Source organism: Algoriphagus sp. TR-M9 (assembly GCF_027594545.1).
GTDB lineage: Bacteria > Bacteroidota > Bacteroidia > Cytophagales > Cyclobacteriaceae > Algoriphagus > Algoriphagus halophytocola.
This window is the reverse complement of sequence record NZ_CP115160.1, coordinates 288,357-395,000: the sequence shown is the minus strand read 5'-3', so window position 1 is coordinate 395,000 and position 106,644 is coordinate 288,357. Positions and strand designations below refer to the sequence as shown.

Sequence of the window (106,644 nt, the reverse complement as noted above, 5' to 3'; positions counted from 1 at the left end):
TGTAACGCTTTGAATTCCTTCAGGTAGTTAGGGACAAAATAAGCCAGGTCCACAAACTCACTTTTTTCGAATAACTCCAAAGCCAAATCACCTATATACTTTGCCGAAATTTCTATTTCTAAAAAGATAGCATTATCATGACTGATTAGACGGGAAGCTTTCAGGTTGGCATCGCCTACAAAGTAAACTTTACTTTGTTCCAGATAATTCCCAAAGGAATTTTCATCCAATACCTCTGCGTCCAGATTGGCCAGAGAATCTAAATTCCTGTCGAATACCTCCCGGTAGACCTCCTGCCTCCTCGCATCAAGCATGGCTATAATTAGCGGGGCATCCTCATGATTGACACAGGCAGCCCAGGCCAATGCCTTGAGCGTACTCACACCAATCATCGGAATATTCCACCCAAAAGCTAGTCCTTTGGCCACAGAAACCCCAATTCTCAATCCGGTATAGGAACCCGGACCTTCAGAAACAGCCACCGCATCTATTTGCGTAGCATCAATTCCCGTCTGCTTCAATAAGTCCCCTATCATTCCCATGAGCTTCTCGGAATGCGCTCCTTTCTCATGTATAGATTTTTCTGCTAAAAAAACTCCTTCATGATGCAGCGCTACTGAGCAAACCGGAGTAGAGGTCTCTATGGATAGTATGGTGGGCATCACATTTATTTAGTAGAGGCAGTCAAGATGGCTTTAATCCTGTCTGGATCGCTCAGATAATCCTGGGCCATTTTCACAGCCTCATCTTCGACTAGTCCCGATTCAATCATTCCCTCTTGGAAATAATACCTGGAGACGATCTCCTCGGATAGAATTCTTTTGATCTCTTCTTTATTAGTAACCAGATCTTGTTCCTTGCTGTGATTTACCCGCTTTTCCAATGCCTCGATCTGTTCTTTTATTTCATCATAATACTCCACCTTTTCGGCATTCTTCTTCATGTCCTCCACAGACTTCTCCAAGTAGGTGGTATAATCATAATCCTTTCCATCTAGCCATGACACGAATTTCTCATAATCTGCATCTGAGATCATAAAATCTGCCGGCTTTGCGATTTGCTCATGCTCATAGAAGTATTCCGTAGCAAAATCAAAGACATGATTTCTGGCCACCAAACTGTAAGAAATCGGTGCATAGCTCTTGTCGTCCACTTCAAGATCAGGTTCTATTCCGGCGCCATCTAGCACAGTCCTTCCATTTTTGGTCTTAAATGCCTGCCTCAAGGAATCAGGAACTGTCACCAACTCATGGCTTTCTCTACTTTGTAGGTAATCTATGGCTTGGATACATCTACCTGAAGGGATGTAGTACTTGGCAGTAGTCACTTTCATCTGCGCATTATAGGTCAATGGTACCGTGGTCTGAACCAAACCTTTGCCAAATGACTTTCTCCCGATCAAAACTGCCCGGTCATAATCCTGAAGTGTGCCTGCCACAATCTCAGATGCTGAGGCACTACGTTCATTAAGCAAAACCACCATCGGTATTTTTTTATCTACCGGAGTTTTGGTGGTCTTATAGGTATGATTGACATTCTCCAACTTCCCTATAGTCTTCACCACTTCCTTCCCTTTTGGGATAAATAGGTTGACAATTTCTGCAGCTTCATTCACTAATCCACCAGGATTGTCCCGAAGATCAAGCACCAATCGCTCTATCCCTTGGTTTTTCAGATCCACCAGTGCATTCCTGACCTCAGTCGAGGCGTTGGTTGTGAATTCTGCCAACTTGATATAACCGGTGTGCTCATCCAGTTTCCCATAGTAGGGCACGTTTTTGATTGCGATTTTCTTACGGATCAAATCAAACTCCAAAGTATCATTCCCCCTTTTCACTTTCAGGTGAAGCCCTGTATTTGGAGGGCCTTTTAGCAACTCCGACACGTCAGTTGTCTCTAATCCACTTACCCTTGTACTGTCTATCTGAAGGATGTAATCGGCTATCTTCAGTCCGGCCATCTGCGCAGGGAAACCAGTATAAGGCATAATCACCATACTTCCCTCTCCCCGATTGCCTATCAATGCGCCAATCCCCCCATACTCACCCGTAGTCAAAAGTCTAAAATCATCTGAATCCTCCTCGGGAATGTAAGTAGTATAAGGATCCAACTCCTCCAGCATGGCATTAATCCCTATGGTCACTAGCTCATCAGGATCGATTTCATCCACATAATAAGAGTCTAGCTCCCTCACCAATGTCGCGAAAATATCGATGTTTTTTGCTATAGCGAAAAGCCTGTCATTTTTGGCTTTGAAAGCTAAAAACCCGCTAAGCACTACTGCCCCCAACGCAAAAATCAAAAGGGATTTTTTCAAGGATTTATTCATGGTCTGTATGGTTTTCGGAAATAATTTGAGTCAGCCTTTCCAGCACCTGGATCACTTTAGGTTCCAATGCCGAGAATTCCATCAAGTCGGAACTTACGTAGATTAGACCAATTGACAAACTATGATCTGATTCAGGAAGAAGGGATTTATTGAGCCTGTAGGCCTCTTTTATCCTACGCTTGACGTAATTACGCCCCACTGCCTTCTTTATTTTCTTCTTCGAAACGGAAAACAGCACCCGGGTGGTTCCGGCATCTTCACCCTTTTTAACAAAATACTGGACTTTGAAGGGGTATAAAAAAAAAGAGGAACCTTCGTTAAAAAGTTCCTTGATAAGCTTATCGGCGTGCAGCCGCTCACTTTTTGGGAGTCGGTAATTCATCACAAGGACTAAATTCGTATGTGAACATACGAAAATCAGTGCAAAGAATTACTTCTTCAATGTCTTTTCAGAAGAAACAGTCAACTTGTGTCTTCCTTTTGCTCTTCTAGCTTTGATTACTCTTCTACCGTTAGCAGAAGACATTCTTTCTCTAAAGCCGTGCTTATTTTTTCTTTTTCTACGAGAAGGTTGAAATGTTCTTTTCATGATCGAATATCTTTATCTAATTGCTTTCTAAACTTTGCTTCTCAGGAATCACCCCCAAAAAGGACTGCAAAGATAAGTACCATTTCTGTAAATACAAACAAGCCAAATAACATTTGTCTGAAAACAATATCATCCACTATGATACATTATCACATTGAAGCCCAAAACCCTACAGCCCAATTCATCCAAATCCGTCTCAGCTTCACCGTAAGCAAGATTTCCACTGTAAAACTCCAGCTTCCGGCATGGAGAGCAGGCCGTTATTATTTGGCAAATTACGCTCAAAATATTAGAAACTTTCAAGCAAAAGATGCCGAAGGAATAGAAATAAACTCCCTTAAAGTAAGCAAAGACCTCTGGGAACTGACCCCCAAGCAAACCGGAAAGGTAGAAGTAAGCTATGAGTACTACTGTGCCAAAATGGATGCCGGAGCCTGCTGGGTGGATGATGAACAGGTTTACCTGAATTTCGTAAACTGCTGCTTTGAACTTAAAGGAAGGCAAGACGAAGAAATCCAAGTAAAAGTAGTCACTCCCAAAGAATACCTCATCGCCGCCACCTTACTACAAAAAAATGGGGTTTTCTCAGCCAAAGACTTCCAGCAATTGGCTGATAGTAGCTTTCTGGCTTCGCAAACCCTTAAAAGTGACTCGTATCAGGTTCAGGGCACACTTTTTCACCTTTGGTTTCATGGCGAAATTCACTTTGATCTCCAGCAATTCAAATCCGAACTTATCAAATTTACCGAAAAGCAGATCGAGGCTTTTGGGGAATTTCCGGTCTCAGAGTACCATTTCATTTTTCAATTGCTTCCTTACCCGCACTATCACGGGGTGGAGCATCAGCGAGGAACGGTCATCACATTTGGTCCCGCGGCTAGCTTATCCTCCAAGAAACAAATGGATGAACTGCTTGGTGTCACTTGCCATGAGCTATATCACGCTTGGAATGTGTGCCAGATCCGACCGAAAGAAATCATGCCTTACGACTTCTCCAAGGAAGCTTACCATCAAGCCGGATGGATGGTAGAGGGAGTTACCACGTACATGGGGGATATTTTTCTATTAAAGTCAGGATATTTCAGCATCTCGGATTACTGCGAGACATTTGAGAAAATACTAAACAGAGAAGCGATGAACTTCGGCTGGAAAAATCACTCCATCCTGGAATCCAGTCATGACCTCTGGCTGGACGGATATATGATCGGGATCCCTGACCGAAAAGTCAGCATTTACACGCATGGGGCATTGATAGCTTTTTGTCTGGACTCCATGCTACTGGACGAAACCTCCTCTCTGCATGTGGTGATGAGTAAGCTTTGGGAGAAATATGGCAAGTCCAAAGTAGGGTATCAATTAGATGAAGTCTGGGAGACAATCCTGTCTCAAACCAAACAGACAGATACTTTCAAAGACTTCTACAAAGACTATATTTCTGGCAATGCGGATATTTTCCCACTAGTTGAAAAACACATGAATTCACTAGGGATAAAGCTCCGCAGGAAGGCAAAAGAGGACAGCTGGGCAAGTAATTTTGGGATCATCCGCCAGGAAAATGGAAAAATCACCAAACTACATCCCGCAAGTCCTGCCTACAAAAACCTGATGCTGGGTGATATCATCCGAACTATTAAGCCAAACCAGGATGGGCTTGAGCTTACATTAGAAAGATATGGCAGAAATCTTACTGTATTTGTCCCAGAGTCGGAGGAAAGGTACTTTATGGATTACGAACTATCCGTGCAGGAAAGCACCTCTAAAAGAACCCGCTGGGCGAAGTAAAAACATGCATAAACTAGTGCTTCGCAAAGGGTGATAAAAAACACCTTCTAAGAATCTAATCTGTACAGGTCTGTGGGAATCCGGTGTGCTTGCAAAAAATAAAAGGCTGTCTCAAAAAGGCTTCTCGATGTCTATCTGAGCGGAGTCAAATGCCATTCCAGTAAATCAGGAAACATTTCGACTTCGCACGATGTAACGAGCGATACTTTTGAGACAACCCTTATTCAATACTTGTAGATTGCTGCGATTAATTAAATATGGAATCGTCTAACTCCTGGTTGAATTTAATAGAAGTCACCTTAGCTTCAAGTGGCATAGGCATCATATTGCTGGAAATCACCATAGTCATGGGCATCAATAGTCCATCGTGCTCCTGGTAATCCAAATATTTAATTGTACCTGCTGCATCGGATTTGGTCTGAACTTTCAAGCCAGTCTCTACACTGTAATACTCGGTAGAGTTACCCTCACCTCCGGTGTTAAATGCCAACTTATGAACCTGCTCACCCTCTAGCTCTTCAGTACCTTCGTAAGTCACAGTGATTCCTAACTGATCTAAAAACAGCTCTCGAAACAGGTAAACCTGATTTTTCACCACGGTGGCTACCTGCTCGTCGGTAAGCTTTTGCTCCTGCCCCATGGCAGTCACTGTACCGGCTCCGTCTTTTACCACAGTTTTGGAAACCACATTGCCATTCATTTCGGTCACATTCAGTAAGCGGCTATTTTCCTGATCACTTACCCCGGTGATCATTAGCTTCATGCCTTGGATCTCGGCCTCCATATCCATCTCCATATTTCGGACAGCCTTCATTTTGGCTTCTCCACCTATGGCTTTGATGTAGCTGGCGATGACTTCTTCTACAGTGTTGTCATCTGCATTGACCGTCAGCTTTTCTTTTTCAACCTCTATAGCCTGAGTAGCTACTGGAGCTGCCAAAAGGCCAAGTGCAAGTACTATAATTTGCTTTTTCATTTTGCTATTAGTTAAAATCCGCATCAGTTAATGCAGGATTGATTTCTATAGAAGCCACCTTGGCCTCCAGTGGTACAGGAATCATTGCGGACTTGATCGTCTGAGTCATGGGTATCAGCACGCCTTCTTTCTCCTGATAATCGGAATAGAAAGTATCCCCAGAAACTGGGTTTTCATTTTTGATTTTCAAGCCAGAGTCCACCGCATAGTAGTTATTAATGGTGGAGCCAAGTGGAGTAGTGACGATCACTTTGTATGCAGGAGTACCCTCCACATCCTTGATGCCATCTAGCGTCAAGGTATATCCCATGGTTTCATAATACAGCTCTGGCAAAAAGAACATGCCCAATTTCGCGGCGTCCAGCTGCTCATCCGTCATCTCCACCGTTTGACCCTGGACGATGGCATTTCCTTTTCCGTCCTTGATCACAGCAGTTTGCATTACATTGCCACCCACCTTGGTTTTTTGAATATAGCGCATATTCGAGTCATCATAGATCATATCTATAGCCAGCTGATTTCCCATCACATCGGCTTCCATGACCTGCTTCACAGTCTTAATGGAGCTCGCTTTGGCTTTGCCTCCTATTGCTTTCAAGTAGTCTTCAATCACGGAGGAAGCCGTGACATCTGCATCTACAGCAGCCATTTCTTGGGCAGGAAAGCCCATGTTGTCAAACATTTTTACCTCTCCAAACTGTGCCAACTTATCTTTGATCTCGGTTCCATTGCCCACAGCAGTGATGTAGAGTTTGTCAGGATTTACCAAGTCTTTTGCAGTTTGATTGATGTCCTCTACGGTCAACTCATTCATTTTCTGTAGGTAGGTTTCATAGTAATCTTCCGGCAAATCATACCGCTCTATGTTCAAGGCAAAGTTAGCTATGGTGGCCGGACTCTCTAGAGACCTACCAAAGGAACCCGCCAAGTTTGCTTTGGCTTTTTCCAGTTCCTCCTGCGATACTCCTTCTTCTACTAGCTTGTTGATTTCATAGATGAATTCATACACAGCGGAGTCTGTCACCTCAGTCCTTACAGAGGCATTGGCAGAAAACTGGCCGATTAATTTATCTGAAGCAAAAGAAGAATAAGCCCCATAGGTGTAGCCCTTATCTTCACGTAGATTCATGAAAAGTCTTGAGGAAGATCCCCCACCGAATATCTGATTCAACACCCTACTTGGGATATAATCTGCATCCCCAATAGTAAGGTCAATCGGCTGCGCAATATCAATGACCGTCTGTACAGAAGAACTTCTATCGACCAATCCTACCATGTTTTGCTCAGCTGGAGCTGGATCAGGATAGGTAAAAGTCGGGACATTTCCCGGCTCCCAATCACTGAAATGTGCATTTACCACTTTTTCAGCTTCAGTTTTGCTCATATCACCCACTATTGCCAGGTAGGCGATATTTGGCTTGAAAAATGTCTGGTAATACTGCTTGATATCCTCCACGGTCACATTTTTCAAAGTTTCTTCCGTTCGCACTTCCCCGTATGGATGATCCTTGCCATAAACCATCGCGCTGGTCAATCTGCCAGAAATGGCATTTGGCTCGTCTTTACTTGTTGCCAAAGCAGTGATCGCCTGCTTTTTCAATTTCTCTAGCTCTTCCTCCGGAAAAACAGGGTTGAAAAGCACGTCAGCCATCAAGTCTAGGACTTTTTCCTGATGCTTTTTCAGGGAAGAAACTGAAACCGAAGTAGCCGAAGCGCCTAAGGAAGCACCGATAAAATCAATCTCCTCATCCAGTTCATCCTTGGTACGATTGGTAGTTCCTGCCGTTATCATCTCTCCTACAAAGCCCGTCATGCCTGCCTTGTCTCCTTCCATCAGTGGATCCCGCTCAAAAACCAGCGTAAAAGAAACCCTAGGAAGTTTATCGTTTTCTACTACAAATACTTTCAGTCCGTTATCCAGGGTGAAAGTCTCCGCTTCGCCAATCTTTATTACCGGCGCCGGTCCTGCTTTTGGAAACTGACTTCTGTCCACCTGAGCAAAGCTCACGACAGACACCAAAAGGCTCAATACAAAAGATATTGCTAATTTTTTCATGTCTTTGTTATCGTTTAGGTGAAAAATCATTGAGCGGCCTGCTCAGTCTTCGGTAAATAATACAACACTACTCTACCGTTCAGGTCCAAATACTCATTTGCTACTCTTTGCAAATCTTCTTTTTTCACCTGGCTGTAAGCATCCATGACCTTATTGACATAATTGGCGTCTCCGTAGATCACATGGGCTTCCGCCAGATTTTCGGCCACACCCGCCATGGAGGAGTTGCTGCTTACGATGTCATTTTCTATGATATTCTGAAGTTTCTCAAAATCCCGATCTGAAATACCTTCTGCCTGCACCTGCTTGATCAGTTTGTCGATTTCGGTCTCCAAGTCCTGTGGTTCTATGCCCATATTGGTAATCCCATACATGATGAAAATCCCTCCATCTTCTAGTTCCAATGGAATAGCTGCAATGGCCAAGGCCTTCTGCTGCTTGTCCACTAGTTCCTTGGTCATCAAGGATGAATTCCCCCCGGTCAAATAGGTGGATAGCATGGACATGGCATAAGAATCCGGGTGGGTTTTCGGCGGTAAATTATACGCCTGGATCACTGCCGGGATCTGAATGTTGTCGTAGATCACGTCCCTGATTTCTTCGGTTTTCTTGGGTTCGGTGACATCCGGTCTATAGATTTCCTTGGTTCCTTTCGGAATCTCTGAGAAATACTTTCTCACCCATTCTTCCGCTTGCTGATAATCTATATCTCCAGCGATCGTGAGCGTGGCGTTATTTGGCACATAGAAATCTTTGTAAAACTGCTGAAACTCCTCAATGGAAGCTGCATTCAGGTGCTCCAGTGAACCTATAGGCGCCCAGCGGTAAGGATGCTCAGAATAGGCTCTTTTCAGGGTTTCGATCAGGATGCTTCCATAAGGCCGATTGTCATAGCTTTGCCGCTTTTCTTCTTTGACCACCTCTCGCTGCGTCTCTACACCCGTTTCGTCCACTTTGGAATGAAGCATGCGCTCGCTTTCCATATAAAGTGCCAGCTCCAGCTCGTTTGATGGGAGGGATTCGTAGTAATAGGTGATATCATTGGAAGTGTAAGCATTCAGCGTACCTCCATGCGCCTGGATGATATTCATGTACTCACCCCGCTCGATATTTTCTGAGCCCTCAAACATTAAGTGCTCAAAAAAGTGCGCAAAACCTGTACGATCTGGCTGTTCGTTCTTGGCACCCACATGATATAGCACCGATGTCACCACGATAGGTGTGGTGTTGTCCTGGTGCATGATCACGTGCAGGCCATTGTCTAAGTCGAATTCCTTGAACTCGATCTTATTTTGGGCTAAAGCCGGGAAGCTAAGTATCCCTGCCAACAAGCCTAAAACTGTAATTTTTCTCATAGTAAAAGTTTAATTGGTGTTTATACCCACTATTTGTCTTAAATATCTAGGTAAATATTCTTATTTCCAAAACGTAGGTTTTCCGTTCAGAAAATCAAGTCTCCTAAAAAACGAGATTATTGCCATTTGAAGAAATTTTCAATCCTAAAATTAATCAAATAAAAATCCCTCTGCTGCTGACAGAGGGATGAGAATTATCATTGCCTTAAGGATTCAGACGATTTAAAATCTCCTTTGCTTCGTGCCATTGTAGCCTAGGCCCAAATTGACTGACGATTTTCGAACTGGCCATGGAAGCGAGCTTTCCGCTGGAAGCATAGCTGTGACCATTGGTGATTCCATACATAAAGGCACCGGCAAACATATCCCCGGCTCCATTGGAGTCTATGGCAGTGGTCGCATAGGGTTCTATATCTATAAAAGTATCTCCATCATAGATCATCGCCCCATTTTTTCCCTGCGTGATTACAAAATGCTTGGCCAGCTTTTTCAACTCCTCGCGGGTATCTAGCAAATTATCTGTTTCGGTAAAGATCATGGCTTCTTCCTCGTTTGCAAAAAGCAGATCTACACTGGCACCTATCACTTCGGCCATGGGTTCTTTGAAATACTTCACCATAGCCGGATCTGAAAAGGTCAAAGCCACTTTCACGCCGTTTTCCTCAGCTATTTTCTTGGCATGCTTCATGGCAGCTTTCCCATTTTCAGAGGTGATGAGGTAGCCTTCTATGTAGAGGTATTTGGAATCCTTGATCGCAGCTTCATTCACATCTTCATTGGAGTAGGTCTCCGTGATCCCTAGATAGGTATTCATGGTACGCTCTGCATCCTCAGTGACCATCACCAGGCATTTACCGGTGATTCCTGCTGCCAGATTTCCTTCATTCAGGTTATGTGAAACTCCCGCATATTTCATGTCATTCATATAAAAGTGCCCCATTTCATCATCGGCCACCTTACAGGAATAGTAGGATTTACCTCCAAACTGTGAGATCGCAATCACCGTGTTTCCGGCCGAGCCTCCACATTGCATTTTCGCATGGGTGGTGTCGATCACATTCATCAGAGAATTCTGGCGGGTTTCATCCACCAAGGTCATCAGGCCTTTCTCGACTCCATTGTCAGCAAAAAACTGATCGGTCACCTTGAACTCTATATCTACTAAGGCATTTCCTATGCCTGTCACGTCGTATTTTTTCATGAAATAGATTGTAAAATTATAAAATTGAAATATTGGGTCTCAGAATTGGAAAGTTGTAAGGTTACAAAGGTCAATATGTAGAAAAACCTCAATCTCCTAAGTTGGCCTCGTAAATCGTAATTCAAAAATCGTAAATAACACTATTAATCAAATATGCGGTGTCTTTCAAAAGGCTTTTCCCGATCAAATAAGTACCGGTAAGTATGATGGGTCTTATAAATTTCTGCCAAAAGCTGCTCACAAACCCGCATCATCTTCGGGTTGAAATCCCCGATCCAGTTCATCTCTATGGTTTTGTATTGAAAATCCGGTTTCCCGCTCATTTTATCATATTCTACCACCATGGCGGATTCTACACCTTTGCCCTGATGCTCCGGCACTACTCCAAACACCAAACCCAGCATTTTATTGGGCGGTGAAAATGTTTTGTACCAAAGAAACTTTAGCTTACCGATCAGATCCATTTTCCCATTGACATGCTTAAAAATCTGGTTGATCTCAGGAATCTGGATAAACATGGAAACCGGCTCCCCTTTGTAAAATCCGAAGTAAATCAACTTGGGATCCAAGATGGGCTTCATTTTGGAAAACATGAGTTGGGTTTCCTTCAAAGTCAAGGTTTTTCCCATATGTCGTGCCCAGGCTTTGTTATACACGTTCATAAAGTACTCCGGTGCTTTTTCCCGCAGTTCCCTGCCTTTGATATATCTGAAAGTATAATCAGAATCGCCCAATATCACATTCGCCCTGGCAATGAGCTTCTCATCAAAACCCACATTCTGAACATTTCTGGCGTAGGTGAATTGCTTGAAGTAGATCTGGAAACCGTAATCTTCAAAGAACTTCTGGTAATACTTAAAGTTCCAGGGCATATTGTAATTCGGCTCCGTGAAGCCATCCACGAGCAATCCCCACCACTTGTCCCGCTCACCGAAATTGATCGGGCCATCCATGGCCTCCATTCCCTCGCTTTCCAACCAGGCTTTTGCGGTATCAAACAGTAAGAATGCTGCATCCTGATCGTCGATGCATTCAAAAAAACCCAAACCTCCAGTCGGTTGCTTTTCCTTCATTTTGGGATTGATGAAAGCTGCTACACGTCCGATGGTTTCTGCACGATCGTTTTGCAACAGCCAACGTTTGGCCTTGGCGCCATTTCTGAAAAGCTTGTTGGTTTCCGGGTGAAAAAGCCCCTCGATATCTGCGTCAAGAGGCCGGATCCAATTTTTTTCGTTTTTATACAACCTGACAGCCATCTCGATAAACTCTATCTGATGGGCTGTACTGGTAACTTCGATTAATTGCATTCGGGCGATTTTAGGCTGCTAAATTAGGTAGATCGGGCGAAAGGGCAAAAGATGGGTTATCCTGCTTCTCCAGAAGCTGGACTTATTTGTAGTTGTGCTGCTATTCCAGAGGCCGGACTAAAAAGAAACTAAAACCAAATCCAAATGATCAATTCTCTCACCACCATAATACATCCTCCAATCAAAAGAAGTAGATCAAGGCATTTCTCCGGAATTTGTCTAAATAATTAAACTTGTGAAAGCCCACTTTGTCTTGAAGAACAATCTTTCGGTATAAATAAACCCCCAATCCAAATAGGATTAAACCGACTAAAATCAACATCTATTTATGTTTTAAATGCTGCTTCTGGAGAAGCAGCATAACGGGTATTTTTCTTGATAACAATCCCAGGGCGATTAAGATCAGAATGATAAATGCTTATATATATTTTTGCCTCCTTGGGTTTTCTTGCCCTTTGTTCGTCATTTAAGATAAGAAATTGGACCTCAACAATGTTGCTTCTGGAGAAGAATATTTCCCAAACTATCTATATTTCTTATTGATCAGTAAAATAAAATAAATCACCATACAATTGCTCTTCATCTTGAACGATGGATATTTCATGGGGTACCCATAAGCCTTTTGAAAACACAAAACTCCTCGAAGGGTCATATTTTCCTTTAGGGATTAACTGATTAACAATCACATTGAATTCCTCATCTAATACAGTGAGGTATAGTTCTCTGTTTTTGATTAGGAAATCATGATAATATTCATCTCTATTTGGGAATATATTCATCGCAGCCTGCGAGAATCTGTAATACAATTTCCTAAATGGGTCATAGATTAACTTCACATAGTTAGGTGATGTCAATACCCAGTTTTCAAAATAATCTGACGTCCATTCATCCCGATAAGATTGGGGTTCAGCTGATTGCTTTCCCCCAAAGCTTGAAATATTGAATTCACTTTGAGATCCTGATACCGTATCGATATGAATTATAGTCGGCGAAATCGTATAGATATAGCTTAACCCAAGAGGTGACCAAGTGACACTGGGGTAAGTGGTGTAATTCAACGGAACATCTTGATATTCAGCCGGATGATATACAGGAAGGCTTGCCCAATCACCATTTTCCAAATCGATACTGGCAAATACTTTTCTGCGTTCTGTTTGGCTTTTTTTCGCAAAGTAAAATAGGACAGAATTTGAGTGATTATCATAAACCAAATGTGAAGAGAATCCATCAAACGGGAATTCAGAATACACTTCATTATCAATATCACCAAGATTATCAAAAAGTTTAACCGAGTGGAATTGGCTTCCTCTCCCATCCGTCAATAATAGCATATTCCCTGTTGAAAAAACTATGGAATCTGAATTGATATAATAAAATGTATACGGTTGCGAATCAAAATCAAAAGACAGGTTGATTTCCTGTGCCTCATGGCCACTTAGAGGCGTCTTGGTGATTTTGTTTTGATAGATATCAAAACTAAAAAGGGTATCTCCTAAAACATGATATGGTTTGTCATAGATCAAATCACTGGATCCTGTTAAATTATAACTGGTCGTATATAAAGAATAATCAATAGAATTCTTTTTTCTCGAATCACACGATAGTATCACTGAAAGAGTGAAGATGAAAAGTATTTTTTTCATAAAGTAAAATCGGGGGAGAGAATTCCTCTCCCCACAAAATCAAGTTAGGGGCAATTTGTTGTAGAAGAGAGAGGACAATCTTCACCTTCTGACATATATTTACATGCCCAGGAGGTTTTTTGAGAACTACAATACATTTTTTTCAATGTAGGCCCTGTAGGCATGTCTCTTGCATTTCCTTCATACGACAACAAGCTGCCAAATGTCAGCATCATAATTAAAGCTAATTTTCTCATTTTTTCTGTTTTTAATATTTAGACTGACCCAAGAAAAAAAAAAGCACTAAACAAAGATTTGCGAAGAAAACTATACTTTCTAGTAGTCCTGCTTGGAAAGTCATCCCCCCGCTACAGCCCCATACAGGTCAAACTCCGTCGCATCAGTGACTTTTACATTCACAAAGTCCCCTACCTGGCAGTAGAAGAATCGACAGGACAAGATCCTATTCCCATTTTTACGGGAGCTTTTGGATCGTAGTCACGAAAAAAATAAAGGCAGTTGTCGTTTTCCACAAAGTTTAAGCTAGCCAGATTTGACCCTACCTCAGACGTAAACCTCACCTGTAACGTCCTTATCTTTCCCGATGGGAAATAAGAAGAATACAAAACCTTCAGCTCTATCCCATGAGATTTAGCACTTAAAATAAATTCATCAATTTGCTCTTTCGTAGTATCTTTGTCTATAACCACCTCAAATCGATCCGGATACGAAAAAAGGATTAAGAACCCTATCAAACACAACAAACTATTCATTGTATTTTATATTTAACTAAAACGGGATTCGAGGAAGCATCAATGAATTTCCTGGACCTATATAAAATACTCTCCTCACTCCTGCTATCAATATTATTAAACCATTTCAAAGACTCCCCCGAATACCACCCTAATAAAAATCCATCAGAGGTAACACGAGGCCAAGGCAAAACATCAGCATCATCCTTCGTTCCTTTTGGATCACTCACAATCGTCTTTGCATTCCTCATATCCACTACCGCACACATAATACTATTTCTATCATAATAATTAAAAAAAACATAATCGTTATAAGACACCAAATTTGAAATACCCCACGAAAAATCGGATTGGAGTATAGGTAACACCGAACCCATTGAAACTTCGGGATACTCGTTTAGGCTAAATGTCGGATTTTGAAAAGCAATTTTCAACATTTCCGATTTGCCCTTGCTATTTATACTATATATCGTATCACCTGTCAAACTGGAATATAGTAGTTTATCTGAAGCTGAGAAACTACCATCAACCATCAGACTCACATTCTGAGAATATTCTGGGATTTCAAACTTGTCAAAACCAGAAACGAAATTGAAATCAGAATCGTAAACAACAAAATCATACATAAGGGAGTCCCCCTGATTGTTCTTCCCACGTCTATTCGAATAGAAATAAATACTATCTTCAAAATAGGCAACCTTTGATGCCTTAAATGGCAGTTCATGTATTTCTTCAGCCAATAAATCAGAATTCAACACAAAACAGTGGCTCGACTCATCCAGAACCAGCAATTTCCCATCTTTAAACTTTGAAACACTTTCGATTTTATAGTCTCGATATTCAAACGAAACGTCTTTCAACACACCTTTAAACTTTCCTGCTCCATCAAATTTTTTAATTGACTTTGTATCGGAGATATCCGAGTCAACCACATAGTACTCGCCTCCCTGAGTAATGACGTCCCGAATCGTAAGCACTAAACTTTCATATCCTTTATATTCTAAAGGAACTAAATCTATCTGTGCTGCTTTTCTGAACAGCCAATCGTTAACAATTTCGCTCTCGGAGAGATCAACCCTAGACTTCTCTTCCTCCACTCGTTGACAAGCCCATAAAATCGAAATCAGTAAAATACCAATCAATATATTCTTCATCGCTAAAGTCAAATTCACGGCCAGCAAAAACTACTGGCCGCTAACTTATCGATTATTATTGCGTTACTTTTCAACACAAGTTGCAGAGCCTTCACCTGTCATAATATTCAAAATACAACAAGCGTAGTACCCTTCTCCACATGTTGTCTCATAAGTAATAGTAGTTGAACCACCAGCTGGCCCTGCCTCAAGTTCAAACGTTTTCGAAACCTTGCATCCTGTAGACCCTGGGCCACCAGCCTGACACACATCCATATGTCCCCAGGAAATCCCCGGTGCCAAGAATGATAAACCGATGGCAAAAATTAAAACTTTCTTTTTCATTTCTTCTTGTTAAAATTTTTCAAACAATACCTGCCCAACCTTTGAGCAGGTACTTAACTAAAGATCACCGGTGAAAACTAGTCTTGCCAAACTACCCCCCCCAATTAAATATCCAAACATTTCTTCGAAAATAACAAAAACAACAACGTAACAAGCTGAATATTAGCCTAAAAAATTAATCTACACGAAACTAATCTAACACGTCTTTTTTGTCGAGATGCTCGCTCACGTCCTTCTGTAAGCTTCATGGGTTAGTTTACGCGGCTAAAATAGTGTACCAAGTACCGGCAACGCAACCTTAGGGGCACGGTTTCACTTCAGTGGCCCTTTTTTAGATTTTATCAAGGCTTTTTGACCTTTTCTCTATTTCCCCTAAAACAACAAGCGAAAATCACTCCTCCACCTCCGCGTACAGATCAAACTCTGTAGCCTCAGTTACTTTCACAGTTACAAAATCTCCCACTCGGCAGTAGTATTTCGATGCATCAATTAAAACCTCGTTATCCACTTCCACAGAATCGTATTCGGTACGGCCTACGAAGTGGCCACCTTCTTTTTTATCAATCAACACTTTGAAAGACTTGCCAATTTTCTCTTGATTCAAATCGTAAGAAATCTGCTCCTGAATCTCCATCAAGTTATTCGCTCGCTCCTGCTTCACTTCCTGAGGGATGTTGTCTTCCATCGTATAAGCATGCGTATTTTCCTCATGAGAATAGGTAAACACACCCAAGCGCTCAAATTTCATTCGCTCCACGAAGTCAACCATCTCCTGGTATTCTTTCTCGCCTTCTCCAGGATGCCCAGCGATCAATGTGGTACGAATCGCGATGTCCGGCAAAATATCACGGATGCTATGAATTAGATTCTCTTGCTTTTCACGGGTTGTACCACGACGCATCGCTTTCAGCACATCTGTAGATCCGTGCTGTAAAGGAATATCCAGATAATTACAGATATTCTCACGCTCTTTCATCACTTCGATCACGTCCATTGGAAAACCTGTCGGATAAGCATAATGCAAGCGAATCCAGTCGATACCATTCACATCAGATAGCCTACGCATCAACTCCGCCAAATTTCTCTTTTTATAAATATCCAATCCATAATAGGTGGAATCCTGTGCGATTAAAAGCAATTCTTTGGTTCCTCCCGCTGCTTTGTGTTCCGCTTCTTTCACCAATTCCTCGATCGGCCTCGATACATGGCCTCCACGCATCAATGGAATCGCACAAAAAGAGCAGGGTCTATCACAGCCTTCAGAAATTTTCATGTAAGCATAGTGAGAAGAATGAGTTAATAATCTCTCCCCTACCAACTCATGCTTGTAATCTGCTTTGAATTTCTTAAGAATCGCAGGTAAATCTCTTGTACCAAAAAATGCATCCACCTGAGGAATTTCTTTTTCCAGATCGTCTTTGTAGCGCTGCGAAAGACATCCGGTCACATAGACTTTGTCCACCAAACCTTTTTCCTTGGCATCTGCATATTGCAAAATAGTGTCGATTGACTCTTGTTTTGCGTTGTCGATAAAACCGCAGGTATTGATGATGATGATGTTATTGTCATCCGTTCCAGATTCATGGCTGGCATTCACACCATTCCCTTTGAGTTGAGTGAGGAGCACCTCAGAATCTACGAGATTCTTGGAGCAACCCATGGTGATGATATTGACTTTGTCTTTCTTTAATGTTCTCGCTTTCACAGGATTTGATTGAATTTGGGTGTGCAAAGGTAGGCAAAATTGAGTTGGAAAGTTAAGAAAGCAGGAAAGTTGCAAGCTTAAAGGCATCTACCTTGCAACTTTTGGACCTTATAACTTTTCAACCCCAGCGCTTAACACTTTGATAAAACAAGCTTAACCTAAGTCTTGCAGAGATGGAAAATCCTTTGTCTAATTTTGAACCGTACAGCAAATACTTTTTAACTCCTTGCATTTATTTTTCGCCCCGATTCGTTCGGGGCCCTTTTGCAGGGCGCCGATTCACTTTGTGATTCTCCCACCTTCCTGTAACTTAGAAAGGAAATCATATCTGCATGGACAGCATTCTCCAACCACTCGTTTTTGATCGAAAAAAACTCTCGGACAAAAAACTTCTGGACTTATATAAATCCCTACTTCTGCCTAGAAAGATAGAGGAGAAAATGCTGATTCTTTTGCGACAGGGAAAAATCTCCAAGTGGTTTTCGGGCTGGGGACAGGAGGCTATTTCCATAGGTGTGGTCAATGCACTTCCTGAGGAGGAATTCATCCTTCCTATGCATAGAAATCTGGGCATATTCACGGGAAGAAAAATACCATTGGAGCGGCTTTTTGCCCAATTTCAAGGAAAGCATTCCGGCTTCACCAAAGGACGTGACCGCTCCTTTCACTTTGGTTCTATAGCGCATCACCTGGTCGGAATGATTTCGCACCTGGGGCCTCAGCTGGCCATTGCAGATGGAATTGCTTTGGCAACCAAACTTTCACAGCAAAAGAAGGTAACCTTGGTTTTTTCAGGCGATGGCGCCAGCTCAGAAGGGGATTTTCATGAAGGATTAAATCTGGCTGCAGTCTGGAAACTACCGGTGATATTCGTAATCGAGCACAACGGCTACGGACTATCCACTCCGAGCGCGGAACAATATGCTTTCCGCAATTTCACTGACAAGGGGCTAGGATATGGCATGGAAGCCATCCGGATTCAAGGCAACAATGTCCTAGAAGTCTATCATACCATCAAAAGTCTGGCCGCAGACATCCGCAAAAATCCACGTCCTGTGCTGGTAGAAGCCATCACATTTCGGATGCGTGGTCATGAAGAAGCTTCAGGCACTAAATACGTACCCAAACGACTAATGAACCAATGGGCAAAACTGGACCCAGTGGAAAATTATGAGCGATACCTGGAGGAAAGCGGAGTATTGGATGAGAAAGAAAAAGAAAGGATAAACAAAAAAGTCAAAACAGCGATAAGCGATGGACTGGAGCTAGCCTTTGCTGAGCAACCTATCTCACCAAACTTAGAAACGGAGCTAGCAGATGTCTATGCGCCATTCTTTCAGGAAGTGATTTTTCCTTCGGAAAACGGCCCCAAATCCGAAAAGCGACTAGTTGATGCGATTTCAGATGGCCTGCGTCAATCCATGGAAAAGTACCCGAACCTGATACTCATGGGGCAGGATATAGGAGAGTACGGAGGCGTATTCAAAATCACGGATGGCTTCAAAACCCAATTTGGAGCGGACCGGGTTCGCAATACACCGCTATGCGAAAGTGCGATTATTGGAGCCGGACTGGGACTTTCTATCAATGGCTATAAAGCTATGGTAGAAATGCAATTTGCGGATTTTGTGACCATGGGTTTCAACCAGATTGTAAACAATCTCGCAAAAATCCACTACCGCTGGGGGCAAAATGCGGATGTGGTCATCCGAATGCCCACCGGTGCCGGGATGGCAGCCGGGCCATTTCACTCCCAGTCTACTGAGGCCTGGTTTTTCCACACCCCGGGGCTCAAAATCGTCTATCCATCTAATCCTTACGATGCCAAAGGACTGCTAAACGCCGCGATTGAAGACCCAAACCCCTACTTGTATTTTGAGCATAAGGGAATGTACCGGTCCATCTCTACTGAGATTCCCGATGAATATTACACCCTAGAAATAGGTAAAGCGGCTCTTGCCCGCAAAGGATATCAAGTTTCGATTGTTACCTACGGAATGGGTGTTCACTGGGCGCAAAATGCGGTGGAGGAGCTTGGTATTTCTGCAGATATTCTGGACATGCGTACCCTATTGCCCTGGGACAAGGAGTCCGTGAAAGCTACGGTAGAGAAAACAGGAAAAGTCATTTTTCTTCAGGAGGATTGTTTGACCGGTGGGATTGGAGCGGAGATTTGTGCCTGGATTTCAGAACATTGCTTTGAGTATTTGGACGCTCCAGTGATGCGGGTGGGTAGCTTGGACACCGCAGTTCCATTTGCCAAAGGATTGGAGGAGCAGTTTTTGCCGAGTGCCAGATTTAAGGCTAAATTAGCAGAGCTTTTGGAATACTAATTGTTTGAAGCAAAGCAATAAACCCTACCTGTTCTTGATTTAGTTCTTTTCTCAAAATTCTTAATAACATGAAGTCTTTTTTCAAATGGAGATTATTCTCCCTAACCATATTATGGCTAATCGGTCAGACTACCTTAGCCCAAACATTTATTGGAAGTACTGTAGATAATCAGGCAGGTGTACATTCACTTTTGCTTAACCCGGCCCTAGCGGTAGGCTCTAAAATGCGCCTGGACATCAATTTAATCTCTAGCTCTGCTTTCATTGGAAATGACTACCTCAGTATAGACATGAGCGATTTGGACAGCTTTCAAAATGGATTTGAACTCAATACTGACGGAGATACCAATCCCACAGACAATAATAACTTCTTCGGCAATGTCGATATCCTGGGGCCTTCGATTTTATTCAATCTGGATCAAAAAAACAGCCTTGCTTTCACCACAAGAGTGAGAGGATTTTTTAACCTAAATAATATAGGAGGAGACCTGTACGAATTGGCAAATACTGAATATAATGAGCAGACGGACTTTAGTGTAAGCATGGAGGATGCATCTGGGCTGATCCACGCTTGGGCAGAAATAGGAGCCAGCTATGCACGCATAATTCTAGATGACGAAAACCAATCGCTAAAAGCAGGCCTTACCTTGAAATATCTGGCAGGTGCCGGAGGAGTGTATGGCGAAAGTCAACTGCTCACCGCCCAGTATAGCAATCAAACTGACCTATTGACCACTTCAGGTGAGTTACGGTATGGTTATACCTCAGGATTTGACTCTGATGATATTAATTTTTCTGATATCAAGTCTGGATTTGGAGCTGATATAGGGGTAGTGTATGAAATCAAGGAGCAAAATGTCAACACTTATTACAATCCCTATAAATTCAGGTTTGGAGTTTCTGTAATGGATATAGGAGCCATAAATTATGAGCAAACCACCAGAAGCATTTACAACATGGATAATACCATAGATGCCAACGAGTTTGACAATAAAGACCTGGACGAAATTTTAGAAGACAATTTCAACGGAGTAGAAGCTCTCGGAAGAACCAAAATGGGGCTACCTACTTCTTTGCAGTTTTTTGGCGATTACAATATCAACGGCAGCTTTTTTGTATCGGCTCAGGGGGCTATTTCCCTCAAGAAAAATAAAGAAAACCCAGTAAGCCACCTGATCAATTCATTTACGTTAACACCAAGATTTGAAAGAAGATGGGTCAGTGTTTATAGCCCGCTTAGCATACGTCAATACGATTCCAGTTTGGCTTGGGGAATTGGTGTACGGGCCGGACCATTAATGATAGGCTCAGGGTCCATTGTCAGCAACCTGATTTCCAATAATTCGAAAAGTACAGATTTGTATGTAGGACTGAAGGTGCCGATCTATAAATAGGATTTTGTCGGTTGTCCATTGTCGGTTGTCGGTTGTCGGTTGTCGGTTGTCGGTTAAATCAAAACGTATGTAACTAAAAGAGTTTCGGATTATTCAATTACTTTCTCACATCTGGGCTCTTAACAATTCCAGAAACTTCCGGTCCAGCTTTTCCCCGTACCAATCCTCGTATTCCACGTCCTTTCTACCGGAATTCAATACTCCAAAAGCTCCAGAAAACTCCCAGATCCCAAAGCCAATCCCGTTTTCCTTCAAGACTGTCAATACATCACCAAACCAGCTAAGAAACACGTCATGAGGCGTTTCATTATAGCAACCGCACTCCCCACAGTGCACACCCACTCCCTGGTCCACCAGCGCTTTCCATGGCGCATAGTACCTTCTGATTTCATCAATATCCAGCATCCTTTCTCCCTGATTCAATGGCCAATCTACCGGCGGAACAGATGAGGGATCTTTGTAAACCCAGCCAGCCTTATAATGCGATATGGGAAAGGGATGATAACCACGACAACTTTGTGCCAGATCCAGATCCGCAAATTCAGGCAGTGCGGTTCCTCCTCCACCATTCCCATCGGCTATCACCAGTCTGGATTTCTTGACAGACCTGATGGTATCCAAAGCTGCTTCTGCCACCCGGCGATAATCCAATATATCAACTGGTCCTCCTGGACTATGTTGGTCATTAGGATCTTCCCGCTGGTAAGGTTCATTGACCAGATCAAAGCTTAATTTCTTCTTGGAAATCCCTTTGTACCGATTTGCCCACATTTCCCAGTGCGCGCAGAATGCATCCTGAGCTTCCTGATCTTTCCAGAGATTGTAAGGTTCCACAAAGCCCGCATTGATGCAAAAGCCGGGAGCACGATGGAGGTTCAAACTCACATGTAATCCATGATCTATACAACGCTCCACTAGATCATCTACTTTCTCAAGCCGACTTTCATCGAAATTCAACACCTCATCTGGGCGAATCGGACGGGAGCGATCTATATCCAAATAACTAGGATAAGAAATCGGAATTCGTGCAAAATCAAAACCCCAGTCAGCGATCCATTGCACATATTCGGGCTTAGTAGGCCTGCCAGCATTGGGATCATGCGAAAAAAAATCGAGCAGGTTAAAGCCTTTCCAGGCAGGGAGTTTGTTTTTGGACCGGGATGCTTCCGCAAAAGCAGAAATAGAAGTACCTGCGGCCAAAGTAAGACCTGTACCAACAAAGGCTGACTTCTTGAGAAAATCTCTGCGGGAATCGGAGGGGTTCATAGGTGTTTTTAGGTTTGGGAGTGAAGATACAAAATACTTTGATGCCGAAACCTTGATAAATTTACCCAGCTCTGGGCACTAATCTTTAGCCAGTAGATTTACCCTATAAAAATTATAGAAGTCTTCATCATCTTCAAAATAATTGATAGGATGTAAGATGATATCATCCCCCGTTGAAAAGTATTTCAGAATTGGCACATCTCTAATTCCCACTAACTCTTTCTCCAATATTTTATTGAAATCTAGATCAAACACCTCTATATAATAATTCTTATTAGTCCTTTCTGCATGTTCTCGGACTATTCTATAAAAATACTGATCCCGATAAGTAAGTATTGGGCCAAAATGAACATCTTCTGTCCATTTTGTAATCATTTCATTTCCCTGATCATAAGAAGCATTGTTAGAGAGCACTATTGGTTCCTCTTTAATAGATGAAAAACCAATCGGCAATGGCGAAAATTCCCGGGATATTCTGGACTGGATATTCATTACCTGAATGGTACTCATAAAAGGATAAGACACAATTATCTCCTCTTCATTTGCCAGTAAAAAAGGGAAATTAAAAGCTCTAACTTCAGCATTATTATATGTGAAGGCAGGGTCATGAATCTGAAGTAATTCGTCTTTTAATGGGAAATCAATCAATTCTAATTCCTTAGTAGTTAGATCAAAATGGTTAATGGCATATTGGCTATTCACAAAATTCTTGGTAAGAAAATAAATATCTTTTTTACTACCTAAACCTGTATAAGTCTGATTAAAGCCATTGTCTCTAACAATATGGGTCATATTATCATTTTCGATAAAATCGAATGAGCCTAATCCAAAAAATTCCAAACCTTCCTCTCCGTCTATTCCTACCCCATATCCACTCAAATACACTAAGTAATCAAGATTAGAAAAAAAACTTTTAAAATTTTGAATTCCATGTGGGCCCTCAGCAGGAACTTCATTTCCCTTTCGGGCTAACACAGTATCTGAAAGAAAAAACAAACTATCAATTCGCCTGAAATATTGATTATAAACCAACAAATTGTTTTTATTCTCGTGATCAGGCATAAATATAAAAGGAATAGTTCCAGACATTCCCAGTTGCCCAATCTCAAAACTCTGAAGATCACTGACAGTTACAGAAATTTCCTGTTCAGAAACATTCGTATCCGAACAGGAAATTAAAAACAATAAATAAATGACTGTCTTTAAATATTTCATAAGAGGAATTACCCGCAACTGGAATCTGGACCATCTGATGTGATAATAATATACTTATTTGCTGCTCCACACAAATCTATCAATTCAAAGTGTGACCCAGCACAGCAATTTGCTATAGCCGCATCAATAAATATATCTTCACTCTCATGGGTACTACAATAGTTCCATGTTTCAGTACAATACGGAGGAGGATAATTAGCGAAGGTTGTCAATGAATAGAAAAACAGACCTAATAACAGTAAACAAAGCTTTTTCATGATTTTAAACTATTAAAATGAAATCCTCGCTTCACACCATGTAGGGTGGAAGTAAAACACCCCTTACCGGTAATCTTGAAATTTCATTTTCAATCTACCCCCCCCGACTAAAAAAGCAAGTAAACCGAAATATTTTTTAGAAAAAACACAAAACCAATAGTTTTAATCCTACGTGATTGATAATCAATATTTAATCAGTTTCACTCTTCAATTAACCTCACCTTATAAAACAAGTTATAATCCCGCTCCACTTCTCCATCTGCAGCTTTGATTAAAAGTGTGCCGTCTGGGAGTCCAAGGTTCACTGCACCTTTTACCGGAAGCTCATTGAGGATCCCGATTTGCTGATCTCCCTTCAGGACGATAAAGCGAGGTTTTCTATACTTAGTCATGGCATCCCTGTACTCAGGGTCTCGAAAATACTCCTCAGATTTTGCCCTGAATCCATTGAAAACATCCTCTGGCATCGGGGTATAGAATGTAAGGATATGGTACTGCCCAAAAGATTTCACATCTGTAAAGCCAGGATAAATTATAGAGTTGGTTTCTTTTGTCGCCACATATTCTTCACGATCCGGATGAATTAATCCTACAGTCTTTTGATATACCGCAGCATTTCCTTCCAGCCTGTAAATCCCCAATTGGTCTCCCATCATAGGCAGGGAAACCAGTGTTTTGGTGGCCGGATCAAAGGAAAGGTTCGGATAATTTGCCCCGATCCACTTCTGCTCCTTCTTGAAAGTCCAGTCTTCTGGATAGGTATTGAAATAATAGATAGAATCTTCGGCTAGATCGAACACAAAACCGGTGTTGACCTGATTGTAAAAACCCGCTCCGATTTTATCCGGGTTTATTTCATCCCTAGAATAGGAATTAGGTTCTTCCCCGATCAGCTTATAAGCCCCATTATCTTCATAGACCGAAAAGCTCTGCTTATTACTATTAATCGAGAGAAAGCTCAGTTCCTTGATAGTCCCCCTCGTTTTGGTAATTTTATTGAAATCAGCATCGTAAATATGGTAGGCCATTTCAGCGGAAAGCTCCTTGAATACGTAACCTGAACCTCCGTAAAACCTCCCCTCATAAAAATGCTGGATCTGGTTTGGCCCCTCACCTCCCAATTCATGTTTTTCCAGTATCTCCCCCTTTCCATTGACCAGATACACATCTCCTTCTTTGGGGTTTTTCATCAGGTATAGATCTTTTTCTGTATGGTAGTCCAAGACTGAGATTTGTTCCAGTAAATCCACCTTCATAGAATCCACTACTTCAAACTGAAGTTCTTGAATTGGGCTACTTGGAGCTGATGTACTCTCCTTTTCGGAGCATGAAAAAATTATAGCTGCAAAAAGTGCAATAAGGATAAGAAAATGGGATTTGTGCATAGCAATGAGTTTCGGTTTACAGGTTAGTCGTGTAAGATGGGGATTATAGGACAATACCTTAAACAAAAATCAATTTATCCCCGTTTTTTTTAAATACACTTTTAAATTTACGGGGATGATAAAGCGTTTAATAGAAAATCTCTTCTTAAAATCTATGGCTAGATTTCCTGTCACGGGAATAGTAGGCCCTAGACAAGTAGGTAAAACTACCTTGGCAAAACAGCAATTGCTAGATACAGACGCTATTTATCTCGATTTAGAGAAAAACTCGGACATCAACAAACTGAATGACCCAGAGTTATTCTTTTCCCAAAATCAAGGCAAAACCATTATCCTAGATGAAATTCAACATCTGCCCGCAATTTTCCCTTTACTGAGAGCTGTAATTGACGAAAACCGAAAACCTGGCCGATTTGTAATCCTTGGATCTGCATCGCCTTCTTTGCTTCGTCAAAGTTCTGAAAGTTTGGCCGGACGGATCAACTACCTTGAGATGACTCCGCTTTCTATTTTGGAAACCACTAAAAAAATAACCAGCCAAGATCTCTGGATTTACGGAGGTTTTCCTGAGCCTGCCCTGTCACAGGATTCGGACTTCGTCCATGATTGGTACCGCAGTTTCACCACAAGTTACATTCAGCAAGACTTGCCTCAGTATGGACTACCTGCTGATCCTAGAGTGACAAGGCAATTCTTAATGATGATCGCCTCTGCGCATGGAGGAGTGCTCAGCTATTCTACCTTTGCCAAATCCCTGGGTTTATCTGTACCTACCATCAAAACATACTTAGGGTTCCTTCTAGATGCTTTCCTTTTGAGAGAATTACAAGCATGGTCAGTCAACTCAAAGAAAAGATTGATCAAATCACCAAAACTTTACTTCAGAGACACGGGGATGCTGCATTATTTGCTAGGTATCAAGAATATGGAAAGCATCTTTGGGAATATCGTGTTGGGTAGTTCCTGGGAAGCTTTTGTGATCAACCAAACTGCGGCGGTATTGAAATCCGATGACGAAATGTACTACTATAGAACTCACGATGGCGCCGAAATTGACCTCTTGATTCGACGCAACAATACGTGGCTGGCAGCAGCAGAGATCAAATTCAGCGTAAATCCAAAACTGACCAAAGGTACTCATCTAGCAATGGAAGATCTGGGGATAGAACTACTACATGTCGTTATCCCTAGAGAAGAAAATTACCCGATGACAAAAAACATACAGGTAGTGGGAGTAGAAAAATTCTTACTGGCTATTTCAGGCTAAATATCATTGTTAACATATGACCAAAAAGTAAAACAAATGGACTTTGCGCTATGGCAGGAGATTAATCTTCTAATCAAAACCTTCGAGGAGATTCCCTCTCCTTCGTCGTTGGAATGACACCTCAAAGGTTGTCTAACGCTGCGCCGCCGCGTCGCCGCGAAAAAAAACAAACACCCCTTTGCGCCTTCGCGGTTTTGAGGGAGAGACAGCCTCCACCATCGCAGAAGATTTCTTCCACAGCAGCACCGGCAGTACCCAAAACACACCCAACATACTGAAAACCAATCCGCCAATCGTCCCTATCGCCAGGGAAAACCAGAACACTTCATTTTGCCCTTCTATGATAAAAGGAATCAGTCCGAAGCAGGTAGACATTATGGTCAATAAAATCGGAATCGCCTTACCCCCAACAGACTTCAGCACTTTCCTGTTGTAGATGCCCTGATCACGGTTATTCAGATCATTGACGATAAAAATCCCCGCATTCACAGCCAAACCTCCAAGCATCACAAAAGCAGCATACCCGCCTTGGTCAAAATAAAAATCAAAAAGAGAAAAGATCAGAAATAAGCCAATAAAGCTGACCGGAATGATGGCTATGATATAAACGGGCTGTTTTAGGTTTTCAAACAATACCGCGCAGATCATAAAAATCCCCACTATCAACAAGCCTAATAAGGAGTATTGCCGCTTCTGCTGGTCATAATCCCAGGAGTACGAGTTCTTCTTGGCCTCGTACCCAATCGGCATGGTTTGCTTCATTTCCTCCAATACTTCGTCCAGGTATTCATTCCCAAACTTGCCCGAACCCATATATTCGAAAGAAACCATACGGATATATTGACGGTCTTCTTTGAAAAGTGCATTGGTGGTAGTCTCCTTGGTCAAAGTCCCATAGTCCGACACCTTATAAATTTTGTTTTCGCCACCTATCAGCCCCTTTTGCTCCATGTCAAACTTACTGAAACCACCCGATTTACGCTCCCTGATCATCAGCCCATAGTTCGTTTCCTCTAGGGTCAGACTTCCGGAGACATTCTGCGGTTTGGACATATCCTGCAGTGCAGTGATCACTTCATACTGATTGGTCTCACCCAAGGCCATTTTTCCTTGATCCAGGCGCAGCACAAATTCCTCCGTTTTAGGATCAGAGTAGCCTCTTCTTTCATTGGTATTTACTTCCTGAATTCTTTTATGCTTGAGCAGCTTCTCGGCCATTATCTCCGCCTGCCGCTCCAGCTCATCAAAGTTGTACCCTTTCATCTGCACCCGAAAACTCGGAATCCCTTCTCCGCCTCCACCGGTGTAAAAGCCTTGACCCACACCGTAAATATTCCACCTGGCCCCACTCCAATCGGTAGATTTTACGGATAACTTGCCCTTCAGCTGATAGGGCAGCGCCCCGTTTTCATACTCATCCTTGAAGGTAATAGAGATAAAACCATTTTGCCCATCGCTCACATTGGTCACAAACTGATCTATCCCCTCCACTCCTTTCAGGTAGGATTCAAACTCACGCATGATAAAATCCATCTGCTCCAGGGTATTCCCAAAAGGCAAACGGCAGGATACATACAAGCGAGTTTTCTCTGCCTCTCTGTAGCCTCCTTTTTCATATACTCCGCGGGCAAACATCCGCATGGATCCCCCCAAAGCTTTGTCCACATAAGGTCTGATTTCCTCTTGGTAAAAAGTGTTGCCAACGGTTTTGTTGTACCACTCCTGTCCCTCCCACTTGGCAGGAAGATAAAAGATGGGCAGTCCAAAAAGTAAAATCAAAAACGCAATAAAGGTTTTCCTGTAACGGGCTGTCCAGGCTATTCCGCTTTCATAGCTGCGCAAAACCCTGACACGCCTTCGTAGCTTAAAAACTGTCAGTTTCCTACCTTGACTCACAGACTCCTTGAACATCACCTGATAAAACGCCGGGGTAAATACCAGCGCGATCAATAATGAAATGCCCAGCATCACCGATACTACTATGGAAAATTCCGAGAGATTTTTACGGTCTTCCTCTGGCAGAAAAAAGACAATCATCAGCGCAGCGATCGTAGTCAAGGAAGCTGCCAACAAAGCCAAAAACACCCTTCTATTGCGGTGTTTGTGCAGATGATCGATCATGATGATTGCATTGTCCACTATCAGGCCAAAGCTAATCGTAAGTCCGGCAAGGGAATACAGATGAATATCTACTTTCAGAAAATACAAAACAATGGCACAAAGGCTGAGATTGGCCAAAATCCCGAGAAACAGGATACTGAGGTATTTTAAGTTTCTGTTGATCAAAAAGATAAATACCACCAAAATCAAAATGGACAAACCTGATCGCTTATAGATCTTGTTTAGCTCTATTTCTAGGTATTCGGTATCGTCCTCTTCCAGCCTGACTTCAAAGCCGGCAGGTAAAAGATGCGCAGTGTTGGTAATAGCTTGTTTCAGCTCCTTAGCCAATAACACCTTATTCACCCCGTCTCGATTGTAAACAGACATGGTCACCGAGTTATTCCCGTTGATCCGGTAATACCTCATGGGTTCTGCCTCTTCCAAGGTCAAACTGGCCACATCTTTCAACCGGACCTCCACACCATCTCCTTCAGCTATCACCAAGTTTTCAATCTGCTCCTTATCCCGCAGGGAACGATCCACCTGGACAAAAAGGGTTTTCCCTTCTGTATTTTTCACAGCTCCCGGAAAGGACAGTCCAAAAGCACGGTTAAGCTTGGAAGAAAGCTCACTTCGGGTCACTCCAAAGGCCTGCATTTTCTGAATATCATAAGTGACAAACAGTTGCAGATTTTCTGCACCTCGCACTGCGACTTCCTCCACTTCCTCAAACCGTGTCAGGGCAGGCTTTAAAATATCCTCCGTGATTTTCTTGATCTCAAAAGATGCGAATGGTCCATTGACACTATAAATCAATATGGGGCTCTTTGTATCTGAGCGCTCTTGATTGGACTGAGAGACATTGGGGTAGCCCACCCTGGAGTCCATCTGTGGATACACCTGCCTAATCATCGCAGAGACCTCAAATTTCTTCATCTCTATATCTGCCTTTTTGTCGAATCTCAGTGTGATAGAGCCTCTATTATAGCTGGATGTAGAGTTGATTTTTTTCAGCTCAGAAAGTCTGGAAAAAGTACCTTCCAAGGGTGCTGTAGCCAGTTTTTCTACGATTTCAGGAGATGCATTTTGAATAAAATAAGAAATTGTCAAAACCGGCTCCCGCTCTCTGGGATTGAGATCCACAGACAGCATAGGGATAGTGGCCAACCCTAGTATGGACAGCACCACAAAGACAATCAATATTCGAAATGGAGTCATCTCAGCTGGATTTTAAAGATTTCTTTGAGACGGTAAACCAATAGGCCAAAGGCACAAAGTACAAGGAGGTGAGTGTGCCAATAGTAAGCCCACCAATGACAGAAAACACCAAAGGTCTCTGCAAGTCCGCTCCTAAACCACTACTGAAAACTATAGGAATCAATGCCAAAATAGTGGTTATGGAGGTCATCAGGATAGGCTTTAAGCGGATCTGACCGGCTTTGTGAAGTGCCATTTCCAACGCTTCCCCGGCAGAAATAATATCCGACTCCACAAAATCAGCCCTTAGCCTGTTGATGGTGTCTATTTTCAAAATGGCATCATTTACCATGATTCCCAGCATCACTACTAGACCTATAGCTGACATGACATTGAGTGAGGCTCCGCAAATCCAAAGCACCAGAAAAGCTCCTCCTATCCCTAAGGGAAGGGTAAACACCACAATCAAAGGCTGAATGAAGCTTTCAAATTGAGCTGCCAGAATAAAATACAGCAGCAATACAGATATAAGCAAAATCCCGATCAATTGCTGGATATTCTCCTTATCCTTAAAATACTGCCCTACCATGGTCACTCCTAGGTTTTTCTCCTGCCCCCATCGGATATATTCACTCGCCAGCTCATCCGGGTCTTCCGAGGTCACATTGAGGGATTGGTAGATTCCGCCTTTGTCTGCAGTCACATATTTATAGTGATCCTCATAGTCATGCTCCACAAATTCCCCCAAAATGTAAGAAACAGAATCCGAGGCAGAAACCCTGGTGGTCCGGAGTAGGTCTTCAAACCTTGAGTTTGGTTCCTTCAGCCGGATAGGAGTAATCTCCCCAAATCTCTTGATATCTGTAATGGTATAGCTCCCAAAGAGCTTGTTGATCTGATCCTGAACGGCATCCACTGGAATCTGATAAGTGGCCATTTTATCCGCTCTAAGTGTAAAAACCACAGAAGCTTCCTTCTGCAAGCCAGGACCACGCTCCCACTGCTGCGTAGGAAACTGGCTCAACCAAGGGTCCATTTTTTCCTCCGGAATAGCTTCTTTGCCTTCCAGGTCCTTCCACCTCACTTCATAGTACGGAAGTGAGGAGCTGAACAATTGATCAAACGCATTCGGGGCATCACCCAGCGTAAAGGAAGCCTCAGGGTAGTTATCCTTGAGGAAAGCCTCCATTTCGGCAATGGCAGAAACTTTTTCTTCCACTGTAGGAAACAAAAAGTACAAAAGTGCCTGCTGAATGGAGTTTTCCCCATCAAACAATAAGAATTGACGTACGCCCACATCAGCTTCTGCTTGTGTGTAAATTCCTTGCAAAGTATTCAGTAGCGAAACCACTCTGTCCCTATTTTCCGCTGCCGAAATAGGCTCACTCCAATCCACCTCTAGCGTTGCGTCTAGTTTTTCGATTTCAGGCAATCCCTCTGATTTCAGTAGAAGACTTATCCCTATACCTAAAGGAATAAGTACTAAAAACAGCACAAAGGATAGATTCCGGTTTTGAGTCACACTTCTGTACCCCACTTCGTAGAGATCCAGTACCTTGCTGAATATCCGACCCTCTTGATTATCGTAGGCTTTCTTGCTGCGCGAAAACAGTAAAAAGTAGAGCATAGGCAATAGTATAAATGCCACTGCTAGCGATACGGACAAAATTGCCGTCACCGCCACCGCCTGATCAAAAAACAGTGCTCCTGAGATTCCGCTCAGAAAAACCAAAGGCACAAACACTGCCAAGGTGGTAAGGACCGAACTGATCAGTGCGCCCATCACCTCGTTCACACCTTCCACACATGCGTCAAATAGTCCAAGACCACTTTCCCGCTTCCGGGTAATGTTATCCAAAACAATGATAGCATTATCTATCAGCATACCTATTCCCAGTGCCAAACCTGAAAGGGAAATGATATTGATAGACAGGTTGAAGAAGTAAAAAACCAAAAAACTGATCAGTAAAGAAGAAGGCAAGCTCAAGCCGATAATCAAAGGAAGCCGGTAATCCTTCATAAAAAGGAAAAGCACCGCAAAGGCAAACATCCCTCCAAAGAGCAAGGACGTTTCCAGATTGGAAATGGCCGCATTCAGGAGATTGGATTGGTCTTGGGTCAGTTCGAAATCCACTTGCGGATAATCCACTTTGAAGAGTTCCAAAGCCTCTTTCAGCGCAGGTATAAGCTCATTCATTTTGGCCGAAGCCTGCTTATGCACGGTAATGACTAGACTTTCCTGGGTACCAAAAAGGTGATACCCTAAATTCTCCTGAGTTTCATACTTGACTGATGCCAGTTTTCCCAAAGAAATAATAGCTCCAGAAGCAGCAGCAACTGGCAAACTCTCAATGTCTGCAGGGGTATCCACCCGTGTAGCCAGTCGCAAGAAATATCTAAATTGCCCGTCTTTTACGGAGATACCCGGCAAATCTGAATTGCCTGACTGTATGGCAGAAATTACGTTTTGCTGAGTCATCCCCAGTGCAGCTAGGGCTTGTTCATCCGGCTGAACTGTGATGATCCTTTCCTTTTTCCCATTGATATCTACCAGAGAAACGCCCGGAAGCTGTTCTATTCTTTTCTTCAGTACATTTTCTGCCAAAAGACTTACCTCGACCTCACTCACTCCTTCTTTTGGCACCACTTGAACCCGCGCCACGGGAATGTCCGAAGTGTTGATCCGGATGACTTCAGGGCGAGCCAGATCTTCTGGAAGTGAATTGGTAAGCCGGTCTATCTTCTCATTGACATCAATATATGCCAACTCCATCTGCGTGCTATAATCGAAGGTGAGCCGTATAGTCCCCACTTCAGAACCTGCTTTGGAGTCCATTTCTTCCAAACCATTGAGCGTGATCAGCCCCTCTCGTATAGGATTCAATACATTCTGCTCTATGGCCTCGGGAGAAGCATTGGGGTAACTGACTTTGACCACGATCTGCGGCACATCTATCGGCGGAAGTAGAGATATGGGCAGGGTACGCAGTACGATGAAAGAGAACACCATCAACGCCAAAAAAGTCATGAAAACTGCAATGGGACGGGCCAGTAAAAATCTAACCATGGCTTATTCCTTTACAATTTGAACCGGCGCCTGATGTGCAAGCTGAAGGTTATTGGAAGTGATCACCGTGCTGTTTGGCTCAATCCCCTCTAGTATTTCCACTTCTTCCCCGTTGTCTTTTCCCACTTCCACATAGTTCCACTTCGATTCCTCATTTTCAATCGTAAAGACCACTGCTCTTCCTGATCGATAAACCAAAGCGTCTTTTGGAACCACCAAGCTATTATTTTGTGGTGCTCGAATGACTGCTCTTGCGTTCATCCCAGGCAGCAAATTCTTGTTGGCACCCAATGTAATGGACACTTGAACCAGCCCACTTTCATCTACTTTCGGGTTGATTCCGGTGACTTTTCCGGTTAGGGCCGTTTCGGTGCTTGAAATAGGATAAACTTCAGCTTTTTGATTCAGGGAGATCAAACTGATATCGGACTCCAGCACTTTTACCTTTAGAATCATCTCGTTTGTACCCAGTATTTCACAGAGCTCCTCATTGGCTCCGACCAGACTCCCCGCTTTAAATTTCAAATCTGCCACCTGCCCGGAAATAGGGGCTTTCACTTCACTCCTATCAAAACTCATTTGGGCTTCCTTCAGCTCTACTTCAGCGAGGAAAACCCCACTTTTTGCCTTGAGCTGCTCATCCACCACTTCCTGCTGTTCTTTGTTCTCAGAGGCAAATAATGCCGCAAAACCCATTTTGGCAGACTCATACTCGGCATTGGCATTCCGCAAGGCTATTTTGGCTTTTTCCAACCTAAACTCAGACTCGGTAGCATCCAATCGAGCTAACAATTCACCTTTTTGTACAAACTGACCTTCCCGTACATTTACTTCGAGTAGATACCCTGCCTGCTCGATCACCGACATGACCTCAGCCCCAGCTTCCAGCTTACCGGTGGCTTGGATCAGGTAATCAAAGCTCTTAAGCTCAGCCATTGCGACATTTACCTCAGTGGCGGCTACTTCGTTTCTAAATGATTCAGTAGGGGCTTCTTCGACTTGCTCTTGTTCTTTTTCACAAGAACTCATAAAAACAAGGAGGCTACAGAAAAATAGTGCGTTTAAGTTTTTCATTGAAATAATAGTTTCCGCTATTAAGAAACTAACAAATTCTTCAATGTCAAAATCTTTATTGCATAAAGGATGTTAATGATTCTAAAAATTAGGTGGAATAGACAGGTCGAGTTCCCCCTCGGGAATTTGGATAGGATCCTCCACAGGTCTCAAGCGAATCGTAGCCGGTGGTTCCTCTCCATAGTATTCGATCAGCCGGTGGATTTCTTGCAGATTTTCCACTTCGATCCGCACTTTGGTAATACCATCGTGAAGTAAGCCCAGGTCTGTAGCTGCTTTTCTTGAAAGGTCTATGATGCGTTTGGAATTTCTGGGCAGTCGATCATTGATTCTCACCCATACCGATTCCCCGTTATCCACACGGGTGACCTTTACTCGGGTGTTGAAGGGCAACGTTTTGTGGGCAGCTGTAAGACTGTCCATATGAAAAATCTCCCCATTGGAAGTCTTCCTAAGATGAAATCTCCGACCATAAAAACTAGCCGTCCCCTCCTGGATCAGCAGCGCATCTGAGGCCATCTCTGGCTGCGCATACTCTGGCAAGATAGCGGCCACTACAATAAGAACCCAATTCCACATAGATCGATCTGAATTACCGCCTGCTTTTCAATAAAGATGCCAATTCATGTCAATTGTTTCAAATAGCTTGCAGCTAGCCTTAGGCTAAAGTAATTTAGTTCTTTGTACACTTTTAGCATACACATGATCAAAATCCTCCACACAGCCGATTGGCACCTGGGCAAAAGATTGCAAGAATACTCCAGACTAGAAGAGCAAAAGCTGGTTTTAGAAGAAATCCAGCAGATCGCAGATAGAGAAGAAGTGGATCTGATCCTATTAGCGGGTGATATTTTCGATACCTTCAATCCCAATCACGAAGCTGTAGAATTGCTTTACAAATCACTCCGCAGGCTCTCCAAAGGCGGCAAACGGCCGATTATCGCCATCTCCGGAAATCATGACAGTACGCAATTTGTCGAAGCCCCGGATCCACTGGCCCGCGAAATGGGCATATTCTTTTATGGAAAATACGACACCGTCATCCCAACTGGAAAGTTGGATAATGGTATAGAGATCACACAGTCTGCAACAGGTTTTGTAGAGATGAAACTGCCCCAAATTGACTTTCCAGTTCGAATCATTTTAGCTCCTTATGCCAATGAGGTTTCGATGAAAACTTACTTGGGCGAAGGAGATCGTGAGGAGGAATTCCGCAATTTGATGGGTGCAAAGTGGAACGAGATTGCAGAGCAATACTGCGATGAAAAAGGAGTAAATCTCTTTGCCGGACACTTTTTCTTTATGAAAGAAGGAGAAAAACCGGAAGCCGAACCAGAATCTGAGCGACCGATTCTTCATGTTGGCGGAACACAGGCTCTTTTCACCAGAAATATCCCTTATCAAATCCAATATGCAGCTTTAGGTCATTTACATCGCTACCATGCGGTAGGGCACGAGCATTGTCCAGTGGTATATTCCAGTTCGCCTCTCGCTTACTCTTTTAGCGAAGCAGACCAGCAAAAGCAAGTGGTGATCATCGAAGCCGAACCAGAAAAACCTGTCACCTTTACGCCAGTCGGGTTAAAAGAAGGAAGACCACTTTACCGCAAAACCTTCGATAAACTAACAGATACCCTGGCATGGCTTGAAGAAAATCCCTACTGCTTTGTAGAGTTGACTTACATCACGGAAAGTTCCATAGAAGCGGCCACCCGAAAAGCAATCATGAAAGCCCACGACGGAATCGTGAACCTGATCCCTCAGATCAAAAATCCTTTGGGCCGGGAAAACACCAGTTTGCAAGTAGAAGACCTAGGAAAAGATATGGAAAGCCTCTTCAAACTTTTCTATGAAAGCGACAAAGGCCAGGAGCCAAACGAAGAATTGCTCACAATTTTCAAAGAAGTCATCAGCCAAAACAACGAAGCATGATTCCTATTAGACTTGACATTCAGGGATTGTATTCCTACAAGGAGAAGCAGACGATAGAATTTGATAAGCTTACAGCAGCCGGATTGTTTGGAATTTTTGGTGCGGTGGGCAGCGGAAAATCCTCGATTTTGGAAGCGATTCTTCTGGCACTCTATGGAAGCACCGAGCGGCTTTCCGACCGGGGAGAAAAGAACAGCATGGTCAATTTGCAGAGTGATTTACTGCTTTTGAATTTTGAGTTTAGCTCAGGACGAAATAATGCTAAAACCTACTTGGCTCGCTATTCAGCGAAAAGAAACTCAAAGAATTTTGATGATATCAAGCCCGCGGAGCGCTCATTTTATGAAAAGGTAGATGGAAATTGGGAACCAATTAGTTCTAGTGCTGAGGAAATTATCGGCATGAAAAAAGAGCATTTCAAGCAGACTGTGATCATTCCGCAGGGGAAATTCCGAGAATTTATCGATCAAAAACCGCTGGACCAGGCTAAGATGATGAAGGAGCTTTTTGGATTGGAGCGATTTGATCTTCAAGACAAAACTAGAACTCTTCTCAAAACAGTAAAAGAGCAAAAAATCCGTCTGGAAACGCAATCGCAGGGTTTGGAAGAGTTTTCTGAGCAACTGTTGACTGAAAAGCAAAGTCAGTTTAAGGAATTGAAAAAGCAGGCCACAGAAGCTTCGCAAAAGCTAAAAACCGCAGAAGCTAAACTCAGACTTCAAGAAGACCTACGAAGTAAAAATCTTCAATTGCTCAAGTTTAGGAAAGAACGAGAAAGCCTGAATTTACAGCGCCCCGAAATCGAAAAACAGCGGCAGCTTCACTCCGAATTTATCAAAGCTAAAACCCATCTTCGCCCAGTTTGGGAACAGATTCGGGACACAAAAGCCGAGCTGGAAAAGTACAAAGTAAGCGTAATTGACTGTGAGCGCTTCAAAATTGAGCTGGCCAAAGTAGTAGCTGACCTAGAAAAAGAAGAAGTAGAGCTCAAAAAGAAAAATCAGGAGCGCCCACATCGCGAAGCGAAAATCCGTGATTTGAAAAAAGTCATAGAAATCCAAAACCTGGAAACTCAGCGAGTAGTGGCCAATGATAAGCTGCAGGATTTACAGCCAACCATAGAAAGAAGAAAACAGACTCAAAAGACACTAGAAGCAAAAATCGCTGAGCTAGAAACAGAGGCAGAAAAGATTAGTTCTACGGATAGCTCCTTCCTAGCTAATTTACTCAGTTGGGCTAAAGACTGGAAAAACCTGGAAAATCAATTGGATAAACTTCAAGCTGAAGAGACCGAAATAACAACAGAAGTTGAGCGAATCAACCAAAAACTTGAGACCTTACAAAGCACTATTCCTGCTAATCTGGGCTCCCTGGAGAACTGGGAATCTACTCAGAAATCCGCCATTCAGGAACTGGAGAAACAACGGGATGGGGTGATACAAAAACAAGGCCTTGCCGCCCATGTTCACTTACTGCATCAGGGCGAACCTTGTCCACTTTGCGGAGCCATGGACCATCCAAATCCGCTTGAAGGTGATGGAGCTGTAGATTTAGGGGAAATAACCCAGCAAATAAAGAGTGCTAAGCTACTTCTTGAGCAGATACAAACTTCCAAATCCACACAAAGTGAATTGCGCTTTCATCTCGAAAATCATCAAAAAAACAGCGCTGCGAAAAAGAAGGACTTACAGCAATTGCGTGAAAACCTCAGTTCCATCAAAACCACTCTTGCCAAAGAAGGAATTGGTTCACATGCTGAATTATTGACGAAAATCCAGGCCATAGAACACAGTTCCCAAAGCCGGGAAAAACTCATCCAAGAAGTGAAAACGCTTCGCAAAAACTGGGATGCTGAGCGGGTTTCGATTGAGAAATCAGAAAAAGAACTGCAACAGGCCCAGCTCAAACTTCAATCAGTGCTTTCCAGTATTTCCGCAAAAAAAGAGGAAATCCGTGATATGGCTTTCTGCAAGCAGTTTTTTACCAAAGAATCCTCGCAGATACAAGCCGCCATTGACAAGGTGGAAAAAGACATTGAGGAGGCGCTTCAATCGCTCGAAGGAAAACAAAAACATCTTCGTGAAAAACGCAGCGTATCGGACAAGAACTTGGCAGATCTGGCCAATTTCACACAGCTACGAGACCAGCGTACGGAAAAGCTAGAGCTGCTTTCTTTAAAATACAATGAGTTAAAAGTTCAGCATGGATTCTTGGATGAGGAGCGACTGATCCAGCTTTTCCAACATTCCATAGATGCCGAAAAGGTAGCAAAAGACATTGCCGACTTTGACCGAAAGTATGACATTGCTGAAAATAGAATTCAGGAATTGGAAGCCGAAGCAGGAGTAGCGGATTTTCTGGAGCAAGCTTTTCAAGAGCTCTTTTCTTCCTTCGAAAATTTGAAAATCAATGCGGAGACCTGCCAAAACCAGGTACTATTGCTTGACCAAGAGATCCAGGAAGCCATCTCTAAACTAGCCGAGAAGAAAAATATTCAGGCAAATTTCGCCAAGCTGGAAACCCGGGAAAGTTACCTCAAGGAGCTGGACAACCTGTTCCGAGGCAGTGGCTTCGTGAAGTTTGTAAGTTCGATTTACCTGAAAGAGCTTTGTAATACAGCGAATGTTCGCTTTATGAAGCTCTGCAAAAATCGCCTAAGCTTGGAAATTGACGACAACAATACCTTCTGGGTTATTGACTACTTGAACGGCGGAAAAAAGCGCTTGCTTAAAACGCTTTCCGGAGGTCAGACTTTCCAAGCTTCCCTGTGTTTAGCATTGGCTTTGGCAGAGAAAGTAAAAGCTCTCAACCAAGCAGATCAAAGCTTTTTCTTCATGGATGAAGGTTTCGGAGCATTGGATAAAAATGCACTACGGGTGGTTTTTGAAACGCTCAAATCACTTCGCCACGAAAACCGGATCGTTGGTATCATCAGCCACGTGGAAGATCTTCAGCAGGAGATCGGTGTCTTTGCAAATGTAGAACTCGATCCTGAGCTAGGTTCTCAGGTAAGTTATTCCTTCTAGAAATCATAATACTCAATGCACTGAGTAGATTTACTCAGCATATTGAGTAAATTATAAAAAACACACTTTAAGTACTGAATATAAGTACATTAAAGAATAATTTTTAGCAAAAAAAAGACAGCCAACTGACTGTCTTTTCAACTATATAGCTCAAGTACATCCATCTGCAAAAACTCCTCCCAGGGGATTCCATCCGTACCGATCACCAGTGACTTTTCTGGATGGTAAGTAGTGGCAAAAGAGTTCAAACCGGCCAACCCGCCCACCTTAGAGGTCTTCACTTCCAAGGCAATGATCCGCTTTTTGTACTCGATTACGAAATCAACTTCATCATTCCCTTCCCGCCAATAGTAAATATGCAACTCCCTCTCCTTGAAGGCTTGATTCACCAAATGTGCCCCCACAGCCGACTCTACCCAGCGACCCCAGGCGCGGTGGTCTTCACGGAGTGTTTCCATAGTTTCATTAGAAACACCAGACATGATAGCCGTATTGTGCACCATGAATTTGGGACTGGAAGAGCGCTTCCTGACCAAGTTTGGACTGTACTTTTCCATACCTCCTAGCAACCCAGCTTCATTCAAGAGCTCCAGGTAATTGGCGAGTGTTGTGGTATTCCCCGCATCAGCGAGCTGTCCCATGATCTTTGTGAAGCTCAGCACCTGACCTGAATAGGATGAACCAATCTCAAAGAGACGCTTCATAAGTGCTGGTTTATCTACACGAGTCAGCATGAGTATATCCTTTGAAATACTTGTCTCCAGGAGCGCATCCCGAACATAATTCTTCCATCGGTCTTCATCTTCCTTGAGGAGAATCGCCCCGGGATATCCCCCATACCAGATGAATTCCTCTGGCGAAAGGCCGAAGGCATCTTTCATTTCTTTGTATGACCAGTGTCCCAAATAGGTAGATTCGAACCTCCCGGCAAGCGACTCTGTCAATCCCTGCTGAAGCATCAGTCGGGACGAACCCAATAAAACCACTCGAATATCCCGCTCCTCAGCAGTATCCTTATCCCATTCGGCTTTGACCTGCTCACTCCAATTGTCGATTTTCTGAACCTCATCTATCACCAGCATGTAAGGCAGTGCTGGAGCTGCACTCTGCTTCATGCGCGCATTTTCCCATTGCTGGGCAATCCATAGCCTGTCAGTCGCAGGTACTGCATCAGCCGCCACCAAGGTATGCGGCAGATCCGCATCCTTCATAATCTGGCGAATCATGGTAGTCTTACCTACTTGACGCGGGCCATAGATCACCTGGATGAACATTCTAGGCTCATCACAGAGACGTTTTTGGATTTGATTTTTCTCTGACCGCTGATAACTCATAAGTTTTACTCTTAAAATTGAGTAAATTTACTCATTACATTGAGTAAATTCCAAAAAATGAACCCATTTATTTTATTATCAGTTAGTTACAAAATAATTTTTAAGGGATTTATTCGGTGTTTTGGAGGTGAAAAAGCGAGATTATTCTTATTAAGAGAGCTTTGAGATATACCATGAAAATTAAAATCAAAAAAAAATCCTTTGACAAACTGCCAAAGGATTTTTCGAATTAAGAAAACCTATTTATAATATATTTTCATTCACCCAATCAATCTCCTCCTTGCGGATGGTATGATTTGAGTCTTTGAAGATTAATAATTTCACGCTTGCGCCCATCCTGCTCAGTAGGGTTTCAGATTCCTTTATTCTGGACAGAGGCACATGAACGTCTCTTTCACTGCTTCCAATAAAAACTTGTGCGCCGTGGAAATCCCCAGAATATTTTTCCTCCTGAACTTTTTCGCCGATCAATCCTCCAGTAAATGCAATTACTGCTTTTGGCTTCTGAGCATTTTGCGCAGCAAATTCCAGACTGAGGCATGCCCCTTGGGAAAAACCTATTAGTACCACATTCTCAGGTGCGATGCCTGCCTGAGAAATTTGATCCCAAGCTGCCTTGATTATAGTCAGAGACTCCTTCAAAGCCACCTGATTTGCCTTATCTGGAGCCATGAAACTGTAGGGATACCAGGTACCCCCCCTAGCTTCAGGGGCCAAAACAGCATATTCACCCAGACTTAAATAATCCTTCAAAGCGAGTATGCTTTCTGCACTTGCCCCCCGACCGTGAATAAGTATCGCAGCTTTTTTTGCTTGAGAAAGAGGAATTCCTCCCGTTTTAAGACTAGGCATACGATTCAATGTTTAATTTAACTGGAGTCAGGCTAGCTTCTATTCTTTCCCGACTAGGTTCTGCCCAGTCTGGCAATTTGATCAATTCTCCCAAATGAGCTTCTTCTTCATCGATCGCAAAACCCGGTTCATCTGTAGCGACCTCAAAGAGTACTCCACCGGGTTCCCTAAAATAAATAGAGTTAAAATAATTTCTATCCTTCACCTCAGTCACTTGATAGCCATTATTCATTAAAATTTCTTGGACTTCTAATTGCGAAGCGGAATTTTCTGTGCGGAAAGCAATGTGATGAACTGTACCGGCACTCTGCATACCACGGCTGCCCGATTTGTCTACAACTATATCTATGATATCGCCAGGCTTACCGGCTATACCGTATCGGAATCGTCCATTTTCCTCTCCAATAAAACGATAATCCATGTGCTCAGTCAGTAGCTTTTCGGTGAGTTCCTTTGCTCTGAGGTTTAAAGTCGCTCCGTAAAACCCCTTGATGGAATACTCTATCGGCACTTGCCCATAGGTCCAGCCTGCCCTATCATCCTCATCATTTGCAACCAGCTCTATTCCCATACTGTCATGATCTTCAAATCGGATCAACTTTTCACCAAATCGGGTAAGTACATCTGAAACCGGGATTCGGAATTTCTTCAGGCGCTCAATCCAGTAATCCAGAGAATTCTTCGGAATGGAGAAAGCAGTATAGGTAAGCTCTCCAGTTCCCTTGGTGCCCTTTCTAGCTCCTTTGAAAGGAAAAGTAGTAAAGACGGTCCCTGGACTGCCAAGCTCGTCCCCAAAATAGAAGTGATAAACATCCGGGGCATCAAAATTGATGGTTTTTTTCACCAGCCTCAGTCCTAGGATCCCGGTGTAAAAATCCACATTTTGCTGAGGGTTACCGGCAATCGCAGTAATGTGATGTATACCTTTAATTAGTGGTTTCATGCTGTATAGGTAATTAAGTTTAAAATAAAGCTATGAGGAAAAATCCCCATAGCTTATCATATTCTGAATGCTGGCTTAGTTTTAGCCGTCGCTTTTAAGCCTGCTTTACCAGCTGCACACTTAGCAGCAACCGAACTTGATCACTTACCACTACGCTTCCCGCTTCTGTCACTGCTGACCATGAAAGACCAAAATCTTTTCTGTTGATTTTACCTTCAATTTCGAACCCAGCTTTAGTCTGTCCATATGGATCACCTGCTACTCCACCGAAATCAACATCCAGCTCAACTTGCTTGGCAGTGCCTCTCATAGTCAAGTCACCTACCAGTTTATAATCTCCTCCGTCGTTCGCGATCTTGCCTTCAAATTTCAATTTAGGATGGTTTTCTGCATCGAAAAAGTCCGAAGACTTCAGGTGATTATCTCTATCTGACTGATTGGTATCTATGCTGTCAATATCAGCCGTAAAGGATACGCTTGCTCCATCAAAATCCTCTGATTCGCTTTCAGCGCTACCTTCAAATTTCTTGAAATAACCAGTCACGGTGGAGATCACTAAGTGTTTTACTTTGAATGCAACTTCAGAGTGTGTAGGGTCGATAGTCCATTTTGTAGTACTCATAACTTTGTTTGTTTAGATTTAAGATTGATTGTATTGAATTTTAATGTATAGACATGTTTTGTAGGAAAAATTTTAACCCCGGAGTTTATCCAGTAGCTCATTCATTTGAACAGCTTCTTCTTTACTGAGATTAATTACTTGATTATTAAACCCTTCCATATGAGACTGAAGCTCTTCCAGAATTTGTAATCCTTTCTCAGTAATCAAAATATCTACTTGACGCCGATCTGTAGGGCATTCTCTGCGCTCTACCAGGCCTTTTGCTTTTAATTTTTCTACCAACCTACTGGCATTGGACATTTTGTTCAACATTCTGTCCTGAATAGAAGAAACTGTAGTAGGAACTCCGTTTTGTCCTCGCAAAATCCGCAGCACATTGTACTGCTCAGGCGAAAGGTCAAAAGGTTTTAAAAGTCTATTCTGTGCTGATACAAGATAACTGTGCGTGTAGAGCAAGTTAACCACCAGCTTATTGAAAGGGCTTATAAATTCCTTCTGTTTGATTGCTTCTTCTAGACTTCCCATAGTTTGTCAGTGTATTTAATGTATATACATTTAATGTAGCCAAAAGGTTCAGGTTTTCGAGAAAAATTTTGAAAAAAAACTAATCCGCGACTAGATCAACTTCTGGTGGAGTTTCAACTCTTCTCTATTAGCCAGTCGCCAAGCAGGTGATTGATAGCTTTTGGCTTTTCTATGCAACTGCTATGACCAGCTCCAGGGATTACATGCAATCTGGCATGCCGTATCCCCATCTGTATAAATTTGGATTTTTCTGGACGAGTGGCTACATCTTCATCACCAACTATGATCAAGGTAGGGCACTTAATCATAGCCAGCTCATCTTCAATTCCTTTTCTCCGGATGACTCCTTCTACTGGACCTACTATTGTTTTGGCATTCAACCGAAGCTGTTTCTTCCAATAATCCACCTTATCCCGGTTTAAAGGATCATGGAGCCAGCTCTCTGCAAACATGATTGGCATCACTTTATTGGCCACCAAGGGCAGTACACCAAACCACTTCACGATTTTTGTCAGCGTAGTATATTTAGGAAGATTTTCCACTGGCTCAGCATTGGCTGATGTTTCCATTAAAATTAGGCTTTTGATTAATTCCGGATGCCGGGCCGCCAATCTCATCCCAATAAAGCCCCCCATGGAAAGCCCTGCAAAGTGTACCGGTTTATCGGTAAGTGACCGGATCAACTCCACGGCATCTTCGGTAAGGGTATCCATATCGAACGGTTGCTTCACTTGGCTTTGACCCTGTCCTCGATGATCGTAAGCGATTACCCTAAAACGGGTCTTGAGGAATTCTACCTGCTCCCGAAACATGTGCTGACTCCACAGTAATCCATGGGAAAAAACGATCACCTCATCACCCAGCTCAGTGTCCTCGTAATACAATCTAGTCTCATTAACTTCTAAAAATGGCATGGGGCGTTTTTTTTATTCAGCTATAGGCATTATTCGTCAATATACCTTTTCACATCTTAAAAGTAAAGACAAAAAAAAGCCCTTCGGAGATTCCAAAGGGCCTTGAGTGAGGGTAAGCAGATTACATATCCTTGAACTTCTCCATGATATCTTCCGAAATTCCAGTGAAGGAATACCCTCCATCATGGAAAAGGTTCTGCATGGTCACCATCCTGGTATAATCAGAGAACATGGTCACGATGTATTCTGCACATTCTTCGGCTGAGGCATTTCCCAGAGGGGAAAGCGACTCTGCGAAATTATAGAACGAATCAAATCCTCCAATCCCAGTACCTGCGGTGGTTTTGGTGGGAGACTGAGAAATGGTATTCACTCGCACTTTTTTCAGCTTTCCAAATCTATATCCATAACCTCTGGCTATACTTTCCAGCAAAGCTTTAGCATCAGCCATATCAGTGTAGAAAGGATATACCTGCTGAGCTGCGATGTAAGAAAGCCCAATGATAGAACCCCACTCGTTCATGATGTCCATTTTTTCGGCTACCTGCATCATCTTATGGAATGAAATAGCTGACACATCGTAGGACTTCATAGCCCAATCATAATTGAGATCTCCATAAGACCTTCCTTTTCGGATATTTGGAGACATCCCTATGGAATGAAGCAAGAAATCCAAGTTGCCACCTAGATACGCTGTGGCTTCTGTGTAAAGTTTCTCAATATCTTCTAAACTGGTCGCATCTGCTGGAATAACGATGGTGTCACATTCTTTAGCAAGCTCATTGATAGCGCCCATTCTCATGGCAATGGGAGCATTGGTCAGTACAAACCTTGCACCTTGTTCTTTAGCTTTCAATGCTGTTTTCCAAGCAATTGAGTTCTCGTCCAGGGCACCTGTGATGATACCCAGTTTTCCTTTTAGCAAATTTTCTGGCATATAGCTAGGGGGTTATTTTCAAAAATACTGTCCAAAAATAGGCAAAAATTATCATTCCAGCCCCTAAAATGGGCTCTGGGATGAGTTACCTGCTCAGTAATTCCCTGGCGCTTTCCACTGCCGAAGCAGATGGACTGGCACCAGCTATCATTTTGGCCAGCTCTTGTACCCTTTCTTCTGGATCCAAGAGCTTGATCTTACTCACTGTTTTGGCAGAAGAATTATCCTTGTAAACAAAATAATGGAGGTCCCCCTGTCCTGCCACCTGCGGCAAATGCGTAATGCAAATTACCTGATGCTTCCGGGCTATTTCCTTCATCATGCCTACCATTTTCAATGCCACCTCTCCGGAAATCCCCGTATCTATTTCATCAAAAATCAATGTTGGCATGGCTACCTTGTCTGCCATGATGTATTTTATGGCAAAAAGCAATCGGGAAAATTCACCGCCTGAAGCCACCTTTTTCAAAGGCTGAGGAGCAGATCCTTTGTTAGCGGAGAATAATAACTCCAGTTCATCCATTCCAGCAGGCCCAGGGGCAACTGCCTTGTGCTCCATCACTACTTTGGAATTTTCCATTCCCAATCCTTTTAGAAGCATTTCCAATTCGGACTGAAATGCCTGAAAACTATTCACTCTCTTTTTTCGGAGTGTTTTTCCAGCTTCCTGCACCTGCTTTTCAGCTTCATCTAGTGCCAGCTTTGCATTTTGCAAAGTCTCATCAAGATTTTGAACCTGAAAGACTTTGTCTGCCAATTCCTTTTCTAACTCCATCAGTTCCCCGACAGAATTAACTCCGTGCTTTTTCTGAAGCTGATAGATTTTACTCAGTCGGTCCCGGGTTTCATCCAGGCGCTCAAAATCTATCTCTACCTTATCGTCTTCACTGCCCAGCGTTTCCTCAATATCCCGAAGCTCAATATGGACGGATTCGAAGCGCTCCTCCACAGTTTTGAACATATGCGCCAGACGGGACAAAGACTGCATTCCCTGCTGTACTTGGGCCATCCCATGCAAAATCCCATATTGCTCATCTTGGAACAAATGAAGCATTTCCTGGATTTTCTGCTTGATTTCTTCGGCATTTTCCAGAATCTCCTGCTCAGATTCCAGCTCAGCCTGCTCATTCTCCTTTAGTGAGAGCACACTCAGCTCGTCCAGCTGAAACTGATTGAAATCAGCCTCTTTTTGGAGTTCTAAAGCCCTTTTACTCAACTCTGCGTATTCTTTTTTTGCTTTTTGAAAGGAGTTAAATTTCAAGCGATAAGAAGCCAGTTCCGCCGAGGTCTGCGCATAAGCATCGATCAAACTTAACTGATAGGATCCTTCGCCAAGCTGAAGCGTATCATGTTGAGAATGCACGTCCATCAGGTGAGCTCCTAGTGACTTCAGCACATCCAGCAATACAGGGGTATCATTCACAAAGGAACGGGACTTGCCCGAAGGGCTGATTTCCCTACGTATGATACAGGTACTTTCATAGTCCAGATCCTGCTCTTCAAAAAATAATTCCAACCCATAATTCCCCAGCTCAAAGACTCCTTCTATAATGCATTTCTGATCCTCATGGAGCAGAGACTTAGTATCGGCTCTTTTCCCTAGAAGCATCCCTACAGCTCCTAGCATGATGGATTTCCCGGAGCCTGTTTCACCAGTGATCATACTTAGTCCCGGACTTGGCTGCATATGAAGCTGATCTATCAGGGCATAATTGGAAATGCTTAAAGACTTGAGCATAGCAAAATGTTAGTTTGGGCAAAGCTAAAAAAACGAGCCTAGCTTTTCAGCAGCTCGTTATACTTTCTCGCATTATTTGGATCTACTTCTAGCAAAAGCTCCACCGCTTCGGTTCGGATCTCTAAGGGTGCATCCTTCAAAACCTGCGCGATTTCATCACTCTTAGCATCCATAAAGGTAATGGTGAAAATCCCGTTTGGCTGGGTTTTATTCGCCTCTGCCAAAATCCTAATAGCCTCCAGAATGTTCTCATAAGCTTTATCGGGCTCCGCCAATAGAATGTCAAGGCCCTGCCTGTGATAAAGGTAATACGCGTCCCGAATAGGCGAAAAAACCGATGAGGTGTAAATATCATTATTCAGCCAGTAACGGCTTCTTCTATCAGAAGTGCTCTGTACCCAACCTTGCCTACCGGACTGCTGCGCATTGTTGACGATGTCATTGGCTGCCGCAAAAAAATCGCTCCCTCCTCTAGGGGAAAAGGAATCATAATCCAAGCCCAACGCGATATAGGCATAAAATGCCAGCAGAGAACTGATATTGTTCAAATAAGTAAATCTGTTGAATTCCAATGGCTGGGATTCTATGTAATCGAAATTCCAGTTTCTATCGGCAAAATTAAAAAGTAGGCTTTCGTAATTTGTGCCGTAGATCGGGCGCACTGTCTGAATTTGAACAGTGGCATTGTAAGTCCCTACCTGGGGCACATCATTTATAGTAATTAATAAATTCCCCTGAATCCGTTCCTCAGGTCTAAATTCATCATCTGTCCATGATCTTCCATTCAAAAACTGCTCAAAGCTTGTTTTCATCTGGGTAAAAATAGTGGTGTTTTGGATCCTCGCCCGGTCACTGTTTATGATTACCGTAAAATTCAGTTCCTGAGCAGATAGAAATTGACTGACACCAAACAGAAGAAGCAGAAAAATTCCTTTTTTCATAGACTTAAAAATAAGGAAATATCTAAGCTCATACCCAAACAGGAATATTTTTGATTTGATCGAGAATCATTTCAGCTATGTCGCCCTTAGCTTCCACATCAGATTCTACTTGCATACCATTGGCCTGATAAACCCTGACCTTGTTGGTGTCCAATTGAAATCCTGCTCCGGCATCCCGCATAGAATTCAACACGATCAGATCAAAATTCTTTTTACTTAGTTTTCCTTTAGCGTTTTCAGCTTCATTTTCGGTTTCCAGCGCAAACCCTACATGAATTTGGGTGGTTTTTTTCTTAGCTCCAAGCTCCTTGGCGATATCCACGTTTTTGACCAGCTTCAGCGTCAACTCCGAGTCATCCTTTTTGATTTTCTCCGGAGAAATATCAGCAGGGCCATAATCAGAAACTGCAGCAGCAAATACACAGATGTCCATTTCAGCATGCCACTCGGCAGCATGGGCATACATCTCTTTGGCAGACTTTACATCTCTCCAATTGAATCTAGTCCTGTCCACAGTCACAGATATGGGGCCAGAAACCACATAAACTTCTGCCCCTCGTGAAAGGAAAGCATTGGCAAGCGCCAGTCCCATCTTACCGCTGGAATGATTGCTGATAAATCGGACCGGGTCTAATGCCTCCTGCGTTGGTCCCATGGTAATGAGTACATTTTTGCCTTTATAGTCTGCACTTGCCGAAAAAAAAGTCTCAAGAGTATGAAGAATATGCTCAGGCTCGGCCATCCTTCCCTGACCGTAAAGTCCGCTAGCCAATTCTCCAGATTCAGCATCAATTATTCTATTTCCATATCGACTTAACTTTTGCAGATTTTCTACCACAGCTGGGTGCTGATACATATCTAAATCCATGGCTGGTGCTAGCATCACCGGGCACCTAGCTGAGAGGTAAGTTGCCGTCAAGAGATTATCGCAAATCCCATTGGAAAATTTGGCAAGGGTATTGGCACTCAAAGGTGCTACTAAAAATAAATCTGCCCATAACCCTAGCTCTACATGATTGTTCCAAACACCCGTGTCATCCTTTTGAAACTTAGAAAGCACAGGGTTCTTAGAAAGTGTGGCCAAAGTAAGGGGTGTAATAAAATCAAAAGCAGAAGCGCTCATAATGATTCGCACTTCTGCTCCTGCTTTTACTAGTAATCGGGTAAGAAATGCAGTTTTGTAGGCAGCTATGCTCCCGCATACCCCTAACACTATTTTCTTTCCGACTAGAGTCATCTGATTATTCTCCTACTTCTTCTTCAGGAAGTCTGTGATATACTTTCCCTTCCAAGAATTCCTCCATAGCCAAGGTGCTCGGCTTAGGCATTCTTTCGTAAAATTTGGAGATTTCGATCTGCTCTTTGTTTTCAAATACTTCTTCCAAATTATCCACAGTAGAGGCAAATTCAGAAAGCTTAGTATTCAACTCCTCTTTTAAAGAGTTTGAAATCTGCTTTGCTCGCTGTCCTACTACGTGAAGAGAAGTATAGATATTACCTGTTTGATCAGCGATTTTATCTAAATCTCTTGTGATGATGGATGGATTAATTGCCATAATTATATCAAGTTATTTGTTCCTCAGTTGTTTGTCTTTTCAGCCGGAGCTACTGCTTCAGCCGCTATTCTCGCCTTTTGTTCCTCTGCACGCTGGGCGTATTCTTTTTTCAATTCCAAATGCGAGGAAAGCTCCTCACGGGCGGACGCTTCGTACTCTTTGACCTCCGCAGTATAGCCACTGTTAGGATACTTTCGGTAAAAGTTCATTGCGTATCCTACTGCATCATTTAGCCGCTCCTCCTTTTTCAGAAAGGCACTGTTTTCAGCATAGTCAGTACTCACTTCCACAAGCTTATAGGAAAGCTCCTCATTGTATTCGCTATCTGGATAATCCTTTATGAAGTTTTGAAAGTTCACGATGCAGGCACGGTAGAAATCACCAGGATAAAGTCCGTCTTTCAACCTGTAGTACATGGAAGATTCCATGTAAGCTTTCTGCTCAAACCTATCCTGAAGGTCTGTGAGCATATCCATCGCACGCTCATAGCTAGCTGAAGAGGGGAATCTGGTCACAAATTGCTGTATCGCGGCCACTGCCTCTTGTGAACTCTGCTGGTCCAGATTGTAATCCGGCGCATCCAAGTAGAGGGAGTAGGCATTCATAAACAGCGCTTCCTCAGCCAAGGGACTCCTGTTATACGTTCTGTAAAAGTTACTGAAATAGCCAGCGGCCTCTATGTACCGCTTGGTCTTAAAGTGACAATTTGCATAATTATAATCAGCCAACTCTGCTTTTTCTGACCCCCGTATTACCGGTAGTACCTTGTCGTATAATATTATCGCCTTATTATATTCTCCTTCTTGATAATACTTGTTTGCTCCCTCATATAGCTCTTCCCAGTTGGTGCTTTTTTCCAACTTTGCGAAAGGACCACAGGCACTTGCTGCAAGTATTAGTAGTAGAAATAGAATGGATTGTACGCGCATTTTCATATTAAAGACCGCAAATATACGGGTTAATTTTTCGGATTCAAATGACTATAGGGTGATTGGCTTTGCCTTACTTCTTGACAACGAGCTTTTTGGTCACAATATTCTGATTATCCAGAAATAAAGTATAGAAGTAAATACCGGGATTGTAATCTGCTACAGGAATGGCTAGCGTAGAACGCTCCGGATCTAGCTCATATTCAGCTACTGGATTACCGATAAAGCTATTGATGGCTATTCTCGCTTTCGCAGATTTATTTTTAAACTCATAATCAAACTGGGCTATTCTGACACTTGGATTTGGGTAAACATCGCTGAGGACTATATCCTTGTAATCAAACTCGTCCACCTTCAGGCTAGGATCATCCACCTCGTACCTGGCTTCTACTACAAATACATCCCGAAGGTTATTTTCATTGACAAATGTCAAATCGAAAGAACCTCTAGCTTCCGCTATACCTAGTTCAAAATCTAAATACATATCGGTCAGGATTTCACTCGCACCTAATTGCAATTTTATTTTCGCAAGATCTTTTTTCGGATCAAAGCATTGCTCCCCTATGCAAATTTTCACTTTCTGGGAAGACCCTACATTGCCGTTAATATTCTTGAGAATGTAAGTTTTGGATTGGTCTGCCTCGTTTTGAAGGATGATAGTTTTTCGCTGAGTAGCGCCTAAATCACCTTTAAATTCTACGTCCTCACTAAGCACACGCACCTGTTGAGCCTCCGCAAATATGGGAGCCATCAGCCAAAGCCATGCAAAAAATAGGAGAAATCGTTTCATGTAGAATTTAAATCAATACGCTGCAGTATTAGTTACTGTATTCAATATACGGACAAAATTAATTGAATGGCTAGCCTTTTGGTGAAAAATGCGGTTAATTTCTGTTAACCTTGATGAAATTTTTGCTGCGCCTCTTCGTTACTGAATTTTCTTTTCCAGATTTTTTACTGTAAGCTACTTTTTTCAGGTTTCCAACCACGTTTTTCCAAGGACTTCTGAAGCTCTTCATCGGTAGGCATTCTGAGGTCTATATCCGGAAGATTGAAAAAATTTTCTGCGTCCGGGTCGATTTCTTCTGGCCGGCGCCAAGCATGAATCGCCGCCATGGTGGGCCTTTCATCAAATCTCCAATTGAAGCCCTCCAATCTTGAGTTGTCCTCCGTCACCAACTGGAAGGGCTTGAACTCCCCATCTGGCCGTACACCATAGGTAACTCTGTTAATCGCCCCCTCTTTGAATCTCAGTTTAATATTAGCACTCAGCGTCTTATTTATCCCTTGAGTCACCGTGTCTGCCTGAAGCGCAAAATATAATGACTCCCCATTGCCATCTATTTCCAGTCTGTCCATTTGCCCATCCAAGAAATAGCCATTCATTACCCGGCCTTTCATCTGATTGAAATTCAACAAAGTATCCTGAGTGATCACAAAGGCATTATCCTTCATGAAAACATGATCCAGCTGCTCATTAGCAATGTAAAAAACCATACTATCGGCTGTGATCTGGCTTTTTTGATTCCACATCACAGGGTCTTGAAATAGCTCTATGGTAGAGTCATTATAATTATAAACTAAGGAATCCGCTACCCCAGAGAGATCTTGCTTCACCAGATTTATAGCTCTAAATGCCAAAAGATACCGGGAAGAATCCGCCTCACTATCCTGGGAAATCAGCGAATCAGCCGTCATATACAAGGTATCCTGCTCAAAATACCTTCTCACCAGCGCATTGCCATGAACTAAGCTGTATTTACGCTCCTCCCAATATTCACCTACGTCTCCAAACACCTCCACTTCCCTTTCCTTATTCAGGACACGTACATTTTCCTTCCCCTCATAATAGGCCTCCACCTCACTGTAATACAACTCCTTAGCTTTAATCCTACTGGTTTCTGTTTCTACTATTCCCTCAAAAAACCTAAATTTCTTGGCCTGGGTATCGTAAAAACTTCCTTCTTGAGCATCCAGCGTATTGCCATCCTTAGATATCAGATTGGTCAAGCCTTTGGTCTCTGCAGTTTTGGGAATAGTCAAATACACCAGGTCATTGGTTTTCATAGTGTAATCTGGATTGACTAAGACCACATTCTCCTCAAAAGTGATTCGCTCAACACTGACCTCATACTTGCCTTTTTCACTAGTCAGCACATTGACAGAGTCCACCACCTCTCCCCCGTTGTAGTAGTAAGCAATGTTTCTCCCCCTATCGTAATCAAGATATTCTGTTCTAAGCGTGGTGTTCTCATTTTTAAAAACCACCCCATTCCGCAGCTTAGCCATTTTAGTATTACCATCGTATTCAGCGTAGGCACTATTGGTCTGTACGGGGTCTTCTACATCTACTATACGTACATTTCCAAATAATCTCGCCCTATTCTCTTCCCTGTAAAAGTGCGCAGAATCACAGTAAATCAGGGAATTTTGGTGTTTCATTTCCACATCTCCGAGCAATCGCTCAAAGCCGTCTTCACCTTTTAGCAAACCTGCAGAATTGATCTCCAAAGTAGACCCATCCTGACCAAATCCCAGCTGGCTAAAGCCTAGAAATAAAAATATAAGAAAGGAGAACCTGAGTAGTTTTGGAGTCATAGCAACACGAATGTGGGCAAAATTAGTAGAAAATGATATTTTTGGTCAATGGTCGATACTTTTATCCGGCATATACGGAACAAAATTAAATTAGATACCCAGGCTCGATACCTACTCGCCTGCAGTGGTGGTCTGGACAGCATGGTGCTGGCCCATCTTTTACTTGCCGCCGAAATCAATTTTGAGATTGCACATGTCAATTTCCAGTTGCGCGGCAATGAAAGTGAAGAAGACGAGGCTTTTATCCGACACTGGGGCAATACGAAAGGAATCGAAATCCATGTTCACAAGCCTGCCACAAAGGCTTATGCACAAGACCAGCAGGTTTCTACGCAGATGGCTGCCAGAGCGCTTAGGTATGCTTGGTTTGAAGAATTGAGAAAAGCCCGAAATCTCCAGGGCATTTTACTTGCCCATCATCAGGACGATCAGATCGAAACGATTTTTCTGAACTTACTGAGAGGCACAGGCATCGAAGGGATATATGGGATGGCCGAGCGGAGAAACTGGCTGATCAGACCTCTTCTTCCATTTTCGCGCCAAGAAATAGCGGCATACGCAAAGACAGAAGAAATTAGCTGGAGAGAAGACAGTACCAATGCCCAAACGGATTACAAAAGAAACAAGCTTAGACATATCAGTTTACCTGCACTTTACGAGGTAGCCGAAGACAGCAAGGCAAATCTACTGACTAGCTTTTCAAGGCTGAAAGACACCGGAAGGGCTTTTTCAGCTCTTTTTGACAACTGGGTAAAGGATAATATCAAGGAGGAAGATGGGGGGATTTCCCGGCTAGACCTGAACAGCATAAGGCTGGTCTCAGGTGCTGCCTCCCTGTTATATTTTTGGCTTCGTCCTTTTGGGTTCAACTCGGATCAGGCTCATGAAATTCATAGTCACTGTATTTCTCCTCAATCCGGAAAGTTGTTTGGATCCACCACGCATCTGCTCAACCTGGACCGGGAAAGTCTGATTTTGGCGCCCAAGCCCAGGCCTTTTTCATCAGTAATAATCTCAACAGATGCCATTGAACTCAACTTACCTGAGGCGCAGTATGAGCTACTGAAAATAGATCGGACTGATCAGGTAGACAGAACCAAACAAAATGCCATGCTAGATTTAGATCAACTGCAATTCCCGCTAGAAGTAAGGACTTGGCAAGAAGGAGATAGATTTGTGCCACTAGGAATGAAGCAGGAAAAGAAAATCTCAGACTTTTTGATAGATTTGAAAGTACCGGTGGTGCTAAAACCCGGCGTGAAAGTGTTACTTTCGGAAGGAAGAATAGCTTGGGTGATAGGATTTAGAATAGCCGACTGGGCAAAATCAACCGCTGCGACGAGAAAGTTACTTTATTTTAAAAAGCGATAAGTAATGCGAAACCCCTTTTCAAAAACTTACTCAGAGGAAGACCTCACGATGTTTGGCTTTCTGGGCCAGATCAAATTTTTTGAGCGATTGAAAAACAAAGAAATGGAACGCTTCCTGCCTGCCATGCACCATCGCAAATACGTCAAAGACGAAGTGGTTTTTTTTAGCAAAGACCCCAGCCAAGCACTTTATCTGGTTAAAAGTGGGACCATCACCCTCACTATTGACATCAGAGATACCTTCGAAACCATTTTCAATTTGGGAAAAGGAGAGGCATTTGGGGAGAATTCTTTGCTGGAAAACTCAAAGAGAACCTACACGGCTTTGATCGTTTCAGAGGAAGCAGAACTTATAGTAATTCCGCATTTTGCCATTCAGGAGATTTTCGACAGTAACCCAAAAATCAAAGCCAAAATGATGACTGCTTTGGCAGAATACTACAACGCAAACAATCAGCGCTTATTCAAATCTTACAGAGAGTCTTTCGGGTTTTTCAGCCTCCGGCAAATGTACGAATAGAACAGGCCAACACCCGGATTTTACTTTTATCAAAAATGAGCTGCCCCAGCTCAAAGTATTCGCGCCTCTACTTCTATTCCTAGCCATTGTTTAATAACTTAGCGCCGCTTTTTAGCGGCATTAAATTCAAATAAAAATCTATAAATCTATGAGCAAAGTAACCGTAGTAGGAGCTGGTAATGTAGGCGCTACCTGTGCAGACGTATTGGCTTATCGCGAGATCGCCGAAGAAATCGTTCTTCTTGACATCAAAGAAGGTGTGGCAGAAGGAAAGGCATTAGACATTTTCCAAAAAGCACCAATCAACCAATATGACAGCCGTACCACCGGCAGCACAAACGACTATAGCAAAACTGCCAATTCAGACGTAGTAGTAATCACTTCTGGACTACCTCGTAAGCCTGGCATGACCCGTGACGATCTAATCGAAACCAATGCCGGAATCGTAAAGACAGTTACCGAAAATGTCATAAAGCACTCTCCTGACGCTATCATCATTGTGGTTTCCAACCCGCTCGATGTGATGACTTACCAAGCTCACCTGACGTCCAAATTCCCTAGAAACAAGGTATTGGGCATGGCTGGCATCCTGGACACCGCTAGATACAGAGCGTTCTTGGCCGAAGAGCTAAACATCTCTCCAAAAGAAATCCAAGCCATCCTGATGGGCGGACATGGCGACACCATGGTGCCTCTTCCTCGCTACACCACAGTAGCCGGTATCCCGGTGACTGAATTAGTGGCAAAAGACAAGCTGGATGCGATCATCGAGCGAACCAAATTCGGTGGTGGTGAACTAGTGAAGCTTATGGGAACCTCTGCTTGGTATGCTCCAGGATCTGCAGCGGCTCAGATGGTAGAAGCTATCCTGAAAAACCAAAAAAGAGTATTCCCGGTTTGTATCAAACTAGAGGGCGAATACGGCATCGATGACTGCTACCTAGGCGTTCCAGTAATCCTTGGCAAAAACGGAGTAGAAAAAGTATTGGAACTTGACCTGAATGAGGAAGAAAAAGCATTACTTGAAACCTCCAGAGGCCATGTGAAAGAAGTTATGGAAGTATTGAACAAGCTTGGCTAATCAACCGAACTTCAAATTTATTCAGACCTAAGTTTCGCTCGATTTTGAGTGTTTCTTAGGTCTGATTTTTGTATAATCACCACTGAACCCATTCAAAAGTCTGTGAAGATCTGGAAAAGCCTACTTATTCTGTTTTTGAGTGTGCTCCTTGTCGGAGGCGGGTATTGGATTTATAGCAATTACTTCGCTGTAAGAAAAATCAACAGCCTCGAAGTAATCAGCCAAAATGCGGTTTTCGTTTTTGAAAGTCACAATGGAGCCGAAACCTGGAATAAGCTAGTCGATGACCCCAGTTGGGAAATTCTCAAAAACCTACCTGCTTTTCAGGATTTTTCAGACCAACTTATCAAGCTTGATAGCCTGCACGGTGGATCCGGGGCTGTCGCCAAAGCACTAAGAGGAACCCAGGCCACATTCAGCCTGCACTCCACTGGAGCAGAATCCTTTGATATTCTTTACACTATTAATCTCAAGGTATCTTCTTCCGAAAAATTCCTTGATGAAGTCAAATCCAGAATCCCGGAAGGTGCCAGGTTTCAAAACAGAAAATACTCCGACATCGACGTCCTAGAGTATTATGACTCAGCCAATAACCGACAATGGAGCTTATCGCTAATCGGTGATTTAGCAGTTATTTCATCCACTTCTTTTCTAGTAGAAGAAGCCATAAGGTTTTATGTAAATGCTGATCAGCAGAGTTTCTATTCCTTAGTTCAGGCTCATCCCTATGAGTCAGGCTCGCTGGGGAGGCTATTGATTTCAGGGAGAGGTTTTGCCACGCTTATCAAGGGAATAGGAAATGACCGAGCCAATAATGGGATAGCAGAACTTGAGAATCTCCAGGCAGGAGCCATCATGAACTTGGAACTGGAGCAGAACAAATTGCTCTTCCGAGGTGAGCTGGTCTATCCGGAAGATGTGAACTTCACCCCTTCTATTCAAGCTAACCTGGCCATTATAGAAGCTGCCATCTCCAATCGGACTTTGGCCCTTACCCAATTTAACCTGGAAAGCATCTTCGAAAGTCAGAAGCTAATTAACCGCGCATTTGTAGGTCGGGCCACCTACTCTGGAGAAATCCAAAGAAAACTTATTGATCTGGGATTTTTAGATAGCTTCACTGGAGAGCTTTACCTCCTAGACCTGGAAAACACCGGTGGATCCAGCAAGAACCTGGCTCTTTTGGCCAGAAGCCGGGATGTAGAAAATGCCCTGCAAATGCTCCGTGATTTTCAAGAAAATGAAGAAGAGGTGGGATCGGATTATTACGATGGCCATGAGATCTTATACCTAGCCGAAGAGGACTTCCCTGCTCATTTATTTGCAGGTAAATTCCATGGATTCAATCAATCGTTTATCACTGCCGAAGGGGAACTTCTCATCATCACCAATACCCAGCAAGGCATGAAAATGATGCTAGATGACATTCGGGCAGGCAATACCTGGAAAAGCGTCAATGCCCCGGAAGCGAAAAAAGAGCTCAGTGCTACAGCCGGATTTTCACGTCTATACCTTACCCCAAGAATCCTGGAATCCTGGATTTCCAAAAGCAATCCTTCCTGGAGTACCTTTTTACAGAAATACGCTGATGTTTTTAATTCCTTCCCTTGGATTTCATTTAAAATCAACCAAATCCAGAATCATCAAGAAGCTACTTTGACGCTTGCTTATGATGGACAAAGCAAGCCCAGCATCAAAACAGATGAAGCCGTGGCTTTGCAGCCAAGTAAGCGGATTTCATTTGGACAAAACCTCATTTACGGCCCCAAATCCATCCGAAATTACCAAGACAATACTGAGGATATCGTGGTTCAGGACCAAAAACATGTTCTGCATCTCGTCAATTCTGCCGGGGAGGTCATCTATTCTGAACAACTGGACGGCCCAGTGATCTCAGACGCCTTCCAGATTGATTATTACAAAAACGATAAACTTCAGCTTCTTCTCGCTACGCCGCAGCGGATATATGGAATCGATCGACTAGGAAACCCGCTTACCGGCTATCCCATCTCCCTTTCCGGAGAAACCATCAGTTCGCTTAATCTGGTGGACTACAGCAACACAAAAGATTATCGCTATTTCATCAGTACGGAGCAAGGAAACCTATATTTACTAGACAAAACCGGGCAAAAACTGGAGGGATGGAACCCAAATCCAATCGGCTCCAAGACAATAGGTCCTGCGCAGCATGTAAGGGTTCCCGGAAAAGGCGACTACATGGTGGCTTTGGGTGAAAACGGGCAACTAAAGCTATTCAACCGAAGAGGAGAAGCACAGCCAGGCTCCTCGGCCAAGCTGGGAAGCGAATTCAACACAGATCTGATTTCATGGAGAAACCCATCCTCTAGGACCACGCTCTTGGTGGGAATAACTGCAAACGGTGAAGTGATTCATGTCAATTTCAATGGGGAAGTGTCATACAGAAACCAATTGATCAAGGAAGACCGCGATAGCGAATTCCTTTTAATACCTGACCAAAAACAAAATGACTTTGTGTTTATCTCCAGGCAATTCAATGAGGTATCTGTGTTGGACCGCTCAGAGAAGAAACTTTTCAGTGCCAGAGTGTCCGACGAGAACTTAGTGTATCAGTACTTTGACTTTGGGTCTGACCGACAATTGATAGCGATCACGGATCTCATCCAGCAATTTTGCTACCTCTACGACTTAAACGGAAAGTTAATTACAACTATGCCACTCAATAGCAATGGAAAAATCCAGATCACACATCAAGTTTCCAAAGGTCAGTACCTGATCAGAACCATCAGTGGAAGCACCTTGACAGAATTTCAATTAGCTGATTAGTCCGGATTGTTTCCTTTGAACACGAAAAGTGAATAGCTAACTTGCAAAAAACCAATTACCAAAAATGTCCCTAAAACATTTTCTTCTCCTTTTTTTGATTTGTCTGGCAAGCCCTTCTTTTTCCCAGCTCATCTCGGATAGTCAAATTATAGAAAAACCTGGAGAGCAAGTCAACCTCAGCTCTCCTTACCACACTACCTTATCCTTTTTCAAAAATCTGGAAGAAGGAAATTTCCATCCAGAAAAGGCAGCTCAAACACTGGATTTCACTGGCATAGAAGATCCTAACACTACACAGCTGACGACTAAACTACGTCAGGTTTTTGAGGGAAAAGGTGTACTGATACGAACCAGTGAAGTTCCTAATGTAGAAAACTATCAAGATAGTACTTCTTCAGAAGACAATATCTATTATTTCGACAAGCAAAAACTACCTGGAGTATTCCTGGAAAAAACCGGCAATCAATGGAAGTTTTCTGCTTTCACAGTGGATCAAATTAATAGTCTCCATGCCGAAACCTATCCTTATGGCACAGCGAAGCTATTAACTATACTCCCCAAAATCGGGAATCAGGAATACCTAGGCCTACACCTTTGGCAGCTAGTGGGAATCTTTATTCTGCTCATTCTCATATTCCTGGCGCATTGGGTCTTTACCCTAGTGGTGGACAAGGTGCTGCTGTACCTTTTTAAACGCTATGGGTATGGTAAAGTAGGAGAAAACTACATACTACCCGTAGCCCGCGTGATCAGCATCTACTTAATCGTGGTGATGCTCTCTCTTTTCCTTCGGGTACTGCAGCTACCTGTGGAAATTTGGTCATGGATCCTAGTAGTATTAAGGACTTTGAAGCCACTGTTGATCACTGTGATATTCTACAAGGTGGTAGATATTATCGCTGCCTATTTCACCAAGCTAGCCATCAAATCTGAATCCACTCTTGACGACCAGCTGGTGCCTTTGATGCGAAAAACTCTCAAAGCCTTTGTGGTGGTCATAGGTACGCTTTTCATCTTGAGAGATGGTCTGGACTTAGACATCATCCCATTCTTAACTGGACTTTCTATTGGTGGGGTTGCAATCGCACTAGCTGCTCAGGACACCATCAAAAACTTCTTCGGGTCGGTGATGATCTTCATTGACAAACCCTTCCAAATGGGGGACTGGATCACTTCGGGTGATATCGATGGCACGGTAGAAGAAGTGGGCTTTAGATCTACCCGCGTAAGGACTTTCAGAAACTCCCTTATGTATGTACCCAATGGCAAAATCGCAGATTCCATTCTGGACAACCACGGCCTTCGTCAATATCGAAGATTTTATACCACGCTGACGATTACCTATGATACTCCACCAGAACTCATAGAGGAATTTGTGAATGGCCTAAGAGAAATTGTTTTGGCTCATCCCAACACCCGAAAAGACTCCTACCACGTCTATTTCAACAATCTGTCTTCCTTTAGCCAAGACATAATGTTTTATATCTTCTTTGAAGTTCCTACCTGGGGTGAAGAGCTAAGAAGCAGGCACGAAATCTTAATTCAGATCGTCAAACTGGCTAACTCCCTAGGGGTAAGATTTGCCTTCCCTACTCAGACCCTGCACATGGAATCTTTCCCTGAGAAGCAAAGCCTGGTTCCGGATTATTCACCAGATCAAGCCTTTTACCAAAACAAACTGAGCGAGTTTTTAGCTAAGGAAGTAAATAAGAAATCCTGATTCCCTGCTCTTGCAGACAGGTACTTCCGAGCGCAAAAAAGCTAACTTAATTGGCGGAAAAACGCTGAAAGAAGGTCTTTTGCTTTCCAGCAGCATCTTCGGCTACCACTTTGACCCGAAAAGGCAACCTTACTTCAGGAACTTGAACACTGATCTGAGACTCACCGGAAGTGGACAAACCTGGTGCTTCTGACCAATACAGAACCGTTCTCCAATCCTTTACATTGAATGCATTTCCCTGTTTCTCGAATAGATTTCCTTCGGTAGCGACCTTTGGAGAAATCCCACCATAGCCCAGGTAAATGGCATTGGATGGAAGAGGAAAACCTCCGAAATCATTTTGGTAAGAGCTGAAGCTCAAAACTCCTGGAAATCGCTCCTCGTTAAGAAAAAAGGTACGGGTGAGCACTTCTAGTTTTTGAAAGTCTTTCGGGTCAAAGGCTGCCAAAAGATCAGCATCGAATATCGGCAACGCATCGATTAGCATCAAGGGGTTTTCGTCAAAAAGCGACTCACGCACCGCGTCGATCATACGGAAAGATTTAACCTGCTGACGCGAGCGCACCATGACCTCTGGTACATATTCTTTTAGCACAGTCTCCACCGCATCAAATCGCGTGTAATCATCAAGGTTATAGACCCTGTCCTCCACAAATCCTGTGACCACCGGTATAAGCGCTTCCTCAAACTCCTGACTGTAGAAATACTCCCCTTGCCCAGCCAGTAGTAATTGCTTTAATAGTACAGAATCTGAAGGACTGATTTTCAGCTCAGGAATACTATACCCTGCCTTAAATTTAGTTTTAGGAGCCGGAGAGACAATTTCAAATGCAGCCATGGTTTCATTTTTTGCAGCTTGTGCGACTAAAAAGTCCCAATGCTTCATCCCCCCTGCATCAAAGTAAAGATAACCTTCTGAGTCTGGCCTATCGGTAAAGAGGGCCGACTTTTCCCCATGTACAGAAAGGTAAAACAGCTGCGTGGTGTCTATTGAAGCCTCATTCAGTTTGGCTTGTATGATGTGCCCATAAAGTTCCGGCACTAGGGTTCTTTCCTCCACACCATCGTAAATTTCCGAAGAGACCAGTTGGGACTCATTTTCCAAAAAGGAATTATCCACAGATACCGATACTTCCAGCACTTTCCATCCATCAGGAGTACGGATCTGTAAAGACTCACCCATGGAAGGGCTGCGGGTAGAAAGCCCAATTTGCCCACTGCCTTCTTTGACCAAGTTTTCCCGCTCAGGTACAACTTCAGGCGGGTACTGCGTATTGAAAATCGTCACCAATTGCTGATGAAGTCCTTCATCCATATTTTGGTAAGGGCTCACCCGGGTAAACACCCGGAGCAAATAATGATCTGATGCCAGGCTAGATGGGATCTGTAGAAAATTAAACGCTTGCCCCATTTGCAGGGGCATTTTCGCCAGTGCAACTGATTCGTTGTTTCGGTTAACTAGCTCAGCATAGATAATTTGAGAGGCTGAAACCCCATTATCTACCCCGGTAGTGCTTGCAGCTATCCAGATTTTTTCCCCACCGAAGTAGATGGTCTTAGGAATGGAAAATGAAACCTTTTCTTGGGCTACCGCAAAACCAGTCTGTACTACCAGAGCTGCAATCAGGAAAAGTGTGATTAAGCTTAATTTTTTCATTAGAAATCCTCCCAAAATTCAGGTTTTTCGCGCGTGCCTCTCAAGGTACAATCTGCACACCTCCTTGGGGCAGTAAAATATGCGGTGGCTTGAGTACCTCCGTCTGGCACGTATTCTCTTGCCGGTAGCGTCTCTCCAGTTCTGAACATGGCATCATAATCTGCGATAATGGTACTATCTGCTGAAATCAGGCAGCCCAAATATTCCTCAGGGATGTCCAGTCTCCAAGGAAGCACATCTCTGAAATCCACAAAAAGCCGCTCTTGCCTCACTACTCCCAAACTCACGTAGCCCACTACCGGAGCATTAGGATCTTGCTCTTGATGCAGATTACCACTGACATTTGAAGGCAAGGGACTGAAAATAGATCCCAGATCACTGGAGTTTTTGCGCATAATTTCCCAAAACTCGGCTGCTCCTTGATCCAGAGCTTTCTGAGAAATCAAAATACTATATCGCTGTGAAAGCTTCTCATCTCCCTCGAGGATGTGGGTAATAGACTGTCGAAAAACGAATTGATCCTCAAACCTGGAAGAGGTTTCCAATATCAAATCTGAATTCAGTTCGGATTTGAAACACAAGTCTATTCGCTCTTCCGGAGTTCTGAATTCTACGGTTTTGGTCTCCTGTCTATAAATATATGGAGTTACTATCCTAGGACGAAAAGCCCAGGTTTCCTCAAATGTCCATAGAAAATCATCTGCATTTTGATCTCCCTGCGTAGTTAGGAATATCTCCACCCCTTCCTCATTTCTTACAAAACCCACATCTTGTATTTCGGGGGAAATTATAGGTCGAATCGGGTCTGATACATAGCTCAGCCCATCCGGTGTCTCTATAAACAATTGGTAATTCTGGTTTTCGGAAATATCCTCCTGAAAGAGATAACTCCCCGAGCCCTGATCTGCTAGGTAATATTCCTCCCCAGTTTCAGATTCTAACCGAATTCTAGCTCCCGATACCGTATAACTCCCGGTTAAACCATCTCCCTGGATCGGCCTGGCATAGCTCAAATACAGGTAGGAAGCTAATCCTTCAGAATCCAGGTATCCTTCCACCACTAGTACAGACTCATCGCTAGGCTTAATCTCCGGCTCGAAAGGCTCACGACAGCCTGAAACTAAACCGGCGCAAAGACAAATAAACAGCAACAGTTTTCTCATCAGAATCGGAAATTGTAAGTAATAAATGGAATTGGTTGGGCAAAAATGGATAATTGATAGCCTCTGAGTACCCCTTCTACTGGAGTATAATACACGGAGTATGGATTGCTCCTGCCTAGCAAATTATATACACCTAAGGACCAGGAAGAATGCGCCAGTTTCTTCACTTTATGACTACCCTCTAGGTTCACAGATAAATCTACCCTGAAATAATCCGGAATCCTGTACGCATTCCTTTCGGAGAAATAAACCCTCTCTGAACCCGCATAGTCAAATTTGGAAATCGGAAGGGTAACAGGCCTACCGGTACTGTAATTCACATTCAAGGAGGTATTGACCCGCTTGCTCAATTCATAGTTAGTGGTCAGGACAAAATGATGCGGCTGATCATAATTACTTGGATAAAACTCTCCATTATTGATCTTTTCTATGCTTGGCTCCTCCGAAGTCTGAAGCAAAGATCTGGAAAAAGTATATGCGATAGAACCCTGTAAAAGCCCTTTATTTTTTTTCAACAGTAGTTCTACTCCATATGCTTTCCCATTAGAGTTGAGAACATCCTGCTCGATCTGATCATTCAACACCAGGGAGGCTCCTGACCTGTAATCGAGCATATTACCCATGTACCTATAGTATACCTCTGTAGAAAACTCCACGGTATTTTGCGCCATATTTCTGTAATAGCCCAAGGAGGCTTGCCCACCATTTTGAGGTTTGATGTAAGGATCACTCAGTTTCCAGGAGTCCGTAGGAGAAATCGCCGATGTGTTAGAAAGTAGGTGAATATTTTGGCGCATTGTATTGATGCTAAACTTCAGGGAAGATTGCGTGTTGAGCGTATAGCGCGCAGCCAGTCTAAACTCAGGACCATGGTACGTTTTGACCACTTTACCCTTGTCATAGTTCTCCTCACCTATCATATTTTCACCGGTAATGGGCTCATTTGGCACATATTGAGCTACTGTAGCTGGCCCCAGCATCTGATAGAGCATATATCTGGCTCCATAGCTCACACTGAAGTCGTCGTTGATGGTAAATTCATCTCCAGCATAAATTGATATCTCCCTTGCCTGCTCCCGCTGGATATCCTCTTCGATCACGATGGATTCTGCTCCATAAGGTTTGATATATCCCGGATCCAGTTTATACTGAATGGCATGTGCTCCAAACTTAATGATATGCCTATCATTTTTTCTATATTCAAAATCAGCCCTGGCATGTAATTGATTGACTTCAAAACCAAAATCATAGGAATTCAAAGGATTGTCCTGGCCTATAATCCCAAAGCTGTAGGAATCTGTCCCCAGCACAAACTTTCCTTCCATCTGATCATTGAAGTAATGTTTCCATGAAAGTGCAAAATTCTTATTTTGATAGGAATAGGTAGTATCTAGATCAAACTGGAAATCATCGTTGCTGAGATAGCCCGTAAATTCAAGTATATTTTTCTCGTTCAGCTGATGCTGCACATTGAGGTTGAAATCGTAAAAAGCCACTTCACTTCCTTTCAGGTCAGCTTCCTCATCCAATAGTTCCAAAGCCCAATTGGAATAAGTAGTTCTTCCACCTACAATAAAAGTGGTTTTTTCGCCTATGGGTCCCTCTAGACTAAGCCTGCTGGTCAAAATCCCAATACCACCAGAACCACCAATTTTGTCTGACCTCCCAAACTTAGGATCTACCTGCAATACAGAAGACAAACGCCCGCCATAATTCACGGGCACCGAACCTTTGTATAATTCTACCCCACTGACCATATCGGCATTAAAAGCAGAGAAAAAACCAAAAACGTGAGAGGGGTTAAAAACTGTGGAATTGTCATACAAAATCAGGTTTTGATCTGCTGTCCCACCTCGAACATTAAAGCCCACGCTAGCCTCCCCCACAGTATTCACACCCGGCATGGTGAGCACTCCTCTCAGAATATCCACTTCACCCAATGCAGCAGGAAGCCTTTTCACATCAGCTATACTAATAGATTGCACCCCCATGTCCAGTTGGTTGATATGGGAAAGGGCGCCAGAACTCACTACCACTTCATCCAAGGAAAGCATGGTTTCCTCAATTTTCATATCCAACACACCATCACCGCGTAGGTCAATCAAGCGCTGCTCCTGAAACCCACCGATATTCTGCACATAAATGGTATGTCTTCCTTTATTCAGGGTCAGCTTATATCTTCCTTGTGCATCTGTAGCCACCTGTCGATATCCTACTTTTTCGAGCACTATGGCACCGGTCATAGGCTCTCCATTCTCCACGCTATATATGGTACCGCTTAGTGTAGCCGTTTTCGAGTTTGGATTGTCTGATTCATTACCTATTGTGTACAGAATGTTTTTAGCAAAAACCCCCAGAGAATCCCCTTGGGCATTGTTCAGCTCTTGTCTATCCTGTATATCAAAGTAGCCTTCGGGAAGATCCAGCACCAACCTGGCACCTTTTGTAATCCAAACTTTACGCTGTTTATCTATCAGGTAAGTCAGCGATGTGCCTTCAAATATCTCATCTAAAATCGCCCTCAGCGGAGCATCATTTACCTGGAGGTTCACTTGGATATCCTGCACATCTGATTCCTTATAGCTAAACCGGTAGGAAGTTTCCTGCTCCACTCTGTTTACAAAACGGGAAAAAGGCATGCCCATGTACATCCCGGAAATTTTCGGGGCAGGATCGGTCTGGGAGTATACTTCTCCCACACCAAGCAGTATGATCAATACGAGTAAAACTTTCTTCATTCGGCAAATCCTTCAAAGGGTTCTGAACTACTAGCCCGTAGCTTTACCAATTCCAGCAGGTATTCCTCTTTATTGGCCCGGAAATATAGGCTCCTTCCTCTTAGGTGTCTTTTCACATCTTTTTTACTTAACCCCAAAGCTTTGATGGCCTGCTTTTTCTTGCGTATGGTACGGAATTCATTTTGGTAAAAGAGGAAATAATCCTCGTAACTTTCATATTCTTTGGTGTAGTTACCTACCTCTTTTACTGCTTTCAGCTCTTTGTAACGCTTTGCCAGCACTTTGATTTCCTGATCATAGAGTACTTGGTAAAAGCCATTGCGATCATGCAAATAATTTTGATTATTCTCAAAATTTCTAAATACAGACCCATCTCCCAAGGAAAATTGATCTACTTTTTCGGATTTGATCAGGATCTTTTGGTTGTAGACCGGGTGAAAAGTAACCACCCAATCGGCCAGGTCATCATACAAAAGCGGAACCTCAGTATACAAAATCCCATTGATGGAAAGTGTCCCCAATTCAAATGTTCTACTCTTGTAAAAAGGGTGTCCGTCATAATATTTTGGAGAGTCTGCATATTGTCCACCTGTAATCAATTCCTGAAAGTAAGGAAGCTGATCCTCGTATAAAGTTTTATATTCAACCCTATCACGCTCACCTTGAGCACAGGCCGACCATACAATTATGGTCATTAAAACCAATAAAAACTTTACTTTTAGCATAATGAACTAAAATTACGATTCAAAACAACATCTAAAACAACAAATAAAAGAATATTTCTAACGGTTTAATTTTAATATAAAAGGAACAATTTCATCAATCTACCCATCATGACTTCAAGAAGATCACTACTCAAAGCATTAACCCTATCTCCTATTGCTCTGGCAGGATCAGCAGCTGTCGCATCCCCCGTCAGAAAAGCAAACGCCAAAATTCAATTTTCGCTGAATACCAGCACCTTGCGCGGTCAGAAATTAAACCTCACCCAAATGATAGAGGTAGCTTCAAAATCTGGGTACGATGGTATTGAGCTTTGGATTTCAGAATTGGACAGCTACCTCTCATCAGGTAAATCGCTGGCTTCTCTGAAGAAACTTTTCTCTGACGCGGGCATAGAAGCTTTTAATGCAATAGGATTTGCCACTTGGATGGCGCAAGACCCGGCAAAAAGCAAAGCGGGATTTGCCCAAATGGAAAAAGAAATGAACATGCTCGCGCAAATAGGCTGTAAGCGAATAGCTGCACCCGCTATCGGAGCTACTGCACCGGTAGATTTACTGGAAGCGGGGGAAAAATATGCGGCATTGCTCGAGCTAGGCAGAAAAACCGGAGTGATGCCCCAGCTGGAATTTTGGGGAGCGTACAAGCCTTTTCACCACATGGGTCAGGCCTTGGCCGTAGCAGCCGCAGCCAATGATGCTGACGCCAGACTGCTTCCGGATGTGTATCATCTATTCCGCGGTGGATCGGATTTCAATTGCCTGGATTTGGTAGCGGGAGAAGCCATCGAAGTGATGCACCTCAATGATTTCAGTGATGATCTTCCACGAGAGCAACAGGAAGATAAGCATAGGATCTATCCCGGCGATGGCGTAGCGCCATTGGACCAAATCTCAAAGAGACTCAAAGAAATGGGCGGTACCAAAATTCTCTCTCTGGAACTATTTAACGAAACTTACTATGCACAGGAAGCGGAACTAGTAGCCAAAACAGGGCTGTCCAAAATGAAGCAGTTTTTCTAATCATAAACCCGCAAAAATAAAAATGATACAGGCTCATAAGCTGCTCTATTTGAAAATAGCGGAGGTTATCATTACCTCCGCTATTTTTTGATGTTGTTTCCCTAGACTGTATAACGATGAGAAAAAATTCACGGTGGACTCAACTTGGCGCTGATCCGAATAGCTACCCCGCAGCGGGGTTACTATTTCTTACCTCTGCTTACCCAAACAAATCTGAGCTCAGATATCTGTCACCACGATCGCAGGTAATACAGACGATCACGCCCTCTTCCAAGGTTTTGGAGAGTTCAATAGCCGCATATAATGCCCCGCCGCTACTCATTCCTGCAAGTATTCCTTCTTCTTTAGCCATTCTACGCGTCATGGCTGTAGCCTGGTCTTGGCTTACATCTATTACCTGATCTACCCTGCTTGGGTCAAAGATTTTTGGCAAAAACTCCGGAGACCATCTACGAATACCAGGAATACTCGATCCATCAGTGGGCTGTGTACCCACTATCTGAATAGCAGCGTTTTTTTCTTTCAGGTATTTAGACACACCCATAATGGTACCTGTAGTCCCCATCGCAGACACAAAATGGGTCACCTTTCCTTCCGTATCTTTCCAAATTTCCGGACCTGTGGTCTTGTAGTGTGCCAGGTAATTGTCCTCATTGCCAAACTGATCTAGCATATAATAGCCTTCCTCACTCATCTGCTCAGCTAGTGTCCTAGCATATTCTATGGTTTTCTCCGCAGGAGTCAAAATCACCTCTGCTCCATAGGCCTTCATTGAAAGTACACGCTCTTTGGTAGAGTTATCAGGCATAATCAGAGTCATCTCCAGCCCGAGGACCTTAGCGACCATTGCTAAAGCTATACCCGTATTACCACTGGTAGCTTCCACTAATTTATCGCCTTTTTGGATATCACCCCGATCCAAAGCACTTCTGAGCATATTGTAAGCCGCGCGATCCTTTACACTACCACCCGGATTTTGCCCTTCCATTTTGCAATAGATTTTGACTTTGGGGTTAATAGGTAAATGTTCCAAAAGGATTAGCGGGGTGTTACCAATCAATTCAAATAGCTTCATCATCATCGTTTTTAAAAACATACATATCGGTCACAGCCGAATCCGCATGGTACATCTGAGTTTGATAGTAAACCTTACTTTTAGGGGGGACGCTTTTGGTCAGCCAGACATTCCCTCCGATCACACTTCCTGCCCCGATGACAGTATTGCCTCCGAGAATAGTGGCACCGGAATAGATCACCACCCCATCTTCGATAGTAGGATGTCGCTTGAGATCAGCATCTGCTTTGTCCACGCTCAAGGCACCTAGGGTTACCCCCTGATAGATCTTGACATGATCGCCGATCAGCGTAGTCTCTCCTATCACCACTCCTGTGCCATGATCTATGCAGAAATACTGACCTATAGTGGCACCGGGGTGGATATCTATCCCGGTTTTGCTATGGGCAAATTCTGTGATCATTCTTGGGATCAACTTAATCCCAAGCGTATGTAAAGCGTGCGCAATTCTGTAAGCAGAAATGGCATAAAACCCAGGATAACTTCGAAGGATTTCTGTCCTGGATTTTGCAGCCGGATCGCCGGCAAACATCGCATCCACATCTTGCTGTATCCAATCATAAACCTGCTCCAAACCGTCAAAAAAGTCACTACCCAGACGCGCTCCATTCCCCTGATGCAGGTTTGGATTACGCTCTAAAATGATGGATAATTCCTCCTTCAGCTTATTCAAGGTAAACTCAATCGTGGTTTTATCTGAAATTTTCTGCACACTGTACTCTGGAAAAAGCACCCCTAAAACATCTTCAAAAAAAGTGTGAATCACTTTTGGGGATGGACAATCGGAGCACTCTTGATGTGCTGTGTATAATTTGGAAATAAATGAATCCATTAAAAATCTGATTTTGCGTAGTTACAAGACAAAACCAACACGGATGACGTATGGTTCACCATAGGGAGAACGCAGGTTATCATGAATGACATTATAAAGAAAGGTGAAATTTGCCCCTCCTCTAGGGCCAAAAGGCGCAAAATACCCTCCTCCTAAAAATAAGGCATTGGACCAAATCCTTTCAAATTCATTCGTCCCAAAAATATTGTTATCAAAATTGATGGTTTCATATTCACCATGGGCGAAAATATTGGGCAGGATATTATATCTGGAAAAAACCCTCCCCCCATAGGAAGTGGACTCACCTCCGTAATAATATCTATCCTTGAAATACTGATAAGTTACCCCTACACCGGATGAAAACTTCGGAGTGATCATCACACCTACTATGGGCGAAAGATCTATCAAGGTAGTGGAACCAAACTGCATCCCGAAGTTTCCTCCAAAGTATAAACGGTCTTTGAAAGGAATGGAATCCGAATAAATCTGCCTTTGGGCTAAGGAAGTAGTCTGGATTAGAATAAAAGCGCCAAAAACAAGAAGAATAAATTTATTTTTTAACAATGACATAGAGGTCTTCAGTGTTTTTCTTCATCAGGTACTTTTCACGGGCAAACTTCTCCAAAAGTTCTGGGTTACTCATGAGCTCTTCCCTTTCTGCTTTTATTTTTTCTTTTCTTTCCAGGTAAAATTCCTTCTGGTCTTGAAGCTGACCTAGTTTTCTACTTAGCTGAAAATGGTTCACCACATTATTGGAATCAATGAAAATCATCCAACTGAGAAAAAACACGATTCCTAGAAAGTAAAAGTTTTTGGTGTATTTCAGGTATTTACTCATTGGAAAGCTATTTGAGCCTAAATGTACAAAAATGATGCAAAAAAAAGACAGCCCGAGAGCGGGCTGTCTGATTATTGAAATCTGCCGAAGCAGCACTTATTACAGCATACCTTTGAATACCGCAGATTCTCCAAGCTGCTCTTCTATTCTAAGCAGTTGATTATATTTAGCCATACGGTCTGATCTAGATGCAGAACCTGTTTTGATTTGGCCGCAGTTTAGGGCTACAGCAAGATCCGCGATAGTTGCATCTTCAGTTTCACCCGATCTGTGAGACATCACCGCAGTAAATCCAGCTTTATGAGCAAGGTTAACCGCATTGATAGTTTCTGTTAAAGTACCTATTTGGTTTACTTTGATAAGAATGGAATTCGCTGATTTCTCTTCGATTCCTCTTTGAAGGAACTTCACATTGGTTACGAAAAGATCATCACCAACCAGCTGCACTTTATCTCCGATTTTGGCAGTAAGCATCGCCCATCCTTCCCAATCTTCTTCAGCACATCCATCTTCGATGGAGTCGATTGGATATTTTTCGGTCAATTCAGCTAGATAAGCTACTTGCTCTTCTCTGTTTCTGGTCAGTCCAGTATCTCCTTCAAACTTTTTGTAATCGTAGTTTCCGTCTACAAAGAATTCAGAAGCCGCGCAGTCCAATGCAATAGTCACATCGTCCCCAGCTTTGTATCCAGCCTTATTGATCGCATCTAGGATACATCCTAAGGCCTCCTCAGTTCCGCCTGAGAAGTTTGGTGCAAAACCACCTTCGTCACCTACAGCTGTGCTCAATCCTTTGTCGTGAAGAATTTTCTTGAGGTTATGGAAGATCTCTGTTCCCATACGGATAGCTTCAGAGAAGTTTGGAGCTCCCACGGGGCGAATCATGAATTCCTGGAAAGCAATAGGAGCATCTGAATGGGAACCTCCATTGATAATGTTCATCATCGGAACGGGAAGGGTATTCGCATTCACACCACCCACGTATCTGTAAAGAGGCTGACCAGACTCCATTGCAGCAGCTTTGGCCACAGCCAGTGAAACACCCAATATAGCGTTTGCACCAAGATTGCTTTTATTTGGAGTTCCGTCCAAGTCAATCATGATCTGGTCGATCAGGTTTTGCTCGAACACATCGAAACCAACAAGTTCAGATGCAATTGTATCGTTAACATTGGCTACAGCCTTTGTTACTCCTTTGCCCATGTAAGTACCTTTATCACCGTCACGAAGCTCTACCGCTTCATTGACACCAGTAGAGGCTCCACTAGGCACAGCGGCACGGCCGAAAGCACCGTTTTCAGTGTACACGTCCACTTCTACTGTAGGATTTCCTCGTGAATCAAGGATTTGTCTTGCATGGATTGATTGAATCAATGTCATAGTTTTAAAAGGTTTATGAGAATTAGTTTTTATTAATTAAAGAAATAAAGTCATCGAAAAGGTATCTGCTATCGTGCGGCCCTGGTGAGGATTCAGGGTGGTATTGTACGGAAAATGCAGGTTTATTTTTCAGTCGAATTCCTGCTACGGTATTATCATTTAAGTGTACATGGGTAATCTCCACATCTGGATTTTGCTCAGTATCCTCTCTGGTGATGTTAAATCCATGGTTTTGCGAGGTGATTTCACTTCTGCCTGTTTTTAAATTCTTAATAGGGTGGTTCAATCCTCTATGTCCATGGTGCATTTTATAGGTAGTAATGCCACAGGCCTCAGCTAGTAACTGATGACCTAGACAGATTCCAAACACAGGCTTACCGGTTTCTAAGATATCTTTGGTAGTTTTCACTGCATATTCCATCACAGCTGGATCACCTGGACCATTGGAAAGAAAGTAAGCATCCGGAGCCCATTCTTGCATTTCTGCTAAGGATGTTTTTGCTGGGAATACTTTGCAATATGCGCCTCTATCCGTCAGGTTTCTAAGAATGTTCTTTTTGATACCAAAGTCTATACAAGCAACCTTGATCTTAGAGTCAGCATCGCCACAGAAGTAGGGTTCTTGTGTACAAACTGTAGATGAAAGCTCAAGACCAGCCATATCTGGCACATTCTCAAGTTCGGATTGTAGCCCTTCAAGATTTCCTTCAAATTCTGAGCTGATGATAGCATTCATAGCTCCTCGGGATCTCAAGTGTCTCACCAGCTTGCGGGTATCTATATCAGCTATACCGGTAATCCCATGCTCTACGAGGTAATCTTGCAGTGAGCCAGAGGCATCCATACGAGTGTAAACTTCGGAAAAACTATTTACCACAATACCTCCTATCGTCGGGTGATCAGATTCCACTTCAGAGTCTATCACGCCATAGTTTCCGATATGGGACGTAGTGGTTACAATAATTTGTCCTGTGTAGGATGGATCAGTATAGATTTCCTGATAACCTGTCATTCCGGTGTTGAAGCAAATTTCACCACCATTTGTACCTGGGCTTCCGATCAGGTTTCCATGAAACACCGTGCCGTCAGCCAGAAGTAAAGTCGCTTTTTGTTTGATCATTTTGCTTAATAATTGCCCAAAGTTAAATATTTATTGGGAAGGACGATAAGTGAATAGGGTATAAAAAAAGGATTGAACAAATGTCCAATCCTTTCAATATGGTAAAGTCAGCGCTCAACTTATTTTTCTTCAGTTTCGCCTTCATTAGAATCAGCAGAAGCTTCAGGAGCTTTTGTCTCTTCAGATTTTGCCTCTGCAGCAGGTGCTTGATCCTGAGCAGCAGTGTCTTCAGCCTTTTTAGCGCCAGAACTTCTACGAGATCTTCTAGTAGTTTTCTTAGCGGGCTTGGAATCCTTCAGCATCAATTCGTTGAAGTCTACCAATTCGATGATACACATTTCAGCGTTATCACCTAGACGGAAGCCTGTTTTAATAATTCTAGTGTACCCTCCAGGACGGTTTGCTACTTTCTCGATTACCTCTCCGAACAGTTCGATGATCGCTTCCTTATTTTTCAAATAAGAGAAAGCCATACGTCTATTGTGAGTAGTATCTTCTTTAGCTCTTGTCACCAAAGGCTCCACATATTTCTTCAATTCTTTTGCCTTGGCAAGCGTGGTTGAGATACGCTTGTGAAGAATCAGCGAAGTTGCCATATTAGAAAGCATTGCTTTTCTATGAGCGGCCTTCCTTCCAAGGTGGTTAAATTTCTTACCGTGTCTCATTTTTATTTATTCTTCATCAAGTTTATACTTTGAAATATCCATCCCAAAGGTGAGTCCTTTCTCTTGGATGAGTTGCTCTAGCTCAGCTAGGGACTTCTTACCAAAGTTTCTAAATTTCATCATGTCAGAAATTTCTAGCTTGGCAAGGTCTCCCAAAGTCTTCACATCTGCAGCTTTCAGACAGTTGAACGCTCGAACTGAAAGGTCAAGATCGCCCAGGTTAGTCTTCAACAGTTTTCTCATATGCAAGAATTCTTCGTCGATAGGCTCTGGTTCAGCTACTCCTGTAGAGTCTAGGACCATAGTCTGGTCAGAGAACAACATGAAGTGTTGGATCAGAATTTTCGCAGATTCCTGAAGCGCTTTCTCTGGATGGATAGAACCGTCTGTAGAAACTTCAAGGATCAATTTTTCGAAGTCAGTCTTTTGCTCAACTCGGGTATTCTCTACGCTGTATTTTACATTTTTGATAGGTGTGAACACCGCATCAATAGAGATTTGACCGAATATTTGCTCTTTAGGTTTGGATTCTTCAGCTGGTAAATAGCCTCTTCCTTTTTCAATCGTCAGTTCAATCTCAAAGTCTTTGGTTTCGTCTATATGACAGATCACCAACTCTGGATTTAAGATTTCGAAAGAAGAGGTAAACTTAGCAATGTCCCCTGCAGTAAACACAGACTGATTCTTTATCTCCACATTGATCTTTCCGTCAAATGCTTCATGCACTTTCTTGAATCGAACCTGCTTTAGATTTAAAATAATGTCTGTCACGTCTTCAACTACACCTTCTATGGTCGAAAACTCATGCACTACCCCTGGTATTTTGATGGCAGTGATGGCATAACCTTCCAAGGAAGAAAGCAAAATTCTTCTCAGGGCGTTACCTATTGTAACTCCATAGCCTTTTTCGAGTGGTTTGAAAGTGAATAAGCCATGGAAGTCATCGGCTTTTTCCATTACCACTTTCTCGGGCATTTGAAATGCTAGTATGGACATATATCTCGTTCTTTTTTTAAAAGCTGAAAATAGTAAATATTACTTAGAGTAAAGTTCGACAATGAGTTGCTCCTTGATATTTTCTGGAATATCATCTCTGCCTGGAACACTGACGAATTTGCCGGTCAATGAAGCACCATCCCACTCTAACCAGGAATATTTATTGGCACCTCTACCTGCTAAGCTACTAGTGATTGCTTCTAGAGATTTAGAACGCTCTCTAACTGAAACCACATCACCTGGCTTAAGTGTAAATGAAGGAATGTTCACCACTTCACCGTTTACAAGCACATGCTTGTGAGAGACCAATTGTCTGGCACCTCTTCGGGTAGGGGAGATTCCCAATCTGTACACGGTGTTGTCCAATCTAGCTTCTAGAAGCTGAAGTAGGTTTTCACCGGTGATTCCAGTTTTTCTGGAAGCAATGTCAAACATCTTAGCGAATTGTCTTTCGAGAATTCCGTAGATGTATTTAGCTTTTTGCTTTTCAGCAAGCTGGATTGCATATTCAGACTGCTTCTTTCTTCTACCTCTACCGTGTTGTCCAGGAGGGTAGTTTTTCTTTGCAAGAGCCTTGCTATGCCCTTCTATAGGTTCGCCAAATTTTCTGGCGATCTTCGATTTAGGACCTGTATATCTAGCCATTGTATTACAATTTTATTATTAAACTCTTCTACGCTTAGGTGGACGACAGCCATTGTGTGGCATTGGAGTTACGTCGATGATCGTAGTCACATCCAATCCTACATTTTGCAATGTTCTGATCGCTGATTCACGACCAGCACCTGGACCTTTTACAAATACTTCGATTTTTCTCAAACCTAAGTCGTATGCCACTTGTCCACAGTTCTGAGCGGCCATCTGCGCAGCGTAAGGAGTGTTTTTCTTTGAACCTCTGAAACCCATTTTACCGGCAGAAGCCCAAGAGATTACTTGTCCTGCATTGTTGGTAAGGGAGATAATGATATTGTTGAAAGACGCTCTGATGTGAGCCTGTCCTACAGCTTCTACCTTTACTACTCTTTTTTTACCTTTTGCTTTATCGTTTCTTTTCTGAGCCATAATCTAAATCAGGTTTTATTTAGTTGCTTTCTTTTTGTTAGCAACTGTCTTTCTCTTACCCTTCCTTGTTCTGGCGTTGTTCTTAGTCTTTTGACCACGAACTGGAAGTCCTTTTCTGTGTCTCAAACCTCTGTAGCAACCGATATCTTGCAATCGCTTGATACTTAACTGGATTTCTGACTTCAATACACCCTCTGTTCTGAATTCTTCAGAAATGATGTTACGAATGGCGGTGGATTCATCATCACTCCACTCACCGGCTTTTTTATCTAAGGAGATACCGGCCTTTGTCAAAATAGCTGTAGCAGCACTTCTACCGATTCCGAAGATATAGGTCAGCCCGATCACGCCACGCTTATTGTCTGGTATTTCTACCCCTGCAATTCTAGCCATAATTTAACCTTGTCTTTGTTTAAACTTAGGATTCTTTTTATTGATGACGTAGAGTTTACCATTTCTTCTGATCAACTTACAGTCAGCACTTCTTTTTTTAATGGATGCTTTTACTTTCATCTCAGTCTTATTTATATCGATATACAATTCTACCTTTACTCAAATCATAGGGAGACATTTCTAATTTCACTCGGTCTCCAGGTAGGATCTTGATGTAGTTCATTCTCATCTTTCCAGAAATATGAGCAATCAATTGATGCCCATTCTCGAGTTCCACTTTAAACATGGCATTAGACAATGCTTCTATAATGGTACCGTCTTGCTCTATTGATGTTTGTTTGGCCATATTAGAATTTAAAATTCTCTTCTATGTATTTATGTGAGGTCAGGACCTCAGTTCTATCTTCAAATATCGCTACAGTATGTTCATAATGTGCTGATGGCTTTCTATCCGCAGTGCGAATAGTCCATCCATCCCGCTCTTGAACAATGTTTCTTGTCCCCAGGTTGATCATGGGTTCAATGGCGATCACCATTCCTTCTTTGAGTAGTGGACCACTTCCTTTCTTTCCATAATTAGGAACTTCTGGTGCCTCGTGTAAACTCTTACCCAACCCATGTCCTACAAGCTCCCGGACTACCGTGTAGCCCTTTGCTTCGACAAATTTCTGGATAGAGTTACCAATATCACCGATTCTATTCCCAAAGACAGCATGCTGTATTCCTAAGTAAAGAGAATCTTTGGTGGCTTTTAATAATGCCTTGACTGCAGGGGAAACCTCACCGATAGGGTATGTATAAGCGGAATCGCTATGAAAACCTTGGTGAAAGACTCCACAATCTATCGAGATTATATCGCCATCTTTCAATTCATATTCACTGGGAAAGCCATGTACTACTACTTCATTTACAGAAATACACAGCGAAGCAGGAAATCCGTTGTAGCCCTTAAATGAAGGGACTCCATCATGATCTCTTATAAACTCCTCAGCAATTTTGTCTAGAAAAGAGGTCTTTACCCCTTCCTTGACATATTTCGCAACTTCCCCATGGGCTTTCGCTAATATGTCGGCACTTTCTTTTATTAATTGAACTTCCTCTGAAGTCTTGTATTTAATCATACTAGGCTACTTGGTAATTAGAAGGATTATTCTTCACATTACCACTTTTCATCATGCCTTCGTAGTGTCTCATCAACAAGTAGCTTTCAATCTGTCTCAAGGTATCCATGATCACACCCACCATAATCAATAGTGAAGTACCCCCATAGAACTGAGCAAACTCTGCTCCTACACCTGATATAATCGCAAGCGCTGGAAGGATTGCTACTGCTGCAAGAAGTATAGATCCCGGAAGTGTAATCTTGGAAATAATTCCATCGATAAACTCCGATGTAGGTGCACCAGGCTTAATACCAGGTACAAAACCTCCATTTCTCTTCATGTCTTCAGCTATCTGCTCTGGATTAACCGTGATAGCAGTATAGAAGAATGTGAAAAGAATGATCATCACTGCGAAAAGCAAATTGTACTGCCAAGAGGTAAAATCACTGAACGTAGCGCCAATGTAGTTGGCAATGTCATTCTCAGATGCCCAGATTTGAGCAATCAATGCCGGAACGAACATCAAAGATTGAGCAAAGATAATCGGCATTACACCGGAAGCATTTACCTTAATAGGTATATACTGCCTCTGTCCACCATAAACTTTACCGCCCACTACTTGCTTAGCATACTGTACAGGGATTCTTCTTGTGGCTTCTGTCAAGGCGATCACCCCAACTACCACGAAGAATAATACAACAGCTTCAATAATCAGCAGCAAAAGACCTGAGGAACCCTTCTCTAGGAACTCGGCGATGATAGCACCTGGAAACCTAGAAATGATTCCGATCATGATAAGCATAGAAATACCGTTACCGATACCCTTTTCAGTGATTTTTTCTCCTAGCCACATACAAAACATAGTACCGGCAGATAATAAAACCAATGAGCTAAACATGAACAAGGTAGAACTTACCATCACAGCACCTGTAGGCATTATGGTAGCAGACACATATCCGATACCTTGCGCTATAGTAATCAAGATGGTAAGGACACGAGTGATCTGGTTGATTCTTTTTCGACCAGATTCACCCTCCTTTTGCATTTTCTGAAAATATGGTACTCCGACAGTCAATAACTGCAGCACGATGGATGCAGAAATATAAGGCATGATGCCAAGACCGAAGATGGAAGCATTACTAAATGCTCCACCAAGGAAGGTATCTATCAATCCAAAGATCCCGGAAGGCGCATCTCCTAAACGAGAAGGATCTACACCCGGAAGAACTATGAATGACCCGAGTCTGAAGATGATCAGAAAACCGATCGTATTCAAAATCCTTACTCTAAGGTCTTCGATAGAGAAAATGTTCTTAACTGTCGAAATAAACTTTTTCATTAATTCAAATTGTGTTTACCGTTCCGCCCAGTTTCTCAATAGCAGCTATTGCAGATGCTGAGAATTTATGAGCAGTTACGTCTAATTTGGCTTTCAATTCACCTCCACCGAGGATTTTGATTTTGTCATTCTTAGATGCGATTCCATGAGAAGCCAAAGCTTCAAGATTCACCGCATCTAGACTGTATTGCTCAGCAAGGGCCTGCAATGTATCCAAATTTACTGGTTTGAACTCAACTCTGTTCAAGCTTTTGAAGCCAAATTTAGGAACTCTTCTCTGGAGTGGCATTTGACCACCTTCAAAACCCAGTTTGGTTTTGTAACCAGATCTTGATTTTGCTCCTTTGTGACCTCTTGTAGAAGTTCCACCTCTACCTGATCCTGTACCTCTACCGATTCGCTTACGGTTTTTGGTAGATCCTTCAGCTGGTGTTAATGTATGCAGTTTCATAATTAAGCTTCCTCCACTTTTACAAGGTGATTAACTTTATTTACCATACCTGCAATCTGTGGAGTATTCTCTACTGTCACAGATTTGCTGATTCGACCTAGGCCCAAAGCTGTAATAGTTGCTTTCTGGTCTTTCGGACGATCGATGGTACTTTTGATTTGCGTGATTTTGATTTTAGCCATGATGATTATCCGTTAAAAACCTTAGACATTTTCACACCTCTCTGTTGAGAAACAGCGATAGCATCTCTTAGCTGAACCAAAGCATTGATAGTTGCTTTTACCACGTTGTGAGGATTAGAAGATCCTTTAGACTTTGCCAATACGTCTGTAACGCCGGCACTCTCTAATACTGCTCGCATGGCACCACCGGCGATTACTCCGGTACCGGCTGCTGCAGGCTTGATCAAAACAAAACCTCCACCATATTTCCCAATCTGTTCGTGAGGAATAGTGCCCTTCAAAACCGGTACACGTACCAAGTTCTTTTTAGCATCTTCGATACCTTTGGTGATTGCGTCAGTTACCTCATTGGCTTTACCCAATCCGTAACCTACCACACCTTGGCCGTCACCTACTACTACGATTGACGAAAAAGAGAATCTTCTACCACCTTTTACCACTTTGGCAACTCGGTTGATAGCAACCACTTTTTCTTTCAAATCTGTATCTGTTGCCCTGATGGGCTTTTTTCTATCTTGAGACATAGCTGATTAAAATTTAAGGCCTCCTTCTCTGGCACCTTCTGCCAAAGCTTTCACATTACCATGATATAGGTAGCCGTTTCTATCAAATACTACAGCGCTTACACCCGTTGCTACAGCTCTCTCAGCAAGCTTTTTACCTACTTCTTTAGATACAGATACGTTTGTATTTGCAGTAGCTCCCAATTCCTTGGAAGATGCCTGTACCAAAGTATGACCTTTAAGGTCATCGATAAGCTGAGCATAAATGCCCGTATTGCTTTTGAAAACTGACAAACGTGGTCTGGAATCTGTACCAGAAATCTTTCTTCTGATACCCTGCTTGATTCTAAGTCTTCTGGAATTTTTATTAAATGCCATAACCTATTATTTTTTACCGGCAGTTTTACCAGCCTTACGTCTAATTTGTTCACCCACGAAGCGTACACCTTTACCTTTGTAAGGTTCTACCTTACGAAGAGATTTGATTTTTGCCGCTACCTGTCCGATCAGTTCTTTATCATTTGACTCCAGAGTAATGATCGGGTTTTTACCCTTTGGAGTTTCTGTCTTCAAAGATACCTCAGAAGGCACTGCGAAGAAGATGTTATGTGAATAACCAAGGTTGAGTTCAAGAACTTGCCCCTGGTTAGATGCCTTGTAACCTACACCGACTAGCTCAAGCTCTTTCTTGTACCCTTCAGATACTCCGATCACCATATTGTTGATCAAAGATCTGTAAAGTCCGTGAATTGACTTGTGTCTTTTGGATTCAGTAGGTCTGGAAACGACTACCTGGCCGTCTTCCACTTTCACCTGGATATCAGGATTGACATCCTGAGTCAGGCTACCCTTTGGACCTTCAACAGTCACAGTACCTTTGTCTGTGACGTTTACAGTAACACCGCTGGGTAGATTTATTGGTTTTTTACCTATTCTAGACATGATATTATATTAATATACGTAGCAAAGAACTTCGCCTCCTACACCTTCGGTACGGGCTTCTTTGTCTGTCATTACACCTTTTGAGGTGGATACTATCGCAACACCCAGGCCATTGATGACTCTTGGAAGCTCTGTATGTTTTACATATTTTCTCAAACCTGGCGTACTTACTCTCTTAAGGCTTACGATCGCATTTTTCTTAGTGACAGGATTGAATTTCAAGGCGATTTTAATGGATCCCTGTGGACCATTGTCTTCGAACTTGTAATTCTGGATATATCCTTTGTCGTGCAATACTTTCGTAATCTCCTTCTTGATGTTAGAAGCAGGTATCTCTACGATTCGGTGAGAAGCCTTAATGGCATTTCTCAACCTAGTCAGATAATCAGCTATTGGATCAGTCATGGTATTTATTAGTCTAGCTCCACCCTTTTTGGGCGTGCAAAGTTACGAATTGATTTTTAGAATAAAAACTACTGTCGTTATTTTACCAGCTGGACTTAGTCACTCCAGGGATCTTGCCTGCTGCGGCCATTTCTCTGAAGGTTACCCTGTTGATACCAAACTTTCTCATGTAGCCTTTAGGGCGTCCAGTAAGTTTACATCTGTTGTGAAGTCTTACTGGGGATGCGTTCTTTGGCAATTTATCAAGAGCTTCATAATCACCGGCTGCTTTCAGCGCGGCTCTTTTTTCAGCATACTTGGCTACCAGACGCTCTCTTTTTCTCTCACGAGCTTTGATTGACTCTTTTGCCATGATTATTCTTCTTTATTTTTTTTAACGAACGGCATTCCGAAGGCTTTCAACAACTCAAAGCTTTCCTCATCTGTATTAGCTGAGGTTACAAAGGTGATGTCCATACCGGAAATTCTGTTTACTTTTTCGATGCTGATCTCTGGGAAGATGATCTGCTCCTGTACACCCATGGTATAGTTACCTCTACCATCGAATCCTTTGTCAGAGATTCCTTTGAAGTCTCTCACACGAGGAAGTGCTACAGTGATCAATCGATCCAGAAATTCGTACATTCTCTCACCACGAAGGGTTACTTTAGCTCCGATAGGCATGCCTTCTCTTAGCTTAAAGTTGGATACTGATGTTTTGGCTTTAGTAGCTACTGCTCTCTGACCTGTGATCAGTCCCAGCTCTTCTACACCTTGATCTACCAGTTTCTTATCTGCTACAGCTGCACCTATACCTTTATTGATGACGATTTTAGTCAACTTAGGCACTTGCATTACTGAAGAGTACTGGAATTTATCTTTCAATGCCGGAACGATGTCGCTCAGGTATTTTTCTTTAATTCTTGGATTAGCCATTGATCACCTCCCCGGTTTTCTTAGAGTATCTTACTAATTTACCATTTTCACCTGCCTTGCGACCAGTTTTGGTAGCTTCGCCAGTTTTAGGGTCTACCAGCATCAGGTTACTGATGTGGATAGAAGCCTCTTTCTTATCGATGCCACCTTGTGGTTTTGCCGCAGTAGGTTTTACATGCTTAGTGATCATGTTCAACCCTTCTACGTAAGCTCTGTTCTTTTCTTTATCGACAGAAAGCACTTTCCCTGTTTTGCCTTTATCATCTCCGGCGATCACTTTTACGGTGTCTCCGGTTTTGATGTGAAGCTTGGTTTGTTTGTTCATTTTTCTTTCCATGATTACAATACTTCAGGGGCCAATGAAACGATTTTCATGAACTGCTTCTCTCTCAACTCACGGGCTACAGGGCCGAAAATACGGGTTCCTCTTGGCTCGTCGTTGTTATTTAAAAGCACAGCTGCATTGTCCTCGAAACGGATGTAAGAACCATCTTTTCTTCTTACTTCTTTACGAGTTCGCACGATTACCGCTCTTGATACGGTACCTTTTTTCATGTTGCTGGATGAAAGGGCAGACTTAACGGTCACCACGACTTTATCGCCGATTGATGCATAACGTTTCTTAGTTCCACCCAATACGCGGATCACGAGTACCTCTTTGGCACCGGAATTATCCGCTACACTTAGTCTAGATTCTTGCTGGATCATGATTACTTAGCCCTTTCAATAATTTCAACTACTCTCCAACGCTTGTTTTTACTCAGCGGACGAGTTTCGCTTATTTTCACGAGGTCACCTGGGTTACACTCGTTGTTCTCGTCATGAGCTGTAAATTTGGTAGTCTTGGCGACAAACTTACCGTAGATAGCGTGCTTTACGCGACGTTCTACCGCTACGGTGATGGACTTGTCCATCTTGTTGCTTACCACTTTACCAATTCTTTCTTTTCGAAGATTTCTCTCTATCGTAGCCATTTCTGTTTGGTTAGCTATTATTTGGCAGCCAATGCAGTCTTTAATCTTGCGATAAAGCGCTTGGACTCGCGGATTCTGTTAGGATTCTCTATTGGAGAAATCGAATGAGCAAACTTCAGTTTGTTCAGATTCTCCTTTTCAGCGACAATGCGCTCGGCGATTTCACTTGCAGACAGTGATTTGATCTCTGTATTTTTCATAGTGATTTTATTCAGCGTAGTCTCTACGAACAACAAATTTTGTACTTACCGGTAGCTTTTGCTGGGCAAGTCTCAACGCCTCTTGAGCGACTTCCAGGCTGACGCCTGTAGCTTCGAAAAGGATCGTTCCTGGCTTGATAACGGCTACCCAATATTCTGGTGCACCTTTACCTTTACCCATACGAACCTCTGCGGGCTTCTTGGTGATCGGCTTGTCAGGGAAAATCCTGATCCAAACCTGACCTTCTCTTTTCATTGCTCTCGTCATTGCGATACGAGCTGCCTCGATCTGACGGGATGTAATCCATCCTGGCTCCAGGGACTTGATACCAAAGTTGCCAAAAGAAAGCGTATGCCCTCTCTGTGCAATGCCTTTGATACGGCCCTTTTGCATTTTCCTATATTTAGTTCTTTTTGGCTGTAACATGAGTTCTCACTTAAGGGTGAAAATTAGTTATTTCTTTTTCTTCGTCTTGGACCGTCGTTTCTCTTAGGACCGGAGTTTCTAGAACCTTTTCCTTCGTTTCCGGCACCCTGATTTGGAGAAAGATCTCTCTTCCCGTACACTTCTCCTTTGAAGATCCAGACTTTGATTCCGATGATTCCATAGACCGTAAGGGCTTCGGAAAGTGCGTAATCGATATCTGCTCTCAAAGTGTGAAGAGGAATTCTTCCTTCTTTGTACATTTCTGAGCGGGCCATTTCGGCTCCACCTAGACGACCAGAAAGTTTAACTTTAATCCCTTCAGCTCCTACTCTCATGGAAGCGGCAATCGCTTGCTTCATAGCTCTTCTGAAAGAAATTCTAGCTTGAAGCTGCTGAGCGATAGATTCACCTACCAATTTCGCATCCAGTTCAGGACGTTTGATTTCGAAGATGTTGATCTGAATATCTTTCTTAGTGATATTTTTCAACTCTTCTTTCAGCTTATCTACTTCGGCTCCACCTTTACCAATAACAACACCTGGACGGGCAGTATGAATCGTAAGTGTGATTCTCTTCAGCGTACGCTCGATAATCACTTTAGAAATACCTCCCTTAGGAATTCTGGCAAGGACGTACTTACGGATTTTCTGATCTTCGTGAAGTTTCTCAGCAAAGTCTTTCCCACCATACCAGTTGGAATCCCAGCCTTTGACTACACCAAGTCTAAATCCTATTGGGTTGATCTTTTGTCCCATAGTCTGTTCTTAATTTGCCTTTTCGTTTGTTTCTACTACATCAGCGGTAACTGCCTCGTCGTTGAACGAATCTACGATCAGCGTTACATGATTTGATCTTTTACGGATTCTGTGGCCTCGGCCTTGAGGAGCTGGTCTCAATCTCTTCAGAGATCTTCCTTCATCTACCATGATGGTTTTGATGAATAGGTCCGCTTCTTCTAGCTTGGCGTCAGGATTCTTTGCTTGCCAGTTGGCTACAGCAGAAAGCAGCAATTTTTCAAGTCTGATTGCTCCATGATTAGGAGTAAACTTCAAAATGCTAAGTGCCAATCCTACTCTCTTGCCTCTGACAAGGTCAGCCACAAGGCGCATCTTACGCGGAGAGGTAGGGACATTATTTAATTTTGCTAATGCTTCCATGATTATCTCTTTCCTTTATCTTTTTTGGCAATGTGGCCTCTGAAATTTCTGGTAGGAGCAAATTCACCTAGCTTATGACCTACCATGTTATCTGTGACAAATACCGGAATAAACTTATTACCATTATGCACAGCGAAGGTATGTCCTACGAAATCCGGAGAAATCATTGATTTTCTTGACCAAGTCTTGATTACTGACTTCTTGCCTGATTCGTTCTGAGCATCCACTTTCTTTACCAGATGGTGCTCGATATAAGGACCTTTTTTTAATGAACGTGCCATAATTATTTAGATCTTTTGCTTACGATGAACTTGTTTGAATACTTTTTAGGTGATCTGGTCTTCTTACCTTTGGACAATAGACCTTTGCGGGATCTAGGGTGTCCTCCAGAGGATCTACCTTCACCACCACCCATTGGGTGATCTACCGGGTTCATCGCAACACCTCTTACGCGAGGTCTTGTTCCGAGCCATCTCTTACGACCAGCTTTACCCAATACTACGTTCATATGATCTCCATTGGAAACTGTCCCAATAGTGGCCATACAAGTACCAAGTATAAGTCTCATCTCACCAGAAGGAAGTTTTACGGTCACGTATTTGCCGTCTCGGGCTACGATCTGCGCATATCCTCCTGCACTTCTTACCATTGCGGCACCTTTACCTGGCTTCAATTCCAAGCAGTGTACTATAGTACCCATTGGAATATTTGCTATTGGCATCGCGTTGCCCACTTCTGGAGCAACTTGCTCACCGGAAATCACTGTTTGCCCTACTGACAAACCTTCCGGGGCGATAATGTAGGTCTTAGCTCCGTCAGCGTAATAAAGTAGGGCTAGACGTGCCGTTCTGTTTGGATCATACTCGATGGACTTTACAGTCGCCGGTACACCAAACTTATTTCTCTTGAAGTCTACTATTCTGAGTCTTCTCTTATGACCGCCACCGATATATCGGGCTGTCATTCTACCTTCATTGTTTCGTCCACCTGACTTCTTGTTAGGAGCAAGTAGAGATTTTTCCGGCTTTGACGTGGTGATCTCGTCAAACGCTGGCGCTACTCTGAATCTTGTCCCTGGAGTTACAGGCTTCAACTTTTTAATTGCCATGATATTGATTCAATTAAATTTCTCCGTAAAAATCAATCACTTCACCATCGGCTACTTGCACGATTGCTTTCTTGAAAGCATTGGTAAAGCCTGAAACCACTTTAGATTTGGTGTATCTAGATTTATGCTTTGCTGCATATCTGATGGTTCTGATTGATACCACTTTCACACCATACGTTTTTTCTACAGCGTTTTTGATTTCCGGTTTCTTCGCAGTTTTTTCTACGATGAATCCATAAACGCCTCTTTCGTTCATGGCAGAAATCTTTTCTGTAATCAAAGGCTGCTTTAGAATATCCATTGTCTTATTTCGCTAAAATGGTTTCCAACTTACTTACTGAACCTTCGCAGATCACTAGGTGATCAGCATGAAGAACCTGGTAAGTATTTACATCATTTACAGTCACAACTTTTGCCTTTGGTAGGTTTCTGCTGGAAAGGAACACGTTAGTATTCTCTTCTGGAAGAACCAAAAGTGTCTTCTTGTCACCAAGAGACAGTCCGTTAAGCATAGCTAGGTAGCTCTTGGTCTTTGGAGAGTCGAATGACACATTCTCCAAAACTGATAGGCTGTTTTCTTTCACTTTATATGCAAGTGCAGATTTTCTAGCTAGTTGTTTTACCTTTTTATTCAATTTGAAAGAATAGTCTCTTGGCTGTGGGCCAAATACTCTTCCTCCTCCTCGGAATAGTGGCGACTTGATAGATCCAGCACGAGCACTACCTGTACCCTTTTGCTTTTTGATCTTTTTAGTAGAGCCAGCTATCTCATTTCTCTCTTTAGACTTGTGCGTCCCCTGTCTTTGGTTAGCCAAGTACTGCTTTACATCAAGGTAGATCGCATGATCGTTTGGTTCGATCGCGAAGATCTCATCAGACAAGCTGATCTTTCTACCTGTGTCTTCTCCTTTTTGATTAATTACTGCTAATTCCATGGCTTACTTCTCTAGAATAACGAAAGAATTTTTTGGACCAGGTACAGAACCAGAAACCAACAATAGGTTTTTCTCTGGATAGATTTTCAACACTCTTAGGTTGATCACTTTTACTCTGTCCCCGCCTGTTCTACCTGCCATTCTCATTCCTTTGAATACTCTGGACGGCCAAGAACACGCACCAATTGAACCCGGGTGTCTCTGCCTGTTGTGCTGACCGTGAGTGGAACCACCCACACCTGCAAAACCATGACGCTTTACTACACCTTGGAATCCTTTACCTTTTGAAGTTCCGATAGCATCTACGAAGTCACCTTCGACAAACACTTCACCAGCCTTCACAGTAGCTCCTAGATCTACCTGGCCTTCAAACTCGACCCGGAATTCTCTGAACTCAACAACTTTGTGCTTAGGGGTAGTACCGGCCTTTTTAAAGTGACCGATCAATGGCTTAGGCGTATTTTTCTCTTTACGCTCACCATAACCCAACTGCACTGCGTTGTACCCGTCTGTTTCAACGTTTTTTACTTGCGTCACTACGCAAGGACCAGCTTCTATTAGCGTGCATGCGACGTTACGTCCATCGGCACTGAAAATGCTAGTCATTCCTACTTTTTTACCTATTATACCAGACATCTTTTATAAGATAATATAATAACCCACAAGCATTTATGACTTGGGGCTCCTTTTAAAGGACTGCAAAGTTACTGAAATTAAATTCTGCAACAAATCCCATATCCTAAATTTTAACTTAAATCACAAATTTTTCAATTGTGACTCAGGCATTTACAGGGGACAAAGTCCCTCAGCTTGCCAGGTTTCTACTGATTCAAAAAAAAGACCTGCTGAAATGAGCAGGTCTTTTGTATCTATATCCCTGTTTAGATCAAACTTTGATCTCTACATCTACTCCACTAGGAAGCTCGATTTTCATCAATGCATCCACTGTCTTTGAGGAATTAGAGTAGATATCTACCAGTCTCTTGTATGTACAAAGCTGGTACTGATCTCTAGCTTTCTTGCTGACGTGAGGAGACTTCAACACCGTGAATTTCTCTTTTTTAGTAGGCAATGGAATTGGCCCTACTACTACTGCGCCAGTGGCTTTCACAGCCTTTACGATCTTCTCTGATGACTTATCCACCAGGCTATGATCGTATGATTTTAGTTTTATTCTGATTTTCTGATTCATCGCAAATATTATTTAGTCCTTCTGACCTTTTACGTTAGCAATTACACCTTCGGCAATGTTGTTAGGCACTGGCTCGTAGTGTGAGAATGTCAGTGAAGCTGTTGCTCTACCAGAAGAGATTGTTCTAAGGTCTGTAATATAACCGAACAACTCAGACAATGGCACTGACGCCTTGATTACAGAGGAAGTACCCTTGGTATCCATCCCTTTCATCAAACCTCTTCTTCTGTTCAAATCACCGGTGATAGGACCGGTATATTCGTCAGGAGCAACTACATCTACTGCCATGATCGGCTCTAGTAGCTGTGGTTTACATTTCTTAGCAGCTTCTTTGAAACCGATTCTAGCAGCAAGTTCAAAAGAAAGTGCATCTGAATCGACATCGTGGAAGGATCCGTGGAACAATCTCACCTTCATCGCTTCGATAGGGTAACCTGCCAATGGACCATTGTTCATCGCCTCGGCAAAACCTTTCTGAATAGAAGGAATGAATTCTTTTGGAATCACACCACCTACGATACCATTGACAAATTCAAGTCCTGGCTTGATTTCTCCAGTCTCTGGATCTGCTTCTTTCGGTCCGATTTCAAATACGATATCTGCAAATTTACCTTTACCACCTGTCTGCTTTTTGTAAACTTCTTTGTGCTCTACAGAGCCAAACAATGCTTCCTTATAAGCAACCTGAGGAGCACCTTGGTTGATTTCAACCTTGAACTCTCTCTTCAGACGGTCAATGATGATATCCAAGTGAAGCTCACCCATACCTCTCAAGATAGTCTGTCCTGTTTCGTGGTCAGTATTCACCTGAAGTGTAGGATCTTCTTCAATAAGTTTGGCGATTGCCATACCCAGTTTGTCTACGTCTGCTTGAGTCTTTGGCTCAATAGCGTATCCAATCACAGGCTCAGGGAAGATCATAGATTCCAATACTACTTTGCGGCTTTCGCTACAAAGGGTATCTCCTGTCTTGATATCCTTAAAGCCTACCACAGCTCCAATATCTCCTGCTCTTAGGGCATCGATTTGGTTTTGCTTATTGGCATGCATTTGGAATACTCTGGAGATACGCTCTTTATTGCCAGATCGGCTGTTGAATACATAAGAACCAGAGTCCAGTCTTCCGGAATAGGCTCTCACGAAACAAAGTCTACCTACGAATGGGTCAGTGGCAATCTTAAACGCAAGACCTGCGAATGGCTCGTCCTCATTTGGAGAGATAGCCACTTTTTGATCTTCATCATCTAGAGCCGTAGCAATGATATCGTCCTTGTCCATAGGAGAAGGAAGCAATTCCATCACGAGGTCAAGCATGGTCTGCACCCCTTTGTTTTTGAATGAGGATCCACATACCATTGGTACGATCTTCATGTCAATCACTGCTTTTCTCAAAGCAGTCAAAATCTCTTCTTCAGAGATAGACTCCGGATCATCGAAGAATTTCTCCATCAATGATTCATCGTAGTCTGCTACAGCTTCAAGCAAGTGCTCTCTCCACTGCGCTACATCATCTTCCATGTCTTCTGGAATAGGCACTTCTGAGAAGGTCATCCCGAAGTCTTCCTCGTTCCATACGATCGCGCGGTTATTGATCAAATCAACCACTCCACGGAATCTGTCTTCAGCACCGATAGGAAGCTGCAATGGTACCGCATAGCTACCCAGCATTTCCTTCACCTGCTTACAAACTTCCAGGAAGTTAGCGCCGGCACGGTCCATTTTGTTAACGAATCCGATACGGGCTACTTTATAATTATCAGCTAATCGCCAGTTAGTCTCAGACTGTGGCTCAACACCATCCACAGCACTGAATAGGAAAACTAAACCATCCAATACTCTTAGGGAACGGTTTACCTCTACGGTAAAGTCCACGTGACCCGGAGTATCGATGATGTTAATTTGATATTTCTGATCGCGGTAGTTCCAGAAAACTGTGGTAGCAGCAGAGGTAATGGTGATCCCACGCTCTTGCTCCTGTGCCATCCAGTCCATAGTGGCTGCACCATCGTGCACCTCCCCTATTTTATGGGAAACTCCGGAATAAAAAAGGATACGCTCAGTAGTTGTAGTCTTACCAGCATCGATATGAGCGGCGATACCGATGTTTCTGGTGTATTTTAAGTCTCTTGCCATCCTAATTAAAATCTAAAGTGGGAGAATGCTTTGTTTGCCTCGGCCATTCTGTGGGTATCATCTTTCTTCTTTACGCCGGCACCTTCACCTTTGCTAGCAGCGATGATCTCACCTGCAAGTCTATCCATCATAGTCTTCTCACCTCTTCTTCTGGCGTAAGTGATCATCCACTTGATACCTAGAGACAATTTTCTTTCCGGACGAACTTCCATTGGAACCTGGAACGTAGCACCACCAACTCTACGACTCTTCACCTCTACGGATGGAGCAATATTGTTAAGCGCTTTTTTCCAAACTTCAAGACCATTCTCACCTACTTTTTCCTCAACTTTTTCTACTGCATCGTAGAAAATTCTGTAAGCAATACTCTTCTTCCCATCTACCATAAGACAGTTCACAAACTTGGTCACCAAGGTATCGTTGAACTTGGGATCAGGAAGAATATATCTCTTCTTTGGTTTCGCTTTTCTCATTTTTTCTAAATGTTATAAAGTATTATTTCTTTGCCGCTTTCGGCCTTTTAGCACCATACTTAGAGCGACCTTGTTTACGGTCTTTTACTCCTGCGGTATCTAGTGCACCTCGGATGATGTGATATCTCACACCCGGAAGATCTTTCACACGACCACCTCTGATCAAGACGATAGAGTGCTCTTGTAGATTATGACCTTCACCTGGAATGTAAGCATTCACTTCTTTTCCATTTGTCAATCTCACCCTGGCCACTTTTCTCATTGCTGAGTTAGGCTTCTTCGGGGTGGTAGTATATACTCTGGTACAAACTCCTCTTCGCTGAGGACATGCATCCAAAGCTCTTGATTTTGATTTGGTTTCCAGTGTAGTTCTACCTTTTCTTACTAACTGTTGAATAGTAGGCATTAACTGATAAAATTTAGTTTTCCTGTAAACTGTTAAATTTTGGACTGCAAAGGTAATCAAAGTAATAAGAGTAACAAAACTAAGCAGTTATATTTTTGTTAGCCTTCAACATCCCGTGCTGGCTATCCAGAATGCAAGTCAAATAAAAGTATAGATAGCATACTAAAAGACAATCCCCCAGTACTTTTTAAATACTGGGGGATTTGACTGTATTCTCCTTTTAGAAGAGGAATGGATTAAGGCTTAAGCAATTTACCTTCTACCGCACCTTCATTGGAAAAATACTTCACCACATAGGTGCCCGGCTTGAGATGCTGGACATCAATCGTGACCTTTCCCGATTTCATCTGCTGCGAATGCATCTGATTACCGAGGCGGTCATATATTACAAGCTCACCTGATTGCTCCACGATCACTTTCTGCTGAACCAACTCCTTGTCCCCGTAATCAGTTGGACTTCCCAACACGGCGATTTCCACTTCGGAGGTAGCCGGATTCGGTGAGATTCTCAGGCTATACCCTGTAAAACAGGAAGGTTCACTTACATAATAATAGCCTTTCACCGAGGTACCACAAGCATTGATTGCTTCCACTTCTACATAATAGGTTCTTCCGCAATAGGGACTTCTTCTGTTAAAGGTAGCAGATGAACTGTGGGAACTCTGCATCACTCCATCCAGATACCAGTTATAGGAGGTGACTCCATGAATAACGGGGGGGTTCATATATATCGTAAATCTGTTCGGTGGAAAATCCATGTGTACATCCAGCGTATGAATGATCGGGGTGGCAGGTTTGCCCACCCAGAAAACCTTATCATACGTTTTACTAGTACACAATCCAGAAATCGAAAATCGAATTTTCACCTCTCCCGACACAAGTGAATTAAGAGTAGATACTAATGCGCTTTTGCCAGTTCCTGAGGAGGGAGAAGATAAAAGTGAAGCCCCCTGAATAATTGACCAGCTTGTTGACAAATCTATAGGTGCATTTTGCAAAGTAAAAGTTGAACTGCTACAAACCAGATTAGGGCCATTAACAGAAGGGAAAATTTTACTTCCGGGTGTACTGGTTATCGTATTAATTGCAACAATACCTTCATTATTCGGGTCTAAATACTGACACAAAAGTGACCATGACCTACTAAGTCTGACAGAATAAACGTTATAAGTTGTAAAATTTGAACAATTGAGAGGAGATTCTGCACCATATAGCGATCCAATTACTCTTTTTTGTTGGTTTAAGGTAGGGCTCCCTGAGCTAATTGTCTCTGGAAATCCATTTGATACTTTATACCTCCATACTCCATAATTGACACCTGGCTCAACTAACTGGAAAGGTGTTGTCGGGCCACCTGACATGTACTTCTGGACATCGCCTAGGGGATGGTGAATCCCGGAAATTGTCGGGATTGTTTCATTAATTATACTCCATCCTAAATAAGACACGGGATTGTTGGTAAAAACGCTGGTAGTTCCTGGATTAGTAGATAATTCTAGAAACCTTAAATCATTAGACGCATCAAGTCCAAGTTGAGTAGCACCTTGCACAAAATACATCTGCGATCCAGTTGTTGTAGGAGTACACTGAGGGCTCTTGTAATGAAAAATAAATTTTAAATCTGGAACCATATAACCACCAATTCCATGAATCATTGCCAAAAATAATGCTCTTTTATTTTGTGCCCCATTATTGACCAAATATCCAGTACCTCTTAAGCTTACCATTCCTGGAAAATTTGGGTCAGAGTTATCAGTGTAAGAAATTAGAGCAACAGCTTTAGATTCTAAATTCATGTTGGTGAAACAGGCAATATTCTGTAAACATGAGGCGGAACACCCAAAGCCAGTACAATTAGTTCCCTCGATTTTTGATGTTTCGAATTTTTGTACGCCAAAAAAGTCATAAATTATGTGACCGATGTTTGAAATTTCAACTTTGCTAATAGACCCCTCATTTTCATTCTCAACCAATAAAATTCTAATCTCGTCTCCTGGAATAAATCCTGGATCAAAATTCTTTATTCTATTGACGTCTTCAGAAATTATTGGCCCCAAAATATAGGATTCCTCATCATTAATTATGAAAAGCTCTCCACTCTTTGAAAGTTCTATATGACTAAAATTTACACTCATAGTATTTGAGTTGGGAGAGGATATCTCTATTTCTCTAAAAATTTTTCCTTCACGTTTTGTCAATGGAATAGTTTCGAAATCCTTTTTAAAAACTAAGCTTTTACCAATATTAATTGGCTCATCAATTGATTTTTGGTCTTGAAGACCCAAAAATAACTCTGTTAGAAATTCATCTTTATCCGGGAATTCAGGAACGAAAGGGGATTTGAAGGAAGAGATTTTAGCTGGAATTTTGGAAGGATCAACTTTTTCCACTTTAGCTTGACCGGTTACATCCTCTAGCTGAAAAGTGAAATAAATAAAAATGAGGAAAATGAAATACTTTTTCACAAATTAAGTGTTTGAAATCTGGTTCTTATATTTAGAATAAAACTTGTAGAAAATATGAAAACTAAAGCAATTTTATTTTTTGCAATCTTTGGCCTTGTAGGCTGTGAGGTCATCGAAAGAGAAAACTCTCTTCCAATTACATTAGAAGAGGAACTTAATCAAGTGTTAGTAATGCCAATGAATCAACCAAAGGGGACATTAAATAAAACAATAGTTTACATAGGGGATTCTGATCAGGTTGATATCTCTAGAGAAATGCTATATCCTGAAATTGGCAATATTACGCTAATAATTTTAAGGGATAAGAATCAGGATACAGTTGGAATAGGACTTAACTATTTTTCAGGAGATAATCTGGAAACTTCTCATTTCTTTAATTACGAAAATGGTAAACCTATTTGGCAGTCTACCAAAGAATATGAATATCTTTCTGGAAATCGAATTGATAAAATTTTCCATTCAAGTATTAATATGGAAAGAAGCCTTCAGGCACAATACAGATATAATTCACAAAACTTGCTGTCCCAAATTGAATATCCTTTTGAAAACGGTGTGGAATTGATGATTTATGAATACGATTCCCTTGGAAACATTATTCGCGAGTGGAAATCTGCCGCGGGTCAGGAAGAATTCAAAATAGATTATTTAGTATATCGATATCATGATAGCCTTCTTGTGGCAAAGGAATCAGGAGTTCGAGGAACAATTTCTGAAAGTCGCCAAGACGCATTTCAATATTTCTATGATGAAAATGGAAGGATTGTGGAAAACAAAGCATTTGATCCTTATTTTGGATTCCAACAAATAAGTCGAACGGAGTATTTCTACTATTAAAAAATAGTTGTACTGTGAATTTAATGGAAAAAAAATGAGCCCGGAATGTTGCCCTAGAGATGAATTTCGTAAAATATTGAATTATAGTTAGGGTCTCCTCAGAAAATAAAAAAGAGATCATTAGATACAATTACAGGGTAATTTTGAGATTTAAGGAAATCCAAATACAAGGAATCATACAAAACATCCTAAAACTGCTAGAAAAATAAAGGTCTGTGCGGACACAAACCTTGGTGGAGAAATTTACACTCCAGAATATCTTCCTGGGAATAATGCTTCACCCCAATCGGATTCAAATTATCGATTTTCCGCGAGTGAGACACTCACGGAGGCGATAAAAGTAAAATAAATAGCGTATTCCAGCTTCACGAAAAGCAGAACAAACGAATTTAGGCTGTGCTCTCTGTGAAAAACTCTGCGTCCACAGAGGTTAAAAAAGACATTAAAAAAACCCAGGCCTTTAGCTTGGCCTAGGTTTTAAATATCTGTTAGAAAACAATCCAATTCTAAGCCTCCCCCGGCGTACCGAAACTAATCGGAAACTGTGGCGCTCCTCCTGACTGATTGATCTTACCGAATGCAGCCTCGTATTTCTCGATATTGTCTTTCAATGCTGAAAGCAGCCGCTTGGCATGGTCTGGGGTTACAATAATCCTAGACTTTACTTTAGCTTTGGGCACGCCAGGCATCAAGCGAATGAAGTCAATCACAAATTCAGAATTGGAATGTGCGATCATCGCTAAATTGGAATAAACCCCCTCAGCTACTTCTTCAGAAAGCTCTACATTGATCTGCTGGTCTGCTTTTTTATTTTGATTGTCGTCTTGCATGGTTTGTATTGTTTTTATTTTCATTGAAGCCATTGAGAAAAAACGCCTTTCCTCACTGTGTCAGATGACCGAAACCTCGATTACGCTTAGTACAGATGACCGAAGTGGCCTCAATTCTATTGTTGATCTAATCCTATAATGCTTTTGTCTTTTTACTTCTAATTAAGGTTACATTTATATACGGGCTTCAGTAGTCCTATTTCCCTTATTTTTCGGCTTATCAAATCTAGTTTCTACAAAGACACATCGATTGCGTTCTCTGCGTAAACCTCTGTGCCCACTGTGGTTATCCTATCCTAGATATTCATAAAAAAGGCCTGTCGCGAAACAGGCCTTTTAAATTTATTAAATCATGCTGATTACAGGATTGCTTCGCTTGACTTTTTAGCGTTACGCTCCATGTTTTCTGATAGTTTATCATATTCATCCTGAGATCCTACGATAATCGGCTGCAATACACGCTGACCAGTACCGGCAGGAATGAGGTGACCTACGATCACGTTTTCCTTTAGTCCCAATAGCTCATCGCGCTTACCTCTGATCGATGCCTCGGAAAGCACCTTGGTAGTTTCCTGGAAGGATGCCGCCGAGATAAAGGACTCTGTACCTAGTGAAGCTGCTGTGATACCCTGGAGAGTAGGTCTGGAAACCGCAGTCTCCGCATCCCTAACTTGTACCAGTTTTAGATCTTTTCGCTTCAGACTGGAATTCTCATCCCTAAGTCTTCTCGCCGAAATTATCATTCCCGGCTTCAAGGTAGAGGAATCACCAGCATCCATCACGACTTTTTTGTCCAGGATATTATCATTCTCCTCTCTAAATGCCCACTTATCTACTACTTGGTTTTGTAGGAATCCAGTATCACCTGCATCTAGGATCTCAACTTTCTGCATCATCTGAGATACGATCACCTCGATATGCTTATCGTTGATTTTCACACCTTGAAGTCGGTAAACTTCCTGGATTTCATTGACCAAATATTCCTGTACAGCAGTAGGCCCTTTGATTGCAAGGATGTCATTTGGAGTGATTGCTCCATCAGACAATGGCTCACCCGCACGGATGAAGTCATTCTCCTGCACCAGGATATGCTTAGATAGAGAAACCATATACTTCTTGATCACTCCATCTTTAGATTCGATGATAATCTCTCTGTTACCACGCTTGATACCTCCATAAGAAACCACACCGTCGATTTCAGAAACCACAGCTGGATTAGAAGGGTTTCTTGCCTCGAACAATTCAGTAACCCGCGGAAGACCACCGGTAATATCACGTGTCTTACCTACAGATCTAGGGATCTTAACCAAGATCTGACCCGCTTTCACTTTTTCTCCTGCTTCCACAGCCAAGTGAGCTCCAACCGGAATATTGTATCCTTTTGAATCCTCACCATAATCTACGATAATGGCAGGGTTCTTAGTTCTATCTTTAGTATCGATAATAACCTTTTCACGGAAACCAGTCTGATCATCAGAAACTTCCTTGAAAGTAACCCCTTCTACGATGGATTCAAAGTCTATTTTACCGTCAAATTCTGACAAGATCACCGCATTATATGGATCCCACTTACAAAGTGTGTCTCCCTTGGAGATTTTTTGTCCCTCTTTCACGTTCAAAATCGCACCATAAGGAGCATGATTGGACATCAAAGTCTTCCCTGATTTCGGATCGTTGATCTTGATTTCGCCTGATCTTCCCATCACTACAGTTACTGGCTCACCATCCTTGTCAGATGTTTCGATCAGTCTCAATTCCTCATCAAATTCAACTACCCCGTCAAACTTCGCAATCACACTCGCCTCAACGGCCATGTTTGATGCAGTACCACCTACGTGGAAGGTTCTCAAGGTAAGCTGCGTACCTGGCTCACCGATTGATTGGGCAGCAATTACACCTACAGATTCACCAGCTTGGACTTTGTGTCCGGTAGAAAGGTTTCTTCCGTAGCATTTGCCACACACCCCTCTACGGGTTTCACAGGTCAATACTGATCTGATTTCTACTTCGTCAATGCCTGACTCGTCAATCACCTTAGCGATCTCATCACTGATCTCCTCTCCTCCTTCTACGATCAATTCATCAGTCACAGGATGATAAACATCATGAACAGATACTCTACCCACTACTCGCTCAGATAGCGGCTCCACGATATCGTCATTGTCTCTCAGCGGCTGAACTACCAATCCTCGCAAGGTTCCGCAGTCTTCCTCTGTGACAATCATATCCTGAGCTACGTCTACCAGACGTCTAGTCAAGTAACCCGCATCGGCTGTTTTCAATGCTGTATCAGCAAGACCTTTACGTGCACCGTGTGTGGAGATAAAGTATTCCAAAACATCCAGACCTTCCTTAAAGTTGGAAAGAATAGGGTTTTCGATGATCTCACCCACAGAACCTTGAAGGTTTTTCTGCGGCTTAGCCATCAAACCTCTCATACCACCCAGCTGACGGATCTGCTCTCTGGAACCACGGGCTCCTGAGTGCATCATCATGTAGATAGCATTGAATCCTTGCTTATCCTCCTCCATCTGCTTCATCAGATTGTTAGTCAAATGGGAATTGGTACGGGTCCAGATATCAATTACCTGATTGTATCTTTCGTTGTCTGTGATCAGACCCATTAGGTAGTTGTTCCATACTTGGTCCACTTCCTCCTGTGCCTTGGCAATCATCGGTTCTTTTTCTTCAGGGATGATTACATCATTTAAGCCCATTGAAAGCCCACCTTTGTATGCCATCTGGAAACCCAGGTGCTTGATATCATCCAAGAATTTGGCGGTACGTGCCATACCACATACTTTGACCACTTTAGCAATAATCTGCTGAAGTTTCTTTTTGGTCAAAAGCTCATTCACATACCCTACTTCATCTGGCACAAACTGGTTGAAGATCAATCGACCGGCTACAGTCTCGATGATTTCATCCTTGTATCCACCATCTTCAGTACGCACCTGAACTTTACACTTGATATTCGCATGCTTGGAGATTTGTCCTTCGTTCAATGCGATAATCACTTCCTCAGTGCTGTAGAAAGTCATACCTTCACCCGGAACTGGCTCCTCAGGAGTGGATTTTTTGCCTTTGGTCACATAGTAAAGCCCCAAAACCATATCCTGAGATGGTACCGTAATAGGAGCACCATTGGCAGGGTTAAGGATGTTATGTGCAGAAAGCATCAAAGTAGAAGCTTCCAAAATAGCCTCATGTCCTAGTGGTACGTGAACGGCCATCTGGTCACCGTCAAAATCGGCGTTGAATGCAGTACATACCAATGGGTGAAGCTGGATTGCTTTTCCTTCGATCAATTTTGGCTGGAATGCCTGGATACCTAGTCTGTGAAGCGTAGGAGCACGGTTAAGGAGCACCGGGTGTCCTTTTAGTACATTTTCCAAAATATCCCAAACCACTGGATCTTTACGATCCACAATTTTCTTAGCAGATTTTACGGTCTTTACAATACCTCTTTCGATCAGTTTTCTGATGATGAAAGGCTTGAAAAGTTCCGCTGCCATATTTTTAGGAAGACCACACTCGTGAAGCTTCAGTTCAGGACCTACCACGATCACAGAACGACCGGAGTAATCCACACGCTTACCGAGCAAGTTTTGACGGAATCGACCTTGCTTACCTTTCAGCATGTCGGAAAGGGATTTCAAAGCACGGTTTCCGTCAGATCTTACCGCATTTACTTTTCTAGAGTTATCGAATAGAGAATCTACAGCTTCCTGAAGCATTCTTTTTTCGTTTCTCAAAATCACCTCTGGAGCTTTGATATCGATCAAACGCTTCAGACGGTTATTCCTGATGATCACTCTTCTATACAGGTCATTCAAATCGGAGGTCGCAAAACGACCACCATCCAAAGGAACCAAAGGACGCAATTCCGGCGGAATCACTGGAACCATACGCACCACCATCCACTCAGGACGGTTTTCTATTCTGGTTCTAGCATCACGGAATGCTTCTACTACTTTCAGTCTTTTCAGGGCTTCTGCTTTTCTCTGCTGAGAAGTGTCAGTAGCAGCCTGGTGACGAAGTGAATAAGAAAGGTCATCCAGATCCAATCTTGACAATAGCATCTCCAATGCTTCAGCGCCCATTTTGGCGATAAATTTATTGGGATCGTCATCATCAAGCATATGGTTTTCCTTTGGAAGCTTATCCATAATATCCAAGTACTCGTCTTCAGTCAGGAAGTCAAGGTACTGAACCCCGTCTTCTGCCTTGATACCAGCCTGCACTACCGCATATCGCTCGTAGTACACGATCTGGTCGAGCTTCTTGGTAGGTAAACCTAGAAGGTAACCGATTTTATTGGGAAGAGATTTGAAATACCAAATGTGCGCAACGGGAACTACCAGCTCGATGTGCCCCATTCGTTCTCTTCTTACTTTCTTTTCTGTAACCTCTACACCGCAGCGGTCACAGATAATACCTTTATACCTGATGCGCTTGTACTTGCCACAATGACACTCCCAGTCTTTGACAGGACCAAAGATTCGCTCACAAAACAATCCACCCATTTCCGGTTTGTAGGTTCTGTAATTGATGGTCTCTGGCTGGGTTACCTCGCCATTAGAGCTATCCAGAATAGATTCTGGGGAAGCCAGGCTGACGGTAACTCTGGAAAAATCATTGTTAAGTTTTTTATTTTTTCTGAACGCCATAGTTTTTTGAAAGATATGTAAAGGGCTCTCGCGAGCCCATTCGCTTAATTAATCTAAGGTAATTTCTAGAGCCAAACCTCTCAACTCGTGAACCAATACATTGAATGATTCAGGTATGTTTGGTTTAGGAAGGTTTTCACCCTTCACAATCGCTTCATAAGCTTTTGCTCTACCGATTACGTCATCAGACTTCACTGTCAGGATTTCCTGCAGTACATGGGATGCACCGAATGCTTCCAGTGCCCATACTTCCATCTCTCCAAAACGCTGACCACCAAACTGGGCTTTACCACCCAATGGCTGCTGCGTAATCAAAGAGTATGGTCCGATGGAACGAGCGTGCATCTTATCATCTACCAAGTGGCCCAGCTTCAGCATGTAAGCTACACCTACCGTAATAGGCTGATCAAACTTAACACCTGATAGACCATCATAAAGATAAGTACGTCCGTATGCCGGAAGGCCTGCCAATTCCAACTCATGGGACACTTCCTCCATGGTAGCACCATCGAAGATTGGAGTTGCATACTTTTTATTCAGTTTCTGTCCTGCCCATGCCAATACAGTTTCAAAGATCTGCCCGATGTTCATTCGAGAAGGTACACCTAGAGGATTCAATACGATATCCATAGGGGTTCCATCCTCAAGGAATGGCATATCCTCGTCTCGAACGATTCTGGCCACAATACCTTTGTTACCGTGACGACCGGCCATCTTATCTCCTACCTTCAGTTTACGCTTCTTAGCGATGTAAACTTTGGCCAGCTGTACGATGCCTGCAGGAAGTTCATCACCTACTTCTAGAGTAAACCTCTCACGCTTGAACTTACCGCTGATTTCATTTCTAGCATTGGTATAGTTTTTCACCAACTGCACGATGAGATCATTGGTATGTGCGTCGTTTGTCCAGTCATCCAGAATGATGTCAGAGATCAAGTTTGCCTCCTCAGGAACATTGTAATTAGACTCATCTCTGTAAGGGTTCTTAGCAGGGAAAAGGTTATTCTCAATGTTCTTGGCGTTGAACTTTTGACCTTTAGTGATGATTTCGTCACCAAATTTATGCTTCACTCCCTGAGAGGTTTTACCGTCCAGGATAGTTACTAGCTTGTTGATCATTCGGGCTCTGATTCCCAATAGATCCTTCGAGTATTTGCCTTTTAACTTCTCAACCTCAGCTTTAGACTTGGCTCTTACGTCTTTGTCTTTCTTAGGTCTTGCGAAAAGCTTGGTTTCGATCACTACGCCGTTCAAGGAAGGCGAAGCTTTCAAGGAAGCATCTTTCACGTCACCGGCTTTATCACCAAAGATCGCTCTTAGCAATTTCTCTTCCGGCGTCGGGTCAGTTTCACCTTTTGGAGTGATTTTACCGATAATGATATCCCCTTCTTTCACCTCAGAACCAATGGCAATGATACCATGCTCATCGAGGTTTTTCACTGCATCTTCAGATACGTTAGGGATTTCAGAAGTCAGCTCTTCTTCACCTCTTTTGGTATCACGAACTTCGAGCTGGAATTCTTCTACGTGTACGGAAGTAAAGATATCCTCTCTTACCACACGCTCAGAGATTACGATTGCATCCTCAAAGTTGTATCCTTGCCACGGCATGTATGCCACTTTCAGGTTTTTTCCTAGCGCAAGTTCACCTTGGTTAGTAGAGTATCCCTCAACTAGAACCTGACCTTTTTTAACCTTTTGGCCTTTCAGCACCAAAGGAGTCAAATTGATAGTGGTATCCTGGTTGGTTCTTCTGAATTTGATCAAATCATAAGACTTGTACTCATCCGTGAAGTTAACCAAAAGCTCATCATCAGACAGGTCGTACTTAATGGTGATTTTCTTAGCATCCACATAATCCACTACACCGTTTGCCTCTGCTATGATTAGGGATCTAGAGTCAACAGCAGCTTTAGCTTCCAGGCCAGTACCTACGATAGGTGATTCGGCTTTCAGTAGCGGTACTGCCTGACGTTGCATGTTAGATCCCATCAATGCACGGTTAGCATCATCATGCTCCAAGAAAGGAATCAAGGATGCCGCCACAGATACAATCTGATTTGGAGCTACGTCCATATAGCTGATTTCGGTAGGCTCCAACACTGGGAAGTCACCTTCGAATCTTGCTTTTACTTTTTCATTGACAAAGTGCCCATTTTCATCAAGCGGTGCATTTGCCTGGGCGATGTTATGATTATCTTCTTCCTCTGCAGTAAGGAACAGGATATCATCAGCCTTCATACTCACTTTACCTTCTTTCACCTTACGGTAAGGAGTCTCTAGGAAGCCCATAGAGTTCACTTTGGCATGAACACACAGAGAGGAGATCAAACCAATGTTTGGTCCTTCTGGAGTCTCGATGGTACAAAGACGGCCATAGTGTGTATAGTGCACATCTCGTACTTCGAAACCTGCTCGTTCTCTGGATAGACCTCCTGGCCCCAAGGCTGAAAGTCTTCTCTTGTGAGTCAGCTCAGCCAGAGGGTTAGTCTGATCCATAAACTGAGAGAGCTGGTTGGTACCAAAGAAAGAGTTGATCACAGAAGAAAGTGTACGTGCATTGATCAAATCGACTGGTTTAAAGTCTTCATTGTCACGAACGTTCATTCTTTCACGGATCGTTCTGGCCATTCTGGCCAAACCAACACCGAACTGGCTGTAGAGCTGCTCACCTACAGTTCTTACTCGTCTATTGCTCAAGTGATCAATATCATCGACTACAGCTTTTGAGTTGATCAGTCCGATCAGGTACTTGACGATGTTGATAATATCTTCTTTGGTAAGAACGATTTTATCAGAATCTATATCTAGACCTAGCTTTTTGTTGATTCTATATCGACCAACTTCCCCTAAGTCATAGCGTTTGTCAGAGAAGAATAAACTATGGATCACCTCACGGGCTGTAGACTCATCAGGTGCCTCAGTATTTCTCAACTGACGGTAGATAACTTCCACGGCCTCTTTTTCAGAGTTGGAGTTATCCTTTTGTAATGTATTATAGATGATCGAGTAATCTGCCACGTTTACATCTTCTCTATGGAGAATGATGCTCTTCGAGCCAGAATCCAGGATCATTTCAATATCCTCATCTGTAAGTACAGTATCGCGTTCAAGCAATACTTCATTTCTATCGATGGAAACTACCTCACCAGTATCTTCATCTACGAAATCTTCTACCCAAGTTCTTAGAACCCTTGCAGCCAGTTTACGTCCAGCTACCTTTTTCATTGCAGTCTTATTGGCATTGACTTCTTCAGATAGCCCGAACAGATCCAGGATATCCTTATCAGAGCCATAACCAATAGATCTTAGCAAGGTGGTAACAGGGAATTTCTTTTTACGATCGATGTATGCGTACATGACATTATTGATGTCAGTCGCAAATTCAATCCAAGATCCTTTGAAAGGGATAATTCTGGCAGAGTAAAGTTTGGTACCGTTGGTGTGCTTACTTTGTGCAAAGAACACTCCAGGAGAACGGTGTAGTTGGGAAACTATAACTCTTTCTGCACCATTAATCACAAATGACCCTTTTTCGGTCATATACGGAAGATTACCTAAGAATACTTCTTGCTCAATCGTTTCAAAGTCTTCATTATCCTCGTCATGGCAAAGTAATCTCAGCTTTGCTTTCAAAGGGACAGAGTAGGTCAAGCCGCGGTCAATACATTCGCCCACCGAGTATTTAGGTGGATCTACTGCATAATCAATAAATTCAAGAGTGAAATTCTCTCTGGAATCACTGATTGGGAAGTTTTCTGCGAATACTTTAAATAACCCGTCTGCCCGGCGCTTTTCTGCGGGGGTATCCAACTGGAAAAAGTCTTTGAAGGACTGCAGTTGAATATCGAGAAAATCCGGATAGTCTTTGACCACCTTAATGGAGGAGAAACTTTTCCTTTCGGTTTGATTCTTGATAGCCAAGGTAGTGTATGTTTATGGTGAAATGTAAATAACGAAATATGACAATTTCTGCTAGGAATAATGCAATTTTAAACCTGTGCATAAACAGGAAAAGACCTGACTAAAATAGTCAGGTCTTCGGTGCAAAACCTCAACCGAAGTTGCGGCTAAGCAAATTATTTGATCTCTACTTCAGCACCAGCTTCTTCCAAAGACTTCTTCAAGCCTTCAGCTTCGTCCTTAGCAACGCCTTCTTTCAAGGCTTTAGGAGCGCTATCAACTAGTTCTTTTGCGTCCTTAAGACCAAGACCAGTCAATTCTTTTACAAGTTTAACTACTGCCAGTTTAGATCCACCAGCTGCCTTCAAGATAACGTCAAAAGTAGACTTCTCTTCTTCAGCTGCAGCTTCTCCTGCTCCAGCACCACCTGCTACAACTACTGCACCTGCAGAAGCTGGCTCGATGCCATACTGATCCTTAAGGATATCTGTCAATTCTTTAACCTCTTTTACAGTCAAGTTTACCAACTGATCTGCAAGTTGCGTAAGATCTGCCATTGTATTTGAAATTTAATATTTGTGTGATTTTTTATTTAATTATTTTTCTTCTCGGTCAGCAAGCGTACTAAGCACACCAGAGATATTGTTCTGGCCACTTTGCAATGCTGCAAGAAGGTTCATTGCTGGAGATTGTAGCAATCCTACTAGGTCGCCGATCAATTCCTGCTTTGACTTCAACTTGGACAACATTTCCAGGTTTTCTTCTCCGATAAAGATATCTGAATCGATAGAAGCACCTTTGAAAGCTGGCTTCGTTGCTTTTTTACCTATTTTTTTTCTAAAGTCCAACAATACATTTGCTGGAACATTTCCTGTCTCTTTTGCGAAAATTATTCCCGAGAACCCTTTCAATGTCTTTTCTGATAACTCAGCGTAATCGACATCAAGATTTTCCAACGCTTTATTAATCAAGGTGTTTTTGTACACTCGGTACTCCACTCCCTTTTCAAAGCATGCTCTTCTGAAATTGTTTACCTGCGCTACAGTAAAACCTGAAGCATCAGTAATGTAGAAGAAAGGGTTTTCTTTAAATTTCTCAGTAAGACCGTCGATTATTACTTTCTTTTCGTCTCTAGTCATGATTAAATTCCTTGAATGCTACCCTTGTCTACTGCAATCCCAGGAGACATTGTACTGGATAAATGAATACTCTTGAAATACGTTCCTTTAGATGAAGATGGCTTCAGCTTAGAGATAGTCTGGATCAGTTCATTCACATTTTCCTCAATTTGCTGAGCAGTGAAAGATACTTTTCCTATACCGGCATGGATGATTCCGAATTTATCAACTTTGAAATCGATCTTACCAGCTTTTACTTCTTTTACAGCTTTTGCCACATCTAGAGTAACAGTTCCTGATTTAGGATTTGGCATCAAGCCTCTAGGACCTAATACTCTACCTAATCTACCTACTTTAGCCATTACGTTTGGCATAGTGATGATGACATCAATGTCAGTCCATCCGCCTTCGATTTTGGCAATGTAGTCGTCCAAGCCCGCGTAATCTGCACCTGCTTCGGTCGCTTCTGCTACTTTGTCAGGAGTACAAAGTACTAGTACTTTGATATCTTTACCGGTACCATGTGGAAGAGCTACTACTCCTCTCACCATTTGATCTGCTTTACGGGGATCCACACCCAAACGGATGTCTAGATCTACGGAAGCATCAAACTTGGTAGTGGTAATGTCCTTAACGATAGTAGAAGCTGCCTCCAGGGAGTACTCTTGGCTTGGGTCGTACTTAGAAAGAGCTTCTTTTTGCTTTTTTGTTAACTTAGCCATTATATTTTATTTATACTTCCCAAGGGGCTTTACCAGATACTGTGATTCCCATGCTTCGTGCTGTCCCAGCTACCATTTTCATAGCAGACTCGACTTTGAAAGCATTAAGGTCAGGCATTTTAACCTCTGCTATCTCTTTAACCTGATCCCAGGTTACTGACCCTACCTTCTTACGGTTTGGCTCAGCGGATCCGCTCTTAAGCTTCGCTGCCTCTAGTAGCATATTTGCTGCCGGAGGTGTTTTTACTACGAAGTCAAAAGACTTGTCCGAATAGATTGTAACCAATACAGGTAGCACCTGACCCATTTTATCTTGGGTACGTGCATTGTACTGCTTACAAAACTCCATGATGTTCAGACCCTTGGAACCAAGAGCCGGACCTACTGGAGGCGACGGGTTTGCCTGGCCACCTTTCACCTGTAGTTTTAAATAACCAGTGATTTCCTTAGCCATTGCTTAGTCTTGTTTTTCTACTTGTATAAAGTTTAATTCAACAGGAGTATTTCGACCGAAGATCTTAACCATAACATTAAGTTTCTTCTTGTCTTCAAATATCTCCTCAATAGTCCCGGTAAATCCACTAAAGGGACCGTCCATAACTTTGACAGTCTCTCCGACTATAAATGGTGTATCCAGCTTCTCTGCGAATTCGTCTATTTCCTCTACCTTACCTAAAATACGGTTGATTTCAGACTGACGAAGCGGCTCAGGGGTTTTGGAAGCCCCACCTGAGTTTGATCCTAAGAAACCGATTACTCCCGGAATACTTGTAATTACGTGATTGGCCTCACCATTGGATAGATCTGCATTGACTAGAACGTACCCGGGAAAGAAGTTTCTTTCTCGCACACGCTTTTTGCCGTTTCGCATCTCGTATACTTTCTCAGAGGGTATCAAGACCTCGGGTATAAATGCCCCGATATCCTGTCTGGAAATTTCATTGTCCAGATAGGTTTTAGTTTTTTTCTCTTGTCCCGCTACTACTCTGAGTACGTACCACTTATGTTCAGCCATTCTGTAATGTCAATTCAATTTAGAATAAATCGTAAAACCATGTCATGATGTTCTCAAAGCCAAGATCAATCACGCCAATAAAAAGCGCAAAAATCAATGAGGCCACTAACACCAATACGGCACTATTTTGAAGAAATGAATACTTGGGCCAAGTGACCTTGTTTTTCATTTCGTCATAAGACTCAAGGACAAAGTTTTTTAGATTCATAGTGTACTTAACTTACTGGCACGGGCAGAGAGATTCGAACTCCCATCAACGGTTTTGGAGACCGCTATTCTGCCGTTGAACTATGCCCGTGTGAATGATCGTCCCGAATATGGGAACGCAAAATTAGGGATTGATTCTTAAAGAAACAAATGCGATCCCAAAATATTTGAGATCGCATTGTTTTTATAATTCAATCAATTGATATGATTAGTCAAGGATTTCAGTAACCTGACCAGCTCCTACAGTTCTACCACCCTCACGGATCGCAAAACGAAGACCTTTCTCAAGAGCAACTGCGTTTAGCAAGTTAACTTCGA

Annotated in this window: 102 protein-coding genes and 1 tRNA gene (2 of these 103 running past the window's edge); 13 read left to right on the top strand and 90 right to left on the bottom strand. The window is 42.7% G+C overall.

All coding sequences use genetic code 11. The features are described 5' to 3' along the window. The 4 genes in view from tsaB to rpmH are tightly spaced (at most 48 nt apart) and all read right to left on the bottom strand, a layout consistent with a single transcriptional unit that may run on beyond the window. Window positions 1–662: the 5' portion of a tRNA (adenosine(37)-N6)-threonylcarbamoyltransferase complex dimerization subunit type 1 TsaB gene (gene tsaB, locus PBT90_RS01890; protein WP_264808661.1), read on the bottom strand. 28 nt of this gene lie to the left of the window's left edge; the window shows 662 of its 690 coding nt (coding positions 1–662); the start codon lies at window positions 660–662; its stop codon lies beyond the left edge, outside the window. Between the two features lie 5 nt (window positions 663–667). Further along, window positions 668–2,329: a S41 family peptidase gene (locus PBT90_RS01885; protein ID WP_264808660.1), complete on the bottom strand. Its 1,662-nt coding sequence runs from the start codon at window positions 2,327–2,329 to the stop codon at window positions 668–670. Next, window positions 2,322–2,711, bottom strand: coding sequence for a ribonuclease P protein component (rnpA, locus tag PBT90_RS01880; RefSeq protein WP_264808659.1), 390 nt, complete (start codon window positions 2,709–2,711; stop codon window positions 2,322–2,324). Before rnpA ends, PBT90_RS01885 begins: the two co-directional genes overlap by 8 nt. A 48-nt stretch (window positions 2,712–2,759) precedes the next feature. Continuing rightward, window positions 2,760–2,918, bottom strand: a complete 159-nt coding sequence (gene rpmH / locus PBT90_RS01875) for a 50S ribosomal protein L34 (protein WP_092729746.1) — start codon at window positions 2,916–2,918, stop codon at window positions 2,760–2,762. A gap of 138 nt (window positions 2,919–3,056) precedes the next feature. Here rpmH and PBT90_RS01870 point away from each other — a divergent pair, with 138 nt between their 5' ends. Continuing rightward, the gene (locus tag PBT90_RS01870) at window positions 3,057–4,700 is read left to right on the top strand and encodes a M61 family metallopeptidase (protein WP_264808658.1); all 1,644 of its coding nucleotides are present in this window, start codon (window positions 3,057–3,059) and stop codon (window positions 4,698–4,700) included. A gap of 247 nt (window positions 4,701–4,947) precedes the next feature. On the opposite strand, the gene PBT90_RS01865 is transcribed toward PBT90_RS01870, so the two are convergent. The 10 genes from PBT90_RS01865 to rimO all read right to left on the bottom strand — a co-directional run bounded on the left by PBT90_RS01865 (window position 4,948) and on the right by rimO (window position 17,152). Continuing rightward, window positions 4,948–5,676, bottom strand: a complete 729-nt coding sequence (locus tag PBT90_RS01865; RefSeq protein WP_264808657.1) for an outer membrane lipoprotein-sorting protein — start codon at window positions 5,674–5,676, stop codon at window positions 4,948–4,950. A 7-nt stretch (window positions 5,677–5,683) separates the two neighbouring features. Continuing rightward, complete coding sequence (locus PBT90_RS01860) at window positions 5,684–7,732, bottom strand: M16 family metallopeptidase (protein ID WP_270131262.1); 2,049 nt, start codon at window positions 7,730–7,732, stop codon at window positions 5,684–5,686. Between the two features lie 26 nt (window positions 7,733–7,758). Next, the gene (locus tag PBT90_RS01855; protein WP_264808655.1) at window positions 7,759–9,087 is read right to left on the bottom strand and encodes a M16 family metallopeptidase; all 1,329 of its coding nucleotides are present in this window, start codon (window positions 9,085–9,087) and stop codon (window positions 7,759–7,761) included. A gap of 205 nt (window positions 9,088–9,292) precedes the next feature. Next, window positions 9,293–10,288 carry an adenosine kinase gene (locus PBT90_RS01850; protein WP_270131259.1) on the bottom strand — a complete coding sequence of 332 codons (996 nt, stop codon included), beginning with the start codon at window positions 10,286–10,288 and terminating at the stop codon, window positions 9,293–9,295. A 143-nt stretch (window positions 10,289–10,431) separates the two neighbouring features. Then, window positions 10,432–11,595 carry a hypothetical protein gene (locus PBT90_RS01845; RefSeq protein WP_270131257.1) on the bottom strand — a complete coding sequence of 388 codons (1,164 nt, stop codon included), beginning with the start codon at window positions 11,593–11,595 and terminating at the stop codon, window positions 10,432–10,434. Window positions 11,596–12,131: 536 nt separating this feature from the next. Then, window positions 12,132–13,238: a DUF4221 family protein gene (locus PBT90_RS01840; protein ID WP_270131255.1), complete on the bottom strand. Its 1,107-nt coding sequence runs from the start codon at window positions 13,236–13,238 to the stop codon at window positions 12,132–12,134. 336 nt (window positions 13,239–13,574) lie between these two features. Continuing rightward, entirely contained in the window at window positions 13,575–13,676 is a 102-nt protein-coding gene (locus tag PBT90_RS20420) for a TRAM domain-containing protein (protein ID WP_396127656.1), read from the bottom strand. A 310-nt stretch (window positions 13,677–13,986) separates the two neighbouring features. Beyond that, complete coding sequence (locus tag PBT90_RS01835) at window positions 13,987–15,123, bottom strand: hypothetical protein (protein ID WP_264808650.1); 1,137 nt, start codon at window positions 15,121–15,123, stop codon at window positions 13,987–13,989. 63 nt (window positions 15,124–15,186) lie between these two features. Next, on the bottom strand, window positions 15,187–15,447 hold the full coding sequence (locus PBT90_RS01830; protein WP_270131252.1) for a hypothetical protein: 261 nt from the start codon (window positions 15,445–15,447) through the stop codon (window positions 15,187–15,189). Window positions 15,448–15,838: 391 nt separating this feature from the next. Beyond that, the gene (gene rimO, locus PBT90_RS01825) at window positions 15,839–17,152 is read right to left on the bottom strand and encodes a 30S ribosomal protein S12 methylthiotransferase RimO (protein ID WP_270131250.1); all 1,314 of its coding nucleotides are present in this window, start codon (window positions 17,150–17,152) and stop codon (window positions 15,839–15,841) included. Between the two features lie 332 nt (window positions 17,153–17,484). Between rimO and PBT90_RS01820 the strand changes: the two genes are divergently transcribed. Together PBT90_RS01820 and PBT90_RS01815 are read left to right on the top strand one after the other, a co-directional pair. After that, the gene (locus PBT90_RS01820; RefSeq protein WP_270131247.1) at window positions 17,485–19,485 is read left to right on the top strand and encodes an alpha-ketoacid dehydrogenase subunit alpha/beta; all 2,001 of its coding nucleotides are present in this window, start codon (window positions 17,485–17,487) and stop codon (window positions 19,483–19,485) included. 68 nt (window positions 19,486–19,553) lie between these two features. After that, window positions 19,554–20,879, top strand: coding sequence for a DUF5723 family protein (locus PBT90_RS01815; RefSeq protein ID WP_270131245.1), 1,326 nt, complete (start codon window positions 19,554–19,556; stop codon window positions 20,877–20,879). A gap of 105 nt (window positions 20,880–20,984) precedes the next feature. Here PBT90_RS01815 and PBT90_RS01810 read toward each other — a convergent pair whose 3' ends face one another. From PBT90_RS01810 to PBT90_RS01800, 3 genes are all read right to left on the bottom strand, one after another. After that, window positions 20,985–22,145 carry a glycoside hydrolase family 5 protein gene (locus tag PBT90_RS01810; protein WP_264808645.1) on the bottom strand — a complete coding sequence of 387 codons (1,161 nt, stop codon included), beginning with the start codon at window positions 22,143–22,145 and terminating at the stop codon, window positions 20,985–20,987. Between the two features lie 78 nt (window positions 22,146–22,223). Then, window positions 22,224–23,360: a DUF4221 domain-containing protein gene (locus PBT90_RS01805; protein ID WP_264808644.1), complete on the bottom strand. Its 1,137-nt coding sequence runs from the start codon at window positions 23,358–23,360 to the stop codon at window positions 22,224–22,226. Between the two features lie 457 nt (window positions 23,361–23,817). Beyond that, window positions 23,818–25,002: a hypothetical protein gene (locus PBT90_RS01800; protein WP_264808643.1), complete on the bottom strand. Its 1,185-nt coding sequence runs from the start codon at window positions 25,000–25,002 to the stop codon at window positions 23,818–23,820. Window positions 25,003–25,117: 115 nt separating this feature from the next. On the opposite strand from PBT90_RS01800, the gene PBT90_RS01795 reads away from it, so the two are divergent. After that, entirely contained in the window at window positions 25,118–26,269 is a 1,152-nt protein-coding gene (locus PBT90_RS01795; protein ID WP_270131241.1) for an ATP-binding protein, read from the top strand. Between the two features lie 132 nt (window positions 26,270–26,401). Here PBT90_RS01795 and PBT90_RS01790 read toward each other — a convergent pair whose 3' ends face one another. The 4 genes from PBT90_RS01790 to PBT90_RS01775 all read right to left on the bottom strand — a co-directional run bounded on the left by PBT90_RS01790 (window position 26,402) and on the right by PBT90_RS01775 (window position 34,289). Continuing rightward, window positions 26,402–29,590, bottom strand: a complete 3,189-nt coding sequence (locus PBT90_RS01790; protein ID WP_264808641.1) for an efflux RND transporter permease subunit — start codon at window positions 29,588–29,590, stop codon at window positions 26,402–26,404. 1 nt (window position 29,591) lies between these two features. Then, complete coding sequence (locus PBT90_RS01785) at window positions 29,592–32,636, bottom strand: efflux RND transporter permease subunit (protein ID WP_270131238.1); 3,045 nt, start codon at window positions 32,634–32,636, stop codon at window positions 29,592–29,594. 3 nt (window positions 32,637–32,639) lie between these two features. Beyond that, window positions 32,640–33,710 (bottom strand): efflux RND transporter periplasmic adaptor subunit, encoded by a 1,071-nt coding sequence (locus tag PBT90_RS01780; protein WP_264808639.1) that lies wholly within the window; start codon window positions 33,708–33,710, stop codon window positions 32,640–32,642. Window positions 33,711–33,791: 81 nt separating this feature from the next. Next, window positions 33,792–34,289, bottom strand: a complete 498-nt coding sequence (locus PBT90_RS01775; RefSeq protein ID WP_264808638.1) for a septal ring lytic transglycosylase RlpA family protein — start codon at window positions 34,287–34,289, stop codon at window positions 33,792–33,794. A gap of 123 nt (window positions 34,290–34,412) precedes the next feature. On the opposite strand from PBT90_RS01775, the gene PBT90_RS01770 reads away from it, so the two are divergent. Continuing rightward, window positions 34,413–35,642, top strand: a complete 1,230-nt coding sequence (locus tag PBT90_RS01770; RefSeq protein ID WP_264808637.1) for a metallophosphoesterase family protein — start codon at window positions 34,413–34,415, stop codon at window positions 35,640–35,642. Next, the gene (locus PBT90_RS01765) at window positions 35,639–38,668 is read left to right on the top strand and encodes an AAA family ATPase (protein ID WP_264808636.1); all 3,030 of its coding nucleotides are present in this window, start codon (window positions 35,639–35,641) and stop codon (window positions 38,666–38,668) included. Before PBT90_RS01770 ends, PBT90_RS01765 begins: the two co-directional genes overlap by 4 nt. 137 nt (window positions 38,669–38,805) lie before the next feature. Here PBT90_RS01765 and PBT90_RS01760 read toward each other — a convergent pair whose 3' ends face one another. The 14 genes from PBT90_RS01760 to PBT90_RS01695 all read right to left on the bottom strand — a co-directional run bounded on the left by PBT90_RS01760 (window position 38,806) and on the right by PBT90_RS01695 (window position 52,557). Next, on the bottom strand, window positions 38,806–40,002 hold the full coding sequence (locus PBT90_RS01760; RefSeq protein ID WP_264808635.1) for an ATP-binding protein: 1,197 nt from the start codon (window positions 40,000–40,002) through the stop codon (window positions 38,806–38,808). A gap of 243 nt (window positions 40,003–40,245) precedes the next feature. After that, window positions 40,246–40,854, bottom strand: a complete 609-nt coding sequence (locus tag PBT90_RS01755; protein WP_264808634.1) for an alpha/beta hydrolase — start codon at window positions 40,852–40,854, stop codon at window positions 40,246–40,248. Next, a complete protein-coding gene (locus tag PBT90_RS01750) occupies window positions 40,847–41,797 on the bottom strand; it encodes a ring-cleaving dioxygenase (protein WP_264808633.1) in 951 nt (316 codons plus the stop codon). Before PBT90_RS01750 ends, PBT90_RS01755 begins: the two co-directional genes overlap by 8 nt. A 94-nt stretch (window positions 41,798–41,891) precedes the next feature. Further along, window positions 41,892–42,419: a YceI family protein gene (locus PBT90_RS01745; RefSeq protein WP_264808632.1), complete on the bottom strand. Its 528-nt coding sequence runs from the start codon at window positions 42,417–42,419 to the stop codon at window positions 41,892–41,894. 72 nt (window positions 42,420–42,491) lie between these two features. Then, window positions 42,492–42,944, bottom strand: a complete 453-nt coding sequence (locus PBT90_RS01740) for a MarR family winged helix-turn-helix transcriptional regulator (RefSeq protein WP_264808631.1) — start codon at window positions 42,942–42,944, stop codon at window positions 42,492–42,494. 113 nt (window positions 42,945–43,057) lie between these two features. After that, window positions 43,058–43,858 (bottom strand): alpha/beta fold hydrolase, encoded by an 801-nt coding sequence (locus PBT90_RS01735; protein WP_264808630.1) that lies wholly within the window; start codon window positions 43,856–43,858, stop codon window positions 43,058–43,060. Window positions 43,859–43,979: 121 nt separating this feature from the next. Continuing rightward, the gene (locus PBT90_RS01730; protein WP_264808629.1) at window positions 43,980–44,795 is read right to left on the bottom strand and encodes an enoyl-ACP reductase FabI; all 816 of its coding nucleotides are present in this window, start codon (window positions 44,793–44,795) and stop codon (window positions 43,980–43,982) included. 85 nt (window positions 44,796–44,880) lie between these two features. After that, window positions 44,881–46,533 (bottom strand): DNA repair protein RecN, encoded by a 1,653-nt coding sequence (recN, locus tag PBT90_RS01725; protein WP_264808628.1) that lies wholly within the window; start codon window positions 46,531–46,533, stop codon window positions 44,881–44,883. 38 nt (window positions 46,534–46,571) lie between these two features. Next, window positions 46,572–47,474, bottom strand: coding sequence for a type IX secretion system protein PorD (gene porD / locus PBT90_RS01720; RefSeq protein ID WP_264808627.1), 903 nt, complete (start codon window positions 47,472–47,474; stop codon window positions 46,572–46,574). A gap of 28 nt (window positions 47,475–47,502) precedes the next feature. Then, the gene (coaBC, locus tag PBT90_RS01715) at window positions 47,503–48,711 is read right to left on the bottom strand and encodes a bifunctional phosphopantothenoylcysteine decarboxylase/phosphopantothenate--cysteine ligase CoaBC (RefSeq protein WP_264808626.1); all 1,209 of its coding nucleotides are present in this window, start codon (window positions 48,709–48,711) and stop codon (window positions 47,503–47,505) included. A 4-nt stretch (window positions 48,712–48,715) separates the two neighbouring features. Then, window positions 48,716–49,030, bottom strand: coding sequence for a DNA-directed RNA polymerase subunit omega (locus PBT90_RS01710; protein ID WP_264808625.1), 315 nt, complete (start codon window positions 49,028–49,030; stop codon window positions 48,716–48,718). Window positions 49,031–49,053: 23 nt separating this feature from the next. Next, window positions 49,054–49,965, bottom strand: a complete 912-nt coding sequence (locus tag PBT90_RS01705) for an outer membrane protein assembly factor BamD (RefSeq protein WP_264808624.1) — start codon at window positions 49,963–49,965, stop codon at window positions 49,054–49,056. A gap of 67 nt (window positions 49,966–50,032) precedes the next feature. Continuing rightward, complete coding sequence (locus PBT90_RS01700) at window positions 50,033–50,749, bottom strand: T9SS type A sorting domain-containing protein (protein WP_264808623.1); 717 nt, start codon at window positions 50,747–50,749, stop codon at window positions 50,033–50,035. Window positions 50,750–50,913: 164 nt separating this feature from the next. Continuing rightward, entirely contained in the window at window positions 50,914–52,557 is a 1,644-nt protein-coding gene (locus tag PBT90_RS01695) for an OstA-like protein (protein WP_264808622.1), read from the bottom strand. 48 nt (window positions 52,558–52,605) lie between these two features. Between PBT90_RS01695 and tilS the strand changes: the two genes are divergently transcribed. The 5 genes from tilS to PBT90_RS01670 all read left to right on the top strand — a co-directional run bounded on the left by tilS (window position 52,606) and on the right by PBT90_RS01670 (window position 60,053). Further along, window positions 52,606–53,928 (top strand): tRNA lysidine(34) synthetase TilS, encoded by a 1,323-nt coding sequence (gene tilS / locus PBT90_RS01690; RefSeq protein ID WP_264808621.1) that lies wholly within the window; start codon window positions 52,606–52,608, stop codon window positions 53,926–53,928. Window positions 53,929–53,931: 3 nt separating this feature from the next. Continuing rightward, window positions 53,932–54,447: a Crp/Fnr family transcriptional regulator gene (locus PBT90_RS01685; protein WP_264808620.1), complete on the top strand. Its 516-nt coding sequence runs from the start codon at window positions 53,932–53,934 to the stop codon at window positions 54,445–54,447. A 148-nt stretch (window positions 54,448–54,595) separates the two neighbouring features. Beyond that, on the top strand, window positions 54,596–55,528 hold the full coding sequence (gene mdh / locus PBT90_RS01680) for a malate dehydrogenase (RefSeq protein WP_264808619.1): 933 nt from the start codon (window positions 54,596–54,598) through the stop codon (window positions 55,526–55,528). Between the two features lie 102 nt (window positions 55,529–55,630). Next, window positions 55,631–58,333 (top strand): hypothetical protein, encoded by a 2,703-nt coding sequence (locus tag PBT90_RS01675; RefSeq protein WP_264808618.1) that lies wholly within the window; start codon window positions 55,631–55,633, stop codon window positions 58,331–58,333. A gap of 64 nt (window positions 58,334–58,397) precedes the next feature. Continuing rightward, window positions 58,398–60,053: a mechanosensitive ion channel family protein gene (locus tag PBT90_RS01670; RefSeq protein WP_264808617.1), complete on the top strand. Its 1,656-nt coding sequence runs from the start codon at window positions 58,398–58,400 to the stop codon at window positions 60,051–60,053. Between the two features lie 46 nt (window positions 60,054–60,099). Here PBT90_RS01670 and PBT90_RS01665 read toward each other — a convergent pair whose 3' ends face one another. The 4 genes from PBT90_RS01665 to PBT90_RS01650 are packed head-to-tail and all read right to left on the bottom strand — an operon-like array spanning window position 60,100 to window position 66,306. Beyond that, on the bottom strand, window positions 60,100–61,710 hold the full coding sequence (locus tag PBT90_RS01665) for a hypothetical protein (RefSeq protein WP_270131226.1): 1,611 nt from the start codon (window positions 61,708–61,710) through the stop codon (window positions 60,100–60,102). Next, the gene (locus tag PBT90_RS01660) at window positions 61,710–62,873 is read right to left on the bottom strand and encodes a DUF4249 domain-containing protein (protein ID WP_264808615.1); all 1,164 of its coding nucleotides are present in this window, start codon (window positions 62,871–62,873) and stop codon (window positions 61,710–61,712) included. The genes PBT90_RS01665 and PBT90_RS01660 overlap by 1 nt, the downstream gene beginning before the upstream one ends. Further along, a complete protein-coding gene (locus tag PBT90_RS01655) occupies window positions 62,873–65,611 on the bottom strand; it encodes a TonB-dependent receptor (protein WP_270131224.1) in 2,739 nt (912 codons plus the stop codon). Before PBT90_RS01655 ends, PBT90_RS01660 begins: the two co-directional genes overlap by 1 nt. Continuing rightward, on the bottom strand, window positions 65,608–66,306 hold the full coding sequence (locus tag PBT90_RS01650; RefSeq protein WP_264808613.1) for a hypothetical protein: 699 nt from the start codon (window positions 66,304–66,306) through the stop codon (window positions 65,608–65,610). Before PBT90_RS01650 ends, PBT90_RS01655 begins: the two co-directional genes overlap by 4 nt. A gap of 138 nt (window positions 66,307–66,444) precedes the next feature. Here PBT90_RS01650 and PBT90_RS01645 point away from each other — a divergent pair, with 138 nt between their 5' ends. Beyond that, a complete protein-coding gene (locus PBT90_RS01645) occupies window positions 66,445–67,356 on the top strand; it encodes a sugar phosphate isomerase/epimerase family protein (protein WP_264808612.1) in 912 nt (303 codons plus the stop codon). A gap of 199 nt (window positions 67,357–67,555) precedes the next feature. Here the strand turns inward: PBT90_RS01645 and cysM are convergent, their stop codons facing one another. The 40 genes from cysM to PBT90_RS01445 form a co-directional block, all read right to left on the bottom strand. Then, entirely contained in the window at window positions 67,556–68,431 is an 876-nt protein-coding gene (gene cysM / locus PBT90_RS01640; RefSeq protein ID WP_264811498.1) for a cysteine synthase CysM, read from the bottom strand. Continuing rightward, window positions 68,418–69,263, bottom strand: a complete 846-nt coding sequence (locus PBT90_RS01635; protein ID WP_264808611.1) for a serine O-acetyltransferase — start codon at window positions 69,261–69,263, stop codon at window positions 68,418–68,420. Before PBT90_RS01635 ends, cysM begins: the two co-directional genes overlap by 14 nt. Before the next feature lie 21 nt (window positions 69,264–69,284). After that, window positions 69,285–69,833 (bottom strand): hypothetical protein, encoded by a 549-nt coding sequence (locus tag PBT90_RS01630; RefSeq protein WP_270131220.1) that lies wholly within the window; start codon window positions 69,831–69,833, stop codon window positions 69,285–69,287. Beyond that, entirely contained in the window at window positions 69,814–70,101 is a 288-nt protein-coding gene (locus PBT90_RS01625) for an FtsB family cell division protein (RefSeq protein ID WP_264808609.1), read from the bottom strand. Before PBT90_RS01625 ends, PBT90_RS01630 begins: the two co-directional genes overlap by 20 nt. A gap of 99 nt (window positions 70,102–70,200) precedes the next feature. After that, on the bottom strand, window positions 70,201–71,481 hold the full coding sequence (eno, locus tag PBT90_RS01620; RefSeq protein WP_270131217.1) for a phosphopyruvate hydratase: 1,281 nt from the start codon (window positions 71,479–71,481) through the stop codon (window positions 70,201–70,203). Between the two features lie 22 nt (window positions 71,482–71,503). Next, a complete protein-coding gene (carA, locus tag PBT90_RS01615; RefSeq protein ID WP_264808607.1) occupies window positions 71,504–72,601 on the bottom strand; it encodes a glutamine-hydrolyzing carbamoyl-phosphate synthase small subunit in 1,098 nt (365 codons plus the stop codon). A gap of 119 nt (window positions 72,602–72,720) precedes the next feature. Beyond that, a complete protein-coding gene (gene rplQ, locus PBT90_RS01610) occupies window positions 72,721–73,266 on the bottom strand; it encodes a 50S ribosomal protein L17 (protein WP_264808606.1) in 546 nt (181 codons plus the stop codon). A 6-nt stretch (window positions 73,267–73,272) separates the two neighbouring features. Continuing rightward, window positions 73,273–74,262 carry a DNA-directed RNA polymerase subunit alpha gene (locus PBT90_RS01605; RefSeq protein WP_264808605.1) on the bottom strand — a complete coding sequence of 330 codons (990 nt, stop codon included), beginning with the start codon at window positions 74,260–74,262 and terminating at the stop codon, window positions 73,273–73,275. A gap of 39 nt (window positions 74,263–74,301) precedes the next feature. Continuing rightward, window positions 74,302–74,907 carry a 30S ribosomal protein S4 gene (gene rpsD / locus PBT90_RS01600; protein ID WP_264808604.1) on the bottom strand — a complete coding sequence of 202 codons (606 nt, stop codon included), beginning with the start codon at window positions 74,905–74,907 and terminating at the stop codon, window positions 74,302–74,304. Between the two features lie 18 nt (window positions 74,908–74,925). After that, a complete protein-coding gene (rpsK, locus tag PBT90_RS01595) occupies window positions 74,926–75,324 on the bottom strand; it encodes a 30S ribosomal protein S11 (RefSeq protein WP_264808603.1) in 399 nt (132 codons plus the stop codon). 15 nt (window positions 75,325–75,339) lie between these two features. Then, window positions 75,340–75,717, bottom strand: a complete 378-nt coding sequence (rpsM, locus tag PBT90_RS01590) for a 30S ribosomal protein S13 (RefSeq protein ID WP_264808602.1) — start codon at window positions 75,715–75,717, stop codon at window positions 75,340–75,342. A 3-nt stretch (window positions 75,718–75,720) separates the two neighbouring features. Next, window positions 75,721–75,837: a 50S ribosomal protein L36 gene (gene rpmJ / locus PBT90_RS01585; RefSeq protein ID WP_074226894.1), complete on the bottom strand. Its 117-nt coding sequence runs from the start codon at window positions 75,835–75,837 to the stop codon at window positions 75,721–75,723. 7 nt (window positions 75,838–75,844) lie between these two features. Next, window positions 75,845–76,063, bottom strand: coding sequence for a translation initiation factor IF-1 (gene infA / locus PBT90_RS01580; protein ID WP_143960025.1), 219 nt, complete (start codon window positions 76,061–76,063; stop codon window positions 75,845–75,847). A 1-nt stretch (window position 76,064) separates the two neighbouring features. Beyond that, window positions 76,065–76,838: a type I methionyl aminopeptidase gene (map, locus tag PBT90_RS01575; RefSeq protein WP_264808601.1), complete on the bottom strand. Its 774-nt coding sequence runs from the start codon at window positions 76,836–76,838 to the stop codon at window positions 76,065–76,067. 1 nt (window position 76,839) lies between these two features. Beyond that, window positions 76,840–78,159 carry a preprotein translocase subunit SecY gene (gene secY, locus PBT90_RS01570; RefSeq protein WP_264808600.1) on the bottom strand — a complete coding sequence of 440 codons (1,320 nt, stop codon included), beginning with the start codon at window positions 78,157–78,159 and terminating at the stop codon, window positions 76,840–76,842. 4 nt (window positions 78,160–78,163) lie between these two features. Further along, entirely contained in the window at window positions 78,164–78,610 is a 447-nt protein-coding gene (gene rplO, locus PBT90_RS01565) for a 50S ribosomal protein L15 (RefSeq protein WP_264808599.1), read from the bottom strand. Between the two features lie 2 nt (window positions 78,611–78,612). Next, window positions 78,613–78,792 carry a 50S ribosomal protein L30 gene (rpmD, locus tag PBT90_RS01560; protein WP_026966240.1) on the bottom strand — a complete coding sequence of 60 codons (180 nt, stop codon included), beginning with the start codon at window positions 78,790–78,792 and terminating at the stop codon, window positions 78,613–78,615. 5 nt (window positions 78,793–78,797) lie between these two features. Then, window positions 78,798–79,316, bottom strand: coding sequence for a 30S ribosomal protein S5 (gene rpsE / locus PBT90_RS01555; protein ID WP_264808598.1), 519 nt, complete (start codon window positions 79,314–79,316; stop codon window positions 78,798–78,800). 6 nt (window positions 79,317–79,322) lie between these two features. Further along, window positions 79,323–79,673 (bottom strand): 50S ribosomal protein L18, encoded by a 351-nt coding sequence (gene rplR, locus PBT90_RS01550; protein WP_264808597.1) that lies wholly within the window; start codon window positions 79,671–79,673, stop codon window positions 79,323–79,325. A 6-nt stretch (window positions 79,674–79,679) separates the two neighbouring features. After that, on the bottom strand, window positions 79,680–80,237 hold the full coding sequence (rplF, locus tag PBT90_RS01545; RefSeq protein WP_264808596.1) for a 50S ribosomal protein L6: 558 nt from the start codon (window positions 80,235–80,237) through the stop codon (window positions 79,680–79,682). A 9-nt stretch (window positions 80,238–80,246) separates the two neighbouring features. Next, window positions 80,247–80,642, bottom strand: coding sequence for a 30S ribosomal protein S8 (gene rpsH, locus PBT90_RS01540; RefSeq protein ID WP_264808595.1), 396 nt, complete (start codon window positions 80,640–80,642; stop codon window positions 80,247–80,249). Between the two features lie 82 nt (window positions 80,643–80,724). Further along, window positions 80,725–80,994 (bottom strand): 30S ribosomal protein S14, encoded by a 270-nt coding sequence (gene rpsN / locus PBT90_RS01535; RefSeq protein WP_264808594.1) that lies wholly within the window; start codon window positions 80,992–80,994, stop codon window positions 80,725–80,727. A gap of 2 nt (window positions 80,995–80,996) precedes the next feature. Then, window positions 80,997–81,557: a 50S ribosomal protein L5 gene (gene rplE / locus PBT90_RS01530; protein WP_264808593.1), complete on the bottom strand. Its 561-nt coding sequence runs from the start codon at window positions 81,555–81,557 to the stop codon at window positions 80,997–80,999. After that, window positions 81,550–81,894, bottom strand: a complete 345-nt coding sequence (rplX, locus tag PBT90_RS01525; RefSeq protein ID WP_264808592.1) for a 50S ribosomal protein L24 — start codon at window positions 81,892–81,894, stop codon at window positions 81,550–81,552. Before rplX ends, rplE begins: the two co-directional genes overlap by 8 nt. Before the next feature lie 2 nt (window positions 81,895–81,896). After that, the gene (gene rplN / locus PBT90_RS01520) at window positions 81,897–82,265 is read right to left on the bottom strand and encodes a 50S ribosomal protein L14 (protein ID WP_008203017.1); all 369 of its coding nucleotides are present in this window, start codon (window positions 82,263–82,265) and stop codon (window positions 81,897–81,899) included. Between the two features lie 2 nt (window positions 82,266–82,267). Beyond that, on the bottom strand, window positions 82,268–82,531 hold the full coding sequence (rpsQ, locus tag PBT90_RS01515; protein WP_264808591.1) for a 30S ribosomal protein S17: 264 nt from the start codon (window positions 82,529–82,531) through the stop codon (window positions 82,268–82,270). A 17-nt stretch (window positions 82,532–82,548) separates the two neighbouring features. After that, complete coding sequence (gene rpmC, locus PBT90_RS01510; protein WP_264808590.1) at window positions 82,549–82,731, bottom strand: 50S ribosomal protein L29; 183 nt, start codon at window positions 82,729–82,731, stop codon at window positions 82,549–82,551. A 7-nt stretch (window positions 82,732–82,738) separates the two neighbouring features. Beyond that, entirely contained in the window at window positions 82,739–83,158 is a 420-nt protein-coding gene (rplP, locus tag PBT90_RS01505) for a 50S ribosomal protein L16 (protein WP_264808589.1), read from the bottom strand. Window positions 83,159–83,181: 23 nt separating this feature from the next. Continuing rightward, window positions 83,182–83,913 carry a 30S ribosomal protein S3 gene (gene rpsC / locus PBT90_RS01500; protein WP_264808588.1) on the bottom strand — a complete coding sequence of 244 codons (732 nt, stop codon included), beginning with the start codon at window positions 83,911–83,913 and terminating at the stop codon, window positions 83,182–83,184. A gap of 9 nt (window positions 83,914–83,922) precedes the next feature. After that, window positions 83,923–84,315 carry a 50S ribosomal protein L22 gene (rplV, locus tag PBT90_RS01495; protein ID WP_264808587.1) on the bottom strand — a complete coding sequence of 131 codons (393 nt, stop codon included), beginning with the start codon at window positions 84,313–84,315 and terminating at the stop codon, window positions 83,923–83,925. 2 nt (window positions 84,316–84,317) lie between these two features. Continuing rightward, on the bottom strand, window positions 84,318–84,596 hold the full coding sequence (gene rpsS / locus PBT90_RS01490; protein WP_057939455.1) for a 30S ribosomal protein S19: 279 nt from the start codon (window positions 84,594–84,596) through the stop codon (window positions 84,318–84,320). A 2-nt stretch (window positions 84,597–84,598) separates the two neighbouring features. Next, complete coding sequence (gene rplB, locus PBT90_RS01485) at window positions 84,599–85,423, bottom strand: 50S ribosomal protein L2 (protein WP_264808586.1); 825 nt, start codon at window positions 85,421–85,423, stop codon at window positions 84,599–84,601. Between the two features lie 13 nt (window positions 85,424–85,436). Continuing rightward, window positions 85,437–85,724 carry a 50S ribosomal protein L23 gene (gene rplW / locus PBT90_RS01480; protein WP_264808585.1) on the bottom strand — a complete coding sequence of 96 codons (288 nt, stop codon included), beginning with the start codon at window positions 85,722–85,724 and terminating at the stop codon, window positions 85,437–85,439. A gap of 4 nt (window positions 85,725–85,728) precedes the next feature. Beyond that, window positions 85,729–86,358 (bottom strand): 50S ribosomal protein L4, encoded by a 630-nt coding sequence (gene rplD / locus PBT90_RS01475; protein ID WP_264808584.1) that lies wholly within the window; start codon window positions 86,356–86,358, stop codon window positions 85,729–85,731. Window positions 86,359–86,361: 3 nt separating this feature from the next. After that, a complete protein-coding gene (gene rplC / locus PBT90_RS01470) occupies window positions 86,362–86,994 on the bottom strand; it encodes a 50S ribosomal protein L3 (RefSeq protein ID WP_264808583.1) in 633 nt (210 codons plus the stop codon). A gap of 250 nt (window positions 86,995–87,244) precedes the next feature. Beyond that, a complete protein-coding gene (gene rpsJ, locus PBT90_RS01465; RefSeq protein ID WP_008203035.1) occupies window positions 87,245–87,550 on the bottom strand; it encodes a 30S ribosomal protein S10 in 306 nt (101 codons plus the stop codon). A gap of 12 nt (window positions 87,551–87,562) precedes the next feature. Next, window positions 87,563–89,683, bottom strand: a complete 2,121-nt coding sequence (gene fusA / locus PBT90_RS01460; protein WP_264808582.1) for an elongation factor G — start codon at window positions 89,681–89,683, stop codon at window positions 87,563–87,565. A gap of 5 nt (window positions 89,684–89,688) precedes the next feature. Next, the gene (rpsG, locus tag PBT90_RS01455) at window positions 89,689–90,156 is read right to left on the bottom strand and encodes a 30S ribosomal protein S7 (RefSeq protein ID WP_074226873.1); all 468 of its coding nucleotides are present in this window, start codon (window positions 90,154–90,156) and stop codon (window positions 89,689–89,691) included. Between the two features lie 22 nt (window positions 90,157–90,178). Further along, window positions 90,179–90,562, bottom strand: a complete 384-nt coding sequence (gene rpsL / locus PBT90_RS01450; RefSeq protein ID WP_014772291.1) for a 30S ribosomal protein S12 — start codon at window positions 90,560–90,562, stop codon at window positions 90,179–90,181. 236 nt (window positions 90,563–90,798) lie between these two features. Then, window positions 90,799–93,027 carry a T9SS type A sorting domain-containing protein gene (locus PBT90_RS01445; protein ID WP_264808581.1) on the bottom strand — a complete coding sequence of 743 codons (2,229 nt, stop codon included), beginning with the start codon at window positions 93,025–93,027 and terminating at the stop codon, window positions 90,799–90,801. Between the two features lie 54 nt (window positions 93,028–93,081). On the opposite strand from PBT90_RS01445, the gene PBT90_RS01440 reads away from it, so the two are divergent. Further along, window positions 93,082–93,861: a hypothetical protein gene (locus tag PBT90_RS01440; RefSeq protein WP_264808580.1), complete on the top strand. Its 780-nt coding sequence runs from the start codon at window positions 93,082–93,084 to the stop codon at window positions 93,859–93,861. A 506-nt stretch (window positions 93,862–94,367) separates the two neighbouring features. Here the strand turns inward: PBT90_RS01440 and PBT90_RS01435 are convergent. From PBT90_RS01435 to tuf, 11 genes are all read right to left on the bottom strand, one after another. After that, on the bottom strand, window positions 94,368–94,691 hold the full coding sequence (locus PBT90_RS01435; protein WP_264808579.1) for a DUF3467 domain-containing protein: 324 nt from the start codon (window positions 94,689–94,691) through the stop codon (window positions 94,368–94,370). 359 nt (window positions 94,692–95,050) lie between these two features. Continuing rightward, window positions 95,051–99,361 carry a DNA-directed RNA polymerase subunit beta' gene (gene rpoC, locus PBT90_RS01430; RefSeq protein ID WP_264808578.1) on the bottom strand — a complete coding sequence of 1,437 codons (4,311 nt, stop codon included), beginning with the start codon at window positions 99,359–99,361 and terminating at the stop codon, window positions 95,051–95,053. Window positions 99,362–99,409: 48 nt separating this feature from the next. Beyond that, window positions 99,410–103,285, bottom strand: coding sequence for a DNA-directed RNA polymerase subunit beta (gene rpoB / locus PBT90_RS01425; RefSeq protein ID WP_264808577.1), 3,876 nt, complete (start codon window positions 103,283–103,285; stop codon window positions 99,410–99,412). 155 nt (window positions 103,286–103,440) lie between these two features. Further along, entirely contained in the window at window positions 103,441–103,821 is a 381-nt protein-coding gene (gene rplL, locus PBT90_RS01420) for a 50S ribosomal protein L7/L12 (protein WP_264808576.1), read from the bottom strand. Window positions 103,822–103,860: 39 nt separating this feature from the next. Continuing rightward, window positions 103,861–104,403 (bottom strand): 50S ribosomal protein L10, encoded by a 543-nt coding sequence (gene rplJ / locus PBT90_RS01415; RefSeq protein WP_264808575.1) that lies wholly within the window; start codon window positions 104,401–104,403, stop codon window positions 103,861–103,863. Between the two features lie 2 nt (window positions 104,404–104,405). Next, window positions 104,406–105,104 (bottom strand): 50S ribosomal protein L1, encoded by a 699-nt coding sequence (rplA, locus tag PBT90_RS01410; protein WP_264808574.1) that lies wholly within the window; start codon window positions 105,102–105,104, stop codon window positions 104,406–104,408. A gap of 10 nt (window positions 105,105–105,114) precedes the next feature. Beyond that, window positions 105,115–105,558 (bottom strand): 50S ribosomal protein L11, encoded by a 444-nt coding sequence (gene rplK / locus PBT90_RS01405; RefSeq protein WP_264808573.1) that lies wholly within the window; start codon window positions 105,556–105,558, stop codon window positions 105,115–105,117. 3 nt (window positions 105,559–105,561) lie between these two features. Then, window positions 105,562–106,119, bottom strand: coding sequence for a transcription termination/antitermination protein NusG (gene nusG / locus PBT90_RS01400; RefSeq protein ID WP_264808572.1), 558 nt, complete (start codon window positions 106,117–106,119; stop codon window positions 105,562–105,564). Between the two features lie 19 nt (window positions 106,120–106,138). Next, a complete protein-coding gene (secE, locus tag PBT90_RS01395; RefSeq protein WP_206584553.1) occupies window positions 106,139–106,327 on the bottom strand; it encodes a preprotein translocase subunit SecE in 189 nt (62 codons plus the stop codon). Between the two features lie 16 nt (window positions 106,328–106,343). Continuing rightward, a tRNA-Trp gene (locus PBT90_RS01390) sits at window positions 106,344–106,417 on the bottom strand. 117 nt (window positions 106,418–106,534) lie between these two features. Continuing rightward, window positions 106,535–106,644, bottom strand: partial view of an elongation factor Tu gene (tuf, locus tag PBT90_RS01385; RefSeq protein WP_264808571.1) — the 3' portion only. The gene runs 1,078 nt beyond the window's last position; only the last 110 of its 1,188 coding nucleotides appear in the window; the start codon falls outside the window, past its right edge; it ends in the stop codon at window positions 106,535–106,537.

Coding starts and splice junctions, on each gene's coding strand:
- PBT90_RS01885 (WP_264808660.1), bottom strand. CDS start 2,329: ATGAATAAATCCTTGAAAAAATCCCTTTTGATTTTTGCGTTGGGGGCA.
- rnpA (WP_264808659.1), bottom strand. CDS start 2,711: ATGAATTACCGACTCCCAAAAAGTGAGCGGCTGCACGCCGATAAGCTT.
- rpmH (WP_092729746.1), bottom strand. CDS start 2,918: ATGAAAAGAACATTTCAACCTTCTCGTAGAAAAAGAAAAAATAAGCAC.
- PBT90_RS01870 (WP_264808658.1), top strand. CDS start 3,057: ATGATACATTATCACATTGAAGCCCAAAACCCTACAGCCCAATTCATC.
- PBT90_RS01865 (WP_264808657.1), bottom strand. CDS start 5,676: ATGAAAAAGCAAATTATAGTACTTGCACTTGGCCTTTTGGCAGCTCCA.
- PBT90_RS01860 (WP_270131262.1), bottom strand. CDS start 7,732: ATGAAAAAATTAGCAATATCTTTTGTATTGAGCCTTTTGGTGTCTGTC.
- PBT90_RS01855 (WP_264808655.1), bottom strand. CDS start 9,087: ATGAGAAAAATTACAGTTTTAGGCTTGTTGGCAGGGATACTTAGCTTC.
- PBT90_RS01850 (WP_270131259.1), bottom strand. CDS start 10,288: ATGAAAAAATACGACGTGACAGGCATAGGAAATGCCTTAGTAGATATA.
- PBT90_RS01845 (WP_270131257.1), bottom strand. CDS start 11,595: ATGCAATTAATCGAAGTTACCAGTACAGCCCATCAGATAGAGTTTATC.
- PBT90_RS01840 (WP_270131255.1), bottom strand. CDS start 13,238: ATGAAAAAAATACTTTTCATCTTCACTCTTTCAGTGATACTATCGTGT.
- PBT90_RS01835 (WP_264808650.1), bottom strand. CDS start 15,123: ATGAAGAATATATTGATTGGTATTTTACTGATTTCGATTTTATGGGCT.
- PBT90_RS01830 (WP_270131252.1), bottom strand. CDS start 15,447: ATGAAAAAGAAAGTTTTAATTTTTGCCATCGGTTTATCATTCTTGGCA.
- PBT90_RS01820 (WP_270131247.1), top strand. CDS start 17,485: ATGGACAGCATTCTCCAACCACTCGTTTTTGATCGAAAAAAACTCTCG.
- PBT90_RS01815 (WP_270131245.1), top strand. CDS start 19,554: ATGAAGTCTTTTTTCAAATGGAGATTATTCTCCCTAACCATATTATGG.
- PBT90_RS01810 (WP_264808645.1), bottom strand. CDS start 22,145: ATGAACCCCTCCGATTCCCGCAGAGATTTTCTCAAGAAGTCAGCCTTT.
- PBT90_RS01805 (WP_264808644.1), bottom strand. CDS start 23,360: ATGAAATATTTAAAGACAGTCATTTATTTATTGTTTTTAATTTCCTGT.
- PBT90_RS01800 (WP_264808643.1), bottom strand. CDS start 25,002: ATGCACAAATCCCATTTTCTTATCCTTATTGCACTTTTTGCAGCTATA.
- PBT90_RS01795 (WP_270131241.1), top strand. CDS start 25,118: ATGATAAAGCGTTTAATAGAAAATCTCTTCTTAAAATCTATGGCTAGA.
- PBT90_RS01790 (WP_264808641.1), bottom strand. CDS start 29,590: ATGACTCCATTTCGAATATTGATTGTCTTTGTGGTGCTGTCCATACTA.
- PBT90_RS01785 (WP_270131238.1), bottom strand. CDS start 32,636: ATGGTTAGATTTTTACTGGCCCGTCCCATTGCAGTTTTCATGACTTTT.
- PBT90_RS01780 (WP_264808639.1), bottom strand. CDS start 33,710: ATGAAAAACTTAAACGCACTATTTTTCTGTAGCCTCCTTGTTTTTATG.
- PBT90_RS01775 (WP_264808638.1), bottom strand. CDS start 34,289: ATGTGGAATTGGGTTCTTATTGTAGTGGCCGCTATCTTGCCAGAGTAT.
- PBT90_RS01770 (WP_264808637.1), top strand. CDS start 34,413: ATGATCAAAATCCTCCACACAGCCGATTGGCACCTGGGCAAAAGATTG.
- PBT90_RS01765 (WP_264808636.1), top strand. CDS start 35,639: ATGATTCCTATTAGACTTGACATTCAGGGATTGTATTCCTACAAGGAG.
- PBT90_RS01760 (WP_264808635.1), bottom strand. CDS start 40,002: ATGAGTTATCAGCGGTCAGAGAAAAATCAAATCCAAAAACGTCTCTGT.
- PBT90_RS01755 (WP_264808634.1), bottom strand. CDS start 40,854: ATGCCTAGTCTTAAAACGGGAGGAATTCCTCTTTCTCAAGCAAAAAAA.
- PBT90_RS01750 (WP_264808633.1), bottom strand. CDS start 41,797: ATGAAACCACTAATTAAAGGTATACATCACATTACTGCGATTGCCGGT.
- PBT90_RS01745 (WP_264808632.1), bottom strand. CDS start 42,419: ATGAGTACTACAAAATGGACTATCGACCCTACACACTCTGAAGTTGCA.
- PBT90_RS01740 (WP_264808631.1), bottom strand. CDS start 42,944: ATGGGAAGTCTAGAAGAAGCAATCAAACAGAAGGAATTTATAAGCCCT.
- PBT90_RS01735 (WP_264808630.1), bottom strand. CDS start 43,858: ATGCCATTTTTAGAAGTTAATGAGACTAGATTGTATTACGAGGACACT.
- PBT90_RS01730 (WP_264808629.1), bottom strand. CDS start 44,795: ATGCCAGAAAATTTGCTAAAAGGAAAACTGGGTATCATCACAGGTGCC.
- recN (WP_264808628.1), bottom strand. CDS start 46,533: ATGCTCAAGTCTTTAAGCATTTCCAATTATGCCCTGATAGATCAGCTT.
- porD (WP_264808627.1), bottom strand. CDS start 47,474: ATGAAAAAAGGAATTTTTCTGCTTCTTCTGTTTGGTGTCAGTCAATTT.
- coaBC (WP_264808626.1), bottom strand. CDS start 48,711: ATGACTCTAGTCGGAAAGAAAATAGTGTTAGGGGTATGCGGGAGCATA.
- PBT90_RS01710 (WP_264808625.1), bottom strand. CDS start 49,030: ATGGCAATTAATCCATCCATCATCACAAGAGATTTAGATAAAATCGCT.
- PBT90_RS01705 (WP_264808624.1), bottom strand. CDS start 49,965: ATGAAAATGCGCGTACAATCCATTCTATTTCTACTACTAATACTTGCA.
- PBT90_RS01700 (WP_264808623.1), bottom strand. CDS start 50,749: ATGAAACGATTTCTCCTATTTTTTGCATGGCTTTGGCTGATGGCTCCC.
- PBT90_RS01695 (WP_264808622.1), bottom strand. CDS start 52,557: ATGACTCCAAAACTACTCAGGTTCTCCTTTCTTATATTTTTATTTCTA.
- tilS (WP_264808621.1), top strand. CDS start 52,606: ATGGTCGATACTTTTATCCGGCATATACGGAACAAAATTAAATTAGAT.
- PBT90_RS01685 (WP_264808620.1), top strand. CDS start 53,932: ATGCGAAACCCCTTTTCAAAAACTTACTCAGAGGAAGACCTCACGATG.
- mdh (WP_264808619.1), top strand. CDS start 54,596: ATGAGCAAAGTAACCGTAGTAGGAGCTGGTAATGTAGGCGCTACCTGT.
- PBT90_RS01670 (WP_264808617.1), top strand. CDS start 58,398: ATGTCCCTAAAACATTTTCTTCTCCTTTTTTTGATTTGTCTGGCAAGC.
- PBT90_RS01665 (WP_270131226.1), bottom strand. CDS start 61,710: ATGAAAAAATTAAGCTTAATCACACTTTTCCTGATTGCAGCTCTGGTA.
- PBT90_RS01660 (WP_264808615.1), bottom strand. CDS start 62,873: ATGAGAAAACTGTTGCTGTTTATTTGTCTTTGCGCCGGTTTAGTTTCA.
- PBT90_RS01655 (WP_270131224.1), bottom strand. CDS start 65,611: ATGAAGAAAGTTTTACTCGTATTGATCATACTGCTTGGTGTGGGAGAA.
- PBT90_RS01650 (WP_264808613.1), bottom strand. CDS start 66,306: ATGACCATAATTGTATGGTCGGCCTGTGCTCAAGGTGAGCGTGATAGG.
- PBT90_RS01645 (WP_264808612.1), top strand. CDS start 66,445: ATGACTTCAAGAAGATCACTACTCAAAGCATTAACCCTATCTCCTATT.
- cysM (WP_264811498.1), bottom strand. CDS start 68,431: ATGAAGCTATTTGAATTGATTGGTAACACCCCGCTAATCCTTTTGGAA.
- PBT90_RS01635 (WP_264808611.1), bottom strand. CDS start 69,263: ATGGATTCATTTATTTCCAAATTATACACAGCACATCAAGAGTGCTCC.
- PBT90_RS01630 (WP_270131220.1), bottom strand. CDS start 69,833: ATGTCATTGTTAAAAAATAAATTTATTCTTCTTGTTTTTGGCGCTTTT.
- PBT90_RS01625 (WP_264808609.1), bottom strand. CDS start 70,101: ATGAGTAAATACCTGAAATACACCAAAAACTTTTACTTTCTAGGAATC.
- eno (WP_270131217.1), bottom strand. CDS start 71,481: ATGACATTGATTCAATCAATCCATGCAAGACAAATCCTTGATTCACGA.
- carA (WP_264808607.1), bottom strand. CDS start 72,601: ATGATCAAACAAAAAGCGACTTTACTTCTGGCTGACGGCACGGTGTTT.
- rplQ (WP_264808606.1), bottom strand. CDS start 73,266: ATGAGACACGGTAAGAAATTTAACCACCTTGGAAGGAAGGCCGCTCAT.
- PBT90_RS01605 (WP_264808605.1), bottom strand. CDS start 74,262: ATGTCCATACTAGCATTTCAAATGCCCGAGAAAGTGGTAATGGAAAAA.
- rpsD (WP_264808604.1), bottom strand. CDS start 74,907: ATGGCTAGATATACAGGTCCTAAATCGAAGATCGCCAGAAAATTTGGC.
- rpsK (WP_264808603.1), bottom strand. CDS start 75,324: ATGGCTCAGAAAAGAAACGATAAAGCAAAAGGTAAAAAAAGAGTAGTA.
- rpsM (WP_264808602.1), bottom strand. CDS start 75,717: ATGGCTAGAATTGCAGGGGTAGAAATACCAGACAATAAGCGTGGCGTG.
- rpmJ (WP_074226894.1), bottom strand. CDS start 75,837: ATGAAAGTAAAAGCATCCATTAAAAAAAGAAGTGCTGACTGTAAGTTG.
- infA (WP_143960025.1), bottom strand. CDS start 76,063: ATGGCCAAACAAACATCAATAGAGCAAGACGGTACCATTATAGAAGCA.
- map (WP_264808601.1), bottom strand. CDS start 76,838: ATGATTAAATACAAGACTTCAGAGGAAGTTCAATTAATAAAAGAAAGT.
- secY (WP_264808600.1), bottom strand. CDS start 78,159: ATGAAAAAGTTTATTTCGACAGTTAAGAACATTTTCTCTATCGAAGAC.
- rplO (WP_264808599.1), bottom strand. CDS start 78,610: ATGAAACTGCATACATTAACACCAGCTGAAGGATCTACCAAAAACCGT.
- rpmD (WP_026966240.1), bottom strand. CDS start 78,792: ATGGCTAAAATCAAAATCACGCAAATCAAAAGTACCATCGATCGTCCG.
- rpsE (WP_264808598.1), bottom strand. CDS start 79,316: ATGTCTCAAGATAGAAAAAAGCCCATCAGGGCAACAGATACAGATTTG.
- rplR (WP_264808597.1), bottom strand. CDS start 79,673: ATGGCATTTAATAAAAATTCCAGAAGACTTAGAATCAAGCAGGGTATC.
- rplF (WP_264808596.1), bottom strand. CDS start 80,237: ATGTCTAGAATAGGTAAAAAACCAATAAATCTACCCAGCGGTGTTACT.
- rpsH (WP_264808595.1), bottom strand. CDS start 80,642: ATGACTGATCCAATAGCTGATTATCTGACTAGGTTGAGAAATGCCATT.
- rpsN (WP_264808594.1), bottom strand. CDS start 80,994: ATGGCAAAAGAGTCAATCAAAGCTCGTGAGAGAAAAAGAGAGCGTCTG.
- rplE (WP_264808593.1), bottom strand. CDS start 81,557: ATGGCTAATCCAAGAATTAAAGAAAAATACCTGAGCGACATCGTTCCG.
- rplX (WP_264808592.1), bottom strand. CDS start 81,894: ATGGAAAGAAAAATGAACAAACAAACCAAGCTTCACATCAAAACCGGA.
- rplN (WP_008203017.1), bottom strand. CDS start 82,265: ATGATCCAGCAAGAATCTAGACTAAGTGTAGCGGATAATTCCGGTGCC.
- rpsQ (WP_264808591.1), bottom strand. CDS start 82,531: ATGGCTACGATAGAGAGAAATCTTCGAAAAGAAAGAATTGGTAAAGTG.
- rpmC (WP_264808590.1), bottom strand. CDS start 82,731: ATGAAAAATACAGAGATCAAATCACTGTCTGCAAGTGAAATCGCCGAG.
- rplP (WP_264808589.1), bottom strand. CDS start 83,158: ATGTTACAGCCAAAAAGAACTAAATATAGGAAAATGCAAAAGGGCCGT.
- rpsC (WP_264808588.1), bottom strand. CDS start 83,913: ATGGGACAAAAGATCAACCCAATAGGATTTAGACTTGGTGTAGTCAAA.
- rplV (WP_264808587.1), bottom strand. CDS start 84,315: ATGGAAGCATTAGCAAAATTAAATAATGTCCCTACCTCTCCGCGTAAG.
- rpsS (WP_057939455.1), bottom strand. CDS start 84,596: ATGGCACGTTCATTAAAAAAAGGTCCTTATATCGAGCACCATCTGGTA.
- rplB (WP_264808586.1), bottom strand. CDS start 85,423: ATGGCAATTAAAAAGTTGAAGCCTGTAACTCCAGGGACAAGATTCAGA.
- rplW (WP_264808585.1), bottom strand. CDS start 85,724: ATGGATATTCTAAAGCAGCCTTTGATTACAGAAAAGATTTCTGCCATG.
- rplD (WP_264808584.1), bottom strand. CDS start 86,358: ATGGAATTAGCAGTAATTAATCAAAAAGGAGAAGACACAGGTAGAAAG.
- rplC (WP_264808583.1), bottom strand. CDS start 86,994: ATGTCTGGTATAATAGGTAAAAAAGTAGGAATGACTAGCATTTTCAGT.
- rpsJ (WP_008203035.1), bottom strand. CDS start 87,550: ATGAATCAGAAAATCAGAATAAAACTAAAATCATACGATCATAGCCTG.
- fusA (WP_264808582.1), bottom strand. CDS start 89,683: ATGGCAAGAGACTTAAAATACACCAGAAACATCGGTATCGCCGCTCAT.
- rpsG (WP_074226873.1), bottom strand. CDS start 90,156: ATGAGAAAAGCGAAACCAAAGAAGAGATATATTCTTCCTGATCCCAAG.
- rpsL (WP_014772291.1), bottom strand. CDS start 90,562: ATGCCTACTATTCAACAGTTAGTAAGAAAAGGTAGAACTACACTGGAA.
- PBT90_RS01440 (WP_264808580.1), top strand. CDS start 93,082: ATGAAAACTAAAGCAATTTTATTTTTTGCAATCTTTGGCCTTGTAGGC.
- PBT90_RS01435 (WP_264808579.1), bottom strand. CDS start 94,691: ATGCAAGACGACAATCAAAATAAAAAAGCAGACCAGCAGATCAATGTA.
- rpoC (WP_264808578.1), bottom strand. CDS start 99,361: ATGGCGTTCAGAAAAAATAAAAAACTTAACAATGATTTTTCCAGAGTT.
- rplL (WP_264808576.1), bottom strand. CDS start 103,821: ATGGCAGATCTTACGCAACTTGCAGATCAGTTGGTAAACTTGACTGTA.
- rplJ (WP_264808575.1), bottom strand. CDS start 104,403: ATGACTAGAGACGAAAAGAAAGTAATAATCGACGGTCTTACTGAGAAA.
- rplA (WP_264808574.1), bottom strand. CDS start 105,104: ATGGCTAAGTTAACAAAAAAGCAAAAAGAAGCTCTTTCTAAGTACGAC.
- rplK (WP_264808573.1), bottom strand. CDS start 105,558: ATGGCTAAGGAAATCACTGGTTATTTAAAACTACAGGTGAAAGGTGGC.
- nusG (WP_264808572.1), bottom strand. CDS start 106,119: ATGGCTGAACATAAGTGGTACGTACTCAGAGTAGTAGCGGGACAAGAG.
- secE (WP_206584553.1), bottom strand. CDS start 106,327: ATGAATCTAAAAAACTTTGTCCTTGAGTCTTATGACGAAATGAAAAAC.